Source organism: Mangrovimonas sp. sgz306409, from assembly GCF_059735265.1.
The window spans coordinates 57672-173014 of record NZ_JCAPEU010000008.1; the positions used below are offsets into that span (position 1 = coordinate 57672).

Genomic DNA, 115343 nt, shown 5'->3' on the forward strand with positions numbered 1-115343 from the left:
AAAAAATTACACGTTACCAATCTTGTAGATTTAATCCATCAGGCGAAACATTTGGAACTAACAAACGGTTAACCCACCACTTTACCAAGTTTTCTAGATAACAACATTTTTAGACCCAGGTAGTCTTTGACGTCCTCTATAATGGCCATTCTATCGACATCTTCCCGTAAGGTGTCGTTTTTGTATTCTGCTACTTTTTTATCAATCAAAAAGCAACGCAGACTTAAAATAGTTTGGTTTACCAACTGTGCTATCGATTCGCTCTTTTGTTTAGGCACAATCAAATTGCGCTCCCAATCGTGAAGCGTATAGCGCTCGTCTTCCATAAGAATACTGGTAACTTCACTGGCCATATCCTGATCCAGCCTATTCACAAATTCCCTTGTGGAAAATGGCTTGTCGCTATGCAGTTCTTCCATCAATGAATTATAAATATTATGAAAATTAGGATTTGCAAACTGCATTTCATCCTCCTGTAAGTCAAGGAAAATTTTATCGAATACTTTAGTCGTATTGATAACTGGTTCCAGTTTTAAGTCGCCTGTTTTTTCGTCTTCTTTAAGAACCAAATCATCAAAATCTTCGGTTTCACTTCCATATAGGAGTAAAATTTCAATGATTTTTCGCTCCAATTCGTACTGCAAATCAATTTTCTGCTTAGGCTCTTCCCTTTTTACTACCTGAAAAGCTTGCTGCTCTGGGCGGTCATTTTTACTTGCCTCCTGAACCTCCTTTTTACCCATTTGAGCTAGAGTAGTAAAAAGCACCTCTTCACTAATGTCCATAATTCGGGAACACTCCTGAATATATACTTCCCTTTTGATATTGTCAGGAATCTTTGCAATACTATTGACAATATCTCTAATGGTTTCCGCCTTTTTGATAGGATCATTATTGGCATCTTCCACCAAAACTGAGGCCTTAAACTGGATAAAGTCCTTAGCATTAGTATCCAAATACTCCTTAAGTTCCTCTAATGTATTTTGCCTTGCAAAACTATCCGGATCTTCTCCTTCCGGGAAAGTACACACCCTGACGTTCATGCCCTGCTCCAGGATTAAGTCAATCCCTCTCAAGGAAGCTCTCATACCTGCCGCATCACCATCAAAGAGCACCGTAATGTTTTTAGAGAGACGGTTGATCAGTCTAATCTGCTCAGAAGTTAAAGCGGTTCCAGATGAAGCCACCACGTTTTTGATTCCTCTTTGGTGAAATTGAATCACATCGGTATATCCTTCCACCAAATAGCAATTATCTTCCTTTGCAATGCTTTGCTTGGCGTGGTAAATACCATAGAGCACTTTACTTTTATGGTAGACCTCACTCTCTGGGGAATTTAAATATTTGGCTGCCTTTTTATCGGTCACCAAAATCCTTCCTCCAAAACCCAAAACACGACCACTCATACTTTGTATTGGAAACATTACCCGACCTTTAAAACGATCAAAACGCTTGTCTTCCTTAACAATCGTCAGCCCTGTTTTCTCCAAATAATCGATCTGATAGCCTTTTTTCAAAGCCTCATCGGTAAAGGCCTGCCACTCATCTAGGGAATATCCCAATTGAAAGGTCTTGATGGTATCATTGGTAAAACCACGCTCTTTAAAATAGCTTAAACCAATGGCCTGACCTTTATCGCTTTTAAAAAGAATTTTCTGAAAATAATCCTTGGCAAACTCATTGACCAAATACAAACTTTCGCGCTCATTGGCTTCCTGTTTCTGTTCATTGGTTTGCTCGGTTTCTTCAATTTCAATATTGTATTTTTTCGCCAAATATTTAATGGCTTCAGGATAGGTAAAATGCTCGTGCTCCATTAAAAAAGTTACGGCATTCCCTCCCTTTCCACTAGAAAAATCCTTCCAAATTTGCTTTACGGGAGAGACCATAAAACTAGGCGAGCGCTCATCACTGAACGGACTCAACCCTTTATAATTGGTTCCAGATTTTTTTAATTGCACAAAATCTCCAATAACCTCCTCTACGCGAGCGGTTTCAAAGACTTGTTCTATAGAGGCTTTTGAAATCAAATCAATACATTTTTGAAAAGGTAAATTTAGGACATTATTGCATACAAAAAAAAAGCTCCAGTCAAAGCATGACCGAAGCTTCATTTTACATTGATTTTCCTTAATCCTAATTGCATCTAATCCCCACAGAAAAATTATTTTGTCTTGTTGGTTGATCTTTAAAAATTGGAGATAAATCATACTTCGCGTAAAGTGAATAATTTCCAACACCAATATAACCACTAATACCATAAACAAAATCGGAAGTATTATAATTTCTACGGATTTTATCTTTAACCCTATCACCATCAACCTTGTATTTCAACTTTTGAAGTGTCTCCATATTAACCCCTGCATAGCCCCCAACACCAATTTTAAACTGCCTATCTGTAGAATATCTAAAATAATGATCCTTAACAACCTTTTTTGACGGGCCAAATTCAAAATGTACAGGCACCACCAAATTGGTCATTCTAAATTTGGCTTTATTCAAATTATACTCAAAAGGCTGAAGCGTAATCAAATCATTCTCTTCTACAAAATACATATTATCTTTTATGTAGAATTTGTTCCATTGCAAGGAAAGCCCATACTTTATTCTAATAGCATTGGAGTTTTTCAAAACCCGCGTCTTTCCCGTAATTCCCAATTCAAAAAAATGAGAACTTCCAGATTCATATGGAGAATCATTTATTGACTGTCCGTCAATAATGGAATAATTAGGACCAAAGGCAAACACAATATCAGTTGTTGTTCTTCTATCATAAGGAATATTCTCCCTCCCTAATGGAGGGGCTACAGATATTTCAACTCCATCAGGGCCCAGTCCTATTCGAGACTTCTTTTTCCAACTATAAACATAGGGTTCATTTTCATTCCGTTTCAACAACTCGATTTTATTATCTATAATAGCTAATCGATTTTCGATGTTTAATGCCCGCTTTTGCGCCGCCTCCTTCTTGAGTTGATCCGCTTGCTCCAGGGTAATTTCGCCTTTATCGAAACGCATATTAATATCTTCTATTTCCTCTTTCAACAATTCTCGTTCATTTTCTTCAACAGACTTTTTCATTTCCAATAAATCTTCAATTTTACTCTCTGTTTTAGACTTTTGAATGGTATCCTGAGCATAAACGTTGCTTAAACTTAGACATAGGATTAGCAGCACTACATGTTTTGTAATGGTATTCATAACTGTTTGTTTTTTAATTGATGTTTTAATTTATGTAATCTCCATATACTTGGCCTGAGCATATTTCAATTTGAATTTCCTCACGGAACTATTTACTGATTACGTTGGGTGACTGCAGTTTTCACGGTAACGTAACTTTCTTTTAAGGCTTTAAAAACTTTATCTCTAAAAGAGTGTTCTATATCCATTTCCACACTCTCCAAGAGTGCATTGGCATCCACAGTTCTTGTGGACTCCTTATATAATCTGTTTTGTTGAATTTCCAATTCCGCCAGTTGTAACAAGGAGTCGATTTCTCTATCGGTTACTTCTGAATTTTGGGCTGCCAGTTCGGCAATTTGAGTCTCGACATCCTGAACCTTTACGTCAAGTGGTTCCAAATTTTCAGAAACTTCTTTATGGTCTTGCACTGCCACATTTTGTTCTATAGCCGATTCATTTAAAGGCGAGGCATTTTCCAATTCATTCTTTTCGGAAGGAAGCTCACTGTTAGTAACCTTTGCTACAGTTTCTGATTTTGACATTTCGGATATAATCAAATCTCTATTAACTTCTTCCTCATTATTAACAGATACACTTTCCTTAACTTCAAGTTCAGTTATAGCAACCTTTGTTTCTCCCTTATACTTGGGTGCGATTTCTTCTTCAACATCAACAATCACTGGAGTATCTAGGTTTATGCTATCCTTTTTAAAGAAAAGGCTGCTTACCAAAAGGACTCCAACCAAACTGGCGGCAATGCCCATCCACCAAAATCTTTTATTTCTGTGTTTGTGTTTAGCTGTTTCTTCATCCAAACGGCTGGACAACTTGTCCCAAGACGCTGGAGACGGCTGGATGGCACGTTTCTCCAAGGTCTCCTTTATGTCATTTTCAAACTTAATTGGCGCCATAACTTGTGTTATTTAATCTGTTCAATTTTTCCTGAAGCATCTGTCTCGCCTTAAACAACTGCGATTTTGACGTCCCTTCAGAAATCTCCAATTCCTTAGCTATTTCGTGGTGCTTATACCCTTCAATAGCGTACATTACAAAGACCATTCTATACCCTTCAGGAAGTTCATCAATGAGCTGCTGAATGTCATTTACTTCAAGTCCTGAAGTTGTACTATATACATGCTCTTGCGGCATGCTTTCCTCTTCTGTGGGAAACTCCAAGGATTTTCGTTTTCTAAGAAAAGAAATAGCTTCCCTCACCATGATCCTCCGAAGCCAGCCTTCAAAACTCCCTTCATTCTTAAAGGATGTAATGTTGGTGAAGGCTTTAAAAAACCCATTCAACATCACTTCTTCCGCATCCTTTACATCCTTGATGTAATACCTGCATACGCTTAACATCTTTGGCGCATGAATTTCATAAAGCACATGTTGCGCCTCGCGATTGTCCTTCGCCGCTTTTGTGATAAGCTCTTTGGTATTTTTATGCAGTTGAATGACTTTCAAAATCTACAAGGTGTTGGTCTTTATATACAAAGACGCAATTATTGAACCAATGGTTGCCTATAGGTTGAAAAAAATTATTTTTTTCTGTCAATTACGTAGTTCACCATAAGTTTTAGTGAACTTTTGAATTCAGATTCGGGGTAAGTTTCCAACAAAGTAAGTGCCTCTTTTTGAAACTCTTTCATTTTAGCGATGGCATAATCCAGGCCGCCATTATCTTTAACAAAATTAATGACTTCCTTAACACGTTTTTTGTCCTTATTGTGATTTTTAATGGAATTGATCAACCACTTTTTGTCCTTCTTATCACATTTATTGAGTACATGAATCAACGGAAGGGTCATTTTTTGCTCTTTGATATCGATACCTGTAGGTTTGCCAATGGCATCTTCTCCATAATCAAACAAATCGTCCTTAATTTGGAAAGCCATCCCAATCAACTCTCCAAATTTACGCATGATTTCCACCTCTGGAGAATTTGGTTTTACCGAAGCAGCACCCAAACTACAACAGGCCGCAATTAAGGTTGCTGTTTTCTGACGAATGATTTCATAATACACAGCTTCCGTAATGTCCAATCGGCGGGCCTTTTCTATTTGCAACAACTCTCCTTCACTCATCTCCCGAACGGCTACGGAAATGATTTTCAACAAATCGAAATCATTATTATCAATGGAAAGCAACAAACCTTTAGACAACAGGAAATCACCAATCAACACAGCAATCTTGTTTTTCCAAAGGGCATTTACGGAGAAAAAGCCTCGACGTCTATTACTATCATCCACCACATCATCATGCACCAAAGTTGCGGTATGGATCAATTCAATAACCGAAGCACCACGATAAGTGCGCTCGCTGATTTCGCCATTGTTGACCATTTTCGCCACCAAGAAGACGAACATTGGGCGCATTTGCTTCCCTTTTCTGTTAACAATATAAGTAGTAATTCTATTGAGCAATGCCACTTTAGAAGACATGGACAGTTGAAACTTTTGTTCAAAAAGGTCCATTTCGTAAGCGATGGGCTGCTTTATTTGCTCTACTATTTTCAACAGAAAAATTTAGTCATTTAGGTAATGACAAACCTACTAAAAAAGCTCGTGAAATACTATTTTAAGTTTATTTGGAAAGAAAAATCTTTAACTCTTATTTGCCAATTGTCCGCAGGCTGCGTCAATATCCTTACCTCTAGAACGTCTCACTGTAACCGTTATATGATTAGCCTCCAATAGGGACACATACATATCAATTGCTTTCGGGTTCGCCTGTTGAAACTCTCCATCATCGATAGGGTTATACTCTATAAGATTAACCTTACTTGGCGCAAACTTACAGAACTGTACCAAGGCCTCAGCATCCTTCCTGGTATCATTGATTCCTTCCCAGACCACATACTCATAGGTGATTCTGTTTTTGGTTTTGGCATACCAATATTCAAGGGCTTCACGTAAATCCTTTAAAGGAAAGGTAGCGTTAAAGGGCATTATAGAAGTGCGCACTTCATCTATGGCAGAATGAAGGGATACGGCCAATTTGAATTTCACCTCATCATCAGCCATTTTTTTAATCATTTTAGGCACACCAGAAGTGGATACGGTAATACGTCTTGGAGACATCCCCAATCCTTCCGGAGAAGTAATTTTATCAATAGCCTTCAACACGTTATTGTAGTTCATGAGTGGTTCTCCCATGCCCATAAATACAATATTGCTCAAAGGCCTGTCAAAGTAAAGTTTGCTTTCATTATCAATGGCCACCACCTGATCGAAAATTTCATCAGGATTCAAGTTACGCATACGTTTTAGCCTTGCGGTAGCACAAAACCTGCAATCTAAACTACACCCTACCTGCGAAGACACGCAAGCCGTGGTTCTGGTTGCCGTTGGAATCAACACCGACTCTACTACCAAACTGTCATGCAGTCTTACTGCATTTTTTATGGTTCCATCCGAACTACGTTGCATTTGGTCTACCTTCACATGGTTGATCACAAAATTTTCATGCAGCATGGCTCGGGTATCCTTGGCAATATTGGTCATGTCTTCAAACGTATGGGCGCCTTTATTCCACAGCCACTCATACACTTGGTTTCCTCTAAATGCCTTATCTCCCTGCTCCACAAAAAAATCACGTAATTGTTCTTTGGTGAGCGCTCGTATGTCTTTCTTCTTTACTTCCATAGATGCTGCAAAAATAGTGAAAGGAATATCGATTTACGATTTTTCGATTTAGTTTTATAGAATTCTTAGGATTTCCAAAAACAACAAAGCCCTGTAAATTACAAGGCTTTGTTCGTATATATTATTTGGATTTACTTTTTTGATTACAAAATCAACATAGCATCTCCATAAGTATAGAACTTGTATTCCTCTTTTACCGCTTCTTCATAAGCTCTTTTGATGAAATCGTGACCAGCAAAGGCAGACACCATCATCAATAAAGTCGATTTTGGCGTGTGGAAGTTAGTAATCATACAATTGGCAATGCTAAAATCATAAGGAGGGAAAATGAATTTATTGGTCCATCCTGTAAACTCATTCAAGGTACCATTGGAAGACACGGAACTTTCAATAGCTCTCATAGAGGTTGTTCCAACTGCACAAACGCGTCTCTTATTCATAATACCTTTGTTGATTACATCAACAGCCGCCTTATCGATAATTACCTCTTCACTGTCCATTTTGTGTTTAGACAAATCTTCAACCTCAACTGGATTAAAAGTTCCCAAACCAACGTGAAGTGTAATTTCCGGCAATTCTATGCCTTTAATTTCCAAACGCTTTAATAAGTGCTTAGAAAAGTGCAATCCGGCAGTTGGAGCTGCTACGGCACCTTCATTTTTCGCAAAAATGGTTTGGTAACGCTCTTCATCTTCAGGCTCCACGTCTCTTTTGATGTATTTAGGAAGTGGTGTTTCTCCCAATTCGGTAAGCTTGTTTCTAAATTCGGCATATGATCCATCATAAAGAAAACGCAAAGTTCTCCCTCTTGAAGTGGTGTTGTCAATAACTTCTGCCACTAACGTTTCGTCATCACCAAAATACAGCTTGTTACCAATTCTTATTTTTCTTGCAGGATCTACCAAAACATCCCAAAGACGTTGCTCTTCATTCAATTCCCTTAAAAGGAATACTTCAATTCTTGCTCCTGTTTTTTCTTTATTTCCATACAATCTTGCAGGGAACACTTTGGTATTGTTAAGGATCATTACATCTCCTTCATCGAAGTAATCAATAACATCCTTAAACAATTTGTGCTCGATGGTTTGCTCTTTTCTGTTCAAAACCATCAATCGCGCTTCGTCTCTAATGTCCGAAGGACGGTCTGCCAATAATTCGTCTGGAAGTTTAAAGTTAAAATTTGATAATTTCATTTGTTATATTTTATGGGAAGTGGCAAATATACAATCTCAAGATAGGGGTTGTCAAGTAAATGGCAGATTATTATTGGTTTATTTGAAATCCAATAGCCGCCAAGTCCTCCCAAAACGTTGGAAAGGATTTTGAAACCACCATGGCATCTTCAACCTGCAACTCTGTTTTTAGAGCTAAAGGCGCAAAGGCCATAGCCATTCTATGATCATTATAAGTAGCCACCGTAGGATTTGATTTTAAATTTGAAACTGGAAACAATTTTAAAGAATCATTAGTAATGTGCACCTCTGCCCCAAATTTCTCCATTTCATTTTTAAGTGCCACCAACCTATCGGTTTCCTTAATTTTTAAGGTATGAAGTCCCGTGAGCTCACACCCAATTCCCAAACCTAGACAGGTAACGGCAATAGTTTGTGCAATATCGGGTGCATTGACTAGATTGAATTGTTTTGGTTCTAGGTTTTCAGATTCTTTTCTTAGAATAATCTCGTTTTCTTTATAAGCTGTAGTTACTCCAAATTGCGAATAAATCTCAGCAAGAACAGAATCCCCTTGTAGCGAATGTTCTTTATAGGAAGACAACTTGATTTCTGTACCAATGGCACTCAAAGCGACAATGCTGTAAAAATATGACCCCGAAGACCAATCGGATTCTACGGTCAACTTTGTTGTTTTTAAGGGTAAGTTTTTAGGAGCGACAGAAATAAGGTTTCCTTCAAATTTGGTATCCACTCCAATTTGATTTAGTAAATCCAAAGTCATTTTAATGTAAGGCACCGAAGTAATGGTTCCTTCCAAAGTTAACTCCAAACCGTTTTCCAAATTTGGTGCTATAAGTAACAAGGCTGAAATATATTGACTGCTTACATTGGCCTTTAAACTCACTTTGGATTTGGTTAGCTTTTGTCCTTTGATTTTTAAAGGCGGGCAACCTTCTGTTTCCAAATAAGTAATATCGGCACCTAAGGCATTCAAAGCATCTACCAACACCTGAATGGGCCGCTCCTTCATTCTTGGAGACCCTGTCAAGACAACGTCGCTTCCTTCTTTAGTGGCAAAATACGCCGTAAGAAACCGCATGGCAGTGCCTGCATGATGGATATCGATGAGATTGGAATGCGATTCCAAGGCTTTTTGCATCACCTTGGAATCATCAGACTCTGATAAATTTTCTATTGAAATTTCAGAAAATAAGGTCTGCAATAAAAGTAGTCTATTAGACTCACTTTTGGACCCTGTAATGGTAACACTCGACGTTTGTTCAACAACCGATTTACGGAGTTGGATATTCATAGCAATGATTTGTAAATTACTTATTTGAGCAATTTACTTTAATTTTTCATTATTATGGTGCCTATCGTGGTCGCGTTTGGTTTTTTTGTCCATTTTTTTATCGAATGCCGCCTGCAAATCAATCCCAGTTTGATTAGCTAAACACAGCACCACGAACACCACATCGGCCAACTCTTCACCCAAATCTTTGTCCTTGTCACTTTCCTTTTCACTCTGCTCCCCATAGCGTCTGGCAATAATACGGGCCACTTCCCCAACTTCCTCTGTAAGCTGCGCCATATTGGTCAGCTCATTAAAATATCTTACGCCGTGCTCTTGGATCCAATTATCAACTACCTTTTGGGCATTTTCAATATTCATTATATTATTTTTTTAAGTACAATCTTTTCATTATGTTTTTCTACATAAGACCCAATAAAGTCCTTGAAATATTCATAATCTTCTGGTAGCACTAAAGTAGTATTTAAATCAAAATTTACAAGTACCTGAAGATAATTCCCCATACGATTTATAACGTAAACAAATTTTGCCTCTCCATTATTAAAGTCACTTCCTCCCTTTTCAGGCATTGATTCAAGTTCATAGCCATCAGGAAGTAATATGGTGATCATATATTTACTTCTTATTGGGAAATCCAAAGTAATTGGATAGCTTCTCTCTTCTTGCTTAAATATATTTTCCGATTCTGCAAAAAATAACAATGGATTAAGTAATAGCGTTTCTCCTATTACTTCAATTCCTCCTTGCATTTGATAATCATAAGAGATTTGGAAAGGTTTATCTGTGTTTGAGAGATCTCTAAACTCTATATTTTCAATAATAACATCCCCTTTATCCTTTTCAAAATCCTTTACCAACTCATCAGCTTTTGCATCAGCATACCTATCCCGATAATCCATAGCCATATAATTGGTTAGAATCTGCCTCACCTCTCCTGATATGCTTAAATCTGATTCTATTTGAACTTTCACTGAAGTAGTCTCTTCCGACATTACTTTGCTCTTTAATTGCACCCAATTAGAACTTCCATTTTCCCTGACAATTCTTCCTTGCCAATGCAAGGCCCTAGATGGTAAAACATTAATAGCGCCATTAGAACTTGAAGCATCCATCAAAGCGAAACCTCCATCATTTTCAACCACACAAATAACATAGTTGAACCCTTGACGGGTTGGGAACAATGGGATACCGTTGTTTTTAGTGCTTACCAATACTGGATTAGCCATAATACCTATTTCCCTTAACATGGCCACCAAAATTAAATTGATATCTGCAACATTACCCACACCTTCTTTATAGGCTTTCCTAACTCCATTTTCTGCAGCAAAACCATAATTGCCATTCCACTTCACTTTGGACTTAACGTAATTATGGATGAGATTGATCTTATCAAATTCACTTGCTCCTTCTTCAACCAAATTGGCTATATATTCTTTAAAATAGCCACTTTTATTTAATTGCCCTCCAAACTTATCAAGGTCATAAATATTTTTAGTTACATCTTCCCATGTAGAAGCAAAATACTCTATTGGTTCTCCAGGATATTCAATACTCTTTAGCTCCAAAATTAATTTTGCTCTATAATTGTAAATATTATCAAGCATAGGCTCCTCTTTTAAGGCAGGAATATTTACCTCACTTGCAATTATCACATTATTGATATAATCTACTTTTGAGTAATGATAATTGGTAAAAGCAGGTGCCTTATTCCACTTTCTATTTGTATCATCCTTGGTATTAAGATTTAGCATGCCATTTGAGGTTGAATACTCTAACTCAGGAACGTATTTTGACTTGGGATTAAATCGTTTATTATAATTAAAATACTGAGGAGTGCTCACTTTTAAATCATATTTTAATATTGGAATAGTGTACTGAAATTGAATATCTCCAATTTGCATGTACGGCGACCTTATTCTATAGGTATATTCAATTACACTGCCTTCCTTAACATTGGGCATTGTAAAAGACTCATATTTCCAATATTCATTGACCAATTCTTGAAATACTCCTTCTTTTTTCAACTTGTCCTTCACCAACTTACCATCAACCACATTAAATGTATATCCCTTTAAAGACGTTAAAACCTCACTGTTTTCATTTGATCTATTGTATAATCTTACTCTTTTTGTGGCCCAATCATACCCTAACTTATTGTAAATCTTAATACGCTCATGTACTTCTCGTATTTGCACAAAGCCTTCTTCTTGAGAATAAGTGAACCAAATTTTTTCATTTTTGTACAAAATTGCTGCATTTGCAGAAGTATCCTGATGGTAGATTTTTTCTTCTACTTGTTGTTTCGAAACCTTTCCAAAATCGTAATCCTGCTCCTGGGCAATAGAGCTATTGCTTATTATAAATATTAAAAAGATTACAACAATAGTTTTCATTATATCCAAAAATAGAATTAATAATTACAATTCAAACCGACCCAGACCTTAGGATGCACTAGTACTTTAAGCTTCCTCCTGAATCAAACTAATAAACTCTTAAAAGTTAGGTGTCATAGTATTTTTTTTAGAACAACCTTTTCGTTGTGTTTTTCTATACTAGATTTAAAAAAGTTTTTAAAATTTTCATAGTCTTCAGGTAATACCAATGTAGTATTAATATCAAAGCTTACGTGAAGTTGAAGATATTTTCCACTTTCCTTTACAACATAAGTTAATTTGGCAGCTCCATTATTAAATTGGACAGCACTACTTTCTGGAAGTGTTTCCACCTCATATCCTTCAGGGATCATAATATTTACCATATACTTTGATAAAATTGGATAATCCATGGTTATAGGGTAATTCCTCTTAGTTTGCTTAAAAGGATTCTCAGATGTTGCCCAAAATAACATTGGTGAAAAATAAAGCTTTCCAGCAACCTCCTCAACACCATCGTTTGATTGAAATTCGTAGGTAATTTGCAGTGGCTTCTCAACATTTTTCAGATTGGTGAGTTCCATATTTTCAACAACAATCTCTCCTTTATCCTTCTCAAACATCTTTATCAAATCGTCATGACTTACATTGGCATACCTATTTCGATACTGCATAGCCAAATAATTGGTGTGATTTTCACGAACTTTTCCTTCAACTGTTAAATCTGGATTCATTGTAATGTTTAATAGTATGGTTTTCTCAGATTTCACTTTAGACTGCAAATCAATCCAGGCGGAAGTTCCATTTTCCCGGATTACTCTTCCTTGCCAATTCAATGCTCTTGTTGGCAGTACATTTGCAGTACTATAAATACTTGTAGCGTCCAATAAGAAATTAAAATTCACATCCTCTATCATGCAAATAACATAGTTAAAACCATCACGGGTTGGAAAAAGAGGAATCCCATGATTCTTGGTGCTTACCAAAACAGGATTTGCTTTGATGCCTGAACTCCTAAGCATGGACACCAAAATTAAATTTATATCGCCTACATTACCTGCTCCCTCTTTATAAGCTTTGCGTACGCCATTGTCTGTTTTATAGCCATAATAACCATTCCATTTAACCTTTCTTTTTACATAATTATAAATAAGGTCAATCTTTTTCGAAGCATTTGTTTCGTCTTCTATAAGCGCTTCAAGATCTTCTTCATAATATCCTGTTTTATCCAATTGAGCCCCGAACTCATCACTATCATAGATAGTTTTAGTTACTTTTTCCCAGTTAGAAGAAAAAGACTCTAACGGTTTATCAGGATAACTAATCGCCGTTAATTCCAAAATTAATTTTGCTCTGTAATTATCGATATTGTCCACCAAAGGCTCATCTTTTAAGGCAGGAATATATACCTCATTTGCAGTTATGACATTGTCCATATAATCAGTCTTAGACCGACTAAACTCCGTGTTAGTAGGTCCAGCCACCCCTTTTGTCATCTTGATATATCTTCCCCCACTTTGAACAATATAACTATTATGAACTTTTGTTGAATTAAGTTTTGGAATGTAAGTAGACTTTGGATTAAGCAATTTATTATAAATATAATATTCTGGAGTTCTTACTTTTAAATCATATTTTAAGATAGGGATGGTATACTGAAAATCAATATCGTCTATTTGTAAATATGGTGATTTTATTTGATAGGAGTATTCAATCACGCAGCCTTCTTTTACATTTGGCATGGTAAAGGATTCGTACTTCCAGTATTTATTAGCAATTTCTTCAAAAATACTCTCCTTTTTTAACTTGTCTTTTTCTACCTTACCTCCAATAAGATTAAAAGTATACCCTTTTAAAGAGGATAAAAATTCAGCGTTAGCTGTAGATCTATTATAGAGCCTAATCTTTTTTGTTGCCCAATTAAACCCTTCTTTATTATATATTTTAATGCGCTCATGAACTTCCCTGTTGTGCACAAATCCCTCTTCTTGAATATACTCAAAACTTATTTTCTCATTTTTAAATAGAACAACCGCATTTGCTGTAGAATCTAGTGGGCACATATTTTCTTCCAATTCTTCTTTTGATACTTTTCCAAAGTCATAGTCTTGGGCATACGAAATATTATATACCAAAAACATGAATAAAATTACAACTACAGTCTTCATAAAATATATACAACGAAATTAACCCTCCTTACTCATATTCAAAAAACACTTGAACTAAAAATAGTATTGCATTTATAGTTCTCCTTCTCTCCTATATTAATTACCAACACAAAAATCGGGTATTAGATTATTTTTTTTAGCACAACCTTTTCGTTATGTTTTTCTAAACTGGATTTAAAAAAGCTTTTAAAATTCTCATAGTCTTCAGGCAATACCAATGTAGTATTTACATCGAAATTCATGTGAAGTTGAAGATATTGACCATTTTCCCTAACTATATAAGTTAACTTTGCTGTTCCATCATTAAAATCGATGGCACTGTTTTTTGGAAGCGTTTCTATCTCATACCCTTCTGGTATCATAACATTAACCATATACTTTGTAAAAACTGGAAAATCCATAATTATAGGGTAATTCCTTTTGGTTTGTTTAAAAGGATTTTCTGCTGCTGCCAAAAATAACATTGGTGAAAAATAAAGCTTCCCTGCAATATCCTCAATACCATCGTTAGATTGAAATTCATAAGTAATTTGCAGTGGCTTCTCAACATCTTTCAAATTATTGAGCTCTAGATTTTCAATAACAATCTCACCTTTGTTTTTCTCGAACATCTTAATCAAATCGTCTTGATTTACATTAGCGTATCTGTCCCTATGTTGCATAGCAACATAATTGGTAAGGTTTTCACGAACTTTCCCCTCCACTGTTAAATCAGGATTAATTGTAATGTTAAAAAGCACGGTTTCCTCTGATTTCTCCTTAGGTTGTAAATTAATCCAGGCGGAAGTTCCATTTTCCCGAATTACTCTTCCTTGCCAATTCAATGCTCTAAGAGGTAAGATATTGGTTGTACTATAGGCATTTGTAGCATCCAATAAGACATTAAAATTCGCATCTTCTATCATGCAAATAACATAATTAAACCCTTGACGTGTCGGAAAAAGAGGAATTCCATGATTCTTTGTGCTTACCAAAACAGGATTAGCCTTAATATTTGCACTACGCAACATAGAAACCAACATTAAATTTATATCGCCTACATTACCAGAGCCTTCCTTATAAGCTTTACGAACACCATTGTCTGTTCTATACCCATAATACCCATTCCACTTTACTTTTCTTTTCACATAATCATAGATGAGACTGATCTTTTTTGCATCATTTGTTTCGCCTCCTATCAGGGCTTCAATATCCTCTTCAAAGTATCCTGTTTTATCTAATTGTGCACCAAACTCGTCACTATCATAAATCCTTTTGGTCACTTTCTCCCAAGTAGAGGAATATGATTCCAATGGTTGATTTGGATACTTTACAGCCGTTAATTCTAAGATTAACTTTGCTCGGTAATTGTCAATATTATCCACCAGAGGTTCACTCTTTAATGCAGGAATATTCTCTTCATTTGAAATTATTACGTTGTCCAAATAATCAGTCTTAGATTGACTAAATTCAGTTTTGGTTGCAGACCATCCCCCATTAGCTACCCGCTCTTTACTATTAATTGTAAAGCTATTATTTGCTGTTGTCAAATTCAGTTTAGGAATGTAGGTAGACCTAGGGTTAAGCAATTTATTATAAATATAATATTCTGGGGTACTAATTTTTAAATCGTATTTTACAATTGGAATATTATACTGAAAGTCAATATCGTCAATTTGCAAATAAGGTGATTTAATTTTGTAAGTATATTCGATCACACAACCTTCTTTTACATTAGGCATGGTAAAAGATTCATATTTCCAATACTTATTGGCTAGCTCTTCGAAAACACCTTCTTTTTTAAGCTTCTCTTTTTCAACCTTACCTTCATTCAGGTTAAAAGTATAGCCTTTTAAGGAGGACAAGGATTCCGAATTCGCTGCAGACCTATTGTACAGCCTTACCTTTCTTGTTGCCCAATGAAAACCTTCTTTATTATAAATTTTAATTCGCTCATGGACTTCCCTATTTTGAATAAATCCTTCCCCTTGGATATACTCAAAACTTATTTTTTCATTCTTATATAACACTACAGCATTAGCTGAAGAGTCTTGAGGGCAGATTTTCTCTTCAAGTTCTTGTTTTGAAACTTTCCCAAAATCATAATTTTGAGCATATTGGGAAGTACTCAACAATAATATCATCGATGCTACAACGACTTTTTTCATAACCTTTTAGAGTTTTAATGTTAATGCTAGTTTAGCTTTATCATTCTTTGCCACAGAAGCGATAAAATCTCTGAATTTGGCATATTCTTCTTTAGGATAATTTCCTTTATTCAAGCTATAGTTACGCTTATAGAGTATCTCATGATCATTAAGCTTCATTATTGAAAATTGGTAGACCCCATACTTAGTCTCAATTGTTACAGCTTCCGGTAGAGCCTCAAAACTTAGGGATTCATCAATTTCAATTATAAACTCATCAATATCAACAAAGCCCCTTTCAATTTCAAAATCTAAAGTTCTATTTCTGTATCGTGTGGGTATATGGGTTACTCTATTAAATATATTTGGATTAACCAACAAAAGATTTCCTGTTTTAGAAGCATAATTTTGTGCGGAGACCTTAATGTTTTCAGTAAATAGAATACTGTCCTTATTATTTTCAAATTCCATTTCGTCAATTGATAAATTATTGACATAATCCCAATAATTTTTAAAATGCAAATCCTGATCTCTAGGATCTTTATTCTGAACCCCCTCGTGCAAAGCATACTGATATCCCCGGGTTTCAATAGCAACCTCCCCCTTCAAAGATCCGTCATTGAATATTTTCACATTAGCATTGGTAACCTGTTTACTTTCTTCTTTAGGGTATGTAGTTGTATGGATTATTTCCCCTCCTTCTGGGGTCACAATTAAGGCATCTCTATCATCAGTAAAACCAGCAATAAATCCAAAAGGATTTGTTTGACTAGTACATTCCAACCAAATTCCACTATCATTATTTGGAATGTAAAGTACAGCGTGATTACCTTGTTGTGCAGAAAATTCCCTGTCTATATTTAATATACCTCTGCCTCCATAGATAAGAGCATAGTAAGATTCAACACCTACCTCTTTTAAAAGCGATCTAGTATAATTGGACAAGCCTTTACAATCCCCATACCCCAAACGATCTACATCACTAGCTAACATAGGTTTCCAGCCACCAATACCAACTTGCACACTTATATAACGGGTTTTGTCCTGTACATATTTATACACAATCTTTGCCTTCTCTATCTTGTCATCCACTCCATTGGTTAATGCTTTTATTTCCTGTTTCACATTTTCCGGCAAGGGGTCTGTACCTGTTAGTAACTTATCGTAAGTCCATTTCCCAAACTCTAACCAATTATTATTAACACCCTTCACCCCAACCATGTCAAACTCAACTAAAGCAGCCTTTAATACTGGAGCAAAAGTTGTAAACGCCGGACTATAAGATTCAGGCTTTAAAGACATTAACCCAATTGCTTTGTAATGAAAATCATCTAACTTTGTAATATTATAATTTTCAAAATTTTGAGTCTTTATTTTAATTTCAACTTCCGAAGAATTTACAATTTCATACTCACTGTTTTCCGTACTTACATAGTATCCTTCAATGGGTCGCCAACCCGGTAAAAATGCAGTTGAGTTATATTCTATTTCAACATCCAAAAGCACTGTATATGGATAACTCACTGGAGTATAGTCTAAATATTTTACTCGACTATCTGAATACAAGGTTCCTCCATTAACAGCACTTACATCTTGAAAATCCTTCTCTTTAATTTTTTTCAACTCTTTTCCATAAGCATCAAAAATCTTCACTTCTAAATTTTTAATTTCAACACCTCTTTCATAGTGAAAAATTGCATCAACATCAGAATTTCCAGCTTTACTTAAAACAGTTACAATTCTTTTTTGAGTAAATAAAATTTCATTATAAGCCTTAACTTCAATTTTTTGAGCATTATACCTTATAACAGCATTAGCCTTAGATTTTAACTCCGAAGGAATAGTTTCGGCTGAATAAAGTTCTTGCTGTGAATACACAATAGAGGCAATGAAGAACACCCCTAAAAAGGATAATATTTTGGTAGTCATGGGTTGGTTTTTGGTCTTTAAATCTAATAAAATTCTCCAAATTAAAGGAGAAATCTATAAAGATTACGCCCGTTTATTCTTTAACCAATTGAACATCAAAACAATAAAACACGGCACAAAAATGTAAAGCAACTCCCTCATTATCACATTAGCACCCCATTCTGAAAAAAAGCGTTCCACACCAATTGGTGATACTTGGATGACCTTCCAAGGAAAAAAATATCGATGATTGTTGAATGGGATAAAAAAGCCCACCCCCTTGCCGCCAGTAGTTAAAGCATCCAAAAGACCATGAGACAAAGTGCTCAATAAAATTACGATGGCATAAATAGGCTTCTGCTTTTTACCAAAAGCCAAGGTTAGAAACAAGGTCCCAATAATTGCAAATACCATGGAATGTGTAAAACCTCGGTGTCCCCAAGGTGACTCATATGGAACCCCCAACATAAATCCCAACACATCAGCGTCTGGAATTATGGCTGACAAAACTGCTAGAAATATTAAAGATTTTGACACTTTTTTGGAGGCAACTTTACCAATAGTAAAGGCTAGCATTCCATGGCCAAAGAGTGAAGCCATTACACTTTGTCTTTTGTATCGATAATAATAGTTACGGGGCCATCATTTACCAAGGCAACTTTCATATCGGCACCAAACTCTCCCGTTTCAACGGTTTTACCTAAATCGGCTTCAAATTTAGCCACAAAAGCTTCGTACAATGGAATGGCAATATCTGGTTTCGCAGCATTAATATAACTAGGACGGTTTCCTTTTTTTGTACTGGCATGCAAAGTAAACTGGCTTACAACAATGGCATCTCCATCCACATCAATCAAAGATTTGTTCATCACCTCATTCTCATCTGGAAAAATTCGAAGGTTGACAATCTTCTTGGAAAGCCAGTCTATGTCCTCTCGAGTATCCTCATCTACAATTCCCAATAATATCAAAAGCCCTGTATTAATATTGGCTACTTGCTCACCTTCAATAGTGACTCTGGATTGTGATACTCGTTGAATAACTGCTTTCATTGTTGTAAATACTATTCCTTGGTGTAATTGTCGGTACGGTAAGACTCATCCTCCCCTTCCAAAATTTGAAGGTAACTTCTATAACGAGAATAAGCAATTTCATCATTTTCTAAAGCTTCCTTCACAGCACACTTTGGTTCATCCACATGGATACAGTTGTTGAATTTACAATGCTGTTTTAGTTCAAAAAATTCAGGAAAATAGTCTCCCACCTCTTCTTTGTCCATATCCACCACTCCAAACCCTTTAATTCCTGGAGTATCGATAATTTTAGCGCCAAACTCCAAATCGAACATTTCGGCAAACGTGGTTGTATGTTGCCCCTGCATGTGTTGCATGGAAATCTCTTTGGTCTTTAAATCCAAAGTTGGTTCAATGGCATTTACCAAAGTTGATTTCCCTACTCCAGAATGCCCTGCAAACATACACACCTTGTCCTTCATCAAAGACTTCACCTTATCGATATTTTTCCCTGTAGCTGCTGAAATCCCTATACATTCATATCCAATTTTCCGATACACATGGGCCAAATATCGCACTTCGTTTAAAGTTTCTTCATCATAAGTGTCAATTTTATTGAATAGAAGAACGGTTGGAACAGAATAGGCTTCGGCAGTTACCAAAAATCGATCGATAAAACTTGTAAAGGTTGGCGGATTATCAATGGTTACCAACAAGAATACCACATCAATATTAGCAGCAATGACATGGGTTTGCTTTGAAAGATTTACCGATTTTCGAACAATGTAGTTTTTGCGATCCTTAATATGGTGAATAACTCCTGTAGTTTCATCATTGTTGGTCTCCAGTTCAAAATCTACCACATCACCAACGGCGATGGGGTTGGTACTCTTGATTCCTTTAATCCTAAACTTCCCCTTCATCCTACATTGATAGGATGCACCGAGCTCTGTTTTAACGGTGTACCAACTTCCTGTAGATTTATATACGATTCCTGTCATGCGGTACAAAGATGTGAATTATTCGCTTGTCAAACAACAAAAAAGACCACCAAAGGCGGTCTTTCTAATTCATACTAAAAGGAATAATTCTATTCAAAAACTACTAAGAATTAATAATCTTTTCCTGATGGTTAATGGACTCTTGGTGAATGGCTTTAAATACACGTAAAATAAATTCCTCGCTTAAATTTTTCTCCTCACCTTGAAGAATCATTTTACCTAAAATCTCATTCCATCGTTTAGACTGTAATACCGCCACGTTTTTAGACTTCTTAAGTGCTCCAATATCATCGGCTATCTTCATACGTTTACCCAAAATTTCAATCAATTGATGGTCAATAAGGTCAATTTGCGTACGCATCATATTAATTTTATTATTGAACTCAGCAGCATCGTCAAACTCCTTTCTTATCTTCAAATCTTTGGTAATTTGAATCAAGGTCTTTGGCGTGATTTGTTGCGCTGCATCGCTCCAAGCATTATCCGGATCGTAATGGGTTTCTATCATCAAACCATCATAATTTAAATCCAAGGCAGTCTGGCAAAGATCAAAAATGATGTCTCGCCTTCCTGCAATGTGCGAAGGATCTAAAATAAGTGGCAAATCTGGAAAACGGTTTTGTAAATCAACGGCTATTTGCCATTCAGGATTGTTTCTGTAGTTTGTTTTTTCATAGGTTGAAAATCCTCTGTGAATCACCCCTAGGTTTTTAATATCTGCCGTATAGAATCGTTCAACAGCCCCCAACCACAATGACAAGTCTGGGTTTACAGGGTTTTTTACCAACACCGTTTTATCCGTTCCCTTAAGGGCATCGGCAATATCCTGAACTATAAACGGGCTTACCGTAGTTCTGGCTCCAATCCATAAAATGTCTACATCATGCTCCAAGGCCAAATCCACGTGATGGGCATTGGCAACCTCGGTGGTGGTTAACATTCCTGTTTCTTCCTTGGCTTTTTGCAACCATTTAAGCCCTAAAGCTCCCACGCCTTCAAAGTTCCCAGGTCTAGTTCTTGGTTTCCAAATTCCCGCTCGCAATACCGTAGCATCACTATCTTTTAATTCATGTGCAATTTTCAACAACTGCTCCTCTGTTTCCGCACTACATGGCCCTGCAATTACCAACGGATGCTCCAATCCGAAGTTGTCTAACCACGATCTAAGTTCTTTCTTGTTTTCCATAATGCTCTGTTTTAAACGATTCCTTTTAATATGTCTTTAATATGGTTGGTACTTTTCATTTCATTGTAAATTTCATCAAACTCATCTGCCTTCATAAACTCCTTGAATCTTGTGAGGTTGTCTATATACTCTTCCAAAGTTTCAATGACATTGACTTTGTTCTGCTTAAAAATTGGGGTCCACATTTCTGGTGAACTTTTAGCCAAACGCACCGTACTCTCAAATCCACTTCCTGCCAAGTCAAAAATATCTCGCTCGTTTTTTTCCTTTTCAATCACGGTTTTCCCCAACATAAAAGAACTGATATGCGACAAATGCGATACATAGGCAATGTGTTTGTCGTGCGCCTCTGGATTCATATACCGAATCCTCATGCCCATAATTTTGAAAATATTTAAGGCCAATTCCTGCAATTTGAATGCTGTTTTTTCCACCTCACAAATAATGTTGGTTTTCCCTACAAATAACCCTTCAATAGCTGCCGAAGGTCCAGAAAACTCGGTTCCCGCAATGGGATGGGTTGCCAAAAAATTTCTACGCTTGGGGTGATTTTCCACAACCTTACAAATGTCATTTTTGGTGGAACCGGCGTCAATTACCAAGGCATCGTCATGTACCAAATCCAAGACTTCAGGCAAAAGTTTTACGGTCGCATCCACAGGGACAGTCACTATAACAATATCTGCTTTAGACAATGTTTCCATAGTAGACTTTTCATCTATAATTCCCAATTCCTTGGCCTGTTCCAAATGTTTTGGATTGTGATCAATACCGTGAATCACCGAATCCGGAGTCAAACGCTTGATGTCTTTGGCAATGCTTCCGCCAATCAATCCAATTCCTATGATGTAAATATTTTTCATACTACTTAACTCTAGCTATCGCTTCTTCTATATCTTCAATCGAGGCACACAATGAAAACCGAATATAGCCTTCTCCATTGGTTCCAAAAACAGTGCCTGGGGCAATAAAAATGGAATTGTTCTTCAACAATACATCTATAAATTCTTCGGCCTTTACAAAATCGGGCAACTTTGCCCAAACGAACATTCCTGTGGCAGTTCTATCAAATGTACAGTTAAGGGCTTCTGCCAATTTCCAAACCAACTCCCTACGTTTTTCGTAAACGCTATTTAGGCTTACATACCACATTTCAGAACATTTTAAGGCTTCAATGGCACCTTTTTGAATGCCATAAAACATACCAGAATCCATATTGCTTTTCACCTTAACAATGGCATTAATGTAATCTGATTTTCCCAAAACCATTCCAACACGCCAACCGGCCATGTTAAAGGTTTTACTCAAAGAATTCAATTCCAAACAGCAATCCTTCGCGCCTTTGTATTTCAAGATACTTCTAGGATATTCATTCAAAATAAAACTATACGGATTGTCATTCACCAATAAAATGTTGTTGCGTTTGGCAAAAGCAATCACATCATCATAAAACTTGTTTGGCGCTACAGCTCCAGTTGGCATGTGCGGATAGCTTAGCCACATCAACTTCACCTTACTCAAATCCTGCTTTTCCAGTTCGATCAAGTCCGGCAACCATTTACCCTCTTCATTTAAATCGTAGAACACAGGCACAGCACCTACTAATTTGGTTACCGACGTATAGGTTGGATATCCCGGATTGGGAATCAACACCTCATCGCCTTCATTTAAAAAAGCCATGGAAATATGCATGATTCCTTCCTTACTTCCCATGAGCGGCAACACTTCCGTTGTCGGGCTTAAAGCTACTTCAAACCTATCTCGGTAAAACACCGTAATGGCTTCCCGTAGCTCTGGCAAACCATAGTAGCTTTGATATTTATGCGCCGAAGGATCAGAAAGACTATCTGTAATCGCTGCCAATACTTTCATGGGCGGCTCCAAATCTGGGCTTCCAATTCCTAAATTGATAATAGGCTTGCCATGTGCCTTTAGCAATGCCACTTCCTTCAGTTTTTTCGAGAAATAATATTCCTCCACTGTATGTAACCTGTCAGCTACTGTAATCATAGTTTAGCGTTTTTATATTCGCCCAATATTTTTAGGTCCTGAGACATGATTTTTAAAATGGATTTTGCCTTGTCATAATCGGCATAGGCTTCAAAAGTGACATCCACAAAAAAGGCATACTTCCACGGGGTCTCTATTTTTGGCAAGGATTGTATTTTGGTCAAGTTCAATTTACAATCGCTCATCACATTAAGCACTGTAGCTAAGCTACCACGTTTATGGTCCAATTCAAACTTTAAGGACGCTTTATTGATTTCCTCTTTAGGAATTTCAGAATTTTGCTTTTTCACAATCACAAAACGGGTCTCGTTATGAGCGATGGTTTGGATACTTTCCGCCAAAATTTGAAGCTCAAATAAATCCGCCGCCAACCTACTGGCAATGGCTGCCACATTTTTAAGCCCCTTGGTTTTGATTCGTTCCGCCACCTCAGCCGTATCCTTGTCTTCAATCAATTTGATGTGCGGATGTTTTTTAAAAAACTCCTTACACTGAAGCAAGGCCATAGGATGTGAATATACCTCATGAATCTCCTCGATGGACTGATTTGGCAAGGCCATTAAATGATGCTGAATATCTAAATAATGCTCTCCAATAACATGTAAGTTGTGGGTATCAATCAAGGCGTAATTAGGAATAATAGAACCCGCAATGGAGTTTTCTATAGCCATAATCACGGCATCACTTTTACCGGTAAGCAAACTGTTTACTGCTGTATCAAAAGACAAACATTCATCAATGATGACATCATCATCAAAATACTTTTGGCAGACAATATGATGAAAAGAGCCTTTTATTCCCTGTATTGCAACTGACTTTATCATGTAAAAAAAAAGTCCCGATTTTCATCGAGACTTATATATTAAATTTATGGCTATAAATTATACATACAGAGTCTCGTTTCTTTTGCTAAAAAAGAAATAAAACCAGTTAAAGTATGTATAATTGTTTGTTTTCATTGTTGTTACGAAATGCTAATGTAATTAATATTTCCAATAATCAAAATACTCCTCCTCAATTTTTTCTTCATTTCTATTTTTTTTCACGAATTTACTTCCATAGAAGGTTTAAACTATATAATTACTATTTTTGGACAAACAATTCTCTATATGTCAATAGCAGTTGCCCACATATCCAAGGTTTACGGAACTCAAAAGGCCCTGAACGATGTTTCTTTTCAAGTGAATAAAGGCGAAATTGTTGGTTTTTTAGGCCCCAATGGTGCTGGAAAATCAACCATGATGAAAATTTTGACCACTTATATCGAAGCAAGCAGCGGGGAAGCTAAAGTGTGTGATTTTGATGTGAATTCGGAATCTAAAGAGGTACAGAAACATGTTGGCTATTTACCAGAACACAATCCGCTTTATTTGGAAATGTATGTAAAGGAATACCTCCATTTTAATGCGGGTGTCTATAATGTAGCCAAAGAGAGAATTGCTGAAGTGATTGAACTTACAGGATTAACACCCGAAGCCCATAAAAAAATCGGACAATTATCTAAAGGATATCGTCAACGTGTGGGATTGGCCAATGCGCTCCTTCACAACCCAGATGTGTTGATTTTGGATGAGCCTACCACAGGATTGGATCCCAACCAATTGGTAGACATCAGGCAATTGATTAAAAATGTGGGAAAGGAAAAAACCGTGTTTCTATCTACGCATATCATGCAAGAAGTGGAAGCCATGTGCGACCGAGTAATCATTATCAACAAGGGTGAAATTGTAGCAGACAAACGCCTTTCTGAACTTAGGGAGGGTAAAGACCAAACTGTGATTGTTGAATTTGATTATCGGGTGGAAGAAGCCTTTTTACAAAAATTGCCTCATGTAAAATCTGTGGTTAATGTTCATGATTTTGTATATGAAATCACGTTTTCAACCTCAAAGGATATGCGCGCTCATGTGTTTGATTTTGCCCATGACAACGAACTCAAAATCCTTCAGTTGAACCAAAAGAATGAAAGTTTGGAAAGTTTGTTCAGAGAATTGACAAATAAATAAAGAGACGCTATTCTAATTCTGGAATATTAAATTTCCGGTATATAGAGTTTCCAAAGTAACTTCTGAAGGTTGGTTTAGAGAAATCACATCTCCAGGACCTAAAATTTCTCCGGATAACGATTGTTGGGGGTTTACAATCATATCATTGCTCCCTCGGTGATAAATATCCACATGCTGTGCAACAAGATCTGCACCTTCAAAACGTCCTGCTCCAGCATAAAAACCAATAAATAAATTTTCGGTTTGCCCTGTAATATAGAAAGACGCCATGTTGTTGGCTACAATTTTCACTTCAGAAGCATTGACATCCAACCTAAAATCTCCTGTAGTAAAACTATCAGGTACATTGTAATCTTCAGACAGCAATTGAAGGATCGGAAAATTCAAGGTCCCTTCCGAAGAAATATCATATTGTGTAGAACTTCTAATGGTTTTAATATTCGGTGCCGTTACATACATTTTGGTCACACCATAGTCCCGCACATAGTTACAAGTATTATTGTCGGCTAATTGCAACTCTCCATCCACTACTTTTACAGATACATCATTGATAAGGTTCCCCCCTGTTTCAACCAAAACCTGAAAATCACCTTCGGCCAGAATCAGTTCAATATCCCTATTTACCAAAATCCGTTCGAATTCGGACACTTCAAATTCCTGCTGAATGATGCCTCCTGAAGTTTGAAAGCAATCATTGGCGTTCTCACTGTCACAAGCAACCATCAATAATAAAACGAAAATGTAAATTAGCTTTCTCATACCTATAATCGAATTCCAACTCCTAGTTCAACAGCTTCAGCTTTAGCTCCATGTGACTTCAATGTTAAAGCAGCAAATACTTTATCTCCAAAATAACGTTTTAAACCTACTCTAAAATAGGTACGCCCCTCAAAATCGAAAGGATAATACACATAATATCCTACTTGGGTTACCACCGACATTTTATTGATGAACAATTCATGTCCTGCAAAAATCCCCACACGTTTCCAATCTTCATCCCCAGAAACATTTTCTTCTGGAAAAGCCACCGATTGGTAATAGATCAATTCCTTTAAGAACTTAGAGAAAAACGCATCAGCTCCTAACTGAATGGCACTTTTATGCCCCAAACGTTTATCGGCATAGGCAGACAACACATAAAATGGAAACCTGCCACTATCGATGACGTCGCTTTCATTGATTCCTGTTCGAAACACCAAATTATACTTGATGGGTTCAGTAAATTTCTCCTTTGTTAAATCGTCGACATACTCAGGATCACTTTCCTCCAAACTGTAAACCACCCCTACATTTAACGTCATGGAATTCACGCTAGTATTGGGCGCCTTTACATTGGCATTGGAATAATGAATCAAACTCAGTCCTCCCTGAATTCCAAATCTATCAAAAATGCGTTCCTTTTTATAATTCAGCATCAAATAAGTACTGCTCAACACATGCGACCCAAAGGCCACATTTTTAAAGTTATCGTACTTATCATAAGGATTTGTGGTATAGGCCAATCCTTGACCAATACGCAGCATTAAATTACGCTTAAAAAAGTAGAAGTTATAATGAGCATATAAGGAATAGTTGTTCCCCAAAACATCATTCTTTAAATTTTGATAGGCAAAGGACACACCATAATCTGGATAATTATAACGCTGTTCCCAATCGTTGAACCCAAAGGTTTTCTTGTTCCAACTAACAACAAAACCCTCGGGATGTCCCTTGATTAAATGTAGAATGCTGTTGTTATGAAGCGCTATGTTCCCTTTAAAATAATTGACTTCCACAGTAGAAGACTTGGACTCAGTTTCTTGAGAAAAAAGAACTCCGATCCACAAAAAAAATAGGCAGAAAAATAGATGCTTCATAGGCTGGATTATGGGGCAAAAATAGCAGAATAATTAAAACAAATGTTCTGCAATTGCCTTTATATTGTCACTTTTCCCCATAGAGTAATAGTGCAATACAGGCACTCCTGCTTCCAATAATTCCTTGGATTGTTGAATGGCCCATTCTATTCCAACTTGACGTACCGCCTTATTGTCTTTACTGTTTTCGACTGCCGAAATCAACTCTTCCGGCAAATCAATTTTGAATACCTGTGGCAACAATTGTAAATGGCGCTTCACGGCAATAGGTTTAATCCCCGGAATGATTGGCACATCAATCCCTGCTTCTTTGGCGGCTTTTACAAATTCGAAATAACGTTTGTTATCGAAGAACATTTGGGTCACCACATAATCAGCACCGGCATCCACCTTTTCCTTTAAACGCTTCAAATCGGTTTGAAGTGAAGGTGCTTCAATGTGTTTTTCTGGATAACCAGCTACACCAATACAAAAATCAGCTCTATCGTCGGCTTCAATAACATCATGAAGGTATTTCCCCTCATTCAAATCCTGAATCTGTTTTACCAATTCACTGGCATAAGTATGACCTCCCTTCGCAGGCTCAAAATACTTTTGGTGACTCATGGCATCGCCACGCAACGCCATGACATTTTCAATTCCCAAATAGTGGCAATCTACTAGTACATATTCGGTTTCTTCCTTTGTAAATCCACCGCAGAGTACGTGAGGTACCGTATCGACATTATACTTATGTTTTATCGATGCACAGATTCCAACCGTACCCGGACGCATTCTTGTAATCTTTCTATCCAACAAGCCATTTCTATCAATATACACGTACTCTTCGCGAGACGTCGTAACATCAATAAAAGGCGGTTTAAACTCCATTAAAGGATCAATATTGTTATATAGCTCCTGAATATTGCTCCCCTTTTTTGGAGGTATGATTTCAAATGAAAACAATGTTTTGCCTTTGGCCTGTTTGATATGATCTGTTACTTTCATAATATTTCCCTAAGTTGGAAAAGTGTTTAATTACTGTCTCTTTTTTATTTAGTGCGGCTTCTAAATTAATCAGCCAAATTTGGATTCAGCCATTTTTCGGCCTCATCATTTGAAATCCCCCTGCGCTTCGCATAATCCTTCAATTGGTCTTGGGTTATTTTACCCAACCCAAAATATTTGGCGTCTTTGTTGGCAAAATAGTAACCACTTACACTAGCCGCTGGCCACATAGCCAAACTATCGGTCAACTCTACCCCAATGTTCTCCTTCACCTGTAACAATTTCCAAATGGTTTTCTTTTCCAAGTGGTCCGGACAGGCTGGATATCCCGGCGCTGGACGAATGCCTTTATAGCTTTCTTTGATCAATTCTTCATTGGATAAATTCTCGCCTTGCGCATAACCCCAAATATCTGTTCTAACCTTCTTATGCAAATATTCAGCATAAGCTTCTGCCAAACGATCGGCAAGGGCTTTGATCATAATAGAACTATAATCGTCATGGTTATCCTCAAATTGTTTCGCTAATTCAGCCGTTCCAAAACCAGTACTCACACAAAAACAACCTATGTAATCCTGTTTTCCTGTTTCTTTAGGTGCCACGAAATCCGACAAGGCAAAATTTGCCACGCCTTCACGCTTATCCAATTGCTGACGTAAGGTTAGGAATGTCGCCTTTACAGCACCAGATTCATCATACACTTCAATATCATCATCATTCACCATATTGGCAGGGAACAGTCCAAAAACTGCTTTGGCCCCCAACAATTTTTCATCAAAAATGCGCTTTAGCAATACCTGTGCATCGGCATACAATTCAGAAGCATGCTGTCCAACCACCTCATCTTTCAAGATTTCAGGATATTTCCCGTGTAAATCCCAACTTCTAAAAAATGGACTCCAATCTATATAGGCTTCCAATTTGGTGATATCGAAATCTTCTACTACCTGAACCCCCAGTTGCTTTGGCTTTACAATGTCTGCAGCATTCCAATCAATTTTGAATTTGCGCCTTCTAGCCTCTTCAATGTCGATATAATCCTTCTTTTTCCCACGCTTTAAAAACTGCTCACGGAATTTCTCATACTCCTCACGAATTTGTTCTTTGTAGACTGCATTGTCCTTCTGCAACAAATTCCCAACCACAGTTACCGCTCTGGAAGCATCATTTACATGTACCACAGCATGGGTGTAATTAGGTGCAATTTTCACCGCAGAATGGGCTCTGGAAGTTGTTGCACCTCCAATAAGCAATGGAATGGTAAACTTCTGTTTTTCCATCTCTTTAGACAGGTACACCATTTCGTCCAAAGACGGTGTAATCAACCCACTCAAACCAATAGCATCCACCTTTTCGGCTTTTGCTGTTTCTATAATTTTTTCTGGTGGCACCATTACTCCAAGGTCTACAATCTCATAATTGTTACACCCCAATACCACACTTACAATATTTTTACCAATATCGTGGACATCCCCTTTTACAGTCGCCATCAAAATCTTTCCAGCATACTCTTGCTTTCCGTCCTTTTCGGCTTCAATAAATGGTTGTAAATAGGCTACTGCCTTCTTCATCACCCTAGCCGATTTCACCACCTGAGGCAAGAACATTTTTCCGCTTCCGAACAAATCTCCAACCACATTCATCCCAATCATCAAGTGACCTTCAATAACCTCTATCGGTCTTTCAACTGTCAATCTTGCTTCCTCGACATCCTCGATGATAAAAGTATCAATTCCTTTCACCAAACTATGAGTGATACGGTCTTGCAAGCTATCACTTCGCCATTCCAAAACTTTGGCAACATCTTCCTTTTTATCACCTTTTACGGTTTCTGCAAAATCCAATAAACGCTCTGTAGCATCATCTCTCCTATCCAACAACACATCTTCTACGTGCTCCAACAAATCCTTTGGAATTTCGTCATAAACCTCCAACATCGTTGGGTTCACAATACCCAAATTCATCCCGTGCTTAATGGCATGAAATAAAAATGCTGAATTGATGGCTTCACGTACTACATTATTTCCTCTGAAAGAAAAGGACACATTACTCACCCCTCCCGAAACATTCGCATAAGGCAAGTTTTCACGAATCCATTTTGTGGCATTGAAAAAATCCAACGCATTTAACCTGTGCTCTTCCATTCCAGTTGCTACAGGGAAAATGTTAGGATCGAAAATGATATCTTCTGGCGGGAAATTCACCTCATTCACCAAAATATCATAAGAACGCTTACAGATATCGATACGTCTTTGGTAAGTATCGGCCTGTCCTTCCTCATCAAACGCCATCACAATCACCGCAGCTCCATAACGTTTTACCAATTTGGCATGATGCACGAAAGTTTCTTTTCCTTCTTTTAAACTGATGGAATTCACCACCGATTTCCCTTGTACCACCTGCAAACCTGCTTCGATGATTTCCCATTTGGAACTATCAATCATAATGGGCACCCGGGCAATATCAGGTTCCGAAGCAATTAAATTCAAGAAGGTCACCATGGCTTCCTTACCATCCAACATCCCTTCATCCATATTCACATCGATGATTTGGGCACCACCTTCCACCTGATCTCTGGCCACAGCTAGGGCCTCTTCGTATTTTTCTTCCTTTATCAACCTTAAAAACATGCGAGATCCCGTTACATTGGTTCGCTCCCCAACATTGATAAAGTTACTTTCAGGGGTCACGATTAACGGTTCTAAACCTGAAAGCTTTAAATATTTTGTGTGTTCTGACATTGTAATTCTTTTCAAAAAACGTCCCTATGCAGGCACTTCAATTTTGCGCGGTTTATATTTTGCTGCCACTTCTGCAATCGCATTGATATGCTCTGGAGTTGTTCCGCAGCATCCTCCAATAATGTTGATCAAACCATCTTTGAGATAGTTTTCAATAAGTACTTGCATTTGTGCTGGAGTTTGATCGTATTCCCCAAAAGCATTTGGAAGTCCCGCATTTGGGTGGGCAGAGGTAAAAAATTCGGTTTCATTTGCCAATCGTCTTAAATAAGGTTGCAACTGATCGGCTCCAAGCGCACAATTAAATCCAACACTTAGCAATGGAATATGCGAAATGGAAGTTAAAAATGCTTCCACAGTTTGCCCTGAAAGGGTTCTTCCTGAAGCATCCGTAATCGTTCCAGATACCATGACTGGAATATCAATACCTCTCTCCTCTTTTACTTCTTCAATCGCAAATAAGGCCGCCTTGGCATTCAAGGTATCAAATACAGTTTCTACCAATAAAAGGTCCACACCACCATCAATCAAGGCCTCTACCTGTTGTTTGTAAGCAACACGCAATTCATCAAAAGTTACGGCACGAAATTCAGGACGGTTGACATCTGGAGATAAGCTGGCCGTTCTGTTAGTTGGCCCAATACTTCCGGCAATAAAACGAGGTTTATCAGGATTGGCAGCTGTAAATTCATCGGCTACTTTTTTGGCAATTTTAGCAGACTCATAATTCAGTTCATACACCAAATCTTCCATATCATAATCAGCCATACCAATGGTAGTTCCCGAAAAGGTATTGGTTTCCACGATATCAGCACCAGCCTCGAAGTACTTGCGATGTACTTCAGCGATGGCTTGGGGCTGCGTAAGCGACAACAAGTCGTTGTTCCCCTTTAACGGAGACGGATAATCTTTAAAACGTTCCCCACGAAAATCCTCTTCAGAAAAATTATACCGTTGCAGCATGGTCCCCATGGCCCCATCCAGAACTAAAATTCGGTCTTGTAAAACCTGATTAATATTTGACATTTTATTGTGTTTATATTAAAATGTCATCAAGAAAGTAAAAGAAATTACTCGAGGTTATCTGTCCAATTGAGTAGTATTCAACTAGTAGAATTTAGCACCTTCTTTAAAGTTAAAGGGTTGCTAAGGCTTCAACGGGTCTATTCCCTCTGCCTTTCGTGATAACATTTTATATGTTTATGAACTAGGCTGCGAAATTACAGGATAAATAGTTTATAACCAATTTTTATTGAAACAAATCTGAAGAAAGGTAACGATCTCCGATATCGCAAATTACTGCGACGATGAGGCCTTCTTCAATTTCTTCGGCTATTCTTAAAGCGGTGGCTACACTACCGCCACTGCTCATCCCGCAAAATACGCCTTCTTCTTTTGCCAATCTGTTGGCTACAGATCGAGCATCTTCTTCGCTTACCTCTATAATTCGATCTACTTTGGAGCGATCGAAAATCTTTGGCAAATAGGCCTCTGGCCATTTTCTAATCCCTGGGATTTTCGCATCATCGGTTGGTTGGGCGCCTACAATGGTTATTGCTTTATTCTGTTCTTTCAAATAAGTGGATACTCCCATAATGGTCCCTGTAGTGCCCATTGCCGAAACAAAATGTGTCACTTGGCCATTGGTATCTTTCCAAATTTCGGGACCTGTGGTTTTGTAGTGGGCTTTCCAGTTGTCATCATTGGCAAATTGATTGAGCATGTAATAGCCTTTTTCTTTTTGAAGTTTTTCAGCCAAATCACGCGAACCTTCTATGCCATCAGCAGCAGATGTCAGAATCAGTTCCGCTCCATAGGCACGCATGGTTTTAATACGTTCTTCCGTAGAATTTTCAGGCATGATCAATGCCATGTTCAACCCTAATAACTGAGCTATAAAAGCCAAGGCAATACCCGTATTTCCACTGGTAGCCTCAACCAAAGTGTCTCCCTCTGAAATATCACCACGTTTCAATGCCTCGGAAATCATATTGAAAGCGGCACGATCCTTCACACTGCCACCAGGGTTCTTCCCTTCCAACTTCAAAAACAATCGCACTTTGGGTTTAGAAATGATTCGTTTGACTTCAATAAGTGGTGTGTTACCGATGAAATCGGTTATGGATTTACTTTGAATCATTTGTTGCGTGTACTGATTTTAATTTCTGACTGATAGGTCACCAATGAATTTTCCGGAACCGATTGGGTTATCCAAACATTGGCACCGATAATGCTGTTGGCACCAATCACAATGTCTCCTCCCAAAATTGTAGCATTGGCATAAATGGTGACATTATCCTCTATGGTCGGGTGTCTTTTGGTATTGGACAAACTCTTCTTCACCTGAATCCCTCCAAGCGTTACCCCTTGATAAATCTTTACATTATTTTTTATGATAGAAGTTTCCCCAATCACAATTCCTGTTCCGTGGTCTATAAAAAAGGAGTCTCCAATAGTGGCTCCTGGATGAATATCAATTCCTGTTTTCCCATGCACACACTCACTCATCATTCTTGCCACGATAGGCACATTCAACTTAAAAAGTTCATGACTCAAACGATGAATGGCAATAGCGTGAAATCCTGGATAGGCCAAATAAATTTCTTCCAAACTTTTACAAGCCGGATCGTTTTTTTCGGTAGCCAAAGCATCCAATTCTATTCGTTTTTTAATAGAAGGAATCTTGTTTGAAAAAGCGTCCCAAATTTTATTACCATCTTGAACATTCAATTGCGATACCACATCCAAAAAGACCTGCTTTAAAACTTTCAATTCTTTTTGCTGAACTTCTTCCTCATCAAATAATGCATAGAAGAGCCGTTTTGTAAAAGTCGCGATATCGTCCTTTAAGCGAAGTTTATATGCCATAGTTGTTATTTCGAGCATCTAAATTTAGCGATTACAATTTAAACTGTATTCTAAATAACCGTTAATTTATAGCCTGCACTACTGCTTTTGGAGCTTCTTTTCTCGTGCCGTCAAAACCATCAACACCACTTACGGTAGTATATTTCAAGACATACTTTTTACCAGGATTGATGATTTTATAAGCAGATTGACACATTAAAGTCGCCTCATGAAACCCACAAAGTATCAACTTCAATTTGCCTTCATAAGTATTCACATCTCCAATGGCAAAGATTCCCGGAATATTGGTTTGGTAATCCAAAGTATCTACTTTGATGGCGTTTTTTTCAATTTCCAATCCCCAATCACCAATTGGCCCCAATTTTGGAGACAAACCAAACAGTGGAATAAAATGATCAGCTTCATGTAATATTTTTTCACCGTCCTTGATAATCGTTACGCCCTCTAATTTGGAATTGCCATGCAAAGCTGTCACCTCAGCAGGAGTCACCAAATTGATTTTCCCTAGTAGTTTCAACTCTTGTACTTTTTCTACGGAATCCAAGGCGCCACGGAATTCATTTCGCCTATGAACCAAAGTGACCTCTTCGGCTACATCTGCCAAGAAAATACTCCAATCCAAAGCAGAATCTCCCCCTCCTGAAATCACCACTTTTTTGTTGCGGTACACTTCTGGATCCTTGATAAAATACTCCACACCTTTATCTTCGTAATAAGAAATATTTTCAATCAATGGTTTTCTGGGCTCGAACGATCCCAAACCTCCCGCAATAGCAACCACAGGAGCATAGTGTTTGGTCCCCTTATTGGTGGTTACAATAAAACTTCCGTCTTCGAGCTTTTCAATGGTTTCTGCGCGTTCTCCTAAGGTAAACCCAGGTTCAAATTGTTTGCCCTGCTCCAATAAATTATTGGTTAAATCTCCAGCCAATATCTCCGGAAATCCCGGAATATCGTAGATTGGTTTTTTAGGATATATCTCCGAGCATTGTCCTCCCGGTTGTGGCAATGCATCAATTAAATGACACTTCAATTTCAATAATCCAGCTTCAAAAACTGTAAACAACCCCGTTGGTCCTGCCCCAATAATCAATATATCTGTTTTTATCATGGTCTCTAATTTTAGTCGATTTTGGATATAGCTATCCCGTAAAATCAATGATTTTTAAAAAATTTTGTTTCTATTTATTCTATGAAAACTGTTGAATTTCTTGGCGTATCGAAGTCAAATGCACTCGGTCGTTGACCACTTCACCTACTATAATTATGGCTGGATTGGATAACTGTTCTTCCTCAACAACCTTACAAATGGAAGCAACTGTACCAATGCCTATTCTTTCATCTTCTGTCGTTCCATTTTGAATGATTGCTACCGGTGTTTCAGCTTTCCCTTCCTTTTGAAAAGCCTCCATGATTTGAGGCAGTTTGCTCATCCCCATCAAAATAACTACTGTGGCCGTAGATTTGGCCGCAATAGGAATATCATTGGACATTTTATGATCTTTGGTTGTTCCCGTAATCACCCAAAAACTTTCGGAACTGCCTCTTTTGGTCAAAGGAATGCCTTGGTAAGCAGGCACTGCAATAGCCGATGAAATCCCTGGCACCACATTGCCTTCCACACCAAATTTCTGGGCATATTCCAATTCTTCCGCTCCTCTACCAAATACAAAAGGATCTCCTCCCTTTAACCGCACAACATGGCCATGACTTTTGGCTCTTGCTACAATCAATTCATTGATTTGATCCTGTTGATAAGCATAGCACCCTTTTCGTTTTCCCACAAAAATCAGCTCAACCTTTGGTGATGCATATTCCAACAAAGCATTATTTATCAACGCATCATATAAAATTACTTGGGCCGAACCAATAGCCTTTACGGCCTTTAAGGTGATCAATTCCGGATCTCCCGGACCTGCTCCCACAACTGTCAATCTTGGTGTTATTCTTTCCATCCCCATCTTTATTTAATCATTTAACTGGCCACTTTCTGTGTTTCTGTCCTATATGTTTTCACAGTGGACAAAAACACTTTGGCGCTTTCAATATATTTCTCTGCAAATTCTTTAGTTGGGGCGTTGTGTTTTATTTGATATACCAATTCTGAAAATGTCAATCCCAAACGCACTCTATTCGTTTCCACAAATTCAGCATCGAATTGAGAAATAATTCCTGCTTGGGTGTTCACTGAAATATCTTCGGAAATTAAAATGGCTTTTGCCGAGTTCACCATAGAACTGTAAGCGTGATACACCGCCGCCGAATAGATTTTGTCTTCAAACGATTGTTCCGCCAATTCAATTTTTTCCTCACTTTCCAAAAAAAGTGTCGATACCAAATCGATGACCACACCAGCGCATTCTCCAACCCCAATGGCTTTCACATACTTTTCATTCGTTCCCCAATCGATAAAATCTTCTTGGGTTAAGTTGGAAACATCAGACAAATCAGTCAAGAAATCGTAGAAATACTTCTGTCCCTGCTCCAAATAATAGTCCACAAAAGGCTTTCCTTTAGCATTGGCTTCATAGTCATTCAAGATTCTACGCAAGGCCTCAGGTCCTCGTCTACTTGGAACCTTCACCACCTTATCGGCGAAAATCCCATTCCCGTTTCCTTTGTTGCCACCTCCTAACAATACTTGCAATGCTGGTGCCACCAATTTATCAGGCGTACGAATGGACATTCCCTGAAATCCTATATTGGCCATCGTGTGCTGTCCACAGGCATTCATACAACCACTAATTTTGATAACCAAATCTTCATTATCCAAATATTGCGGATACTCGGCCTTGATAACACGCTCCAACTCTTCTGCAATCCCTGTACTACTGGCAATTCCCAAATTACAGGTATCGGTTCCTGGACATGCTGTGATATCCACTGCTTTATTATAACCAAGTTCGGTAAAGCCCAACTTGCTTAACTCTTGATAAAAGAATGGCAACAATTCCTCCTTAACGAAAGGAATCAAGATATTTTGACGCAAGGTCAGCCTGATTTCACCGGCAGCATAAGTCTCCACCAAATCGGCCAACAATCTGGCTTTATCCGTATAAAAATCACCTAACAATACTTTGATACCAATAGCCACATAACCTTCCTGTTTTTGAGGAACAATGTTAGTAGCCTTCCATTTATTGAAGGTCTCCACATCAAGCAATTCAACATTTGGGATAGCAACTTCAACAGGCTTTGATATTGGATACGAATCCGCATCAATAGGCACCGATTTGTATTCTATAGCCGCTTGCTCCTCATCCACCAATTGTTTGAAAGCCTCCAAGCCAATATCCTTTACTAAGAATTTGACACGTGCCTTGGCGCGACTTTTACGTTCTCCATGGCGATCAAAAATTCTCAGAACACCTTCCATCACTGGAATAATTTTATCTGAAGGCAAGAACTCATATAGTACATCAGCATGACGTGGTTGGGACCCCAAACCACCTGCCAGCATTACCTTAAAACCTCTAGTGCCATTTTGAATTTTCGCAATAAAGCCCAAATCGTGCATGTAAGACAGTCCTGTATCCGCATCGGAAGCCGAAAATGACACCTTAAACTTGCGTCCCATTTCCTGGCAGATAGGATTTCTCAAAAAGAATTTGAACACGGCATCAGCATAAGGAGACACATCGAAAGGTTCGTTGATGTCAATTCCCGCTGTTTCACTGGCAGTTACATTTCTTACTGTATTGCCACAAGCTTCACGCAAGGTCACCTCATCACGCTCCAATTCGGCCCAAAGCTCTGGGGTTCTGTCCAAATCTACATAATGGATCTGAATGTCCTGACGCGTAGTAATGTGCAATCTCCCCCTAGAATATTCATCCGATACATCTGCAATTCTGCGCAACTGCTTGCTTAATACTTTCCCATAAGGCAATTTGATGCGAATCATTTGCACTCCATGTTGACGTTGCCCATAAACTCCACGAGCCAAACGCAGGCTTCGGAATTTCTCCTCATCGATCTTGCCATTATGGAACAGCTCAATTTTATTGGCCAATTCAATAATGTCCCTCTCTACAACCGGATTTTCTATTTCTGTTCTAAAACTTTGCATAATGCCTGTTTGCTGTTATTGCAAGTGTATACCACACTCTCTGTTTTTCAATGCCTTTATAGGATCGAAATAATCATGGTTTTTGGGCAGTCCGTGGACTTCCAAATAATTGTCTAAATCTGCATCCGTCCAATAATAAAAGGGGCTCACTTTTAAAATACCGTCCTTACTCAAACTCAAAATATCCTTCTTGCTTCTAAGTTCTGTCTGTCTCACCCTTATGTTGGTAAACCATAAATCTGGTTGGTGTTCTTTAAGCGCTCTTCTGAACGGCTCCAATTTCACAACTTCCGAAAATTCAGCATGATTATCATCTTCCAATCCGGGCAAACCAATAGTAGCATCAATTTCAGCCTTACTTTTTAGGGACTGATACCTATAGATATTCAAATTGTATTGTCTAATCAAATTTGAGGCATGCTCATACGTACTGTTTTCATTATAAAGGGTATCACACCAAATCACCTTAATGCCCTTATCCTTCCTGACCATGGTACTCAACAATACTGAAGAGTACACTCCAAAACTAGTCGTGACAATTCGGTTTTCTGATACAGTTAAAGCCCAGTCAATAATTTCATCTGGTGTTTTGTCTCGCAATACTTGATTCCAATATGCGATATCAATGGTATGTCCAATCATAATTTAAATTTTAATTCCTATTACCCTATCGGAATAGTAGGATTTAAAAACAAAAGTATACAAAATAATTTAAAGTGCTATAAATTTTAATGTTAAATAATCAAATTATGTCCGCCAAGGACTTATTGTTGAAGATATTAAGCGTGCTATCCCTTACTTCCATCATCAATTTATGGACCGAGCACGTTTTTTCATTTGGGCAGTCTTCACACTTCTCATAGAAGTTCAAACTTACACAAGGCACCATGGCAATGGGACCTTCCAAAATACGCATTACGGCAGACATTTTGATATCCTTGGGATCCCTAAGTAAGTAATAGCCTCCGCCCTTACCTTTCTTGGATCCCAAGAAACCATTTTTCCGTAATGTTAACAGAATACTCTCCAAAAACTTTTGGGAAATATTTTCATGTTGGGAAATTACCCCTATTTGTACTGGACTAAAATTCTCCTGTCTCGCCAAGAATGTTAGTGCCTTTAGACCGTATTTGGTTTTCTTTGAAAGCATTGCTCAAATATAACCAAATTCTTATATCAATCTAAGGCCTGTTTTAAATCGGCAATAATATCCTCAAAATGTTCCAAACCTACAGAAACCCTTACCAATCCATCGGAAATCCCAACTTCCAATCTATCAGCTTCACTTAATTTACTGTGTGTTGTTGAGGCAGGATGCGTTACTATCGTTCTCGTGTCTCCCAAATTAGCAGAAAGCGAAGCCATTTTTAGAGCATCCAAAAACTTACGGCCTGCCTCGACACCTCCTTTAATTTCAAAAGCTACAATATTTCCACCTTGCTTCATTTGTTTTTTGGCAATTTCATACTGTGGGTGCGATTTTAAAAATGGATATTTCACAAAATTGACATTGTCATGGCTTTCTAAAAACTCTGCCACCTTCAAGGCATTTTCGCAATGTCTATCCACGCGAACAGGCAAGGTTTCCAAGCTTTTGGACAATACCCAAGCGTTAAATGGCGACAAAGACGGTCCTGTATTTCTGGAGAACAAATAAATTTCTCTAATCAGCTCCTTATTTCCAACAGTCACTCCCCCTAACACGCGACCTTGTCCGTCGATTAACTTAGTTGCTGAATGAATTACCAAATCGGCACCAAACTTAATTGGGTTTTGCAAATAGGGCGTCGCGAAGCAATTATCAATCACCAATAGGATGTTATGTTTCTTGGCAATCTTTCCTAACAATTCCAAATCCAAAATATCTACCGCTGGGTTGGTAGGTGTTTCGGCATACAGAATTTTGGTGTTAGGTTGAATCAACTTCTCAATTTTATCAACTTCACTCTCCTTAAAATAGGTAGTTTCTATATTCCACTTTGGAAGATAGGTGGTAAATAAAGCGTGAGTAGAACCAAATACACTTCGACAGGACACCACATGGTCACCTGCATTCAACAAAGCAGCAAAGGTTGAAAACACTGCCGACATTCCCGTGGCATAGGCATAACCTGCTTCTGCTCCTTCCAATTTGCATATTTTTTCCACAAACTCCGAAGTATTTGGGTTGGTAAAACGGCTGTAAATATTGCGATCCTTTTCCTCTGCAAAGGAGGCACGCATGTCCTCGGCATCATCAAATTTAAAACTTGAGGTGAGATACAAAGGTGCTGAATGCTCTGAATACTGAGAACGCTCCAACTGTGTTCTGATAGCTTCGGTTTCGAAATGTTTTTGACTCATGACAATAGGTATTTTGTGTTCCAAATTGAATTTTGGAATTGTGTTTGCTCTTATTAGTTAATGTGTTTAGACAATCGTAAAATATCCCCAAAGACACCTCTTGCGGTTACTTCGGCACCTGCACCTGCCCCTTGGATCACAATTGGCTGCTCTCCATAAGATTCTGTAAAAATTTCAAAAATGGCATCGGAACCTTTTACATGTCCCAATGTGCTGTCTTCTGGAATGGAAACCAGTTTTACTTCCAAATTTCCCTTTTCCTGAGACAAATCTCCAAACAAATCTCCAACATATCTCAACACATGGCCAGGTTCCTGTTGTTCTTTGATTTTTTGGAATTCCTCATCAAGCACATCCAATTGCCCCAAAAATTCCTGAACTGAAATATTTCTATAAGCTTCAGGGATTAAATTTTGAACAGAAACATCTTCAAATTCGTTATGCAAATCCAACTCGCGAGCCAAGATTAATAATTTACGTGCTACATCATTCCCAGAGAAATCTTCTCTTGGATCTGGCTCCGTAAATCCTTTATCGATAGTTTCCTGAACAATGGCACTGAACGGTTTGTCCTGAACAGAAAAGTTATTGAACAGGTAACTTAAGGTCCCTGAAAACACCCCTCTAATCCTGGTGATGTTTTCACCAGATTCGTGCAGTAATTTTATGGTGTCAATTAACGGTAATCCAGCTCCTACGGTAGTTTCGTAAAGGTATTGTTTGTTGTGCTCTTTTAAGTACTCTCTTAAATCGGTGTAAAAATCGTGGGAAATGGTGTTGGCAATTTTGTTGGACGACACCAAATCAAACCCTGCTTCCACCAATGGTTTGTAGTTTTCATGGAACACCCCGCTTGCAGTATTATCCACAGCTATCAAGTTTTCCAAATGGTGTTTTTTGGCAAAATCCACAATATCCTGTAGTTGATATCCTGAAGTTTCAGCTTTCAAAGCTTCCTTCCAATTTTCATTAACACCATTTTTATCTAAAATAACCTGTTTTGAATTGGCAATAGCAAATACATTCAAGCTGATTCCCTTGCGTTTTTCAATTTCATCTTTCGATTTCAAAATCTGATTGATCAAGGCCCCCCCAACCAATCCATGCCCAAAAATGGCAATGTTGATTTTCTTGGAAATTCCAAAAATCTCTCCATGAATAACATTGACAGCCTTATGCAATTGATGCTTTTTCACCACCAAACTAACATTTCTCCCCGTTACCGTATTGTTAAACAATAGCGGTGTAATTTGGTTTTTAATCAAGGCATTGAATGGCTTGTGGAACGAGCTCAACTCAATCCCAATAATAGAGATTACTGACACATCATCTACCACGCCAATTTTGTTAACGTCTTGAGTGTAAAAATCATTTTCAAATTCACGCTCCAAGGCCACCACAGCTTGCGTTGCTTTTGAAGCATCTATGATCAAACCAATTCCTCTTTCCGAAGATCCTTGCGACACAATGCTCACACTAATATTTTGGTCACTCAAGGCTTTAAAAATTCGAGCATCCACCCCAACTTTCCCCAAAAGACCTCTTCCTTCAAAATTCAACAGGGCCACATTATCCAAAACCGACAATGAAGTTACTTCCTTATTGCTTGGTTTAGCCGTAATCAAGGTACCTTCTTCATCTGAATTGAAGGTATTCAAGATTCTTAAATTGATATTTTTTTCCACCAATGGAATGATGGTTTTTGCATGCAAAACACTAGTTCCAAAATTTGCCAACTCATTCGCTTCACTAAAGGACAGTTCTCTAATTTTTTGGGCATCGGCAACCAAGTCTGGATTAGCAGTGTAAATACCGTTTACATGCGTGTAATTCTGCAATTCTTCTGCATCCAAGAAATTGGCCAACAAAGACGCAGAATAGTTACTTCCGTTGCGTCCCAAAGTCGTAGTTTCTCCATCCAAATTCGATGCGATAAACCCAGTAACAATATTCACTGTTGACCCATTGAACTTCTTAAAATGCTCCACAACTTTCTCCTTGGAAATCTTTTGAATAGGTTGCGAATTTCCAAAATCACCTTCCGTTTTTATCAAGGTTCTAGAGTCCGTTGCATTGGCATTGATGCCTTTGCTTTTCAATATTTCGGAAATAATTTTAGCCGATAATAGTTCTCCAAAGGCCAACACCTGGCTTTTGATTTTCTCGCTGTAATCCCCAAGTAAAGCCACCCCTTCGAAAATATTTTCCAATGCCGAAAACTCACCTGTAAAATCAATACTTGACAATGGCTCCACTTGATAAGTTTTGAAGGCTTCAAAATCAGGCTTATAAGCTTCCTTTTTGGAGGCTTTTTCAAGCAAAGCTTCCAAATCGTCCGTGGCATTCCCTCTAGCCGATACAACCACTGCTATTTTTTCGCCATCATTTACCTTTTTCTCTATGATTTCAAGGGCTCTTGTAAGACCTTCTCCATTACCTAAAGACTTCCCGCCAAACTTCAATATTTTCATTTTCCTGTGTTTTGTATCTGGGCTAAAAATGCCCTCTATAATTTTTTCTAACTGTTCAAATTCTATTAAAAACGCATCGTGACCATGATCTGAATGGATTTCGTGATAGGTCACATTTGGATGCGTTACGGCCATTTGTTTTTGGGTTTCCCTGTTTTCTTCCGCAGTAAAAAACAAATCGGAATCCACCCCAACAATAGCAATTTTGGAACTGATAATGTCCAATATATTTTCGTTGGCTTCCCTTCCTTTGGTAACGTCGATGGTTTTCAGCAATTGGTTCATCAATTTGTAGGCCGACAACTGAAAACGTTCCTGCAACTTATTACCATGGTGCAGCAACCAACTCTCTACATTGAAAATTTCCAATTCATTGTTAATACTTCTTTGGAAACGTTCCTTAAACGACTTAGGCGTTCTGTAGCATAGCATGGCGTGCATTCGGGCATCATGTACTGGGTTGTTGGAATTCACCAAAAACTGTTCTTGGATCTGGCAATTGGCAATCAACCAATCAGTCGATTTCCAGTCGGTTGCCACCGGGATTAAATACTCGGCTAGTTTAGGTTTTAAAACGGCCATTTCCCAAGCAATTCCACCTCCAAGCGAACCGCCTATCAAGGCAAATACTTCTTGAATGTTTAATTCTTCTAGGCCTTTTAAAAACAATTTGGCAACATCACGCGCTACAAAATCCTTATAGTTTTCAATTAGGAATCCGTCGTAACCATTGCCAGGAATATTAAAGGCTAGAACCGTGAATTTTTTGGTATCGATAATTTTATCGTCTCCAATCAAGCTTCCCCACCAGCCATCGTTTCCGGCAACATTACTGTTCCCCGTTAAGGCATGATTTACCACTACTATTGGGGCTTCATGAAGCGGCAACCCAAAGGTTTGATAAGATAATTGTATTGGCAATTCTACCCCGCTTTCAAGAGTAAAATTGTCGAGTTGCATGAATTTAAGTGCTTTCATTTCAAAATTAAAAATTTAAAAACAAAAAGCTCGAGCCCAATTGGGCATACCTAAATAAAATATGTTACAAAGAATTTATAGAAAATTACAGACTGTAATTCTCGTTGGGTTATCTATCCAAAAGCACGTTGCTTTTAGTAGAATGTAGCACCTTCTTTATTGCTAAAGGGTTGCTAAGGTTTCGTTGGGTCTAATCCCTCCACCTTTCTTGATAACATTTTCAATAAGTGAGTGAACTTTGTGAGTGCAAATATTCAGTTAGAAAAACTTAAAATCCAAATTTATTCTCCACTTTTTGAATTTTTTATGATTTTATCATGAAAATTCTGCCAAATACTTTTCCCTGATAATTTGAGCTACAGGCTTGTTGTAGATTTTACTTTCCAACCAAGAAATAATGTCCAAATACAAGAACGCTCGTCTCTCATAAGGATCGTTTTCGTAGGTTTTAAAGGTTTTATGAAGTTCAATAAATGCCTTTTTAATATCCTGTGGATACACATCCTGAAGCCCTTTGATGAACTTGATCATTTCTTTTTGGACTTCGTATAGATCGTTGATTTTCAAAAGGAATTTATAGGTGCTCCTCAAAAGCTTTTCAATATGATAATCATACCCGCCTTCGTAGTGGGCAACTAGGTTCAATACTCTTGAAAAACAGAGCAAATCTTCTCGCATGGATAGGGATTTATTGGAAATAATTTTATCCAAATAAGCTATACATTCCTTGTTGTTTCCTGCTCCAAAATGCAAACTGGCAAACTTGTAATAAAACACCATGGTGTGGTGTTCATCAATACGATCTTTATACTCTTGCAGGTCCTTTTCGATAATTGGAATTAGATACAAACCTTCCTGAAAACTCCCATCTATGAAGTAATAATTAAGCCTATTGACATTTAAATACAAAAAGGTAAGCGCTTCAACATTTTCATCTTTAGGAAAGGATTTAGCCGCAACAATGGTCTCAAATTTTCTTAAATAATGCTCGAATTTTCGTTTGTTTTTAGTGTAGAACAGAGCCTCCAAAAGGTAATTGTTCCCCTTGATAAAAAACACAGGGTTAAGGTTAATCATGTCCGGATGTTTATCAAAAAGCTTGACCCAACGAAGCGCATATTTATAGCAATTCAAAAAATCCTGAAGCAAAAAACTATACCATAAATTGGCCTTGTAAAGCCAAAGGCGCTCCCTAAAACCGAGTTCGTTGATATCGTATTTTGGAAGTCGGGCCTGGAAATAGTCCCTTATTTGCTTGGCTTCGGCTTCATTTTTAACGTAACCAATCTTAAGAAACAAACCGTAAAGTTGCAGTGACAAGTTGGAAAGTTTACTAGCTATCACATTGGCCTTGCTCAGCTCTTTCGCCTGGATTGTCAATTCATCGGCACGCCCACTGATACTTCTAGTAATGTATTGTGATTCGATGATTTTTTCAAGTTCCACGATTTCAAAAGCCAAATTCTTTTCTTCACTTTGAATTGCCAACTCTTTGGACTTGTCCAAAATTTTCAGAGCCTGTTTGTAAAGTCCTTTATGGTATAATATTGAAGCAAAATCCAATTGCTCCCTTAATTGCGACCGCGTATTTTGATGAGAAGGGTTCAAACGGAGACTAATCAGGATTTGCTTGTACAAATGGGCCTTGACATTGGCCAATTGTTGTTTTTTGACCACCCCACTTTTCAGGATAATGGCCTCATCATACACAGAGAGTCTATCCATGATATTGAACAGATTCAGAAACTTAGAATCCTCATTAACTCCCAACCGTCCCACATACAGCTTAAACTGGCGTTTTTCCGATTTGGTCATGGATTTCACCAACACAAACAAATTGTCTTTCACGTCCTTAGTCATCAAACAAAAATAAACTTTAAAATATTGATTTCAAGTGTTTTACATATCAAAAACAAGTTTGAACATCGTAATACTTTCTAAAAACCAAAGTGAAATGAATAACCAAAGTATAAATTCGTAAGACAATACAAAAATATATTTCTATAAATGTCTAAAGAGCACGTACAAATTTTTGACACCACCTTAAGAGATGGTGAACAGGTTCCTGGGTGTAAGCTAAATACAACCCAAAAGTTGATTATTGCCAAAAAGTTGGACCAACTAGGAGTAGATGTTATTGAGGCAGGATTTCCAGTTTCAAGCCCTGGCGACTTTGAATCTGTTGAGGCCATTTCCAAATTAGTTAAGAATGCAACAGTTTGTGGTTTGACCAGAGCTGTTGAAAACGATATAAAAGTTGCAGCCGAAGCTCTGAAGTATGCCAAACGACCTAGAATCCATACAGGTATTGGAACTTCCGACTCCCATATAAAATTTAAATTCAACTCTACCAGAGAACAAGTTTTGGTACGCGCCTACGAAGCCGTAAAATATGCCAAATCCTTTGTGGAAGATGTGGAATTTTATGCCGAAGATGCCGGAAGAACAGACAATGAGTATTTAGCTCGCGTTTGTGAAATGGCCATTAAAGCTGGAGCTACGGTTTTAAATATTCCTGATACTACAGGTTATTGTTTGCCTAGTGAATATGGCGCAAAAATCAAGTACTTAAAAGAAAACGTAAAAGGCATTGAAAAGGCCATCTTGTCTTGCCATTGCCATAACGATTTAGGATTGGCTACGGCCAATTCCATAGAAGGTGTCATTAACGGTGCTCGCCAAATTGAATGTACCATCAACGGTATTGGCGAACGTGCCGGAAACACGGCGTTGGAAGAAGTCGTCATGATTTTAAAACAGCACCCCTACTTAAACTTGGATACCAACATTAAAACTCCAGAGTTATACGGCATCAGCCAATTGGTATCTGAACAAATGGGCGTTTACACCCAACCTAACAAAGCCATCGTAGGCTCCAATGCCTTTGCCCACAGTTCTGGAATTCATCAAGATGGCGTCATTAAAAACAGAGAAACTTACGAAATCATCGATCCAAAAGATGTAGGGGTTACCGAATCTGCCATTGTATTAACGGCCAGAAGTGGGAGAGCTGCCCTAGCATATAGAGCCAAAAACATCGGGTACGAATTGACCAAATTACAATTGGACGAAATCTATGCCAGTTTCTTGAATTTTGCAGATAGTAAAAAAGAAGTTGATGATAGTGACATCCACCGCATCATCGAAACAAGTAACATATATCAACAAATAATTAGCGCGTAATGGGAAAGACCTTATTTGATAAAGTTTGGGATGCGCACGTTGTGGACTCCATTCAAAATGGCCCACAAATATTATATATTGACAAACACTTAATTCACGAAGTTACCAGCCCACAAGCTTTTAACGAACTTGAAGAACGAGATATTCCAATATTTAGGCCAAACCAAATTGTGGCCACCGCAGACCATAATACCCCTACAAAAAATCAACACTTACCGGTTAAGGATGAGCTGTCCAGAAATCAGTTAAAACAGCTCGCCGAAAACTGTCATAAAAATAATATTACACTCTACGATTTAGGACATCAATACAATGGTATCGTCCATGTTATGGCTCCTGAACTAGGCATCACACAACCAGGTATGACCATGGTTTGTGGTGATTCGCATACCTCTACCCATGGTGCTTTTGGCGCCATTGCCTTTGGTATTGGGACCAGTCAGGTAGCACAGGTATTTGCAAGTCAATGTTTGTTATTGACAAAGCCTAAAAGTTTACGTGTAACGGTTAATGGCAAGTTAAAGAATGGCGTCCTACCCAAAGATGTCATTCTTTATATCATTTCAAAATTGGGAACCAATTCAGGAACAGGCTATTTCTGTGAATATGCAGGAGACGTTTTTGAAAACATGAGTATGGAAGGCCGAATGACTGTTTGTAACATGAGTATTGAAATGGGTGCTCGAGGCGGTATGATTGCCCCAGACCAAACCACTTTTGAATACATAAAAGACAGAGAATTTGCACCTAAAGGTGAGGAATTCGAAAACAAAGTCGCCTATTGGAAAACATTGCCTACAGATACCGACGCTACCTTTGACAAAGAATACGTTTTTGATGCCCAAGATATTGAACCGATGATTACCTACGGAACCAATCCTGGTATGGGCATTAAAATTTCAGAACATATCCCTGTTTTGAATGATGCTTCTTTTGAAAAATCCTTGGAATATATGGATTTCAAAAAAGGGGAATCCTTAGTAGATAAACCTATCAATTATGTATTTATTGGTAGCTGCACCAATTCTAGAATTGAAGATTTTAGAGTGGCCGCCAACTACATTAAAGGCAAACATAAGGCCGACAACGTCACTGCGTGGTTAGTTCCAGGCAGTAAGCAAGTAGAAGCCCAAATTATTGAAGAAGGCTTAAAAGACGTTTTTGAAACTGCCGGTTTCGAATTGCGACAACCAGGCTGTTCCGCATGTTTGGCCATGAACGATGATAAAATACCGCAAGGCGAATACTGCGTTTCTACCTCCAATAGAAATTTTGAAGGACGTCAAGGCCAGGGTGCCAGAACCATTTTGGCTAGTCCACTAGTGGCAGCAGCGACAGCGGTTGCAGGAAAAATAGTAGATGTATCAAAAGCTTTCGAAAATGCTTTTGAAAAAGAATTAATGAGCTAAACCTTTCAACGGAAAGGACACAAATATGGAAAAGTTTACAACATTACAATCAAGAGCCATTCCGTTGGCCATTGAAAATATAGATACCGATCAAATCATTCCAGCGCGTTTTTTAAAAGCAACAGACAAGCAAGGATTTGGCGACAATGCCTTTAGAGATTGGCGTTTCGACAAATATGGAAATCTCAATACTAGCTTCCCTTTAAACGATTCAAAGTACACGGGAAGCATTTTGGTTGCCGGCGATAATTTTGGATGTGGCTCCAGTCGTGAGCATGCTGCATGGGCGTTGGTTGGTTATGGTTTTAAAGTAATCGTTTCAAGTTTTTTTGCTGATATCTTTAAAGGAAATGCCTTGAACAACGGACTATTGCCTGTTCAGGTAAGTGAAACCTATCTTGAAACCTTGTTGAATACCATCAAGACAAATCCTGAAACCGAACTCATCGTTGATTTAGAAAATCAAACCATTGGGATTAAAGACAGTAATCAACAAGAAAGCTTTGAAATTGACGCTTACAAAAAAACCTGTATGATCAATGGCTATGATGATATTGATTATTTATTAAGTAAAAAAGAAGCCATTGAGGCTTTTGAATTAAGTAGAACAAACTAACAAGTAGAGAAGGCTACAAATGGTCCTTCGCATAAAGAAATGAAATTAGATATTGCTGTTTTATCAGGAGATGGAATTGGTCCAGAAGTGACCGATCAGGCAATTAAAGTCCTAAAGGCAATTGCACAGGAGTTTGACCATAGCTTTAGGTTCAAGCCTGCCCTAGTTGGAGCCGTTGCCATAGACGAAACGGGGAATCCTTTACCAGATGCCACTTTAGACATTTGCAAACATAGTGATGCCGTGTTATTTGGCGCCATTGGCGACCCTAAATACGACAATGACCCTTCAGCAAAAGTACGCCCAGAACAAGGATTGCTTAAACTTAGAAAAGAACTTGGGTTGTTTGCCAATATCAGACCTGTAAAAGCTTATGACAGTCTGGTAGGAGCCTCTCCTTTAAAAGATGAAAAAATTAAAGGAACAGACATTAGTATTTACCGAGAATTGACTGGAGGTATTTATTTTGGAGACAAATATTTAAGCGATGACGGCAACACTGCTTCTGACCTTTGTTTATATACTCGTGAAGAAATAGAACGCATTGCCCATTTGGCATTTAAGGCTGCCCAAACTAGAAGCAAGAAACTCACGTTGGTAGACAAGGCCAATGTTTTAGAATCTTCCCGTTTATGGAGAAAAGTAGTGACCGAGCTTTCTACGTCCTACCCAGATGTAACTTTAGATTTCTTGTTTGTTGACAATGCAGCCATGCAAATGATTCTCAATCCAAAACAGTTTGATGTTATTTTAACCGAGAACATGTTTGGAGATATCATCAGTGATGAAGCCAGTGTTATTGGAGGGTCTATTGGTCTTTTGGCCTCGGCTTCTGTAGGTAAAAAATATGCCATGTTTGAGCCAATCCACGGTTCCTATCCTCAAGCTAAAGGAAAAAACATTGCAAACCCGATTGCATCTATTTTGTCTGCGGCCATGTTATTGGATCATTTTGGATTGAATGACGAAGCCGATATGGTTAGAAATGCTGTAGAAAAATCGATACAATTAGAAATAATGACCCCAGATTTGAACAGAAAATATAATAACATTACAACGTCTAAGGTTGGTGATTTTGTTGAAGATTTCATCAACAATCCTAAAGACAGTAATATTAATTTCACTAACATCCATTTGGGTCAGTCTACAATAATTTAAAAACGTTTACCTTCTTTAGGATCTAAAGGCACTCAATTCTTGAGTGCTTTTTTGTTTCTAAAAATTGATATAAAAAATCAATTTCACTTAATTATGACACCATTTTGACGAGGGGTTTTCTAATAGATTTAGTAATTTTAAGCATTCAGAAAATTTAATTCTATGGAAATTCTAGGAATCGATGTCGGCGGATCGGGCATGAAGGGAGCATTAGTGAATACCATCACAGGAGAACTTATCACCAAAAGATATAGAATACCAACACCCCCTTCCCGAAAACCCGAAGAAATGGCCAAAGTATTTGCCCAAATTGTTAAGCATTTTAATTACTCTGGACCTATTGGCTGCGGATTTCCTAGTATTATAAAACATGGTATTTGTAAAGCTTCTGGAAACCTCCATGAAGAGTGGGATCACATCAATGTAGAAGAATTATTTTCTAAAGAAGTACACTTACCCGTAACAGTCATCAACGATGCAGATGCAGCCGGATATGCCGTTATGAATTATGGCATTGGCCAAGGTAAACCTGGATTTGTACTCACCATTACCATAGGTACCGGCTTGGGAAGTGGCGCCTTTTACGAAGGAAAATTGATTCCTAATTTTGAATTGGGGCAAATCCCTTACAAGAAGTACGAAAAAATTGAGCAATGGGCTGCTGCGTCTTCAAAAAAAGATCAAAACCTAAGTTTCAAAAAATGGGGCAAACGTTTCAACACCTTTCTAGGCTTGGTTGAAACTCTGGTATGCCCCGATTTGATTATTCTCGGAGGTGGGACTTCTGATGATTTTGATAAATTCAAAGATTACATCACCATTGAAACCCCCGTAGTTCCTGCCCATTTGGGCAACCATGCGGGCATTATTGGGGCTGCTTGCGCAGCTACCCACCAAATCCCGAAATCGTATTGATTTATTTGGCGAATTTAGCCTTGATATCCTCTAAACGTAAGTTCCCCATACTTCCAACATGGGTATGTTGTTTGGATGTGTCTGGCGTATAAGTTCCTTCCTGTACCTGCTTACCAATAACCTGATAAGCTTCTCTAAAACTCATCCCGTTCTCTACCAAAGTATTCATATTGTCTACCGTAAAAAGGTAGCGGTATTTCGCATCATTCAAATCGATATCCTTTACTTCCACCTGATTGACGGCATAGTTGAAAATATCCAACAAATCCTTTACATCCTCTATTCCCGCTATGATGGATTCCTTCAACAATTGGTAATCTCTGTGGTAACCACTCGGAAGGTTATTGGTAATTAATGTCATCTCTGTTTGAAGGGCTTGAATTTTGTTGCATTTGCCACGAAGTAATTCAAAAACATCAGGATTTTTCTTATGAGGCATGATGCTGCTTCCTGTGGTCAATTCATCTGGAAATGAAATGAAACCAAAATTCTGGCTCATATACAAACAAATATCCATTGCAAAACGCGCCATGGTGTTACTTAAACCTCCTAAAGCAGCCGCGATGGTTCTTTCACTCTTACCACGGCTCATTTGCGCCGCTACCACATTGTATTTTAAAGTATCAAATTGAAGCTCTTTGGTGGTAAATTCCCTGTCAATTGCAAAGGAACTTCCATAACCAGCAGCCGAGCCCAACGGGTTTTGATCCACCGTTTTTAAGGCCGCCTGCAATAGATAACTATCATCAGCCAAAATCTCGGCATAGGCAGAAAACCACAATCCGAAGGAAGACGGCATCGCCACCTGTAAATGCGTGTAGCCAGGCAACAGTTTATCCTTATGGGTATCGGCCAAGTCCAAAAGTGACAAAAAGAACGTTTCTGTTTTTGATAGAATCTCCCGAATATTTTCCTTGTAATACAACTGTAAGGCTACTAAAACTTGATCGTTTCTAGAACGTGCTGTATGGATTTTTTTTCCAACTTCGCCATAAGTTTTGGTCAGTTCAAATTCTATTTTAGAATGAACATCTTCAAACTGGTCTTCAATTACAAATGTTCCCGCTTCTATTTGTTCCTTCAAATGTTGCAATCCTTCTTCCAACTGGCCAAGCTCTACCTCATTTAAAATTCCAATATGTCGTAACATTTTTGCATGGGCCAGAGATGCCTGAACATCATATTTTGCAATGTGCAAATCTATTTCTCTATCGTTTCCTACAGTAAACTGTTCAATTTTTTTATCAATGGCCAAGCCTTTGTCCCAGAGCTTCATAATACGTTGTTTAGCAATTCAATATAAATCTTAATTCCTTCTTCAATTTCGTGCAGATAAATAAATTCATCGGCAGAATGCGAGCGCGTACTGTCTCCAGGCCCCAGTTTTAAGGACGGGCAAGACAACACCGCTTGATCCGATAACGTAGGTGACCCATAGGTTTCCCTTCCCAAAGCGATTCCAGCTTTCACCAAAGGATGTTCTACAGGAATGGAAGAAGAATTCAATCGCAAACTTCTCGGAACAATGCTATCGCATGGTGCTTCCTTCATCAAAATATCTGCAACTTCCTGATTGGTGTATTGGTCATTCACCCTCACATCCACCACTAAATCAACATTGGCAGGAATGGCATTGTGTTGTTTCCCTCCATTAATTTGAGAAACGGTTAATTTCACCTCTCCTAAAGTTTCGGACACTTTTTCAAATTGAAACTTTTGGAACCATTCCAAAACCTTAATGGTATTGTATATAGCATTATCATCATTTGGGTGCGCAGCATGACTTGGAGTCCCCTTTACCACGGCATCAAACACCACCAACCCCTTTTCTGCAATAGCTAAATTCATAAGTGTTGGTTCGCCTACAATAGCGACATCCACCTCCGGAATGATCTCCAACATGCTATTCAAACCATTAGGCCCACTACTTTCTTCTTCCGCAGAAGCCACAATCACCAAGTTATATTTTAAATCTTCTTTGGCATAGAAATATGTAAAGGTTGCCAAAAGTGACACCAAACAACCTCCAGCATCATTGCTTCCCAAACCGAAAAGCTTCCCATCCTCCACAATGGCTTCAAAAGGATTTTTGGTATAGCCATTATTAGGTTTTACGGTATCGTGATGGGAATTAAGCAACAAGGTTGGTTTGTTCTCATCAAAATGTTTATTGATGGCCCACACGTTGTTGTTATCTCTTTTATAAGGAATGTCATGCTCTTTGAACCAACTCTCAATATGCGCCGCCGTTTGATCCTCTTCCGAAGAAAAAGAAGGGGTGGCAATGAGCTGTTTCAACAAAGCTATGGCATGCTGTGTCAGTTCTTGAATCATTTGGTAATTGTTGTAAATTTTGTGGTAGGTTGGGTTAACATGTTTGGTTTGCCAATGCAAACCTTGGTTACATTTTTGTTAATTGCATGAAAGCAATTATTTAATTTAGGTAGCATTCCATCGGCAATAACCCCTTCGGAAAGCAAGTTTTGATAAATTGGTGCGGTGATGGTTTCAATTACAGAATCCTCATCATTCACATCACGCAGCACTCCATTTTTTTCAAAACAGTAATACAATTCTACATTGTATTTTTTGGCAAAGCCTATGGCCAATTCCGAAGCAATAGTATCGGCATTGGTATTAAGCAAATTCCCCTGTGCATCATGGGTAATAGCACAAAATATTGGAGCGATATCTTGCCTCATCAATAACTCTAAAATTTCGGTATTTACTTTTTCTACATCACCTACAAATCCGTAGTCGATATCTTTTACAGGACGTTTTACAGACACAATCGTATTTCCATCAGCACCTGTAAAACCAATGGCATTGCAGCTAAGCGACTGAAGTTTTGCAACAATATTTTTATTGATTTTCCCTCCGTATACCATCGTAATGATGTCCAATGTTTCAGCATCCGTAATACGTCTGCCTTGCACCATTTTCACTTCAACCTCCATCTTTTGGGCCAATTGGGAAGCTAATTTCCCACCGCCATGCACCAATAGTTTTGGTGATTCCATCTCGGAAAATTGCTCTAAAAATGCATCTAAAGCCTTAGAATCGTCAATAATGTTTCCTCCTATTTTTACAATTTTAAGCGTTTCCATTATTTCAGGTTTTCTAAAATTTGCTTCAATACTATCTGTGCGGCAAAAGTTCTGTTATTGGCCTGCTGCATCACGATGGATTGTCCACCATCCAAAACTGCATCTTCAACCACCATATTTCTACGTACTGGTAGACAGTGCATAAACTTGGCCTTACCAAGTTTTTCTGCAGTCATCATCCAATTAGGGTCTGTATTTAGCACTTTTCCGTAGTCATTAAAATTGCTCCAGTTTTTTACATACACAAAATCAGCATCGGCTAAGGCTTCTTCCTGATTATAGATAATTGGCACATCTTTAGTAATGTTGGGATCCAATTCATAACCTTCTGGATGGGTAATTTGAAAATCCACATCCATTCGTTTCATCATGGATGCAAATGAATTGGCCACCGCTTGCGGCAATGCCTTAGGATGCGGCGCCCAAGACAAAACCACCTTGGGACGTTTTGTTTCTGTAAATTCCGAAATAGTCACGGCATCTGCCAAAGCCTGCAAGGGATGTGCCGTGGCGCTCTCCATATTGACAATTGGTACCGTGGCGTATTTTTCAAAACTTTTTAAGATATATTCCGACTGGTCCTTGGCTTTATTGGTCAAACTTGGAAATGCTCTCACGGCAATGATATCAGCGTATTGTGAAATCACTTGTGCTGCTTCCTTAACGTGTTCTGATGTATTGGCATCCATTATCGTTCCGTCCTCAAATTCCAACTGCCAAGCCTCATTAACATTAAGCGACATCACTTCCATACCAAGATTCCTAGCTGCCTTTTCCGTACTTAAACGCGTCCTTAAGCTCGCATTGAAGAATAGCATCACCAAGGTCTTGTGCTTTCCTAAACCATGATATTTAAAAGGTGCCATTTTCAACAAAATGGTTTCTCTTATCAAACTATCAAGGTCAGTGATATCGCTTATGTCGGTATACTTTTTCATCTATAATTCGCTTTTCAAAGCAGTTAAAAACTGGTCGATATGTTGTTTTTGCACCGTTAGTGGCGGCAAAATCCTGATCAAGTTTGGATTATTGGCACTTCCAGTGAAAATTTTATGTTTATGAATCAACTGTTTGCGCAAATCGGCCACTTTAAAATCGAACTCCAAGCCTAGCATCAAGCCTCTTCCTTTGATATTCCTTAGACCTTTGAGAGATTTTGCTTGCTCGATAAAATAATCAAAAACTTCTTTTACATTGGTCATCAAATTTTCATGTTCCAATACCTTTAATACTGCTAAAGAAGCCGCGCAGGCTAAATGATTTCCTCCAAAAGTGGTTCCCAACATTCCAAAAGACGCTTCAATTTTTGGATGGATTAATATCCCTCCTACGGGGAAACCATTCCCCATTCCCTTCGCCAATGAAATGACATCTGGAGTTATCCCATGTTTTTGGAACGCGAAGAAATCACCTGTTCTTCCATAGCCACTTTGCACCTCATCGGCAATTAAAAGCGTATTGTATTGTTGACACAAGCTTTCAAGTCCTAGGTAAAACTCTGTGGTGCTTTCGTCCAATCCCCCAACACCCTGAATGCATTCAACAATCACGGCACAGGTTTCATTTTTAGCTAGGATGGCTTCTACAGCTTCCAAATCTCCCAACTCAACAAAATCCACCTGCTGTTGCGCATTTAATGGCGCTACAATTTTAGGATTGTCTGTTGCTGCAACCGCTGCCGAAGTTCTTCCGTGGAAGGAATTTCTAAAAGCTAAAATTCGTTCTTTACCGTTATGGAAAGACGCCAACTTCAAAGCATTTTCATTAGCCTCTGCCCCTGAATTGCACATGAATAATTGGTAATCTAAACATCCAGACACCCTTGCCAATGTTTCCGCCAATTCCTCCTGCAATGGATTTTGAATGGCATTGCTATAAAAGCCCAATTGTGCCACTTGATTTGAAATAGCCGATACGTATTCGGGGTGAGAGTGCCCTATGGAAATTACGGCGTGACCGCCATAGAGATCTAAATATTCGGTACCGTTGTCATCATATACAAGGACATCTTTCGCCTTAACTGGCGTGATGTCGAACAACGGATATACCTTAAACAAACTCATATTTGTTCTTTTTTAATATTGTTGATTTTGTTAAATGAGGCTACCATACCTTGAATTAAAGAGGAGCTCAAGCCTTTGTGTTCCATCTCGTTCAAGCCTTCAATAGTACAACCTCTTGGCGTGGTTACTTTGTCGATTTCTTCCTCTGGATGATGTCCGTTGTTAATCAACAAACTCGCCGCTCCTTCTGAGGTATACATGGCCAACTCCTGAGCCTCTTCTGCATCAAACCCCAATTGAATGGCCGCTTGGGTAGTGGCGCGTATCAAACGCATCCAAAAGGCAATTCCACTAGCACAAACCACGGTGGCCGCCTGCATTTGGGTTTCTGGAATGATCAAAGTATGTCCCAATCTTTTAAATATTGCTTCGGCCACTTTAATACGCTTGGCACCTTGCTCGTTACTACACAAACAGGTCATGGATTTCCCAACAGCAATGGCCGTATTAGGCATGGCTCTGATGATAAATTGATTCTCTCCTACAATGGCTTCAATCCTAGAAATGGTGTAACCTGTGATGGTTGAAATTAACACATGTTTTTCAGTCAGGTAGGGAGCTACTTCTTTCAAAATTGCTTCCAAATGGGAGGGTTGCACTGCAAAAATGAGAATATCGGAATTCTTCACTGCCAACACATTGTCGTTGGTGGTGGTAACCCCTTTGTATCCTTCAAATTCTGAAATGGCTTCTACATGCCTTCTTGTTAAAAACAAAGTTGTAACGGCATTGGTAGTGATTAAACCCTTGGCAATAGATTGCCCTAAATTACCTGATCCAATAACGGCTAATTTCATAGACTTATATGTTTAAAAATAATTGGCTTTTAAATTCAATCCTTCGGTTTCAAAAAATCCATGCATCAAGTTCATATTCTGGATTGCCTGACCCGAAGCGCCTTTCAGCAAATTATCAATGATACTTGTCACCAACAGCATTCCATCGTGCTTGTGCAAATGCACAAAACAATTATTGGTATTTACTACCTGCTTTAGGTGCAATGGATTTTGGGACACGAAAGTAAAGGCATCGTCCTTATAACAGGCTTCATACAGCTCCTTGGCTTCTTCCAAATCACCCTCAAATTTGGTATAGGCCGTAGCGAAAATTCCTCTTGAAAAATTCCCTCTGTTAGGCATAAACAAAATATTGGAATCAAAACTGGATTGCAACTGTTTTACCGACTGGTTGATTTCCCCTAAATGTTGGTGGGTAAAAGGTTTATAATATGAAAAGTTGTTGTCTCTCCATGTAAAATGCGTGGTATCGGACAATGAAGTTCCTGCTCCAGTTGCCCCTGTTACGGCATTTACATGCACATCACCCTGCAATTTCCCTGCACTAGCCAAAGGCAATAATGCCAATTGAATAGCGGTAGCAAAACATCCCGGATTAGCAATATAATCAGCTTTTCTAATGTCGGCTTTATTTAATTCTGGAAGTCCATACACAAAGGTTTTCCCTTGAAAGGTCTTGTCGGCTTCCAATCTAAAATCATTACTTAAATCAATAATCTTTGTATGATCGGCAAACTGATTGTTTTCCAAAAACGCCTTAGAATTCCCATGTCCCAAACACAAGAACAACACATCTACTTCAGGATTGATGGTACTTGAAAACTGCAAATCCGTGGTGCCCAACAAATCTTGGTGAACGGCACTAATAGGGTTGCCTGCATTGGATGTACTATAAATAAAATCGATTTTGGTTTCTGAATGGTTTAACAGCAACCTAATGAGTTCTCCTGCTGTATACCCTGCGCCACCAATAATTCCGGTTCTAATCATGATTCTGAATTTACTTGGTGATAGATTTTGTTCTGGTTACCGAAGATTTTGATAAATCCTTTGGCATCATCTGCAGTCCATCCCTTGTTCATTTCTCCATAGCTTCCAAACTTGGCATTCATTAAGTCATGAGCAGATTCAATACCATCCAAGGTAAAGTGATATGGTTTCAAACTTACGGTAACATCACCAGACACCTGTTCCTGGCTGCTTTCTAAGAAAGCTTCAATGTTTCTCATTACTGGATCCAAATATTGCCCTTCATGCAAATGCATCCCATAAAAACTTGCCAAATACTCTTTGTGTTGTAACTGCCATTTGGTCAAAGTGTGCTTTTCCAACAAATGATGCGCCTTAATGGTAATTAAAGCTGCTGCAGCTTCAAATCCTACACGCCCCTTGATTCCCACAATGGTATCTCCAACATGAATGTCTCTTCCTATAGCAAAAGGCGCTGCCAAATCATTCAATATTTGAATATTCTTTTCAGGTGCATTTTCTTTTCCATTTACAGCAGTCAATTCCCCTTTTGTAAACGTCAAGACTACTTTTTCTTCACCTTCTTTTTTCAGTTGTGAAGGATAAGCATGTTCCGGCAATGGCTTGCCTGAAGTCAAGGTTTCCTCGCCTCCTACACTGGTTCCCCAAAGTCCTTTATTCACCGAATATTTAGCCTTTTCCCAAGACATTTCAATACCATTACTTTTTAGGTAATCGATCTCTTCCTGTCTTGATAATTTTTGATCCCTAATTGGGGTAATGATTTCAATTTCTGGAGCCAAGGTTTGGAAAATCATGTCAAAACGCACTTGGTCATTTCCAGCGCCAGTACTTCCATGGGCAATATATTTAGCTCCAATGGATTTGGCATATTCAATAATTTCAATAGCCTGAATAATTCTTTCTGCACTCACAGAAAGCGGGTAGCTATTGTTTTTTAATACATTTCCAAATACAAGATATTTCACAACCTTGTTATAAAAGGTGGCAACAGCATCAATATTTTTATAGGTAGATACTCCCATTTTATAGGCATTGGCTTCAATATGCTCAATTTCCTGTTTTGTAAAACCTCCCGTATTCACACTTACGGCATGCACATCATAGCCCGCCTTTGACAAACTTACAGCACAGTAGGACGTATCCAACCCACCGCTGTACGCAATTACTAACTTCTTACTCATTATTTCTCCTTTTTTAAAAACAGGTTCTCCTTAATGCTCTTTAACCTTTTATACACCTTTGTTTTAATCTGCTTTTTTTCCTCTACTTGTTTTTTAGGATCATAGAGCATTCCTGTACACAAGCACATTTTTTGCTCAGTTCGCTGTAAAACATCATAGTTCTTACAGGTTTGGCAACCATTCCAAAAAGTTTGGTCATCTGTTAATTCCGAAAAGGTCACAGGTTTATAACCCAGTTCACTGTTCATTTTCATGACAGCCAAACCAGTGGTTATACTAAATACTTTTGCGTCTGGGAATTTGGTTCTGGAATGCTCAAAAATCTTTGCTTTAATTTTTTTAGCCATCCCCAAACCTCTATAATCTGGGTGGACAATCAAACCGGAATTCGCTACAAACTTGCCGTGGCCCCAGGCCTCGATATAGCAAAAACCAACAAATTTATCGCCGTCTAAAGCAATAACGGCATTACCATTTTCCATTTTGGTAATGATATATTCTGGGGTACGTTTAGCAATACCAGTACCTCTAACTTTTGCTGATTCTGAAATGGTTTCGCATATTAATGGCGCGTAAACCGCATGAGATTTATCTGCTATAACAATCTTCATTGCCTTTCTTTTTATTAAAAATATTAAATAAATGTTTTGAAAGCGGAATCGGACTCACCTAAAATTCCAAGAATAGGACACACACCCCTACGGGCGGCGGTTAAAAACAACACGTAGCCTAGGATTGCTATTGAAAGCAATAATAGAATTTGTAAAGGATGTTATTTGTGCTGTTTTTTTCAATTTAAAAAAATAATTAATAAGTGAATGCTTAGTCTATAGAATGAAGAAAATACTAAACACGGCGGGGTTTGCTATAGGGCAAACACCTACCAATCACACCATTATTATTCTTTAATTTTTGCATGGTCCAAATTTAAAACATTATTCAATACCGTATTCATTTGCCCCTTAATTTTTAAGAATTATTATGATTTTTTTGATTAAAAGGGGCAAACATTACGAAGATTCCATCCCAAAGGGACAGAATCTTTTTTTACAAAGCACTAAAGAATATAGTCTGTACTCACAAAGTTGGAAGCTTTGGAGTCCAATAAATTGTTCAATATCGCATTGTTATAGTCGTTATCCTTAGAGGCTACAAAAGTCCTTATGGAAAACGAACGTAGCGCATCGTGCACACTCAAAGTAGCTACCGCCGAATCCTTTCTACCTGTAAATGGATATACATCTGGTCCTCTTTGGCAGGAACTATTCAAATTCACACGGCAAACCAAATTCACCAGGGTATCGATAAGTGGCGCTAGGGTTTTCACATCACTTCCAAACAAACTTACCTGCTGCCCATAATTGGAATCGGCAATATCACTCATTGGTTCTTCAATATCCTTGAAAGATAACACGGGAATTACTGGACCAAATTGTTCCTCTTCAAATACCCGCATCTCTTTATTTACTGGATACAACACCGCTGGAAAAATATAATTCGGAGTGGTTTCTCCTCCTTTGGCATTCACAATTTCCGCACCTTTCTCAAGCGCATCATCTATCAATTCTTGGATGTATTGTGGTTTTTCAGGCTCAGGAAGCGGCGTTAACTGCGCGCCTTTATCCCATGGGTTTCCAAAATTGAGGGCATCCACTTTTTTAGAAAATCGCTTATTGAATTCTTCCACGATATCTTCGTGTACATACAGCACTTTCAAGGCCGTACAACGTTGCCCATTAAACGACAAAGTACCTGAAATACATTCTGAAATGGCTAAATCCAAATCGGCATCCTTCAAAATAATTGCTGGGTTTTTAGCCTCTAAGCCCAATACCAATCGTAATCTGTTTTGTCTTGGGTGATGGCTTTGCAATGCATTTGCGGATTTACTGTTGCCTATCAAGGCCAACACATCAATTCGGCCTGTTTCCATAATTGGAGTAGCCACAGTACGGCCACGCCCATAAATAATATTTACCACTCCTTTCGGAAAACTATTCTGGAAAGCCTCCAACAGCGGCGACAATAACAAAACTCCATGTTTGGCAGGCTTGAAAATGGTAGTATTCCCCATCATAATGGCAGGAATCAACAAGGCGAACGTTTCATTCAACGGATAATTATACGGACCTAGACACAGTACTATACCCAAAGGCCCCCGACGAATATGGGCATGAACGCCATCGTGCTTTTCAAACTTGGCACTATCCCGATCCATTTGCTTGTAGTCTTCAATGGTATCGTAGATATACTCCACGGTTCTATCAAATTCCTTTTGGGAATCTGGTAAATTCTTTCCAATTTCCCACATCAATAGTTTAACCACCTCATCTCGCTTGGTTTTCATTTGCTCAACAAACTTTTCCATACAAGCAATACGATTGGCTACTTTCATAGTAGGCCACAGCCCCTGCCCTTTTCCATAGGCATCACAAGCCGCGTCAAGGGCTTCCAAAGCCTCGGTTTTTCCTAAGGTTGGAATGCTCCCCAATAAGGTAGGTTGATAATCTTCGGTGGAAGAAATGGTAGAATACACATTTGACGTTTCACCATTCCATTTTTTTAACTCGCCCCCTACCAAATATGTGTTTTGATGTACGAGATTTTTAATTTGATATTGTTCTGGAATTTCTGTAAACGTAGACGTCATAATACAATAGTTTTTTAATGAAGAATGCTTTGCATAAAGATACAACAAAGTACTCTTCCAAGCATTACTTAAAAGTTATTAAGCTATACTAAAAACTGAAATAAATCCGGCTTGTTATTGAGGTAATCGCCATAAAATTTATGTAGTTTCATTTTGGTAATCAAGGGCTCCAAATCCTGAGGCGATTTCAACTCAATCCCCACGACTGCAGAACCATTATCACGATTGGATTTTTTTGTGTATTCAAAGTGCGTAATATCATCTCCAGGACCTAAAATATCTACCACAAATTCCTTAAGTGCTCCTGCTCTTTGAGGGAATTTCACTATGAAATAATGCTTCAAATTTGAATATAACAAGGCGCGCTCCTTAATTTCGGCCATACGAGTGATATCGTTATTACTTCCACTCACCACGCACACCACATTTTTACCTTTTATTTTATCGGCATAAAAACTGAGAGCAGCAATACTCAAGGCGCCTGCAGGTTCCACTACAATGGCTTCTTTATTGTAAAGTTCCAAAATGGTTTGACAAATTTTCCCCTCCGGAACTGTGATAACATCATCCAAATTCTGCCGACAGATTTCAAAGGTTTTATCACCTACCTTTTTAACAGCGGCCCCGTCCACAAAATTCTCAATATGTTTAAGTTTGGTATTTTTGTTGTTCCTCAATGAAACCGACATTGAAGGCGCGCCTTCTGGCTCTACCCCAATAATCTTGGTACTGGGAGATAATTCCTTAAAAACGGTTGACAAACCAGAAGCCAAACCACCACCTCCAATAGGCACAAACACATAATCTATCGGCTCTTTTGCCTGTTGAATAATTTCCAAGCCAACGGTAGCCTGTCCTTCAATGACTTTTTCATCATCAAAAGGATGTATAAATGTTTTATTGGACTGCTCCTGTTCTTGAATTGCCGCAGCGTAGGCATCATCAAAAGTATCGCCTTCCAACACCACTTCAATATAATCTTCACCAAACATTTTAACCTGATCGATTTTCTGCTTTGGTGTAGGGGCAGGCATAAAAATGCTCCCTTTAATTTTCAACAATCTGCAGGACAAGGCGACTCCTTGAGCATGGTTACCAGCACTTGCACAAACCACCCCGTTTTCAATTTCAGAATCCTTGAGTTGCGCCATTTTATTGTAAGCGCCCCTAATTTTATAGGAACGTACCAACTGTAAATCCTCTCTTTTGAATAATATATCGCTCCTGAATTCCCTTGAATAAAACATATTCGAGGTAAGCGGCGTGTGATGGACGACAGATTGCAATTTATCTGCCGCCGCTTTTACCGCTTCCAATGTTGGGAAATAGGTTGTGGTTGTATTTTCCATACTTTTAATTTCTGCTTACTTTCTACTTAAGACAACACTGCTTCATTGATTTCTGCTGTCTTTATCACTTTCATGGCTGTCATAGCACTTCTCAACCTTTTTCCAACTGTCTCAATCGGATGGTTCCTTATTGCGTCATTAACCGCAATAAGCTCTAAATTATCAACTGCATTAGATTTTGAAAATGGTTTCCCTACCACATTCACTGAAACGGTTTCCATAAACCCTTTTAGCAGAGGTTTTGCTGCATGGTCAAACAAGTAACAACCATACTCAGCAGTATCTGAAATCACCCGGTTCATTTCATACAATTTCTTTCTCGCAATGGTATTGGCTATCAATGGTAATTCATGCAAAGACTCGTAATACGCAGAATCTGCAATAATACCGGCACTCACCATAGTTTCATATGCCAACTCAACCCCTGACTTTACAAAAGCCACCATTAGGGTTCCATTATCAAAATATTCTTGTTCAGAAATATGATTAGGCGTTAATGATGTTTTCTCGAAATTTGTTTCAGCTGTGGCCGCTCTCCATTTTAAAAGATTTACGTCATCATTAGCCCAATCTTCCATCATGGTTTTCGAGAATTCACCTGAAATAATATCATCCATATGTTTTTCAAACAAAGGTTTCATGATAGTTTTCAATTCTTCAGACAACCTGTAAGCTTCAATTTTTGCGGGGTTGGAAAGGCGATCCATCATATTGGTAATTCCTCCGTGTTTCAATGCTTCCGTTATGGTTTCCCAACCATACTGAATCAATTTTGCAGCATACTCAGAATCAACACCTTCCTCAACCATTTTATCAAAACATAAAATAGAACCTGTTTGCAACACGCCACACAAAATGGTCTGTTCCCCCATTAAATCACTCTTTACCTCAGCCACAAATGACGATTCCAAAACCCCAGCACGATGCCCACCAGTTGCCACGGCATAAGCTTTTGCCTGTGCCAAGCCTTTGCCTTCAGGGTCATTTTCAGGATGCACCGCGATAAGTGTCGGTACCCCAAAACCTCTTTTGTATTCTTCGCGAACTTCAGTTCCTGGACATTTTGGCGCCACCATAATTACGGTAAGATCTTTACGTACTTGAGTCCCTTCTTCAACAATATTAAATCCATGTGAATATGACAAAGTCGCTCCTTGTTTCATCATTGGCATCACAGCATTCACCACATTGGTATGTTGTTTATCCGGTGTTAGGTTCAACACCAAATCGGCATCTGGAATGAGCTCTTCATAAGTTCCTACGGTAAATCCATTTTCCACAGCCTGCTTATACGAAGCACGCTTTTCAGCAATCGCTTGCGGTCTTAAGGCATAAGAAATATCCAACCCGGAATCTCTCATGTTCAATCCTTGATTCAATCCTTGAGCTCCACAGCCCACAATCACTACTTTTTTATCTTTTAAAACGTTTACGCCATCCTCAAACTCTGAGGCGTCCATAAAACGACATTTTCCTAATTGCTCTAATTGTTTTCTTAATGAAAGTGTGTTAAAATAATTTGACATTGCTTTGTATGTTTTAATTGCTGAATGCTGCTAGCATTTCTGATATTTTCATTTCGTCTTTGGTTACGGCAATCCTTCCTGATCGGACAAATTGCATGATTCCAAAAGGAATTAATTGGTTGTATATTTCCTCAATTTCATTGCGCCTTCCTGATTTTTCAAGTACAAAAAATTTCTTGTTCACAGTAACAATATTGGCGCCGCTGTCCTTGATAATATTTTGGATTTCTCGCTCTTCAAATAGCAAATCTGATTTGATTTTGAACAAACAGGATTCCTGATAAATGGTATCCTCGTCCTTATGGTAATAAGCCTTAATAACCTCTACCTGCTTTTCAATTTGCCCAACAATTTTCTTGATCTGCTCTTCTGAAACTTTGACCACAATGGTCCACCGAGACACCCCTTTGATTTCAGAAACCGAAGAGACTATACTCTCAATATTGACATGTCTTCGTTGAAAAATAGCCGAAATCCTGTTGAGCAGGCCAATATTGTTTTCGGTATAAATTGAAACTGTATATGTATGAATTGTTTTTTCCATAATTAACTTAATCTTACGTCCGACACTGAAGCTCCCGTAGGAATCATAGGAAATACATTATCCTCTTTCTCCACACAAACCTCCAAGAAATAAGGCCCTGCATTACCCATCATTTCAGCAACTGCATCCTTTAAATCTTCCCGTTTAGTGACTTTTTTAGCTTCTATATAATAGCCTTTTGCAATGGAGACAAAATCAGGGTTGATCATCTCTGTGGAAGCATAGCGCTTATCAAAGAACAACTGTTGCCACTGCCTTACCATGCCTAAAAACTCGTTGTTCAGCACTACAATTTTCACAGGCAAACGCTGCTGGAATATTGTTCCTAACTCTTGAATAGTCATTTGGAAACCACCATCACCAATAATAGCGACCACTTCCCTTTCAGGCGCCGCCATTTTAGCGCCAATAGCCGCAGGAAGTGCAAACCCCATGGTACCCAATCCGCCTGAAGTAATATTACTTTTGGATTTATTGAATTTCGCATAGCGACAGGCAATCATTTGATGCTGCCCAACATCACTTACTATTGCCGCATCTCCTTTACTCTGCTCATTAATTTCTTTCAACACTTCCCCCATCGTCAAACCTTCCTTAGTCGGATACAAATCTTTTTTTATCACCTTTTCAAACTCCACAACATGAAGCTTTCTGAATTCATCATGCCACTGCTCATGATTCTTTTGATCCAATAAAGGAAGTAAAGCCGCCAAAGTTTCTTTGGCATTTCCCAAAACAGCAATATCTGTTTTAACGTTCTTGTCCACTTCGGCAGGATCGATTTCAAAATGAATGACTTTGGCTTGTTTGGCATAGGTAGCCAAGTTACCAGTAACGCGATCATCGAAACGCATCCCTATTGCAATCAGTACATCACATTCATTGGTTAATTTATTGGGTGCATAATTGCCATGCATTCCCACCATGCCCACATTTAACGGATGGTCTGTAGGAATGGCCGAAGCTCCCAAAATTGTCCACGCTGAAGGAATACCAGATTTTTCAACAACGGCCTTAAACTCCTCTTCCGCTTGACCAAGGATTACCCCTTGCCCCCAAACAATCATTGGTTTTTTGGCTGAATTGATCAATTCCGCGGCAGCCTTCACCTGTTCCAAATCCATTTTTGGAATCGGTGTATAACTTCTTATTCCAGTACATTTTTTATACTTGAAATCAAATTCTGCGAATTGTGCATCTTTGGTAATATCTATTAATACAGGCCCTGGACGCCCGCTTCTGGCGATGTAAAAGGCTTTGGCCAAAACCTCAGGAATATCTTCCGCTCTGGTGACTTGATGGTTCCATTTGGTCACAGGTGTGGAAATTCCAATGATATCAGTTTCCTGAAAGGCATCACTTCCCAACAAATGCGAAGCCACCTGCCCCGTAATACACACCATAGGTGTAGAATCAATTTGCGCATCGGCAATTCCTGTAATCAAGTTAGTCGCACCGGGACCAGAGGTAGCCATGGCAACACCAACTTTTCCTGAAATACGCGCATAACCTTGCGCCGCATGGGCAGCACCCTGCTCGTGCCTAGTCAAGACATGATGAAGTTGCTCTCTGTATTTATATAATTCGTCATACACAGGCATGATTGCCCCTCCAGGATATCCATAAATGGTATCCACACCTTCCTCCAACAAACAGCGCACAATGGCTTCACAGCCCGAAATGCGCTCCGTAGTTGCTACGGTTACTTTTTGTTCTTTCAATGTTTCTGTATTCATAGTCTCAACTTATGTTAAAAAAGACCCGTCTGGAAACTAAAATTCATCGGTCACACATCCTTTGGAAGCAGACGATACGGTTCTTGCATATTTATACAGCACCCCTCTATCAAATTTTAACTTAGGTGCCTTCCATTGTTTTCTTCTTTCTTGTAATTCTTCTTCCGAAACTTCCAACATAATGGCATTGGTTTCAGCATCTATCGTAATTAAATCACCATCCTTAACTAAAGCGATATTTCCACCCTCTTGCGCTTCAGGGGTAATATGCCCCACTACAAAACCATGAGTTCCACCCGAAAATCTTCCATCGGTAATCAAGGCAACATCTTTCCCCAATCCAGCACCGATAATAGCAGCTGTTGGTTTCAACATTTCCGGCATACCAGGCCCTCCTTTCGGCCCTTCATAACGAATCACCACCACATCACCTTTTTCAACTTTACCATCCCGAATCCCATCATTGGCTGCATATTCTCCATCAAACACCTTAGCTTTCCCAACAAAACTCAAGCCCTCTTTCCCTGTAATTTTTGCCACACTTCCCTCCAAAGCCAAATTGCCATAAAGCATACGTAAGTGTCCTGAAACTTTTATAGGACTTTCTAAAGGTTTGATGACATCTTGATCGGGAGATAAATCTGGTACGTCCAAAAGATTTTCTGCAAGTGTTTTACCTGTTACAGTCAAACAATCCCCATGCAACAATCCTTTTTTCAATAAATATTTTAGTACGGCCGGGATACCACCTACGACATGCACATCTTCCATCAAATATTTTCCGCTAGGCTTCAAATCGGCCAAAAAAGGCGTGTTGTCACTAATTTTCTGAAAGTCCTCAAGCGTGAATTCTATCTGGGCCGCTCTAGCAATTGCCAAGAAATGCAGCACCGCATTAGTGGAACCTCCAAGAATAGTCACCAACCTTATGGCATTTTCAAGAGACTTTTTGGTAATGATATCCGAAGGTTTAATATCCTTTTCCAGCAGCAAACGCATAGCCTCACCTGCTCTAACTGATTCATCTTTCTTCTCCTGACTCAGTGCAGGGTTGGAAGAATTATATGGAAGCGTCATCCCCAAGGCTTCAATAGCCGAAGCCATGGTGTTGGCTGTATACATACCTCCGCAAGCACCAGCTCCCGGACACGCCTTTTCCACAATACTTTGATATTCTGTTTCGGTCATGGTTCCCGCCACTTTACTTCCCCAAGCCTCAAAAGCAGAGACCACATCCAACTTCTTACCATTATGACACCCAGAATCAATAGTTCCTCCATAAACCAAAATAGAAGGACGATTCAATCGAATCATGGCCATTAAAGCTCCAGGCATATTTTTATCACAACCTACGACTGTCACCAATCCATCATAACTCATCGCCTGAACTACTGTTTCCATAGAATCGGCAATGATATCTCTTGAAGGCAAAGAATATCTCATTCCTGGAGTTCCCATGGAAATTCCATCGCTCACCCCAATGGTATTGAATATCAAACCAACCACATCTTCGTTCTGGGTTCCCTCCTTCACCAATTTTGCCAAATCATTTAAATGCATATTACAAGGGTTACCTTCATAGCCGGTACTTGCAATGCCAATAATTGGCTTAAAAAAATCTTCATTCGTCAATCCTATGGCGTGCAACATTGCTTGAGCCGCCGGCTGAGTAGGATCCTGAGTTACTGTTTTACTGTATTTATTAAGTTTATTCATTCTTATTATTATACTTCTCTCAATAATTAGTTCTAAATTAAAAGTTTGTGTTTTATCTTATTTTTTCGATTGTAATCCAAGGTTAAACTCAAGCAAATCAAATATAATTCAACTAGCTGATTTACAGTTACTTAAATGCTTTACAATATGATGTTCAAGGCCTTAATTTTACCAATAAAAAAAGCCTTCCCAAACAGGGAAGGCTTTGACTTTAAATATTGACAACACAGCATTCCCTACCTTAACGAAATAATCGCGATGATAATAATGGAAATAATGTGTAATACGTTTCTGTTCATGATGTTCATCAAATATCAAAAATATCCATCAGGAATCCAAGTTTTTAAGCTCATTTCTTAAACTCGCGGCAAATCGCTATCATCCTTTAGTGGCAGGTCGGTAGATCCCATCAAATATTTGTCAATATGATGGGCCGCTTGCCTCCCTTCTGAAATAGCCCAGACAATTAGAGATTGACCCCTACGGGAATCACCCGCCGCAAAAATTCCCGGAACATTGGTTTTATAATCGGAAACCGTAGCCTGAATATTACTTCTAAAATCGGTGTCCAAACCAAATTGTTCCACCAAAGTTTTTTCTGGCCCCGTAAATCCTAAGGCCAAGAGCACCAAATCGCAGTCCCATTTTTTTTCTGTATCTGGAATTTCTTTTAACTGAGGTCGCTCACCATCTTTAAAAATCCATTCTACCTCAACAGTTTTAAGACCTTTTAGGTTCCCATTTTTATCCCCTAAAAATTCTTTAGTTGAAATACTAAAAAAACGCTCCACTCCTTCTTGGTGTGAAGAACTTGTTTTTAACTTCATTGGCCAATAAGGCCAAGGCTGATTGGCTGGTCTACCAACTGAAGGCTTACTCAATATCTCAAAATTAACAACCGATTTAGCACCATGCCTATTGGAAGTCCCAATACAATCCGAACCTGTATCTCCACCACCAATCACAATCACATTTTTATCCTTGGCACTCAATATATCGTCGAACTCCAACTCCCCGTCAACATATTGATTATTCATTTTCAAAAACTCCATAGCCTGATGCACCCCTTTTAAATGCGCTCCTTTTATAGGAATACCACGTCTCTCCGTAGCACCGTTACACAATAGAATGGCATCAAATTCATCTTTAAGTGTTTCCACACTCACATTATCACCTACATGTGCATTAACCTGAAAAATGATTCCTTCTTCTTCCAAAATAGCAATCCTCCTGTCGATAATTGATTTTTCCAATTTGAAATCAGGAATTCCATAACGAAGTAAACCTCCCACTTTAGCATCACGCTCAAAAACCGTCACGTTATGCCCCGCTCTGTTCAACTGCTGCGCAGCAGCCAATCCTGATGGTCCAGAACCAATTACCGCCACGCTTTTTCCCGTCCTCACCTCAGGCGGATTGGCCACAATCCAACCTTCTCTAAAAGCGGTTTCCACAATATTCTTTTCAATATTTTCTATAGTTACAGGATCTTCATTGATCCCCAACACACAGGCCTCCTCACATGGCGCAGGACACAAGCGCCCTGTAAATTCAGGAAAATTGTTGGTAGCATGCAAGATTCTTGCAGCTTCTTTCCATTTCCCTTTATACACATTATCATTGAAATCAGGGATCAAATTGCCCAACGGGCAACCACTATGGCAAAATGGAATACCACAATCCATACATCGCGCTCCTTGATTTCTCAACTTATCCTCCGCTAGAGGAATTGTAAATTCTTTATAGTTTTTAACCCGATCCTCAACATCGGTATATTTTTCAACCTCCCTCTCAAATTCCATAAATCCGGTGATCTTTCCCATAATTCTATTTCGTTACAAGGTTATTTTCATTTTCCAATCGTATCAAAGCCTGCCTGTATTCCTCAGGAAGCACCTTGATAAACTTAGGCAATTCACGCTCCCAATTTTCAAGAATACGCTGTGCCAAGGCACTTTGCGTGGCATTATAATGATTTTCAATCAGGCGTTTCAATTCTTGAATATCCTCTGGAATCACCACAGGATCCAAATTCAAGCCTTCGGTATTACATTTTTTTACAAAGGTTTCGTTTTTGTCATACACATAAGCGATACCGCCACTCATACCGGCCCCAAAATTGCGTCCGACCTCACCAAGTATCACAGCAATTCCACCGGTCATGTATTCACAACCATGGTCACCAATACCTTCAACAACTGTTTTAACTCCAGAATTTCTAACACAGAAACGCTCTCCCGCCTTTCCGTTGATATAAGCCTCCCCTGAAGTAGCTCCATAAAAAGCCACATTTCCAACAATGACATTTTCCTCAGGGACAATCGTTGCTTCATCCGGTACTTTCACCACCAATTTGGCTCCAGAAAGCCCCTTACCGATATAGTCATTGGTATTTCCGGTCACAATCAAACTCAAACCATGGGTAGCAAAGGCTCCAAAACTCTGCCCCGCCGAACCTTTAAAATTGATTTTCAAAGTATTTTCAGGCAGTCCCTGAGCTCCGTATATCTTCGAAATTTCATTACTCAATATAGCACCAATCGCACGGTCTTCATTAGTTATTTTGAAATCCAAAATGGTTTTTTCCTTTCTAAACAAAGCAGGATGCGCCTGACTGATAATTTCAAAATCCAAGGACTTTTCCAAATGATGATCTTGCTTACAAGTGTTGTACAGCTTAGTCCCCGCTTCCACTTCTACTTTATGCAGAATAGGTGACAAATCGATGCCATGAGCTTTATAATAATCAATAGCTTTATTCCTATCCAACTTTTCAACTCTTCCTACCATTTCATCTACCGTTCTAAAACCAAGCTTCGCCATAATTTCCCGAAGCTCTTGAGCCACGAAATACATAAAATTGACTACATGCTCAGGTTTTCCTTTGAACTTCTTGCGCAATTCTGGATTTTGTGTTGCGATCCCAACTGGGCAAGTATTCAAATGGCACACGCGCATCATGATACACCCTGAAGCTACCAAAGGCGCCGTTGCAAATCCAAACTCTTCAGCCCCAAGTAGACAAGCAATCGCCACATCTCTGCCAGTTTTCAACTGACCATCACATTCTACCACAATTCTGTTACGAAGATTGTTCATCACTAAAGTCTGCTGGGTTTCTGCCAGTCCTAATTCCCAAGGTAATCCTGCATGTTTCAAGGACGTTAATGGTGAGGCCCCTGTTCCTCCATCGTAACCAGAAATCAGTACCACATCAGCTTTTGCCTTCGCAACACCGGCAGCTACGGTACCCACACCAACTTCTGACACCAATTTAACATTGATACGCGCGTCACGATTCGCCGATTTCAAATCGTAAATCAATTGCGACAAATCTTCAATAGAATAAATATCGTGATGTGGCGGCGGTGAGATCAAACCAACATAAGGCGTTGAGTTTCTAGTTTTAGCTATTTCAGGATTCACTTTTGGACCGGGCAATTGCCCCCCTTCTCCAGGTTTGGCCCCTTGTGCCATTTTTATCTGTATCTCTTGGGCATTGGTCAAATAATTGGAAGTCACTCCAAATCGGCCTGATGCCACTTGTTTAATGGCACTGTTCTTCCAGTCGCCATTTACATCTTTATAGAAACGATCTTCATTTTCCCCACCTTCACCTGAATTACTTTTTCCTCCAATTCGGTTCATGGCTATCGCCAAATTTTCATGGGCTTCCTTACTAATGGATCCATATGACATGGCTCCCGTTTTAAAGCGCTTCACAATATTGGTCCAAGGCTCTACTTCCTCCAATGGAATTGGATCATAATTAGCAAACTCAAACAAGCCCCGGATGGTCATTAAGTGCTTAGACTGATCATTGATAATCCTAGAATATTCCTCATAAGTCTTAGGCTTGTTACTTCTCACGGCCTCTTGCAGTTTTGCTACAGACAATGGATTGAACAAATGATGCTCTCCATTTCTTCTCCAACGATACTGCCCACCAATTTCTAAGTCGAGGTTAGCGGCTATATGTTTACTTTGATATGCTTTTTGATAACGTTTATTGATTTCCTTTTCCAACTGATGCAAATCCACTCCCTGAATTCTAGTTGCAGTTTTTGGAAAATACTTCTCTACCACATCCGTATTAATACCGATACACTCAAACAACTGCGCACCTCTGTAGGAGTTAAGCGTAGAAATCCCTATTTTATTCATCACTTTCAAAATCCCTTTTCCAACCGCTTTATTATAGTTGTTTATGGCCTGTAGCGGATCTATGGAAGAATCATTCAAATCTTCCATTTGATCCTCGATAATCTCATTGACCATATATGGGTTAATAGCACTAGCACCATAACTAAAAAGCATTGCAAAATGATGCACCTCTCTAGGTTCAGCCGACTCTATAATGATACTTAACTGGGAACGTTTTCCCAACTTGTACAAACCACTGTTCACATAGGAACAAGCCAACAAGGCAGGAATCGGCGCCTTCTGTTCACTTATATTTCTATCGGAAAGAATTATGATGTTTGTTCCTTCCTCTATACAATTTGCTGCCTGAGCCAATATATCTTCCAAGGCATCCTCCAAACCGTTATGACCTTTGTTAACATCATAAAGTATTGGAATTTGCTCCACCTTAAAAAGAGGATTTCTATAACTTTTTATTTTATCCAAATCCTGTTTGGAAATCACTGGATTTTGGATTTTCAGCTTTTGACAATGTTTTTCGTCAATCTCGAAAATATTGGAATCACTACCCAAAGTAAGACTGATATCGGTAATCAACTCTTCACGAATACCATCCAAAGGCGGATTGGTAACCTGAGCAAATAACTGCTTGAAATAATTATAAATTAATTGGGGACGCTCAGACAACACGGCCAAAGGTGTATCGCTTCCCATAGAACCAATGGGCTCCTTACTGTTCTTTGCCATTGGCAAAATGATAGTATTGATATCTTCCTGAGTATACCCAAATACCACTTTACGTTTGTCCAAAGGCTCTTCATTGAAAAACACAGGACAATCATTATACGGAATATCACGAAGCTGAATTAAATTATTATCCAACCATTTGCGATACGGATGCATAGCTGCAATACGCTCCTTGATCTCTTCATCGTTAACAATCCGCCCTTCCTTCATATTAACCAGGAACATTTTCCCTGGCTCCAAACGTCCGTGATGCTCTACATTTTTAGGCTCAATTTCAATAACGCCAATTTCAGACGACATGATTACATAACCATCTTTGGTCACCGAATATCGTGATGGACGCAGGCCGTTTCTATCCAAAACCGCCCCGATATAATCCCCGTCGGTAAAAGGAATGGATGCTGGACCATCCCAAGGCTCCATTAAACAAGAATTATATTCGTAGAAGGCCTTTTTACTATCGGACATTTCCGGGTTTTTCTCCCAAGCTTCCGGCACCAACATCATCATGACCTCAGGCAAGGAGCGCCCAGTCATCAACAACAACTCTACCACCATATCCATAGAGGCTGAATCTGATTTTCTTGGAAGTACAATAGGCAAGATATTTTTGATTTCCTCTCCAAACAATTCACTTTCCATCAATTCTTCCCTAGAATACATACGGGAAATATTCCCCCTTAAGGTATTGATTTCCCCATTATGGCACATATAACGGAAAGGCTGTGCCAAATCCCAAGTTGGGAACGTATTTGTAGAAAAACGCTGATGCACCAATGCCAAACGCGTCACCAATAAAGGATCGTTCAAATCCTTATAAAACAATTTGATATCCTCTGGAATTAAAAGCCCCTTATATATTATGACTTTAGTTGACAAACTAGGCAGGTAGAAAAATGCACTTTCGGAAATCTTAGAACCAATAATTTCGTGCTCTGTTTTTTTTCTTGCGATAAACAGTTTTACATTAAAGTGAAAATCATCTTGATTCTTATCTCCCTTGCCTACAAACACCTGCTTAATGTAAGGTTGAGTTACTGCAGCAATTTCTCCAAGCACAGATTCATCAACTGGCACATCACGCCACCCCAATACTTTAAGCCCCTGCTCCTCCATATGTTTTTCCAACACCGAAATACAGAATTTCCGTTGGTTTTCCTTTTTAGGCAAAAACACATTACTAACGGCGTACTCACGCTCCTTGGGCAACTTAAACTTACAATTAGCAACAAAAAACTCATGCGGAATATCCACCAATATACCGGCACCATCCCCCGTTTTCCCATCGGCACTTACCGCACCTCGATGCTCTAGTTTTTCAAGTATTTGAAGAGCTTTATGAATAATGTCATTCGATTTAATTCCTTTTAAACTACATATAAATCCCGCACCACAATTATCATGCTCAAATTCCGGCAAATACAACCCTTGTTTCTTCAACATAACCTTAAATTTTAACGTAAATCTTTAGAATTGGATTTACTAATATAGGAGAGAAAATGCATTAATTATAAAACACTTAGCATTATTGCGATTTCACCAAATTCAAGCCTGTATAATTAGAATTATCCAATCATACCCTTAAAAAACTAAAATTTACTTAATGAATTTTTATCATCAAAAATACCATTTAAATAAAAAGACTTCAAATAAACCCAAACTAACATGTGTTAACCCTATTTTTTTACTTAATTTTTTAAGATTTTGTCATTTGAATAATTTGAATATTCTTAAAGAAATTTAAAAAATAACAACAACCCCCAATTAATAGAGGGTAAAAACTAAATAAATCATAAAAATATCCGATTCACCCCTATTTTTTACAGGGTGTAATCTATTTTTTACATAGATTTATACATCAATTAACAAAAACAATTTTGTATGAAAAAACTTTTTACCCTTTACATGCTCCTATTGGCAATCTGCCAAATGAGCGCACAAGAAGATGCCCCAAAAAGTGATTCAGAAGACAAAAAGAAATTTTCCCTAAGTGGTAGCATAGATGCCTACTACAGGGTAAATTTTAACGCCCCAAACAAAGAACTTGAGGACGGCACTATTGTCGCCCCGGGATCTTCATTTGCCAACCTACCGGGATTTGCACTTGGCATGGCCAATGTTGTTGCTGCCTATGAAGGCGAAAAAGTAGGCTTTGTAGCCGACTTGGTTTTTGGACCAAGAGGTACAGATGCTATTTTTGCCTCCCCCATGTACTCTGCTACTGGAAACATTGTCAACCAACTTTATGCCTACTGGAATGTTTCAGACAATGTGACACTTACCTTTGGAAACTTCAACACTTTCCTTGGCTACGAAGTCATTTCTCCAGTTGCCAACTTTAACTACAGTACATCCTATTTATTTTCTTACGGACCTTTTAGTCACACAGGACTGAAGGCGGACTTCTCTCTTACAGAGGATTTTAGTTTGATGCTAGCCGTAATGAACCCTACCGACCTTACAGAGTTCAACCCAACAGACAAATACGCCTTTGGAGCCCAACTAGGATTTAAAGGACAGTTCCTTAACTTCCTAACTGATGATGGCGCCTTTGAAATTGACTATACAGGAGGCTTCGATATAACTAGCAGTGTTTTCTTAGGAATCAATGCCGCCTATTACAATAATGACGATTTTGGGTTTGCTGGAGTAGCACTGTACCCACAATTTGCAACCAGTGACAACTTCACTATTGGATTTAGAGGAGAATATTTCCTTGAAGACGGTGACTTTGGAGCTATCGGTACCGGCGTTGAGGATTCCAGCGTGTTTGCTGCTACCCTTACAGGCAGCTACACCATCAATAGTCTAATCATCAAACCAGAATTGCGTTTGGACAGCGCATCGGATGACGCCTTTATGGATAAGGATTTGGACGCTAAAAAGAGCCTAAGCTCATTCCTATTGGCTGCCATCTATTCGTTCTAGCAACCCGCTCAACATTTAATAAATAATAAACTATCTAATAATGAAGAAAATTGAAGCAATCATTAGAAAATCCAAATTTTCAGAAGTAAAAGAAGCTCTTCACAATGTGGGAGTAGTTTTTTTCTCCTATTGGGATGTTACTGGTCTTGGTAACGAAAAAGAAGGCCATGTATATCGCAGCATTACCTACAGTACCAGCGACATTCAAAGACGCTACCTCTCGATCGTTGTTAATGACGATTTTGAAGACATTACTGTAAAAACCATCATTGAGTCTGCAAAAACTGGCGAGGTTGGAGATGGAAAGATTTTCGTTTCAGACATCGCGGAATGCTACAGAATTCGCACCGGTGAAAAAGGCGGAGAAACTTTAAAATAAACTAATTAAGAAAAGAAATAATTAACATGGAAGAATTAACAAACCAAATAACAGAAATAAATGGTGTTCTAGATATTTTTTGGATTCTCGTTGCCGGTATCTTCGTATTTTTTATGCAGGCAGGCTTCACATTGGTTGAGGCTGGTTTCACCCGTTCCAAAAACACCATCAATATTGTAATGAAAAACCTGATGGACCTCTGCATTGGTTCCTTAGGGTTTTGGGCCATAGGATACACCATCATGTATGGTGAATCCATAGGAAAATTTATTGGAAGCCCTTCATTGTTCTATAACGAACCGGGAGACATGCACAATTTGTTTTTCCAAACCGTATTTTGTGCCACCGCTGCAACTATCGTTTCAGGAGCCGTAGCTGAACGTACAAAATTTTCAACCTACATTATTTTCTCTTTGATCATGACCACCATTATCTACCCAATCTCAGGCCACTGGGTATGGCAAGGAGATGGTTGGTTAACAGAATTAGGCTTTATTGATTTTGCGGGATCCACAGTTGTACACTCTGTAGGAGGTTGGGCCGGATTGGTAGCTGCCGCCTTAATAGGTCCTAGAATTGGAAAATATACAGGAGGCAAATCAAACGCGATCCTTGGTCACAACATGATGTACGGAGCATTGGGTGTGTTTATTCTTTGGTTAGGATGGTTTGGTTTCAACCCAGGATCTGAGCTTGCCATTTCAGGAGGAAGCGCCAACAATGTTGCCAATATTGTTATCACCACCAACTTGGCCGCTGCAGCTGGAGCAGTTACAGCTTTAATCCTGACTTGGGTTAAGTACGGTAAACCTGATTTATCAATGACCTTGAATGGCGCCTTAGCCGGCTTGGTAGGAATCACTGCTGGATGTGCAGCTGTCTCCCCAGTTGGAGCCGCCCTTATTGGAGCCATCTCAGGATTTACTGTAGTAGTCTCTATTGCGGTAATCGATAAAAATTTAAAAATAGACGACCCTGTGGGAGCCATTTCAGTACACGGTGTTGTTGGAGCCTTAGGAACCTTATTGGTTGGTGTATTTGCTACCGATGGAGGCTTGTTCTACGGAGGAGGCTTTAAACAATTGGGAGTTCAAGCCATTGGAGTTTTCAGTATCGGGGCTTGGGCAATTGTAGCCACTTTCATTGTACTATTCATTCTCAAGAAAACCATAGGACTGAGAGTTCCAGAACAAGATGAAATAAAAGGATTGGACATTACCGAACACGGAATGAACGCCTACAACGATTAACTAATTTAACTTTGCAAATACAAAAAACCCTCGACAGCAAATGCTTCGAGGGTTTTCTTTTTAAAATATTTTTTTTTTAATCTAAGCCGAATTTCTACTGGCATTGATATTTCCGAACAACGAACGCGTTACAATCTTCTCAAAGATCTCTATCTGTTCTTCATCTCTTACCTCTGCCTTCTCCAGCTCTTGGATTTTCTTCAATGCATATTGCTGAATGGTCAACAACGGCAACACAATAGATTCCCTTACTTCAATTGACGCCTTCCCTGCAGGCTCATCTTCCATTAGGGTTTTAAACCCTGTCAATTTCAACAGCAAGCGTTTAGTGGTTTCGTATTCTGTATAAATGATTTTCCAAAACTCCCCGAACTCAGGATCGTCTGCCATATATTTAGTTAAGTCAAAAAAGGATTTTGACAAGGACATCATACTATTGGCGATTAAGGTTCTAAAGAAATTGGAGCTTTTATACAGATGTTTCACTTTATCAAATTCTCCAACATCTTCATAGGTTTTCAACGCTGTACCCACACCGAAAAACCCAGGAACATTCTGTTTCAACTGACTCCACGACCCTACAAAAGGAATGGCTCTCAAGTCAGAAAAAATAAGTTTGTCAGATTTTCCACGTTTCGATGGACGGCTTCCAATATTGGTCTTCGCATAATATTTTAAGGTACTCATACGCTCCAAATACGGAATGAACATAGGGTGCCCTTTGAAATCCATATAAGTTTTCAAACTGATTTTAGCCAAATCATCCATTACGGCAACATTGTCTGGAGACATACGGTTAACATCCTCGTGCATCTGGTTATTGAGCCCAGAACTTATCAGCTGCTCCAGGTTGTATTGAGAAGAATCCAAAGTCCCAAAATTAGAACTGATGGTCTGCCCCTGTATGGTCAACTGCACTTCCTTATCTTCAATGGTTGGCCCCAATGAGGCATAAAACTGATGCGTCTTTCCTCCACCTCTTGCTGGTGGTCCACCACGGCCATCAAAAAAGATCACGGTTACATCATATTTACGCGACACCTCTGTAAGGCGTTCCTTAGCCTTAAAAATAGCCCAGTTCGCCATAAGGTACCCACCGTCCTTCGTTCCATCGGAAAACCCTAACATGATAGTTTGTCTATTTCCTCTAGCCTTTAAGTGGGCCTTGTAAGCTGGATTGGTATAAAGCTCTTCCATAACTAGGTGAGCATTTTCCAAATCGGTAATCGTTTCAAACAACGGCCCAATATCCACGGTCAATTCATCTTGGAAGGCTACCAACTTTAACATAGCAAACAACTGCATAACATTAAGCGTTGTTTGGTTATTACTAATGATATATCGGTTTGCAGCACGTTCACCATTATTGGTTTGTATCTCTTTAATCACCTTGATAGTATTCAAGGCTTTTAACACTTCTTCATCTTTTATCAAGGACAAATCAACCTTACCTTCCACTTCAGAAAGTATTTTCACCTGCTCTTGTTCGGAAAGTTCATTGTAGTTTTTTGGAAAAATATCACTTCCACTTTCTATTAAGGTATCCACCATAGCGGTAAACACCTTGTCATGCGCTCTACTATCTTGCCTAATATCTAAAGTGGCAAAATGGAACCCAAACAGATGCACTTTGTTCAACAAACTGTTGACTTCTTTATAATAAAGTGACTGATGCTTTTCCTCGATTGTATCAAGGATGAATTTCAGTTCAGACTGAAAATGCTCCAACGTAATATTATCCTCGGCATTCACATCGACAAACGCGTTATATAGTTGTGCTTCCAAAGCCGAAATGCGCTCTTCTACATCACGGAAGGTCAAACGCCTTCTTAAGGCCCTAACACTTTTATAATAATTTTTAAGAATGGTCATCTTAAGCCTATTGGCCACTTTAAGTGTTATTTCCGGAGTCACAAATGGATTTCCATCCCTATCGCCTCCAGGCCAAAATCCAAGATTGATGATATCATTATTTATGTGCTTTCCATCAAAAATATTCTGTTGGATATAGTCATAAATAGTTCCGAAGGAATAATAAAACACATTTTCCAAATACCATATCAAACTAATCGCTTCATCATATGGCGTTGGCTTGGTGTGCTTAAAAAATGGTGTTTTTCCCAATTGGGCCAAAAGGTCATTGATCAATAACAAATCGTTGTTTTGGATAGCTTCGGTAAGATCTGTTATGATCCCCAAAACAGCCCCAGGATAAAACTGTGTAGGATGCGCCGTAAGTACGATGCGTACTTTAAATTCTTCCAAATACTGGCGCAACATCTCCAAATGCCCTTCAGAAGTAACAGATTCCTTCAAACTTCTCAAAGTCCCAATCCCATCCATGTTGTTTACTGTAGGGAAAGCGGCATCTTCAATAGCATCGAACAATACGACCTGGCGCTCGATATACTGAATGAAGCGAAACAACAAATTAATTTGACTTTCCTTACTGCGCCTGCCTTGGTACTTTGAAAAAAAGGTATCCACAATAGTTGTGGGATCATCCCCTCTTTCAAACCCCTTTTTGCAGGTTTCATGAAACAGCGGCAATAAAACGCCAGTCTTGGAAATGGTATCAAAAGGCAAGGTCATAAATATACTGTTGTATATCTGATATTTGGACAATACTTCTTGATTAAATCGTGTTAATTTTGGTTGTGTTCCCATAAAATTTTTCTCGTAAGAGTGAGGATATAAAATTACTTAAGCTTCGTGAAAAGTCATAAGTTTTAAAAAGAAATACAGAATTTTCAGTTTTTCACCCTTAAATTAATGATTCTTTGCTGAAATGTATAGTATAGCATTTTTTTTTAAACATTAACCATTTATTCGAAAAAATCGCCCAATTCATATATTAACAATTCATTAAGTTGCTTTTTAAGGCAAAGTGTTTTGTTCTTTTAATTTAATCAGTACATTTGTAGCCGAATTTTAGAGGAAAGATTTGACTGATTGCAACCTCATTAAAAAATGCTAAAGGACAGTGACAACTTCCTTTGACGCTACCGTCAAATCTCTCCATTTTAAGCATATTTTATTTATATTTTATGGCATATTTATTTACGTCGGAGAGTGTATCTGAAGGACACCCAGACAAAGTAGCGGACCAAATAAGTGATGCTCTTATTGATAATTTTTTAGCGTTTGACCCAGACTCCAAAGTGGCTTGCGAAACCTTGGTAACCACAGGACAGGTAGTACTTGCCGGTGAGGTAAAGTCAAACACCTACCTAGATGTTCAAAAAATAGCAAGGGACACTATTAATAAAATTGGTTACACCAAAGGCGCCTACATGTTTGACGGGAATTCTTGCGGGGTGTTTTCTGCCATCCACGAACAGTCTGAAGACATCAACAGAGGAGTGGACAGAGCTTCCAAAGAAGAGCAAGGAGCTGGAGACCAAGGAATGATGTTTGGTTATGCCACCAACGAAACCGAAAACTACATGCCTTTGGCATTGGATTTATCTCACAACATTCTTAAGGAGCTTGCCGAATTAAGAAGAGAAAATCAAGATATTACATATTTGCGCCCTGATTCTAAAAGCCAGGTAACTATAGAATATAGCGATGACAATACGCCTCAACGTATTGACTCTATTGTTATTTCTACGCAACACGACGACTTTGGAAGCGACGATGAAATGTTAGCTAAAATCCGTAAGGATTTGGTTGAAATTTTAATTCCTCGTGTTATAGCAAAACAACCAGAGCACATTCAACAATTGTTCAACGACAACATCACGTACCATATCAATCCTACCGGAAAGTTTGTAATTGGTGGTCCTCACGGCGACACAGGATTGACTGGACGAAAAATTATTGTGGACACTTACGGGGGCAAAGGAGCTCACGGAGGTGGTGCTTTTTCAGGAAAAGATCCAAGTAAAGTAGACCGAAGTGCTGCTTACGCTACAAGACACATTGCCAAAAATTTGGTTGCTGCAGGAGTTTGTGACGAAGTATTGATTCAGGTAAGTTATGCTATTGGCGTTGTAGAGCCCATGGGAATCTTTGTAGATACTTACGGTACTTCACATGTGGATTTGACGGACGGAGAAATTGCCAAGAAAGTAGGCCAAATTTTCGATATGCGCCCAGCAGCCATTGAAGAGCGTTTAAAATTACGCCAACCAATGTACAGTGAAACTGCCGCTTACGGACACATGGGCCGTACCAATGAGGTGGTTTCTAAAGTATTTTCGCAACCAAATGGAGAAGACATCACAATGGATGTTGAACTATTTACGTGGGAAAAACTAGATTATGTAGATACGGTAAAGACCTCTTTTGGACTTTAATTGATTATAAAAACATCCTTTTTTATAAAATGCCTCGAGACCCTCTCGAGGCATTTTTATTTCCATCCATTATGTAATTCAGAAAAAAATAAACGAAATTAGAACAAACCAAAACTTTAAAAACCGACATTTTTCCGAATGACTATTTCCGAAAAACCAGCCAAACACATCCTTCCCATTATTGTGATCTCACAATTTTGTTGTACCTCACTTTGGTTTGCAGGAAATGGTATCATGGATAATTTGGTTAAAAATTTCAACTTAACCGAAACCGCCTTGGGGAACCTTACCTCTGCCGTACAATTTGGTTTTATAATCGGCACCTTAACCTTTGCCTTACTCACCATTGCCGACAGATTTTCTCCTTCCAAAGTCTTTTTGACTTGCGCCATTCTTGGAGCGGTTTGCAATTCCTGTATGATTTTTAATGGTAACAACTATAGTACCTTATTGACATTTCGCTTTTTAACAGGATTCTTCCTTGCAGGCATTTATCCTGTAGGCATGAAAATTGCCGCTGATTACTACCAAAAAGGACTTGGCAAATCATTAGGATTTCTTGTTGGCGCTCTAGTTTTTGGTACAGCTCTCCCTCATCTTTTGAAAAGCTCGATGCAAACCATTTCTTGGACCTATGTATTAACCGCCACCTCCTGTTTGGCCCTCATTGGAGGGGTAGTCATTGCCATTTTTGTGCCAAACGGCCCTTACCGTAAAGCTAGTAAAGGTTTAGATTTTAAAGCCGTTTCCAGAGTTTTTAAGAACCCAGAATTCCGGTCGGCGGCCTTTGGATATTTTGGGCATATGTGGGAACTCTATGCCTTTTGGGCCTTTGTTCCCTTTATGCTAAAACATTACAACCAACAAAACGATAGTCATATCAACATCTCTTTAACCGCATTCTCCATAATCGCTATTGGAGGACTATCCTGTGTATTGGCTGGATATATTTCCCAACGAAAAGGAGCTAAACAAACCGCCTCAACAGCACTTTTACTTTCGGGCTTATGCTGCCTTCTTTTTCCTTTGGTTTTTCAACTTGGAAATTTCCTTTTTGTGTCATTTTTGATTTTCTGGGGAATGGTAGTCATCATGGACTCTCCTATGTTTTCCACCATGGTCGCCCAAAATGCCCCAACAGAAATAAAAGGAACCGCGCTAACCATTGTCAATTGTATTGGTTTTGCAATCACCATTTTCAGCATTCAACTTTTAACCCAATTAAGTAGCCGTTTCGATTCTCCTCTCATATTTTCGATTTTAGCTATTGGGCCTATATTTGGACTTATCGCACTACTGAAGCCTAAAAACTAATCAACACCACCCAACCTTTTTGGGGATTTCTGTTCAGGCCACAATTGCTGTTCACCTGTTTTAGGATCCATAGGCATGACTATTTTTTCACGGGAAGCAGTTTCAGAATCTTCAGATGCCATATAAGCCAAAATGGCCGTTAAAATAACGTTGCTCCGCAAATCATCAAACACAATCTTGTCGTAAGTATCCCTATTGGTATGCCAAGTATAATCTCTGTAATTCCAATTTAGGGCACCCAAATAAAACGCCGGCACTCCTGCCGCCACAAAGGAGGCATTATCCGAACCACCGCTACTAGGCGACCCAGGAAACGTAGTTTTCACCTGCTGTGAAATTTCTTTAGGTACGGCTGCCAACCACCTCGAAAGATACTCATAGGAATTTAAAAAACCTGCCCCTGAGATATCTGTGATTCTCCCCGTTCCGTTATCCTGATTCAAGACCACCTGCACGTATTCTACAATTTCAGGATGATCTTCTACAAAAGCCCTGGAACCATTCAAGCCTTGTTCTTCACTTCCCCAATGCCCCACCAAAATGGTACGTTTTGGATGGGGATAGACTTTTTTCAGAATGCGCATCACTTCCATCATCAACACAGTTCCCGTTCCATTATCGGTTGCTCCGGTGGCACCATCCCAAGAATCTAAATGCGCCGATAAAATGACATATTCCTCAGGTTTCTCAGACCCCTTAATCATTCCTATGGTATTAAACGCAGGCACCAAGCCCAAATCTTTGGAACGAGCCACCACCCTAACTTCGGGCTTCTCTCCACTTTCTGCCAAACGGTACAGCATGGCATAATCTTCCAATTCCACATCTAGAGTTGGAATACCCTTTGTTTTAGATCCAAAAATACGGTTCACTCCAAATCCTTTGGACCAATAACTTGAGATAATACCAACAGCACCGGAATTCTCCAATAACCTCACAATATCTGCACTTTTGTAACCTGTTCTTGCTATGTTTCGATACCATGCCCTTGTTATGGAATCGCGAGAATTCTTCAATTTTTCAAAAGACTCAGGCTTAGCAAACTTCTCCCAGCTACTATCAGGACGCCCTGTTAACTGATACATCGAAGTCAAAACAAACTTTCCTTTTACTGTCTTTAACCATTTCTGAAAATGTATAGAATCTTTCACTACAGGCAAGGTCACCACCTCTCCAACCACACCTTCCGGAGGAGTCGTTGGACTCCAAGCCAATTGAATCCCTTCTAAAGATTGCACACGAGGTGACACCATATCGATGTGGGTGATGCCCCGCTCCCATCCTTTCCACTCGCCCCATTGCTCCCTTTTGGCTTCAATACCCCATTTTTCATAGGTTTTCATAACCCAATCACTGGCCTGTTCCATTTGTGGTGTTCCAGTTAACCTGGGACCAATGACATCCAAAAGGTGATGTGCCAAATTTTCCAATTGGGAAGTATTATTAGCCTCTTGCTCTATTTGAGAAATAATGTCTTGGGATTCCTGCGCATAACCCATGGAAGTCGCTAATATTCCAACTGCCAGCACACATTTTGTAAACAGATTACATGTCATATTTTAGAATTTTCAACAATCTTAAAACCTCTAAAATAAACTTATTTTAACACATAGAAGCAACAGCCTTTAAGAAGCTTCGAAACAAGGTCAAAATCAATTTTTCAGTCAAAAACTTTAACACAAAACACAGGTCTCCAACTGATAAATATCATTTCAATTTTATTTTTTTAAACTTATATTTAAGGCTCAATAGCTCCTCATTTTATCTCTCCAAGATTAAGCTTCTCTTAAAGAAATCCTATAAAAATTATTAACGTTCTACAATGTCATTTTCTGTGGTAGGAATCTTGGCAAACAGCAATAATCCGCAAGTTAAACGGGAACAATACTTAAAAATCAGAACTCATGGAAACGCTAATAATCCAAAATTCAGATTTTCATTTTGAGCACAAACAATGGGAAAGAGAACTCTTTTTTTGGGAAGATGAATTGAAATCCTTCAACAAGCGTTTGGAAGAACTAGTAAAACGCTATACCAATCACAGTGTTTTAGCACAATTGGAACATTTCCAAAACCAATTTATCCGTCAAGTGGAAGTTATGGACACACTTCAACACGACATCAATGTACATGAAACAGACATGACCGAGCATGAAAAAAAAGGCGAGGACGTGATGAATTTCAATCTGGCAAAAAAACATTTTCTGTTAAGGGAACGCATGGAAACCCAAAGAATGATCTATCATGATTTAAAAACAGATTTCTTCAAGTTCCTCTCAAAACACATGTAAAAACACTTTCACAACAGTGTCGTAATGTCAAAAATTACGGCCCCAAAAACGAACAATAAATAAAAAACAATAGCCATGAATACTGCAACAGACACTTATAAAAAAGGGACTATTCGGGTAATGATTACCGAAGTATTTCCAGAACTCATCCACCTGAAAAAAGTAGATGACAGGGAGACTTTCAACAATCTTATCCTAAAAATTTTACCGAGTATTAAAAAATATATCCACGGAAGATTGGCCGCACTATCCTCACACCCACATTTTTCAAGAAATAAATACAGCGAGGACGATATTGTTGACCAACTCTTCATAGAAGTTTACGACCATATTGAAGAGGTAAAAAAAGCCGATGATTTTTATCTATGGTTATTTAAAAAAACTGACGAATTACTCGAAGACATCACCGTTGAAGAGGAATTTGACGACTTCTTCTACAAAAATACTGATGAGTACACCAAAGACGAATGGAATGAAATGGAAGAACAGTTTAGCACAGATGGCGACGGCGATTTATTGATGATTGAAGAATTGGACGATATTTCATATAACAAAAACGACTACCTGCTAAACCATGTATTTATCAAAGATGACGAGCAAGACTACATTGAGAAATTGGACAAAGAACTCGACGAAACCAAAATTCAAAAGCACATTGCCATGGTACTCAAAAAACTTCCAATCCCAATGCAATCCGCCTTCGATCTGTTTGCAAACTACAATTTTACCCCAACCGAAATAGCAGATCTTAAACGGATGAAAACCATAAAAGCAATACAATTGATTCAAACTGCCAGAAACAGCATTCGAGACAGTTTAATAAGTAGATATTTATAATTCTTAGAAACCTTGAATTCACACATTATGGAAACTACACATACAAACCCAAAAACCGAGCTTCTATTGGGAGCCGGACTGAACGTGCTTCATTTTGAAAGCAAAGAATGGCTCGAAAACCTTGCCTTTTGGAAAGATGAAACTCGATTTTTTGAAGACCTTTTATCTAAAAAAACGCCTATTACCGAGCAACAAAAAGAACATGCAGACATGCTACGGGAACTAGACCAAATTCACAAAGATCTTTTTGAGGATTTCCAACAAGTAATCATGAAACACGAGCGAAAACTTTCTAAAATTGAAAATGGAGACCAACAAATCTCCGATAGCAATTTTAGGGAAGAACATAGAAAAATAAAAGAGCGCATTACCACCTTTGAAAATAACTTCCGGTCATTTAAAAAAATCGTATTTAGTTTTGTAAAAAGTCTGTAATCGCAACATTGATTTGACACAACTAGACACGCCAATTAAAGATTGGTGTAGCACTGCTTTACCCTGAACTCAACATAATCCAATTCACCTTAGAGAAAACTTATTGCCTACAAATGAACAATTACAGTTCGATTTCCAACTGTACCGGACAATGATCTGAACCAAAAACATCACTCAAAATTGTTACGGATTTCACCCTATCCACCAAAACCTCGCTCAACAAAAAATAATCGATTCTCCAACCCACGTTGCGCTCTCTGGCCTTAAAACGGTAGCTCCAATAGGTATAGGCAACTTCATCTGGGTGCAACATTCTAAACGCATCCACAAAACCAGAAGCAATAAAGGCATCCATGCCATCTATTTCTATTTGAGTATAGCCTGCTGTTTTGTTATAGTTTGCCTTGTCATTCTTTAGGTCTATGGGTTGATGTGCCACGTTAAAATCGCCACAAACTATAACAGGCTTCTTAGCCTCTAGAGCTTTTAAATATTTCAGAAAATCTTCGTCCCACTGCTTCCGATAATCCAACCTATCCAATTTTTGCCCCGAATTGGGCACATATACATTCACCAAATAAAAATCTTCATATTCCGCACACTGCACACGCCCTTCGTCATCATGTTCTTCTACTCCAATATCATTGACTACATCCAAAGGAAGTGACTTTAACAACAGAGCACTTCCTGAATAGCCCTTTTTACTTGCCGAATTGAATTTTAGCGTGTACTCTTCAAAATCTCCCAAAGCTTTTAGCACCTCATTATCCTGAGCCTTGGTTTCCTGTAAACACAATATATCTGGCGCCATATGTTCTACCGCCTCTTTAAAACCCTTACCCAATATGGCTCTTATACCATTAACATTCCAGGAAACAATTTTCATACGTTTAAGAATTTGATTTACTAAATATATGAAGGAAAATTAACAATAATACCCAAATTACGCCTTAAGCAATTTTGAAGGAATCAATAAAAATGGGATTTTCAAATTAAACCCAATTTGATTGATATTGGATTTGAAAAACAAATTCTCGAAAAAGGAGTGCTTATTATTGATCATGACTAATAAATTGATTTTTGCCTTGATCTGAAATTTTTCGATAGCATTTACAACGGTAGCATTACTCACACTATGAAATATATGAGCTATGTCCTTAAAGTAAGTTTCCAAGGTATCTTTATTCTTTTCTTGCCATTCAGAAAGTCCGTTTTCCGGAACCACATTTAAAATATTCACCCGAGAACTATGAGAAGACAAAATATCACGGATAGGCTTTAATTGGCTCTCCTTATAATCGATGGAATAATCGGTTGGAAACAACACCTCATGAGGTGTTTCAAAAGGAAAATTTTCTGGAATTGCCAATACAGGACATTTTACATTTTTAAACACCTGTACTGTATTGGATCCAAACAGAACCCCTTTGGTTCCCGAAGCCCCCTTGGTCCCCATCACAACATAATCAATGGCCTTTTCCTTTACAAAAAGGATAATTTCCTGAATTAAAGTATTAAAAATAGCCATGGTCTCAATTGTGTGCTTAGGATTGCGAAACTCTTTATGCATCCGGTCCTTAAATTCATTCAATTGCTCTACTGAATTTGACCTAGCCGTATCCACCATTCCCAGTTTGTCGGGAATCATCAATGCATATTCTATCTGATAAATTGGAGGTGTATAAGTGTTAAGCAAATAAAACTTGCAGGTTTCATGTTCAAAAAGCTGCAAGGCATATTTGATGGCATTCCAAGAATTCTCAGAAAAATCGGTGGGAAGAAGAATATTTTTCATGACTTTTAAGTTTGATTTTCATGCGCTCTAGGCCCTTCTTCTGCTATACTTAGGAATAACCTCAACTAATTTCCAATAAAATTTAGGGGTATTGCCAATGAAACCGGTAAAGCAGTTTAAATTTTCGCTCCAAGATTCCACTACTAAAGTTACACAACTTAAACACTTAAAACAATGACATATATCAGCAGAAATTTAAACTCATAGAGTTCCTAATTTTAAAAGAGAAGCCGTTAAAACAGGGAGTATTTAAAAAGCAAAAAGCCTCCAATTTCTTGCAGGCTTCTGTTGTTTTAGTGGGGAGAGCAGGATTCGAACCTGCGAAGACATAGTCAGCAGATTTACAGTCTGCCCTCGTTGGCCGCTTGAGTATCTCCCCCAAAACCGAGCGCAAATATACTACAGTTTTTCATTTGCACAAATAAAAAAGAGAAAAGAACTCAATTATTTTTCCTTCTGAAAGAATTAACCTTCTACAACGTATAAATCAACCTAAACGTAACATACATTGGCTGAATATAATACTCACTGGCCCTGATACTGGTGTCACTGGTACTACTTTCGTTTTGAGCCCTCGTGTCCAACAAGTTAGTTGCTTTTAGCTCATACTCCAATTTGGCATCTTGATTTTTTCTATAGGACAAGGATGCATTCCAAAACTTATAATCGTTGATTGTACCATCTTCATTGCTGAAATTGGTATAGGAAAAATCTGTTCTAAAAGTTATGGACTTCCAAATGTAGGCATCAAACTCAACGGATGGCGTACTGGTATAAAACTTAGCTCTAGTATCGCCTTGGTCACTATCCTGAATGGTATAGGCATAGCTTAGTTCCACATTCGGTGCCTCTCTAAAATTGGTACGAAGTTCGGCTTTATAATTTTGGGTGTAGTTTTCATTCACCGAGGTCTGCGATTGGATGAATTGTGCAAATTTGGAATAGGTCAAACCTCCGTTAACCGAAGCCCGCAATTTTCCAAAACGTCTTTGAAAACGCCCATTGGCAGAAGCCGTTTCATCTGCAAAAGACGAGTTAAAAGGGGAACTGGTACGAATCACACTTTCAAAATTGGACAGACTCCTAATTTGATCAATGCGCTTGCTATAACTTACCATAGCAAACACATTGGTATAATTAAACATGTTGAAGCTGAAATAGGTCAGGTTGACGTTATGGGACACCGCATTATCCAAAGTCTCGTCCCCGGCAAAAATGGCATTATAGTTATTCAACACCAGCCCTTTTGCCAAATTGGTCACATCGGTAAATTGGGTTTGCATTCTATAATTCAAATTGATATTTTCACTCTTCTTCAACTGAATACGCATATTGAAATCTGGCAGTACTCGGAAAAAGTTGTCCTTATAAGTATCGCCGTACTGCACATTTTTTGTACTGTAGGCATGAGTGGAAAATCCAGGAGACACGGTAAACTTCCCTCGTTTGAAACGGTAATGAACCCCCAAATAAATATCACTGAAATTATAATCTGTATTATTGACATCCAATCCGTCATTAAAGGTTGGAGTAGGGTCAAAAACCGAACCATCATCCAAAACCTGAAAGATCTCTGAGTCGAACTTCTGATTGCTTAAAATGGTTCCGAAGGTAAAATTGATATCACTTCGTTGGCTCAATACATTCCAATAATCCAACTTGGCATCCATCTGATTGGACTTGATTCGCTTGTCCTGCCCTATGTCATACACCAACTGGTCCGCGTTCATCCCCAAAGCGTTCGCTGTATTCTCATAATTCTCCTTATCCTCTAAAACTGCATTGTAAAATGGATCTTCATCCTGAAGCAAATGCTGCACTTCCAAAGCGAAAATATTCTTCTCATTCAAGGTATAGTAATAGTTCAGGTTTTGATTAATGCTATACGGACTGGTTTCTTCATACTGGTTGGTGTTTCCTATCACAGAAGAATTGAACAACTGGTCTTGCGACTCCTTGGACATCCTCCCCACAATATCATAATCCAACTGGTTATTTACATTAGGCTTGTACTTGGCACTCAGTTTTAGCATTCCCAAATCACTTCGTTGCATGGTATTGCTTTGGGTAAGCTCATCCGGAATTCCCAACTCTGGATTGGTGTATTGCACAAAATTGTTTTCTTGAAGTTCGGTTTTGGAGTTCGAGAAAATAGCAAACCCACTTAAGTCCAATGATTTTTTTGGCGAATAACTAAAGTTGGCCGCCCCAAACTTAGTACTGATAGCTTTGGCGCGATTATTTTGCAATGCCAAAAATCCCAGGTTGTTATTTCCCAAATCAATGTTGGTACCACTTTGTCTACTCGGCATTCTAAAGCCTCCCGTAAAGTTGAAATAGTCCCGTCTTGTAAAAGCCACTTCCCCTATATTGTTTAAATCTCCAATAAGGTTGATGCTGTATTTAGGACTGTAATAAAACAGTTTGGGCTGCACCACGTACAAACCATCCTCATTGGCTACGCCAGAACCTCCCGTAACATGGCCAAACCAAAAGTTCTCTTTACCTTCTTTCAACTTGATGTTTATGGCAATATTATCTTGGTTATCGGTCACTCCTTTCAATTGCCCTACTTCTGCATAATTTTTAAGCACCTGCACTTTATCCACCGCATTGGAAGGGATATTTTTAGTGGCCAATTTTGAGTCGCCATCAAAAAAATCCTTTCCATCCACCATCACCTTCGATACTTTTTTACCTTCAACTTCTATTTCTCCGTCATCGGTCACCTCTATACCTGGCAATTTTTTCAGAACATCCTCAAGTTTCCGTTCCGTTCCATTTTTAAAGGAATCGGCATTGTAAATCAAGGTATCCCCTTTTACCGTTACAGGCATTTCATACACCAATTCAACCTCATCCAAAGTATTGTCCATTTGCAATGAAAAGTCCTTAGTAATATCTGCTTCTTGGGTTGAAATAATTTCTTCATGGGTTTTCATCCCAATGTAACTCACCTGAATCTTGTACTTAGAATTAGCCTTTAAATTCAACTTAAAACGGCCCTTATCGTTAGTCGTCCCGAAGGATTCCAAAGTATTGCTCTCTTGGTTGATAGCAATAACATTGGCCAGTTCCAAAGGGGTCCCGATACTGTCCTTTACAACGCCCTCTACTTTAATTTGGGCAAAAGAATAACTTGTCGCTAATAGCAACATGGCTAACAAAAATCTTTTCATTTTAGTGGTTTGGAATGTTTGATACTTTAGAAATTGCGATTAGAAACGTCTGCCTTCACCGTGACGTCTACCCCCATACATTTCGCGCATTTCCTCAATTTTCTTTTTCACAATGTCGTTATACTCTTCACGAGTAACTTCTTTCCCTTTCGAAGGTATTTTAATGGTTTCCTTCTCGTCTGGGTTCAATACTATTTTAGAGCAAAGTATGGTCGTTCTATCTGCATTGACTTCCAAAATCAACCCTGGCAATCCCCAATATTCTCCAGGCCCCTGGTTGACTGGAATTTGTGGTGTGTACCAAGCGGTAATAATAATTTCCTTTGGAACTTCCACCTCATCCATGATATTTTTAGATGTAGAATCTTTGGCTTTTTCCTTGTCTTGGGACTCGCTACGGTCTTTTGGTGGACGTGGTCTCATACTCCTAAAATCCATGTCATCCACTTTTTTTACTGCCGTAGCTTTGAAACAGGTATACTGACCAATTTGCTTGGTTTCGCTTTCCATTTTCCACTCCAACTTTGGCAATTCGTCCTTGATTAAAAATTGCTTTCCAAAAAACTCCTGCTCCTGTAGCAATTGAGCATCCTTTACATTTTTATACTGTGGTCCCGCTGTGAAATTCCCCATCATTCTCATAGGTCCTCCTGCACCGGGAGTTTCCAATTTTTCTTCTTCTTTATAGATGGACTCCGTTTTATTGAACACAAGAATGAATGTCTTCTCAAACATTTGTTTCATGCGCTCGGCCATCATCTTTTTTTGTTCTTCTGTAAATTGCCGGCCACCTCCAAAATTGGACATGTCAATGGTAGTTTTGGATTCGTAAATGGCTTTGCCTTGAAACTCTTGGGCATTGGTCATACCTGTCATGAATAGCATGAACAAGAAGCATAATTTGGTAGAAATCGATTTCATATGATAAGGTGGTTGATTGTTAAATGATAAAATTATCTCTTAAACACCATATTAGACTTATGAAATCTTTAATAGTTAATCCTACAAGTGTTAAAATTTTCTTAAATACTACCCGCCAATCTTAATTTCAATATTGTGACCGTCACCTCGTTCGGAATTATAGCGTTCTTCCATTTCCTGGAGTTTCTTCTCCATGATCTTGTCGAACTCCTCTTGATTTACCTCCTTACCCTTTTTTGGCTCCAAAATCTCAACCTTATCTGCAGGGTTCAAAACAATCTTGCTACAAATAATGGTTTCGGAGCCATCATTAACTTCAAGGATCAACCCTGGCAAACCAAAATAGTTGGCCGGCCCATTGTTTACAGGAATTTGGGGTGTGTACCAAGCCGTCACAGTTACCGTTTCCATTTCAGGCTCCTTTTCCTGGCTTAAATCCTTGTCGCCATTTACACTAATTCCACTAACAAGCTTGGGTTGCACCCTTGTAATGGTTGCTTTGTAACAGGTATATTCTCCTATATTTTTGGTGTCTGATTGGAATTGCCAATCTTCCTTTTTCAACTGATCTTTTATTAAGAAAACCTTCCCGAACACATCATTTTGATTGGTATAGCGTTCTTCTTTTGTATTCTTATACAATATATCCGAACCTCCGGTATTTACTACCACCATTTGCATGCCCCCCATTTGAGGCGCTCCCAGTTTTTCTTCTTCTTTATAGATAGACTCTTCCTTGTTAAAAGACAAAATGAAAGTCTTTTCAAACTGTTTTTTAAGCATGTCCATCATTTTTTGGTGCATCTCAGAATTCACCTGACTACTATCCAATTGGATATCGATTTTACGTTTGGTTTTATAAGTGGCAACGCCTGTAAAATCTTGAGCATTGGCAATGGTTGTAAATACCATCAATATTGCAAATACTTTAATAACTGTTTTCATAAGTAGTTCTTTTTGATTTTTTATTGGTAATAGCCCAAGGCCATTTTTTGTATCATTTTAATTTGATTGCAAAAAGCTTCCAAATCATTGGAATTGCCATCGGCCTTCATGGATAAAGAGGACTTTTTTCCGTTTTTCATTGGTTCGCCATAGCACACAATTTGGAATGACAATTCTTTATTGGCTTCGGAGTTTTTAAAGATATCCTGTATTTCCTCAAGATTCAAGTCCTCCAAGTCCTGAATAGATTCAACATTAATACTTATGGAAATACTTTCAAATTTAACCTCGTCACTTTTGCCAAAGTCTGCTACGCTTGGTGATTGGGCCAAGCATAGAACAGACATCAGACTTGTGACTAACACAATAATTAATGTTTTCATAACTGTTCGCTTTTTGATTAATTGACATTACAAATATGGTTGTTAATTTCTGCAATAACAGTTAACTAGTGTTAACGTGTGTTAACCGATTAGTTTTCCAATGGCATAACATTTACATTTGAGTTATGAACGATAAACGCTACAATTGGATTTTATACATTATTGTTTTGGTAATCCTTTGCACCATTGGCATACAGGTGTATTGGAATTACAAAAACTATCTTTCCAACAGGCAGCAATTGATCAATGAAGTCCAAATAAGTTTGGACAACGCAGTAGACGCCTATTATACCGAGTTGGCCGAAAACACGACTATTGGGTTTGCTTTCAATGGTGATGGGCAGGATGAATTTATGAAAAACGGAGGTGCTTTTGACAGTATTATCAAGCAAATTGATTTTTCTACCAAACAACACAAAGGTTTAGATTCCTTGGAGCTGAAAGCTATAGACGGCGTTTCAATTTTTAAGGGCAAAGCAGCCGATTCCATGTTAAGCTCCCTAAACCTTCACAAACCAAAAATGGGAGACCATGTATTGGAAGCAGCCTTTAACAATGAAGTAGATTCCACAAAACGAAAAAACTTCGAAATACTCACCTCGAAAGTGGTCATTTCATTGTCCAGCGATAGTATTTCACTTCCAAAAATAGACACACTTTTTCAAAAGGAACTACTAAGAAAGCGTATTGACATTGACTACAAACTCACTGAAAATGTCAACGACAATGATACCATTACCCTAAACCAACTCTCGTTCACACCAAAAAGCCAAAAACTAAAAAAACTACCCGTTTTAAGTACAACTTCGGAATCCTCATACTTGCCAAGAGGCAACAATCTCACAGTATTTTTTGCGAATGAAACAGCAGAAATCCTAAAGCGAAGTCTTTCCGGTATTCTTATATCGAGCATCCTAATTTTAGCCGTAATCGGCTGCCTGTTTTATTTACTAAAAATCATCAAACAACAAAAACAGTTATCTGAAGTAAAAAATGACCTGATCAGCAATATCACCCATGAATTTAAAACACCTATAGCAACCATTAGTGCCGCCATTGAAGGCATTAAAAATTTCAACATACAAAACGACCCCAAAAAAACAGAAACCTATTTAAACATTTCCAACCAGCAACTTTCCAAACTCAACACTATGGTTGAAAAGTTATTGGAAACCGCCACTTTGGATAGCGACAACTTACCACTGAATAAAGAAACCACCAACATCACGGAGCTCTTGGAAACGGTCATTAACAAACATCAACTTCAGCTTGAAAACAAAACTTTAGTATTCCAACCTCACCGAAAAGATGTGTTAGCGCATATAGATGTTTTTCATTTTGAGAATGTGCTCAACAACCTTTTGGATAATGCCATTAAATATGGTGGTTCCCAAATAAAGGTATCACTAGACCAAAATCGAAATGGTTTTAACATAGAAATTTCCGATAACGGAAATACCATTACTACTGCACATAAAGACCAGATTTTTGAAAAATTCTATCGTATTCCCAAAGGAAATACACACGATGTAAAGGGCTTTGGTATTGGACTGTATTATACCAAAAAGATTATTGAAAAGCATGGCGGGTCCATTCAGTTGGACCTAACCAAAAATTGGACGACTTTTAAAATTAACATGCCTAATGACTCCTAAAATCACCATACTCCTAGCCGAAGATGAGGCTGCTTTGGGCCAAATTATCAAGGAGAGCCTTGAAACCAGAGATTTTAATGTGTTGCTCTGCCCTGACGGCGAAGTTGCTTTGAATACTTATAAATTGCAACATCCAGACATTTTGGTTTTAGATGTAATGATGCCAAAAAAGGATGGTTTTACATTGGCCAAAGACATTAGAGCCATAGACGACAGCATTCCCATAATTTTTTTAACGGCCAAATCCCAAACTCAAGATGTGGTAGAAGGTTTTTCGATAGGCGGCAACGACTATTTAAAAAAACCCTTCAGTATGGAGGAACTGATTGTTCGCATTCACAACTTACTGAATAGATCCAAACTTCAAAAAGCGTCAACAACCTTTCAATTAGGCAAGTTTACCTTTGACTTTCCAAAACAGACTTTACAATTCCTAGATGAAGATGCCATTCAATTAACCCACAGGGAAGCGCATTTATTATTTCACTTGATCCAAAACAAAAACAAGGTTTTGGATCGTTCTGTGATTTTGAACAAACTTTGGGGAAATGATGATTTTTTCAGCGCCAGAAGTATGGATGTCTTCATTACAAAACTCAGAAAAAAATTAAAGGAGGATCCAGAAATCCAAATTTTAAATGTACGTGGATTTGGGTATAAACTCATTTACTAAACTTTTTCTCCCTCATATAAAGCCATATATTTTTTCATGATTCTAGTCATTTGAATAACATTAATAAGTTGCCTATTTTTGCAGAAAATTTCGAAAGCATCCCGACAAAAAACTAAGGTTCTATGGAAAGACACATTTTATTAGCTGAAGATGATATAGACCTTGGCACTTCTCTTATACAATATTTAGAATTCAACAAGTTCAAGGTAAGTTGGGCCCAAAATGGAGAAGAAGCTTTTGAGATGTTCAAACAACAAACTTTCGATATTTGCATCCTCGATATCATGATGCCCAAAATGGATGGGTTCTCCTTGGCAAAAAAAATGGTGGGCAGCAACCCTCATATTCCTTTTTTGTTTCTAACAGCAAGAAAAACTAAAAATGACCGTTTCAAAGGATTACGTTTAGGTGCCGATGATTATATTGTGAAACCTTTTGAATTGGAAGAGCTCATTTTAAGGGTAAACAATATCATTAGAAGAACCCTCCAACAACAAAAGCTAACGGTAGAGACCCAAACTTCAGACCTTATACAAATAGGCAAATACACCTTCGATTTCAATAACCTTGAACTTCACTTAGGAGATTCTATCCAAACCCTAACTGAAAGAGAAGCGCAACTGATATACTTTTTTTCGAACTACAGAAACCAATTGATTCCAAGGGAAGATATTTTAACCAAAGTCTGGAACAAAAAGGACTTCTTCTCTGGCCGCAGTATGGATGTATTCATTAGCCGTGTCCGTAAGTTTTTTAAGGATGATAAAAATATCAGTGTAAGAAGAGTGAGAGGTGTGGGACTAGAATTTCAAGTAAATGAAGAATCAGAATAAAAAAAGCAGCTAATTAATTAGCTGCTTTTTTTTCTTATCCACCTTCAAAAGTTTCAAATGCATTTTGTAATTTCATTTCCATGAAGCACTCCCTTTTTTTATTGCTTTTTTACAGCCTTCTCGCAAGTGCGCAAACGTCTATTAAAGCCAACTTTGCCGACTCAAGACCTTTTAAGGCAGATACCATCATTGCTATTGACAATTTTGAATCCCTCTACTACATCTCCAACAATACTTTTCACAAGACATATCAAGGAAAGGATATCAACTACGCCAATGTGCAACTGGGAAACCTTACTTCTGCAAATACTTTCAATCCGTTAAAAATAAATTTATTTTACAAAGACTTTAATACTATCGTTATTTTAGACAATCGTTTGGCTGAAATTTTCAAAATTGATTTCAATACCAAACAGCCCTATAAAAATGTGTCTCATATAAGCACTGGTTTCGATAACAACATATGGATTTTCAATCAGGATTTACTTCAATTGGAACTTTACGATTATAAAACCAATACCACCAAAGCAGCCGCCATGCCCATCCAATCCAAAGTTTTGGACCTTAAAAGCAATTACAACTACTGCTGGCTGCTTACCGAAGATTATCTATACACCTACACCTACACAGCAAGTTTACTTTCCAAAATAAAAAATGAAGGCTTTACAGCTATGGGCACTGTTAATGAAATCCTTATCCTAAAAAAAGACAACCAACTTTACTTTTTGGGAAATGGGCAGAGCCAATTTCAAAGTATCGTCCTTCCCGAATTGTTAATAAAACAGTTTTTAGTAACCAACCAAACCTTGTATATTTACGATAGGGAAACCCTCAAACAATTCCATCTAAAAATTGATTAACATATGCATTTTGCAGTAGCAGGAAATATTGGCGCTGGAAAAACAACGCTTACAAAATTACTCGCCAAACATTTTCATTGGGAACCACAATTGGAAGATGTGGTAGACAACCCATATCTAGATGATTTTTACAATCAAATGGAACGTTGGAGTTTCAACCTACAAGTTTACTTTTTGAACAGTCGATTTAGACAGGTATTGCAAATTAGGCAAAGTGGCAAGGACATTATTCAGGATAGAACCATCTATGAAGACGCCCATATTTTCGCTCCAAACCTCCACGCCATGGGCCTTATGACCAATAGGGACTATGAAAACTATCGCTCGCTTTTTGACCTTATGGAATCCTTGGTGCAAGGACCAGATCTGCTTATTTACCTGCGTAGTTCTATCCCTAATTTGGTGTCACAAATCCACAATAGAGGAAGGGATTACGAAAGCTCTATTAGCATTGATTATTTAAGCAGATTAAACGAACGCTACGAAGCTTGGATTCATGGTTACGATAAAGGCAACCTTTTGATTATTGACGTAGACCAATTGGATTTTGTGTCGAAACCAGAAGATTTAGGTGAAGTTATCAATAGAATTGATGCCCAAATAAACGGTCTCTTTTAACCCCTTATTTAATAAATTTATTAGCTCTTGCATGGGCTATGGCCTGTTCGCTACTTTCCACCAAAAGTACAGGTGTAGTTTTGTAGTTTTCAAACAAACCGCGAACCCTTAACATTTTTTTGGTGTGTTTGACACTGCGAAGATAGATGGCCAAGATTCTATCTGGGTACATTTGTGCTATTTCAATATAGATATCGGCATCAAATTCACCACTATCCCCAATCAAGATAAACTTCATCATGGGGTAGGTTTTCAAAATATTTAAAATCTCCTTTTGCTTTTGTGGTTTATCCCCTCTTTTTTTCTGCAGAATATTTTTAAAACTTCTTAGCAGAATAGGCCCTTTCGGGAATTGATGCTGCCTTAAAAACAACTCCAAATATCTATACATATTCCACGGACTATGACTGACATAAAAAATAGGATTCGCATTTTCACCTGATCTTCCCCGATGCAACAAATGATAAAATCCAGGAGCTCCTTTTAAAGGCAACCGATGCTTGGCATTCTTAAAGATGGTATTGTAAATCACTCGCCATTTTAACCACGATACCACACCAGTATGCAAAAGCGTGTCATCAATATCGGTAATAACACCATAATCTACTTTTTCGGAAGGCACCAACAGCTCTCCCTTAAACCTATTATTGCTTTGAATTTTTCGCTTTGGATGGTCATCGCTATAGGACACCTCAAAATGCACCCAACCTTCCTCATTGGTCAATGTGTGTAAATCTTCAAGAGTGGTATCTACCAAAAAATAGCCGTGGTCATCAGTTTGGGTTTCAATTATTCTTGAATCTGGCAGGGTAATTTTAAGGTTGGCGTATTTAATTTCATCGCTTTCAAAACGCTTCCAAGAATTCACCAATAAATGAAATATATGATGCTGATCGAGATCAATCGATTCGTCTTCCAAAGCCCTTCCCCTTACATACAAATGGGAATTGGTACCGTAACTTTGAAACACAACAATTTGAAGCGGGTCTTTTTTAAACATTGAAACAAAATCACTTTATAAATGCCACCAATCTGGCCACAACCAAATAATAAACAAGCCAACTAGCAAGGCAATCCCAAACACTACACCTACCCATTTGGCAAGCTGTTTTGTACCTAACATCATTGCCATAATACCTTTAAACACTAAATTGGAAAGTGCTGCTAGCAGAATAAGTTTCCATCCTAAATGCACGGGAATATTATCAATTTTCATCAATTGGGAAATCGACAAGGTAATGGCATCCACATCGGTTAGACCACTCACAATTGAGACCAAATATAAAGCTTGATTCCCAAATTTCTCTTCGGTAAATGCCACTGCCAACAAAATAAGCGCATACAGTAACCCAAACAAAAGGGCACTTTTAAATTGAGCAGGGTTTTCAGGCTCTGGCATTTCATCATCAGTTTCGTCCTTATTCACCAAATAAAATAAGGCCGAACAAAGCAGAGCCAACACCATAATTTCAGCCAATATGGGCAACAGAATATAATTGAGCTTTTGGGGAACTACCACCGTTATTTCTATAAGAACCCGAACCAAAGACACCATGGATGCCGTAGCAATGACGAATGCCGCCATTTTATTGATATCCTTAGTACTTTTGGTTTTGCGCGCATAACTTACCGTAGTAGCCGTACTGCTAATTAAACCTCCCAAAATTCCATTGGCAATCACCCCCACTCTTTTACCTGCAAATTTGTAAATGAAATACCCTACTACACTAATCCCTACAATCAAGGTAATCATCAACCAAATATTTCTTGGGTTGAGCACACCATAGGGACCAAAAGTTTTATCAGGTAGAATGGGAAGAATCACCAAACTGATTCCTGCCAAGGTCATAATTGCAGAAAGATCCTTTTCACTCAAACGGTCGATAAAATGATGCAACCGTTCTTTTACATACAACAAAATAGCCATCAAGGTCCCTACAATAACCCCAACCAACTGATCTCCTAAGACTAAATAAGCCCCAATGGAAAACATCAATAAGGCAGCAACCTCAGTGGTCTGGCCAAAATCCTGAGATTCGTCAGACTTATATTTGATCATATTGGCCGTCACAAACATGGCTGCAATTGACAATCCCAAAGCTGGTAAAATATATGGGTTGTCATATACTTGGGTTAAATACCCTGCCATTACGCCCAACACAGACAAAAGGGTAAAGGTCCTTACCCCCGCCATTTTATTATCGCTTTTTTGCCTTTGCACCCCAACTAAAAGGCCAAGTCCAAAAGCAATTCCCAAAGTGGTTAGTTGATCGTAATTCATAAATTAAAGATAGTAAATCAAATGCGCTTCGTAGGGAGTTTCTTCCTTCAAAAATTGTTGGCACAAAAAACCATGCCGAGAGGCATGGTTCTTCAAATTAACACTTAAAAGACCAAACGTCTTACTCTTCTCTTTTTATGTTTTCAAGAGCCTGTTTTACCTCGTCCAAACTTCCTTCTAAAACCACCTCTTCAGTTACCGTCTCTCCATCTTCGGTAAATACAGTCGTTACCACCGCTCTGGCATTTTCAGCTTCCACAGACTGCATTTCTATTTTTATTTCCTTTTTAATTTCATGACTTTCCATAGATTCGCCTAAAGCCGAATGAAAAGAGTGCCCTCCCAAAATAGGAGCAATCACCAAACCAACCAAACAGGTCAACTTGATCAAGATGTTCATCGATGGTCCTGAGGTGTCTTTAAAAGGATCTCCAACCGTGTCTCCAGTAACCGCAGCTTTATGGGCATCACTCCCCTTATAGCTCATTTCACCATCTATTTCTACTCCAGCCTCAAAGGACTTTTTGGCATTATCCCAAGCACCTCCAGCATTATTTTGAAAAATAGCCCACATTACACCACTTACACACACACCAGCCATATACCCTCCAAGTGGCTCAGGACCAAAAACAAATCCAATAATAACCGGGGTAATAATTGTAATCAAACCAGGTAAAATCATCTGACGTAATGCTGCTTGGGTAGAGATATCCACACACTTTGCATATTCTGGCTTACCGGTTCCTTCCATAATCCCCGGAATTTCACGGAACTGGCGTCTCACTTCCTTAACCATTTCCATAGCCGCTTTTCCTACAGACTCCATAGCCAATGCAGAAAAAATTACAGGAATCATCCCCCCTACAAACAACATCGCCAATACATCTGCCTTGAAAATATTAATTCCTTCAATACCCGTAAAGGTTACATATGCTGCAAATAAGGCCAGTGCTGTTAAGGCGGCCGAAGCAATGGCAAACCCCTTTCCTATGGCTGCCGTCGTATTTCCTACAGAATCCAGAATATCAGTACGTTCTCTTACCTCAGGATCCAATTCACTCATTTCTGCCACACCTCCCGCATTATCGGCTATAGGCCCAAAAGCATCAATAGCCAACTGCATAGCCGTGGTAGCCATCATGGCAGAAGCTGCTATGGCCACACCATAAAATCCAGCCAATTCATACGACCCGAAAATGGCAACAGCAAACAACAAAACAGAAAAGAAAGTAGATTTCATTCCCACGGCAAGTCCTGCTATAATATTGGTAGCAGACCCTGTAGAACTGTTTTGAACGATCCCTCTCACAGGATCTTTACCTAGAGCTGTATAATGCTCTGTAACGGTCGCAATTAAAGCCCCTACACAAAGCCCGATCAAGGTAGCCCAGAACACATGCATGGAAGACACTGTTTTATAACCTTCACCAAAGAAACTCATGGTTAAGGTATCCGGAAGCATATATTTTATCAAAAGGAAACTTGACACCAAAGTTAAAAGAATGGCCACCCAGTTACCATAATCCAAAGCCTTTTGAACCTGTGATTCCTTGGCATCATTACTAGAAATTTTCACAAAAAATGTCCCAATAATAGAAGCTAAAATGCCCACTCCTGCAATTACAATTGGCAATAAAATAGGTCCCATATTATTGAAAGGGTCTGTATAAGGCCCATCTACAGACATATCCTTAATTACATAATTCCCAAGTACCATAGCCGCCAAAACGGTAGCTACATAACTACCAAATAAATCGGCGCCCATACCAGCTACATCCCCTACGTTATCACCTACATTATCAGCAATAGTTGCCGGATTTCTAGGATCATCCTCAGGAATTCCCGCTTCCACTTTTCCTACTAAATCAGCTCCTACATCGGCAGCTTTAGTATAAATACCTCCACCTACGCGAGCAAATAAAGCAATCGACTCAGCTCCTAGCGAAAAACCAGCCAAAGCTTCCAAGGCCATGGTCATTTCATCGTAAAAAGAGGCATTTCCAACAATAAACATTTTTATGAAAATAGAAAACAAAAGGCTCAAACCCAAAACCGCCAAACTCGCAACCCCCAATCCCATCACAGTACCTCCTCCAAAAGCTACTTTTAAAGCTTGCGGTAAACTGGTTTTGGCAGCTTCTGCAGTTCTTGCATTAGCTTCGGTAGCAATGCGCATCCCTATATTTCCTGCCAAAGCAGAAAAAATGGCTCCCAAAATGAAAGCCACGATGATTATCCAATGTGTTGTTGGAACAAAATATGAAATGGCAAATAGCGCCACAGAAGCAATCGCTACAAAAATAGCCAGCAATCTATATTCGGCATTTAAAAAAGCAAGGGCTCCTTCCTTGATTGAGGTTGATATCTCTTGCATTCTTTCACTGCCAGGAGACTGCTTTTTTACCCACGCCATTTTGACGAACATAAAAAGCAACCCTAAAATCGCCATTGCAATTGGCACAAAAATCATATTTGATTCCATATCCTAATATTTTAATTTACATTTATTTACGCTAAATGTAGGAAAAACAAAGAACATAAAAAACCCCTTAATTTTATTAAGGGGTTTTTGAAAATAATTTATTTTTTAAGGGAACTTATATGGAAAAGCTACCTTTTTTGAAGTGATCACTCTCTTGGTAACGTTGCACACATTTGCTGAAAATTTCATAGGCTTCTTTGGCATCTCCCCAACCTCCGACGTCAACTTTCTTTTCTTCCAAATCTTTATACACTTGGAAGAAGTGCTCGATTTCTTCCAGTCTATGTGGATTCAAATCGCTAATGTCACTTAATTTGTTCCAAATAGGATCCGACACCGGTACACAGATTAATTTTTCATCAGGTCCTTTTTCATCTGTCATATGGAAAACGCCAATTGGCTTTACTTCCATAACACACATTGGGAATGTTGGTTGATGCCCCATTACCAAAACATCTAAAGGATCACCATCCAAAGCCAAAGTTTCAGGAATAAACCCGTAATCACCAGGATACATCATTGATGAAAACAACATTCGATCGAAACGAATTTTCTTAAGATCGAAATCATATTCATATTTGTTACGACTCCCGTTTGGGATCTCAATTAACACATCAAAGGTTAAATCATCTTTCGTACTCATTCAATATTTATTTTTCTACCTCCAAAAAAGAGATACAATGTTTAGTTTTTTCGAAATTCAAAGGCGCAAAGATACGGAAGTCTTTATGCTTAGACAACTAAAAACTATTGGACTTTAGATTAAGAAAGTGTAAATCGGGGCTACCTTGCAAAGAATAAAGACCATATCCTTATAAAAACTACATTAAAGTAAATTTCTAGAATTGGAAGTTAAACCCTCCTGTGATTCCAAAATCCCTTGCTGATGGAATTTCGAGATAATTCCCCCTGAAATTAAAATCTAAACGGAACACCTTAAAAATATTCCCAACCCCTAAACTATATTCGTAATAGGGTTCATCTGTAGGGGATATATACTCCAGTCCGGAAGCATTCAAATCTCTATTTTCTTGGGATATTTTCCCCCATGCAGCCCTAAAACCAACAATGGCCCTTAGATTGAATTTCTTTATCACCGGAATACGGGAGAAAAAACGTCCATTGAAATTATGCTCAAGGTGAAGTGAGGTATACGTATCCGTTACAAACTCGTAATAATCCAACAAGCTAAAAGTATTATAAATTGAAAAATACGATTGGTTCCCAGGAATAACACTCAACAATCCAAGAGGCACCGCTCCAAAAGTCTTTCCTGCCTCAATTACCGAAGTCAAACGTCCAAAGCCACCCAATTGCCATGGTTGGATATAGGAGAACTGTAATTTGGTATACTCAAAATCACTTTGAAAAACCACTTTATCCCCTCTACTAATCTGGGCAAACAAACTAGCATAAGTATCATTGGCACTGGAACGCTCCACTCCAAAACCAGTCATTTTTCGCCCTGGAAAATAGGACAAGGAAAGTGTGGTTTGGTATTGACGGACTTCAGATGCAATTCCCGAAGGTGATTCTTCATCATAATAGTCCAAACTAAAGGTTTCCGAAGCTGAACGCAAGGTTCTATAATCACCAATAATGCGCAGTACCAAATTCTTTACAGGTTCTATTTCCGCAGCCAATGTGGTTAAATTAATATTAGTAAGCTTATCGTTGACACTTGTGGTAAACACCGCTGAAGAGGCAAAACTGCGCCCCAAAACATCGGTGGAATTGGTAAGGCTCGCCCCTATTTGTTCTACATCCCGACGATTTCCTCCAGAAATGATGATACGGTTCTTTTTATCCAACAACCATTTTCCTGAAATTCCGTATTTAAACTTGTTGTCCTTAAAACCGTAGGCCGTAAATCCTTCAACACGCCACAAATCGTTATATCCAAAATAAGTTCGTCCCCCAGCCCGAAGCCTAAAACCTTCAACATCGTTATAACCAAATGTTGAGAAAATAGGTCCGTAATCAAAGTTCAATTCAGGAAACTCTTTATACCCCGAGGCAAACATGCTCACCGTATTGTAGACTCGCTGAAACTTTTTAACGGTTCTTAAGGTGTCGAGCATTTTGTAGACACCTTGCTCATCCTTATTGAGGGATTCCAAACGGTTCTGCTCCCAAAATTCATCATCACGATTGTAGATTTCCTTATTAAAATCGAAAACCTCCTCTACATAGAATTTAGGATCCTTAGGTTTATCGAACACATAGTTGTTGTACAAAGTAGTTCGCTTTCCATAAACCCCTTTTGCCTTTTCCTTTTTCTGAAAGGCAAAATCGGACATAAAATAATCCCTTTTGATCAAAAACACCGAATCATTTAGTACCTCAAACTCCTGTTCGATATAGATTTCCTTCACCCAATTAATGTTGGCACTCTTGGAGGCCTGCATATTGATTTCCTTAATGGCAAAGGTGGTATCTGCTACCCAAAAATCCCCTTTAAAAGTCAACTCGTTTTTACGCCTAGGGTAGTAAATAATGTTATAGCACCATTTGTTTTCTATAAAAGCACTATCGGAAAGTACATAGTTATAAGTATTGATTCCTGTTTTTGACAATGGACTCACAAAACTCTTATCGAAAAACTTAAGGTAATTATCATACACGTCATAATCGGCATACAAGTCATCCACAAAATCAATAAGGGCCTGATTATCGCTAAAACCAGAATTTTTATTCCCCTTTAACTCTTCACGCTCCTTTTTGATCTCATTGTCCCCATACACCCTACTAGCCGCTTCGTTGATGAATATTGGCAAATAGGTTTTTCCCGTGACATTGGAAGTATCCACTTGCTCAAAGACAAACTCCATCCCTTTGAACAAGTTCTTTTCCATAAAAGCACTGTCTATGGTGTTAATATCAAATTCAACCTTTTCATACTTATCGTACTCGTATTGTTTAAACATACGAAGTCCGTTTGATCGCTTATGAGCCCAGATTTTCTTTAAAATTCCAATAGCAGGATTCTCCGATTCCTTTTTGGATTGTTTACCGGTTACAATAACTACCTCCCCCAAGGAAGCAGCTTCCTCCTTGAGCACTAAGTTTAAATTGTAGTTGACACGTTTAGGCAAGGCTAACTCCAAGGTTTCATAGCCCAAAAACGATACAGTTAAAGTTTCCCAATTATTATCGGACTCTAGATAAAAACGCCCTTCTTCATTGGAGATGGTCCCCTCTGTAGATCCCTTAAAAATAACGTTGGCATAAGCCACTGGTTGGTTGTTTTCATCTATTACATAACCGCTAACCTTGGTTTGCGAAAATCCAAATAATAACCCGAAGAAAAAGAATAGAGAAAATAGTTTTATGTTCATAAGCAAAAAAACTTCATCAGCACAAATATGCCAATGAAGTTTATATAACGCAAAAAAACGCGTTTTATTTATACATTACCTTTTTTACAGCTTTAACAACATCGGTACTGTTAGGCAACCATTGCTCCAATAAAACTGGAGAATAAGGCGCAGGAGTATCGGCAGTGTTAATTTTTACAACAGGAGCATCCAAATAATCGAATGCTTCAGATTGTACGATATAAGTAATCTCGGTTGAAACGTTTCCAAATGGCCAAGCTTCTTCCAATACTACCAATCTATTTGTTTTCTTAACAGAAGCCAAAATAGTTGCTTTATCTAATGGACGTACGGTACGCAAATCGATGATTTCACAAGAAATTCCTTCTTTAGCCAATTCATCAGCAGCGATGTAAGCTTCTTTAATGATTTTACCAAAAGATACAATGGTTACATCGGTTCCTTCACGCTTGATATCAGCTACTCCTAATGGAATCGTGTACTCTCCTTCTGGCACTTCTCCTTTGTCACCATACATTTGCTCACTTTCCATGAAAATTACTGGATCGTCATCACGAATGGCTGATTTTAAAAGTCCTTTAGCATCGTAAGGATTTGATGGCACAACTACTTTAAGACCTGGCGTATTGGCAAACCAACTTTCAAAAGCTTGAGAGTGTGTTGCAGCCAACTGACCAGCAGAAGCTGTAGGCCCACGGAATACGATAGGACACTTGAACTGTCCACCAGACATTTGTCTGATTTTTGCCGCGTTGTTTATAATTTGATCAATTCCAACCAAAGAGAAGTTAAACGTCATGAACTCAACAATTGGCCTGTTTCCAGTCATTGTCGAACCCACCGCGATTCCTGCAAAACCAAGTTCAGCAATAGGAGTGTCAATAACACGCTTAGGGCCGAATTCATCCAACATTCCTTTTGATGCCTTGTAAGCACCATTGTATTCTGCGACTTCTTCACCCATTAAGTAAATGCTTTCATCTCTACGCATTTCTTCACTCATGGCTTCGCAAACAGCTTCTCTGAATTGAATTGTTTTCATTTGTATATTATTTAAATGGTCAGATAAAATTCACCTATTGCCCTGTAGAAAACTTACGGTTACAATAAGGCTCCTCTCATTTATATTTCAAGTTTAAATTGGATAGCAAAAATAGGAATAATTCATAAAAAAATAATCCCCTTTTCCCACGATTTGTAATTTTTGAAAGGCCCCAGATAAAACAGCATTCTATTTTCAAACCAAATTCACTCCTATTTTTAAGTAATTACCACAAAAGAGCATATATATTTTAACTTTTTTTACCATAAACGCCATATTTCTCTCAAAAAGGCAAAATTATATTATGCATGCATAGCAAATATTCAAATGAATTTATTTAACTTCGTAACCTCGAAAAAAAAAGTACTTATTAAATAATAATATCAATATGAAAATATTAGTATGTATTAGCCATGTACCTGATACGACTTCAAAAATTAACTTTACCGAAGGCGACACTAAATTTGACACCAACGGTGTGCAGTTTGTAATCAATCCTAATGATGAATTTGGTTTGACCCGCGCCATGTGGTTTAAAGAAAAACAAGGTGCAACTGTAGATGTTGTAAATGTTGGAGGTCCTGAAACTGAACCTACCCTAAGAAAAGCCCTTGCCATTGGAGCAGATTCTGCTATTCGTGTAAACACAGAGCCAACCGACGGTTTTGTGGTTGCCAAACAATTGGTAAAAGTTGTGCAGGATGGTGGGTATGACCTTGTAATTGCCGGACGTGAGTCTATCGACTACAACGGAGGTATGGTACCTGGTATGTTGGCACGTTTAACCAATGCCAACTTTGTAAATACTTGTATTGGTCTTGAAGTTGAAGGCACTTCTGTAACAGCCATAAGAGAAATTGATGGCGGAAAAGAAACCGTTACTACTTCTTTCCCTCTTGTTATTGGAGGTCAAAAAGGCTTGGTAGAAGAAAGCGACTTGCGCATTCCTAATATGAGAGGAATTATGATGGCTCGTAAAAAGCCGTTAACAGTTCTAGAACCTGTGGAAGCATCTGCCGAAACAGCATCTGTAAAGTTTGAGAAACCAGCTCCAAAAGGTGCTGTAACCTTAATCGATCCAGACAACGTAGAAGAATTAGTTAACCTACTTCACAACGAAGCCAAAGTAATTTAATAACCTACATATAAAACCCAATTGAATTTAATTCAATTTTAGTTTTATATTTCAAATTAAGCTTATGTCAGTTTTAGTATATACAGAATCAGAACAAGGAACATTTAAGAAAGTGGCACTGGAAGTAGCGTCTTACGCCAAAACTGTTGCCAACCAAATGGGCACTACCGTTACTGCCGTAACCATTAACGCCGAGGACACTTCCATTTTAGGAACTTACGGTGTTGACAAAGTATTAAAGGTAAGTGATTCCAAATTAGAGAAATTCAATGCCAATGCTTACGCTAGCATCGTAGCTCAAGCCGCTCAAAAAGAAGGCAGCCAAGTAGTGATTGTAAGCTCAAGTGCAGACAGTAAATATTTAGCGCCACTTTTGGCAGTAGACCTAAATGCAGGCTATGCTTCCAACGTAGTTGAAGCGCCAACAAGCACTGCTCCTTTCACCGTTAAACGTACAGCATTTACCAATAAAGCGTTCAACATGACTACCATCAACACCGATGTAAAATTAGTTGCGCTTTCTAAAAATGCCTTTGGCCTTGTTGAAAACAGTGCCGCCGCTGCTGCAGAGGACTTCACTCCTTCTATTCCAGAGTTTGGAGTAAATGTACAATCGGTAGATAAAGTAACCGGTAAGGTTACCATTGCCGATGCAGAGATTGTAGTATCTGGTGGTCGTGGTCTTAAGGGACCTGAAAACTGGGGAATGGTAGAAGAGCTTGCCGATGTTTTAGGAGCTGCTACGGCCTGCTCAAAACCAGTGAGCGATTTAGGATGGCGTCCGCACAGCGAACACGTTGGACAAACAGGAAAACCTGTGGCTGCCAACCTGTACATTGCCATCGGAATTTCAGGAGCAATTCAGCATTTGGCTGGTATCAACGCTTCCAAGGTAAAAGTGGTTATCAACACCGATCCTGAGGCCCCATTCTTCAAGGCTGCCGATTACGGAATTGTTGGAGATGCCTTTGAAGTTGTTCCTAAACTCATTGAAAAATTGAAGACATTTAAGGCACAACAATAATATTTTTTATAACTTGTATCTTTAAAGGACTGTTTAAATTTAGTTGACTTACAAAATCTGTCATTAGTTGTTGCTAAAGTCCTAATTTAAACAGTTCTTTGTGTTTTTTATTATGAGTTTAGTACGTCTTAACATAAAAGGAATTTCATATAGTCAAACACAAAATGGTGCCTACGCACTTATTTTGAATGAGGTTGACGGCGACCGAAAACTACCTATTGTCATAGGTGCTTTCGAGGCACAATCCATCGCCATCGCCCTAGAAAAAGAAATCCGCCCTCCAAGACCACTAACCCACGATTTATTCAAAAATTTTGCCGATCGGTTTGACATTATTGTCAAACAGGTCATTATTCATAAATTGGTTGATGGTGTATTCTATTCGAGCTTGATCTGCGAACGAGATAAAATTGAAGAGATTATCGATGCCCGAACAAGTGACGCCATTGCCTTGGCCCTAAGGTTCCAAGCCCCTATTTTTACCTATAAGAACATTTTGGACAAAGCTGGGATTTATTTAAAAGTAAACCCAAAAAGTGAAGAAGAAGGTGACAGTATCCTAGTGGATGATTTGGTTGCCGAAGAAGTTGAAGCTGGAATTCAGGAAAGTTTCAAGGACAAATCTTTGCAAGAATTAAATGCACTCTTGGAAGAAGCTGTTAAAAATGAGGATTATGAAAAAGCCGCGAAAATAAGGGACGAAATCTCCAAACGTTAGTTTCGCTGTTTAAAATGAGTGTTTGCTTGACGGTTATGGGTGCTTCAAATTAGTATTTTGTAGCTCACATATGATCTAATAAACTCAAAACAGATGAAATATTTTTTCTTGGCTTTTACAGCTATTTTTTTTGCAATAAATACACTCTCATCGCAAAGCATTGAAAAAAAATGGCAATTTCAAACTATAGAAAACAAAACAGGTCAACCACTTTCTTCTGTTTCTGATTCAGATTTTTTTCAATTGGATAACGGTTCGTTTTCTTATCAAACGTCTGCCGAAAACCAAGAACCTCATTCTGGAAATTACGTACACCAAAACAACGTTTTGGTACTGTACTATAACCAACCTAAAGACACCATACGCCATTTCAGCATCAAGGAACTTACCGATTCCACTTTGGTGTTCACTGAAAAAGATGTGACCTATCGCCTAGAACCAGTTCCTACAACCTCCCAAACTCCCGCTCTTGTTGAAGCCAATACGCTCATCAAAAGCAACGGGTTTTCATTTGGCAGTTTTGGAAGAGGCGTCTTGGGCATGTTTTCCCTTTTAGTGATTGCCTTTCTCTTTAGCAGCAATAGAAAGGCCATTAACTGGAAAACGGTTGGGATTGGATTGGCTGCCCAATTATTCTTAGCTTTTGGTGTTTTAAAAGTTCCTTTTATACAAAGTATGTTTGAATGGGTTGGCGGAATTTTTGTCTCCATTTTAGATTTCACCATGGCCGGGACAGAATTCCTGTTCAAATCCTTTATCACCGATAAAATAGAAGATTCCCTAATAACCTTTGCGGTATCCATTTTACCGACCATCATTTTCTTTTCGGCATTGACCTCGGTGTTGTTTTATTTAGGAATTATTCAAAAAGTAGTAAAAGGCTTGGCTTGGCTACTCTCCAAATTATTGAAGGTTTCCGGTGCCGAGAGTTTAAGTGTGGCCGGAAATATTTTCTTGGGACAAACAGAATCGCCTTTGATGATCAAGGCCTATTTGGAAAAAATGAACCGCTCCGAAATGTTATTGGTCATGGTAGGCGGAATGGCCACCGTAGCTGGAGGAGTTTTGGCCGCATACATACGATTTTTGGGAGGCGGAGACCCCGTAATGGAATTGTTTTATGCCAAACATTTATTGGCAGCATCTGTGATGGCAGCTCCTGGAGCTATAGTGATTTCCAAAATTTTATATCCCCAAACTGAAGACATTGATGCCGAAATAAAAGTGACCCATGACGACATTGGCTCCAATATCTTGGATGCCATTGCCAACGGTACTTCTGAAGGATTGAAATTGGCCGTAAATGTTGGCGCCATGCTATTGGTATTTTTAGCATTCATCGCCATGCTCAATGGTATTTTGCAATGGTTTGGAGACATCACGACTTTGAATACGCTCGTAGCCAACCATACCATTTATAACAGCCTCTCTCTTGAATTTATCCTTGGTTATATTTTGGCTCCCGTTATGTGGCTTATAGGTGTTGCCCAAGAAGATGTTGCCTTGATGGGACAGCTTTTAGGCGTCAAATTAGTGGCTAGTGAATTTGTTGGCTACATCCAATTGGCCGAGCTCAAAGATATTGGGAATGTCCTTCACCTGAAATACGAAAAGTCTGTAATCATGGCCACTTACATGCTTTGTGGCTTTGCCAACTTTGCCTCCATTGGAATTCAAATTGGAGGAATTGGCTCCTTGGCTCCCGGACAACGAAAAACCTTATCGGAATTTGGTATAAAAGCACTAATTGGAGGAACGATTGCCTCCTTGATTTCTGCAACAATTGCAGGAATGATTATAGGCTAAACCATTTTGAAAGGCGCAATCTATTGTGCTCTTGGTTAGTTGATAACTTTTAATATCATTTCTAAGTCACACCAATTTCTTGTTTGCCTTTTTTCTAATTTAGCCCCATATTTAGACATGTAAGTTTACGGCATGTTTTTCAACTAAAAACAAAGAAATCCCAGAGATACAGAACTAGGAATATGAAACAATACCACGACCTTGTCAAGCATGTTTTGGAGCATGGTAATGAAAAATCGGACCGCACAGGTACAGGAACCAAAAGTGTATTTGGATACCAAATGCGATTTGATTTAAGCGAAGGCTTCCCTATGGTGACCACCAAAAAATTACACCTAAAATCTATTATTTACGAATTGCTTTGGTTTTTAAAAGGAGACACCAACATCGAGTATCTTACTGAAAACGGCGTTAGAATATGGAATGAATGGGCTGATGAAAATGGTGATTTAGGCCCCGTTTACGGACATCAGTGGCGCAACTGGAACAGCGATGAGATCGATCAAATCAAAGAAGTCATACAAACCCTGAAAACGAATCCAGACAGTCGCCGTATGTTGGTTTCCGCATGGAATCCTTCGGTGCTTCCTGATACTTCGAAAAGTTTCAGTGACAATGTTGCCAATGGAAAAGCAGCATTGCCTCCTTGTCATGCTTTCTTTCAATTTTATGTAGCCAATGGCAAACTTTCCTGCCAACTCTACCAACGTAGTGCGGACATCTTTTTAGGGGTTCCGTTCAACATTGCTTCGTATGCCTTGTTGACCATGATGATGGCCCAAGTTTGCGGTTATGAAGCGGGAGATTTCATCCATACGTTTGGAGATGCCCATATTTATAGCAACCACTATGAACAATTGGAACTGCAATTATCTAGAGAGCCAAGACCTTTGCCTACCATGGTTTTAAATCCTGAAATCAAGGATATTTTTGATTTCACTTTTGAAGACTTTACGTTGGTTGGTTACGATCCACATCCTCATATTAAAGGGGTGGTAGCCGTATAAAACCTAAAACATATTTCAACAAAAAAGCGCTTTAAGGATTCTTAAAGCGCTTTTTATATGGAATTAAAAAAGGTTATAGGTTCAAAATACAATTGTCTGCCGAAGCATAATCACTCCATTTGTAACCATCGGCTTGTTCGTCATTCATATAGGTTCCGTCTACCACATATCTAAATTCATACGAATGATCTTTCTCTAAATCCAAGGTTCCTTTAAAGGTCCCGTTTTTCAACTTTTTAAGCTCTACAGCTCCGGTATCCCAGTCATTAAAGGTACCTACCAAAGCTACTTTGCTCGCTTCCTCTGCAGGCAAGGAAAAAGTAACTTTACAAATTGGTTTACTCTTTAGGTATTGTTTTGAAATTGCCATGGTAAAATGAATTAATTATACTCAAATCTATGAAAGAAAACTTCAGCAACAAACTGAAATCAAAGCAGATACTCAATATTTATCATTTTCTTAAAAATGGCTTCATTATAATTTAAAGAATAAAATAAAAACTTGTCTTTTTTGGTGTTTTGAAACCCGACTCACATCAAAAACGGGCATATCAGTTTCATTTTCAATACATAAAACCTTCTCCTTCTGAATAAAAATTAATATTATTCCATTTACACTAAAAAGAGTAAATTTACATTAACTAATATTCAACCTATGTTCGGAAAGAAGAAACCAACGCCGCAAATAGACAAAGAACAATTGGAAATGCTTGAATACGCCCAAAAGCGTATCAAACAAAAAAAACGTTTATACTCCCATTTTGTAGTTTTCTTAATTGGCGCCGTGTTTCTAATCCTTGCCAACCTTGCCATGGGCATTGGCAAAGATGTCAAACCTTTTGGAGTAAATTGGTTTGTCTATCCTATCGTTATTTGGTTGTTCTTTTTGCTCTACCATACCTTTAATGTGTTTGTAACCCACAGATTTATGGGAAAAGATTGGGAACAAAATCAATTAAATAAGTTAGTTGCCAAACAGAAAGCAAAAATTGAAGAGCTACAAAAGACACTTCCAGAGCCAACAGTTACAGCTGTAAAACCAACTAAAAACAGTGAATTGACAATTATTGTAGCGGCTGCAGAAAACAATGTTATCGGGAAGGACAATGACTTGATCTGGCATTTAAGTGACGACTTAAAACGATTTAAAAACCTAACAAACGGACACCACATTATCATGGGAAGAAAGACTTTTGAAAGCTTCCCAAAACCTTTGCCAAACAGAACCCATATTGTCATCACTACCCAACAGGACTATAAAGTCCCTAGCGGTGTAGTTTTGGTGCACTCATTGGAAGAAGCCATTGATGCCTCTCAAAGTGATCCTCAGCCTTACATTATTGGTGGAGGTGAAATTTACAAACAAGCCATGGCCATTGCCGACAAAATTGAATTGACCAGAGTCCATGAAAGTTTTGAAGGCGACACCTATTTTCCTGAAATAGATCCTTTGCAATGGAAAGAAGTAGCCAATAAATTCCACCAAAAAGACGACAAGCACGATTACTCCTTTTCGTTTTTGACTTACGAACGCGCGTAATTCTCTAGCTTAATAAATCACAATAAAAGCTACTTTTTCTGTAATTTTGCCACATGGTAAAAGACATACAGCTGCGTGTAACTCTGGAAGAGGAAAGGCAAAGCGATATTCTGCTTCTTAAAGCAG

General features: G+C 38.6%; 94 protein-coding genes, 1 tRNA gene and 2 riboswitches (2 of these 97 cut by a window edge). Of the genes, 27 read left to right on the top strand and 68 right to left on the bottom strand.

Features of this window, described 5'->3' with window-relative positions; genetic code table 11:
• Positions 1 to 72, top strand: the 3' portion of a protein-coding gene (locus AC6I5C_RS13710; protein ID WP_053978445.1) for a response regulator. It extends 564 nt beyond the left edge of the window; the window shows 72 of its 636 coding nt (coding positions 565-636); the start codon falls outside the window, past its left edge; the stop codon is at positions 70 to 72.
• Here AC6I5C_RS13710 and dnaG read toward each other — a convergent pair.
• The 20 genes from dnaG to AC6I5C_RS13810 form a co-directional block, all read right to left on the bottom strand.
• Complete coding sequence (gene dnaG, locus AC6I5C_RS13715; RefSeq protein WP_497905645.1) at positions 69 to 2030, bottom strand: DNA primase; 1962 nt, start codon at positions 2028 to 2030, stop codon at positions 69 to 71. The genes AC6I5C_RS13710 and dnaG overlap by 4 nt on opposite strands.
• Before the next feature lie 106 nt (positions 2031 to 2136).
• Positions 2137 to 3201, bottom strand: coding sequence for a hypothetical protein (locus AC6I5C_RS13720; RefSeq protein ID WP_497905646.1), 1065 nt, complete (start codon positions 3199 to 3201; stop codon positions 2137 to 2139).
• A 92-nt stretch (positions 3202 to 3293) separates the two neighbouring features.
• A complete protein-coding gene (locus AC6I5C_RS13725; protein ID WP_497905647.1) occupies positions 3294 to 4094 on the bottom strand; it encodes a hypothetical protein in 801 nt (266 codons plus the stop codon).
• The gene (locus AC6I5C_RS13730; RefSeq protein WP_497905648.1) at positions 4081 to 4644 is read right to left on the bottom strand and encodes an RNA polymerase sigma factor; all 564 of its coding nucleotides are present in this window, start codon (positions 4642 to 4644) and stop codon (positions 4081 to 4083) included. Before AC6I5C_RS13730 ends, AC6I5C_RS13725 begins: the two co-directional genes overlap by 14 nt.
• A gap of 74 nt (positions 4645 to 4718) precedes the next feature.
• The gene (locus AC6I5C_RS13735) at positions 4719 to 5696 is read right to left on the bottom strand and encodes a polyprenyl synthetase family protein (protein ID WP_497905649.1); all 978 of its coding nucleotides are present in this window, start codon (positions 5694 to 5696) and stop codon (positions 4719 to 4721) included.
• A gap of 87 nt (positions 5697 to 5783) precedes the next feature.
• A complete protein-coding gene (rlmN, locus tag AC6I5C_RS13740; RefSeq protein ID WP_053978451.1) occupies positions 5784 to 6824 on the bottom strand; it encodes a dual-specificity RNA methyltransferase RlmN in 1041 nt (346 codons plus the stop codon).
• A 143-nt stretch (positions 6825 to 6967) separates the two neighbouring features.
• Complete coding sequence (gene queA, locus AC6I5C_RS13745) at positions 6968 to 8017, bottom strand: tRNA preQ1(34) S-adenosylmethionine ribosyltransferase-isomerase QueA (protein WP_497905650.1); 1050 nt, start codon at positions 8015 to 8017, stop codon at positions 6968 to 6970.
• Positions 8018 to 8087: 70 nt separating this feature from the next.
• Complete coding sequence (locus AC6I5C_RS13750) at positions 8088 to 9311, bottom strand: 3-phosphoshikimate 1-carboxyvinyltransferase (protein WP_497905651.1); 1224 nt, start codon at positions 9309 to 9311, stop codon at positions 8088 to 8090.
• Positions 9312 to 9344: 33 nt separating this feature from the next.
• Positions 9345 to 9671 (bottom strand): nucleotide pyrophosphohydrolase, encoded by a 327-nt coding sequence (locus AC6I5C_RS13755; RefSeq protein ID WP_053978454.1) that lies wholly within the window; start codon positions 9669 to 9671, stop codon positions 9345 to 9347.
• On the bottom strand, positions 9671 to 11704 hold the full coding sequence (locus AC6I5C_RS13760; protein ID WP_497905652.1) for a transglutaminase family protein: 2034 nt from the start codon (positions 11702 to 11704) through the stop codon (positions 9671 to 9673). The genes AC6I5C_RS13755 and AC6I5C_RS13760 overlap by 1 nt, the downstream gene beginning before the upstream one ends.
• A 113-nt stretch (positions 11705 to 11817) precedes the next feature.
• Positions 11818 to 13851, bottom strand: coding sequence for a transglutaminase family protein (locus tag AC6I5C_RS13765; RefSeq protein ID WP_497905653.1), 2034 nt, complete (start codon positions 13849 to 13851; stop codon positions 11818 to 11820).
• Between the two features lie 122 nt (positions 13852 to 13973).
• A complete protein-coding gene (locus tag AC6I5C_RS13770) occupies positions 13974 to 15998 on the bottom strand; it encodes a transglutaminase family protein (RefSeq protein WP_497905654.1) in 2025 nt (674 codons plus the stop codon).
• Positions 15999 to 16004: 6 nt separating this feature from the next.
• Complete coding sequence (locus AC6I5C_RS13775; RefSeq protein ID WP_497905655.1) at positions 16005 to 17906, bottom strand: DUF3858 domain-containing protein; 1902 nt, start codon at positions 17904 to 17906, stop codon at positions 16005 to 16007.
• A gap of 63 nt (positions 17907 to 17969) precedes the next feature.
• On the bottom strand, positions 17970 to 18485 hold the full coding sequence (locus AC6I5C_RS13780) for a metal-dependent hydrolase (protein WP_497905656.1): 516 nt from the start codon (positions 18483 to 18485) through the stop codon (positions 17970 to 17972).
• Entirely contained in the window at positions 18485 to 18937 is a 453-nt protein-coding gene (gene dtd, locus AC6I5C_RS13785; protein ID WP_497905657.1) for a D-aminoacyl-tRNA deacylase, read from the bottom strand. The genes AC6I5C_RS13780 and dtd overlap by 1 nt, the downstream gene beginning before the upstream one ends.
• An 11-nt stretch (positions 18938 to 18948) precedes the next feature.
• Positions 18949 to 19899 carry a ribosome small subunit-dependent GTPase A gene (rsgA, locus tag AC6I5C_RS13790; protein ID WP_497905658.1) on the bottom strand — a complete coding sequence of 317 codons (951 nt, stop codon included), beginning with the start codon at positions 19897 to 19899 and terminating at the stop codon, positions 18949 to 18951.
• A gap of 103 nt (positions 19900 to 20002) precedes the next feature.
• A complete protein-coding gene (locus AC6I5C_RS13795; RefSeq protein WP_053978459.1) occupies positions 20003 to 21085 on the bottom strand; it encodes a bifunctional 3-deoxy-7-phosphoheptulonate synthase/chorismate mutase type II in 1083 nt (360 codons plus the stop codon).
• Between the two features lie 11 nt (positions 21086 to 21096).
• Positions 21097 to 21948, bottom strand: coding sequence for a prephenate dehydrogenase (locus AC6I5C_RS13800; RefSeq protein WP_497905659.1), 852 nt, complete (start codon positions 21946 to 21948; stop codon positions 21097 to 21099).
• A 1-nt stretch (position 21949) separates the two neighbouring features.
• Positions 21950 to 23095 carry a pyridoxal phosphate-dependent aminotransferase gene (locus AC6I5C_RS13805; protein ID WP_497905660.1) on the bottom strand — a complete coding sequence of 382 codons (1146 nt, stop codon included), beginning with the start codon at positions 23093 to 23095 and terminating at the stop codon, positions 21950 to 21952.
• Positions 23092 to 23919: a prephenate dehydratase gene (locus tag AC6I5C_RS13810; protein WP_497905661.1), complete on the bottom strand. Its 828-nt coding sequence runs from the start codon at positions 23917 to 23919 to the stop codon at positions 23092 to 23094. Before AC6I5C_RS13810 ends, AC6I5C_RS13805 begins: the two co-directional genes overlap by 4 nt.
• A gap of 285 nt (positions 23920 to 24204) precedes the next feature.
• Between AC6I5C_RS13810 and gldA the strand changes: the two genes are divergently transcribed.
• Positions 24205 to 25101 carry a gliding motility-associated ABC transporter ATP-binding subunit GldA gene (gldA, locus tag AC6I5C_RS13815; protein ID WP_497905662.1) on the top strand — a complete coding sequence of 299 codons (897 nt, stop codon included), beginning with the start codon at positions 24205 to 24207 and terminating at the stop codon, positions 25099 to 25101.
• A 12-nt stretch (positions 25102 to 25113) separates the two neighbouring features.
• Here gldA and AC6I5C_RS13820 read toward each other — a convergent pair whose 3' ends face one another.
• From AC6I5C_RS13820 to AC6I5C_RS13890, 15 genes are all read right to left on the bottom strand, one after another.
• On the bottom strand, positions 25114 to 25860 hold the full coding sequence (locus tag AC6I5C_RS13820) for a head GIN domain-containing protein (RefSeq protein WP_497905663.1): 747 nt from the start codon (positions 25858 to 25860) through the stop codon (positions 25114 to 25116).
• A 2-nt stretch (positions 25861 to 25862) separates the two neighbouring features.
• Entirely contained in the window at positions 25863 to 26957 is a 1095-nt protein-coding gene (locus tag AC6I5C_RS13825; protein ID WP_497905664.1) for an acyloxyacyl hydrolase, read from the bottom strand.
• A 33-nt stretch (positions 26958 to 26990) separates the two neighbouring features.
• Positions 26991 to 27944: a methylenetetrahydrofolate reductase [NAD(P)H] gene (metF, locus tag AC6I5C_RS13830; protein WP_076663254.1), complete on the bottom strand. Its 954-nt coding sequence runs from the start codon at positions 27942 to 27944 to the stop codon at positions 26991 to 26993.
• Between the two features lie 65 nt (positions 27945 to 28009).
• Positions 28010 to 30685 (bottom strand): methionine synthase, encoded by a 2676-nt coding sequence (metH, locus tag AC6I5C_RS13835; RefSeq protein WP_497905665.1) that lies wholly within the window; start codon positions 30683 to 30685, stop codon positions 28010 to 28012.
• Between the two features lie 24 nt (positions 30686 to 30709).
• Positions 30710 to 31711 carry a homocysteine S-methyltransferase family protein gene (locus tag AC6I5C_RS13840; protein WP_497905666.1) on the bottom strand — a complete coding sequence of 334 codons (1002 nt, stop codon included), beginning with the start codon at positions 31709 to 31711 and terminating at the stop codon, positions 30710 to 30712.
• A 51-nt stretch (positions 31712 to 31762) separates the two neighbouring features.
• Positions 31763 to 31876, bottom strand: a riboswitch (SAM riboswitch).
• A gap of 58 nt (positions 31877 to 31934) precedes the next feature.
• On the bottom strand, positions 31935 to 32825 hold the full coding sequence (gene cysM / locus AC6I5C_RS13845) for a cysteine synthase CysM (RefSeq protein WP_497905667.1): 891 nt from the start codon (positions 32823 to 32825) through the stop codon (positions 31935 to 31937).
• Complete coding sequence (epsC, locus tag AC6I5C_RS13850) at positions 32822 to 33553, bottom strand: serine O-acetyltransferase EpsC (protein ID WP_497905668.1); 732 nt, start codon at positions 33551 to 33553, stop codon at positions 32822 to 32824. Before epsC ends, cysM begins: the two co-directional genes overlap by 4 nt.
• Positions 33554 to 33614: 61 nt before the next feature.
• Positions 33615 to 34664, bottom strand: a complete 1050-nt coding sequence (locus AC6I5C_RS13855) for an NAD(P)/FAD-dependent oxidoreductase (protein ID WP_497905669.1) — start codon at positions 34662 to 34664, stop codon at positions 33615 to 33617.
• Between the two features lie 79 nt (positions 34665 to 34743).
• A complete protein-coding gene (gene cobA, locus AC6I5C_RS13860; protein ID WP_497905670.1) occupies positions 34744 to 35508 on the bottom strand; it encodes a uroporphyrinogen-III C-methyltransferase in 765 nt (254 codons plus the stop codon).
• A gap of 20 nt (positions 35509 to 35528) precedes the next feature.
• Positions 35529 to 37622, bottom strand: coding sequence for a ferredoxin-like domain-containing protein (locus tag AC6I5C_RS13865; RefSeq protein ID WP_497905671.1), 2094 nt, complete (start codon positions 37620 to 37622; stop codon positions 35529 to 35531).
• A gap of 15 nt (positions 37623 to 37637) precedes the next feature.
• Positions 37638 to 38264 carry a phosphoadenosine phosphosulfate reductase domain-containing protein gene (locus tag AC6I5C_RS13870; protein WP_053978472.1) on the bottom strand — a complete coding sequence of 209 codons (627 nt, stop codon included), beginning with the start codon at positions 38262 to 38264 and terminating at the stop codon, positions 37638 to 37640.
• A 100-nt stretch (positions 38265 to 38364) separates the two neighbouring features.
• Positions 38365 to 38772 (bottom strand): RrF2 family transcriptional regulator, encoded by a 408-nt coding sequence (locus tag AC6I5C_RS13875; protein ID WP_053978473.1) that lies wholly within the window; start codon positions 38770 to 38772, stop codon positions 38365 to 38367.
• Between the two features lie 26 nt (positions 38773 to 38798).
• The gene (locus AC6I5C_RS13880; protein ID WP_497905672.1) at positions 38799 to 39965 is read right to left on the bottom strand and encodes an O-succinylhomoserine sulfhydrylase; all 1167 of its coding nucleotides are present in this window, start codon (positions 39963 to 39965) and stop codon (positions 38799 to 38801) included.
• Between the two features lie 53 nt (positions 39966 to 40018).
• Positions 40019 to 43414 (bottom strand): bifunctional aspartate kinase/homoserine dehydrogenase I, encoded by a 3396-nt coding sequence (gene thrA / locus AC6I5C_RS13885; RefSeq protein WP_497905673.1) that lies wholly within the window; start codon positions 43412 to 43414, stop codon positions 40019 to 40021.
• Positions 43415 to 43520: 106 nt separating this feature from the next.
• Positions 43521 to 43632: riboswitch (SAM riboswitch) on the bottom strand.
• A gap of 97 nt (positions 43633 to 43729) precedes the next feature.
• On the bottom strand, positions 43730 to 45274 hold the full coding sequence (locus AC6I5C_RS13890) for a hypothetical protein (protein WP_053978476.1): 1545 nt from the start codon (positions 45272 to 45274) through the stop codon (positions 43730 to 43732).
• A gap of 147 nt (positions 45275 to 45421) precedes the next feature.
• Here AC6I5C_RS13890 and AC6I5C_RS13895 point away from each other — a divergent pair, with 147 nt between their 5' ends.
• From AC6I5C_RS13895 to ppgK, 5 genes are all read left to right on the top strand, one after another.
• A complete protein-coding gene (locus AC6I5C_RS13895) occupies positions 45422 to 46597 on the top strand; it encodes a 2-isopropylmalate synthase (protein ID WP_497905674.1) in 1176 nt (391 codons plus the stop codon).
• Positions 46597 to 48006: a 3-isopropylmalate dehydratase large subunit gene (gene leuC, locus AC6I5C_RS13900; RefSeq protein WP_497905675.1), complete on the top strand. Its 1410-nt coding sequence runs from the start codon at positions 46597 to 46599 to the stop codon at positions 48004 to 48006. Before AC6I5C_RS13895 ends, leuC begins: the two co-directional genes overlap by 1 nt.
• Positions 48007 to 48031: 25 nt before the next feature.
• The gene (leuD, locus tag AC6I5C_RS13905) at positions 48032 to 48622 is read left to right on the top strand and encodes a 3-isopropylmalate dehydratase small subunit (RefSeq protein ID WP_497905676.1); all 591 of its coding nucleotides are present in this window, start codon (positions 48032 to 48034) and stop codon (positions 48620 to 48622) included.
• Positions 48623 to 48661: 39 nt separating this feature from the next.
• Positions 48662 to 49780: a 3-isopropylmalate dehydrogenase gene (gene leuB / locus AC6I5C_RS13910; RefSeq protein ID WP_497905677.1), complete on the top strand. Its 1119-nt coding sequence runs from the start codon at positions 48662 to 48664 to the stop codon at positions 49778 to 49780.
• Between the two features lie 162 nt (positions 49781 to 49942).
• Positions 49943 to 50695 (top strand): polyphosphate--glucose phosphotransferase, encoded by a 753-nt coding sequence (gene ppgK / locus AC6I5C_RS13915; protein ID WP_497905678.1) that lies wholly within the window; start codon positions 49943 to 49945, stop codon positions 50693 to 50695.
• 1 nt (position 50696) lies between these two features.
• Here the strand turns inward: ppgK and argH are convergent, their stop codons facing one another.
• From argH to gltB, 17 genes are all read right to left on the bottom strand, one after another.
• Positions 50697 to 51971 (bottom strand): argininosuccinate lyase, encoded by a 1275-nt coding sequence (gene argH / locus AC6I5C_RS13920; RefSeq protein ID WP_497905679.1) that lies wholly within the window; start codon positions 51969 to 51971, stop codon positions 50697 to 50699.
• Entirely contained in the window at positions 51968 to 53029 is a 1062-nt protein-coding gene (locus tag AC6I5C_RS13925) for a M20 family metallo-hydrolase (protein WP_497905680.1), read from the bottom strand. Before AC6I5C_RS13925 ends, argH begins: the two co-directional genes overlap by 4 nt.
• Positions 53026 to 53802 carry an acetylglutamate kinase gene (argB, locus tag AC6I5C_RS13930; protein WP_497905681.1) on the bottom strand — a complete coding sequence of 259 codons (777 nt, stop codon included), beginning with the start codon at positions 53800 to 53802 and terminating at the stop codon, positions 53026 to 53028. The genes AC6I5C_RS13925 and argB overlap by 4 nt, the downstream gene beginning before the upstream one ends.
• The gene (locus AC6I5C_RS13935) at positions 53802 to 54740 is read right to left on the bottom strand and encodes a Rossmann-fold NAD(P)-binding domain-containing protein (protein WP_497905682.1); all 939 of its coding nucleotides are present in this window, start codon (positions 54738 to 54740) and stop codon (positions 53802 to 53804) included. The genes argB and AC6I5C_RS13935 overlap by 1 nt, the downstream gene beginning before the upstream one ends.
• Positions 54741 to 55865, bottom strand: a complete 1125-nt coding sequence (locus AC6I5C_RS13940; protein WP_497905683.1) for an aspartate aminotransferase family protein — start codon at positions 55863 to 55865, stop codon at positions 54741 to 54743.
• A complete protein-coding gene (gene proC, locus AC6I5C_RS13945) occupies positions 55862 to 56662 on the bottom strand; it encodes a pyrroline-5-carboxylate reductase (RefSeq protein WP_497905684.1) in 801 nt (266 codons plus the stop codon). The genes AC6I5C_RS13940 and proC overlap by 4 nt, the downstream gene beginning before the upstream one ends.
• Before the next feature lie 12 nt (positions 56663 to 56674).
• On the bottom strand, positions 56675 to 57652 hold the full coding sequence (gene argC / locus AC6I5C_RS13950; protein ID WP_497905685.1) for an N-acetyl-gamma-glutamyl-phosphate reductase: 978 nt from the start codon (positions 57650 to 57652) through the stop codon (positions 56675 to 56677).
• Positions 57649 to 58836 carry an argininosuccinate synthase gene (locus tag AC6I5C_RS13955; protein WP_497905686.1) on the bottom strand — a complete coding sequence of 396 codons (1188 nt, stop codon included), beginning with the start codon at positions 58834 to 58836 and terminating at the stop codon, positions 57649 to 57651. Before AC6I5C_RS13955 ends, argC begins: the two co-directional genes overlap by 4 nt.
• Positions 58836 to 59447: a GNAT family N-acetyltransferase gene (locus AC6I5C_RS13960; RefSeq protein WP_053978489.1), complete on the bottom strand. Its 612-nt coding sequence runs from the start codon at positions 59445 to 59447 to the stop codon at positions 58836 to 58838. Before AC6I5C_RS13960 ends, AC6I5C_RS13955 begins: the two co-directional genes overlap by 1 nt.
• A 446-nt stretch (positions 59448 to 59893) precedes the next feature.
• A complete protein-coding gene (locus AC6I5C_RS13965; RefSeq protein WP_497905687.1) occupies positions 59894 to 61486 on the bottom strand; it encodes an NADP-dependent glyceraldehyde-3-phosphate dehydrogenase in 1593 nt (530 codons plus the stop codon).
• 83 nt (positions 61487 to 61569) lie between these two features.
• The gene (ilvA, locus tag AC6I5C_RS13970) at positions 61570 to 62835 is read right to left on the bottom strand and encodes a threonine ammonia-lyase IlvA (protein WP_497905688.1); all 1266 of its coding nucleotides are present in this window, start codon (positions 62833 to 62835) and stop codon (positions 61570 to 61572) included.
• A gap of 26 nt (positions 62836 to 62861) precedes the next feature.
• Positions 62862 to 64361, bottom strand: a complete 1500-nt coding sequence (gene ilvC, locus AC6I5C_RS13975) for a ketol-acid reductoisomerase (RefSeq protein ID WP_497905689.1) — start codon at positions 64359 to 64361, stop codon at positions 62862 to 62864.
• 13 nt (positions 64362 to 64374) lie between these two features.
• On the bottom strand, positions 64375 to 64905 hold the full coding sequence (ilvN, locus tag AC6I5C_RS13980; RefSeq protein WP_053978493.1) for an acetolactate synthase small subunit: 531 nt from the start codon (positions 64903 to 64905) through the stop codon (positions 64375 to 64377).
• A 2-nt stretch (positions 64906 to 64907) separates the two neighbouring features.
• Positions 64908 to 66641 carry a biosynthetic-type acetolactate synthase large subunit gene (gene ilvB / locus AC6I5C_RS13985; protein ID WP_497905690.1) on the bottom strand — a complete coding sequence of 578 codons (1734 nt, stop codon included), beginning with the start codon at positions 66639 to 66641 and terminating at the stop codon, positions 64908 to 64910.
• Positions 66642 to 66677: 36 nt separating this feature from the next.
• Entirely contained in the window at positions 66678 to 68357 is a 1680-nt protein-coding gene (ilvD, locus tag AC6I5C_RS13990; protein ID WP_497905691.1) for a dihydroxy-acid dehydratase, read from the bottom strand.
• Between the two features lie 356 nt (positions 68358 to 68713).
• A complete protein-coding gene (locus AC6I5C_RS13995; protein ID WP_497905692.1) occupies positions 68714 to 70180 on the bottom strand; it encodes a glutamate synthase subunit beta in 1467 nt (488 codons plus the stop codon).
• A 4-nt stretch (positions 70181 to 70184) separates the two neighbouring features.
• The gene (gene gltB, locus AC6I5C_RS14000) at positions 70185 to 74690 is read right to left on the bottom strand and encodes a glutamate synthase large subunit (RefSeq protein ID WP_497905693.1); all 4506 of its coding nucleotides are present in this window, start codon (positions 74688 to 74690) and stop codon (positions 70185 to 70187) included.
• Positions 74691 to 75128: 438 nt separating this feature from the next.
• Between gltB and AC6I5C_RS14005 the strand changes: the two genes are divergently transcribed.
• Genes AC6I5C_RS14005 through AC6I5C_RS14015 form a run of 3 tightly spaced genes read left to right on the top strand, consistent with a single transcriptional unit; the run spans position 75129 to position 77804 of the window.
• On the top strand, positions 75129 to 76175 hold the full coding sequence (locus tag AC6I5C_RS14005; protein WP_497905694.1) for an outer membrane beta-barrel protein: 1047 nt from the start codon (positions 75129 to 75131) through the stop codon (positions 76173 to 76175).
• Positions 76176 to 76215: 40 nt separating this feature from the next.
• Positions 76216 to 76554, top strand: a complete 339-nt coding sequence (locus AC6I5C_RS14010; protein ID WP_053978499.1) for a P-II family nitrogen regulator — start codon at positions 76216 to 76218, stop codon at positions 76552 to 76554.
• Positions 76555 to 76580: 26 nt separating this feature from the next.
• Positions 76581 to 77804 carry an ammonium transporter gene (locus AC6I5C_RS14015; protein WP_053978500.1) on the top strand — a complete coding sequence of 408 codons (1224 nt, stop codon included), beginning with the start codon at positions 76581 to 76583 and terminating at the stop codon, positions 77802 to 77804.
• Between the two features lie 81 nt (positions 77805 to 77885).
• On the opposite strand, the gene AC6I5C_RS14020 is transcribed toward AC6I5C_RS14015, so the two are convergent.
• The gene (locus AC6I5C_RS14020; RefSeq protein ID WP_497905695.1) at positions 77886 to 80471 is read right to left on the bottom strand and encodes a phosphoenolpyruvate carboxylase; all 2586 of its coding nucleotides are present in this window, start codon (positions 80469 to 80471) and stop codon (positions 77886 to 77888) included.
• A 380-nt stretch (positions 80472 to 80851) separates the two neighbouring features.
• On the opposite strand from AC6I5C_RS14020, the gene metK reads away from it, so the two are divergent.
• A complete protein-coding gene (gene metK / locus AC6I5C_RS14025; protein ID WP_497905696.1) occupies positions 80852 to 82105 on the top strand; it encodes a methionine adenosyltransferase in 1254 nt (417 codons plus the stop codon).
• Between the two features lie 138 nt (positions 82106 to 82243).
• On the top strand, positions 82244 to 83419 hold the full coding sequence (locus AC6I5C_RS14030; protein ID WP_497905697.1) for an MFS transporter: 1176 nt from the start codon (positions 82244 to 82246) through the stop codon (positions 83417 to 83419).
• Here the strand turns inward: AC6I5C_RS14030 and AC6I5C_RS14035 are convergent.
• A complete protein-coding gene (locus AC6I5C_RS14035) occupies positions 83416 to 84975 on the bottom strand; it encodes a M20/M25/M40 family metallo-hydrolase (RefSeq protein ID WP_497905698.1) in 1560 nt (519 codons plus the stop codon). The genes AC6I5C_RS14030 and AC6I5C_RS14035 overlap by 4 nt on opposite strands.
• Before the next feature lie 348 nt (positions 84976 to 85323).
• Between AC6I5C_RS14035 and AC6I5C_RS14040 the strand changes: the two genes are divergently transcribed.
• The 3 genes from AC6I5C_RS14040 to AC6I5C_RS14050 all read left to right on the top strand — a co-directional run bounded on the left by AC6I5C_RS14040 (position 85324) and on the right by AC6I5C_RS14050 (position 86982).
• Complete coding sequence (locus AC6I5C_RS14040) at positions 85324 to 85710, top strand: hypothetical protein (protein WP_497905699.1); 387 nt, start codon at positions 85324 to 85326, stop codon at positions 85708 to 85710.
• Positions 85711 to 85785: 75 nt separating this feature from the next.
• Positions 85786 to 86547 carry a sigma-70 family RNA polymerase sigma factor gene (locus AC6I5C_RS14045; protein WP_497905700.1) on the top strand — a complete coding sequence of 254 codons (762 nt, stop codon included), beginning with the start codon at positions 85786 to 85788 and terminating at the stop codon, positions 86545 to 86547.
• A 27-nt stretch (positions 86548 to 86574) separates the two neighbouring features.
• Positions 86575 to 86982, top strand: a complete 408-nt coding sequence (locus AC6I5C_RS14050) for a hypothetical protein (protein ID WP_497905701.1) — start codon at positions 86575 to 86577, stop codon at positions 86980 to 86982.
• Positions 86983 to 87103: 121 nt separating this feature from the next.
• Here AC6I5C_RS14050 and AC6I5C_RS14055 read toward each other — a convergent pair whose 3' ends face one another.
• From AC6I5C_RS14055 to AC6I5C_RS14085, 7 genes are all read right to left on the bottom strand, one after another.
• Positions 87104 to 87868, bottom strand: coding sequence for an exodeoxyribonuclease III (locus AC6I5C_RS14055; protein ID WP_497905702.1), 765 nt, complete (start codon positions 87866 to 87868; stop codon positions 87104 to 87106).
• Positions 87869 to 87925: 57 nt separating this feature from the next.
• Entirely contained in the window at positions 87926 to 88777 is an 852-nt protein-coding gene (locus AC6I5C_RS14060; RefSeq protein ID WP_497905703.1) for a universal stress protein, read from the bottom strand.
• A 297-nt stretch (positions 88778 to 89074) separates the two neighbouring features.
• Positions 89075 to 89156: transfer RNA gene (locus tag AC6I5C_RS14065), tRNA-Tyr, on the bottom strand.
• A 94-nt stretch (positions 89157 to 89250) separates the two neighbouring features.
• Positions 89251 to 91956 carry a carboxypeptidase regulatory-like domain-containing protein gene (locus AC6I5C_RS14070; protein ID WP_497905704.1) on the bottom strand — a complete coding sequence of 902 codons (2706 nt, stop codon included), beginning with the start codon at positions 91954 to 91956 and terminating at the stop codon, positions 89251 to 89253.
• Between the two features lie 39 nt (positions 91957 to 91995).
• Positions 91996 to 92877, bottom strand: coding sequence for a GLPGLI family protein (locus AC6I5C_RS14075; protein WP_497905705.1), 882 nt, complete (start codon positions 92875 to 92877; stop codon positions 91996 to 91998).
• A gap of 108 nt (positions 92878 to 92985) precedes the next feature.
• Entirely contained in the window at positions 92986 to 93822 is an 837-nt protein-coding gene (locus tag AC6I5C_RS14080) for a GLPGLI family protein (protein ID WP_497905706.1), read from the bottom strand.
• Positions 93823 to 93842: 20 nt separating this feature from the next.
• Positions 93843 to 94205 (bottom strand): hypothetical protein, encoded by a 363-nt coding sequence (locus tag AC6I5C_RS14085; RefSeq protein ID WP_497905707.1) that lies wholly within the window; start codon positions 94203 to 94205, stop codon positions 93843 to 93845.
• Between the two features lie 125 nt (positions 94206 to 94330).
• Between AC6I5C_RS14085 and AC6I5C_RS14090 the strand changes: the two genes are divergently transcribed.
• The 5 genes from AC6I5C_RS14090 (at position 94331) to AC6I5C_RS14110 (ending at position 98844) form a co-directional block, all read left to right on the top strand.
• Positions 94331 to 95860, top strand: coding sequence for a sensor histidine kinase (locus AC6I5C_RS14090; RefSeq protein ID WP_497905708.1), 1530 nt, complete (start codon positions 94331 to 94333; stop codon positions 95858 to 95860).
• The gene (locus AC6I5C_RS14095; protein ID WP_497905709.1) at positions 95850 to 96533 is read left to right on the top strand and encodes a response regulator transcription factor; all 684 of its coding nucleotides are present in this window, start codon (positions 95850 to 95852) and stop codon (positions 96531 to 96533) included. Before AC6I5C_RS14090 ends, AC6I5C_RS14095 begins: the two co-directional genes overlap by 11 nt.
• A gap of 122 nt (positions 96534 to 96655) precedes the next feature.
• Complete coding sequence (locus tag AC6I5C_RS14100; RefSeq protein WP_497905710.1) at positions 96656 to 97366, top strand: response regulator transcription factor; 711 nt, start codon at positions 96656 to 96658, stop codon at positions 97364 to 97366.
• Positions 97367 to 97446: 80 nt separating this feature from the next.
• Complete coding sequence (locus AC6I5C_RS14105) at positions 97447 to 98226, top strand: hypothetical protein (protein ID WP_497905711.1); 780 nt, start codon at positions 97447 to 97449, stop codon at positions 98224 to 98226.
• Positions 98227 to 98229: 3 nt separating this feature from the next.
• Entirely contained in the window at positions 98230 to 98844 is a 615-nt protein-coding gene (locus tag AC6I5C_RS14110) for a deoxynucleoside kinase (RefSeq protein ID WP_053978518.1), read from the top strand.
• A gap of 4 nt (positions 98845 to 98848) precedes the next feature.
• Here AC6I5C_RS14110 and AC6I5C_RS14115 read toward each other — a convergent pair whose 3' ends face one another.
• From AC6I5C_RS14115 to AC6I5C_RS14140, 6 genes are all read right to left on the bottom strand, one after another.
• Positions 98849 to 99844 (bottom strand): App1 family protein phosphatidate phosphatase, encoded by a 996-nt coding sequence (locus AC6I5C_RS14115; protein WP_497905712.1) that lies wholly within the window; start codon positions 99842 to 99844, stop codon positions 98849 to 98851.
• Between the two features lie 15 nt (positions 99845 to 99859).
• Positions 99860 to 101125, bottom strand: coding sequence for an MgtC/SapB family protein (locus tag AC6I5C_RS14120; RefSeq protein ID WP_497905713.1), 1266 nt, complete (start codon positions 101123 to 101125; stop codon positions 99860 to 99862).
• A gap of 121 nt (positions 101126 to 101246) precedes the next feature.
• A complete protein-coding gene (locus AC6I5C_RS14125) occupies positions 101247 to 103607 on the bottom strand; it encodes a sodium-translocating pyrophosphatase (protein WP_497905714.1) in 2361 nt (786 codons plus the stop codon).
• Positions 103608 to 103722: 115 nt separating this feature from the next.
• Positions 103723 to 104250, bottom strand: a complete 528-nt coding sequence (locus AC6I5C_RS14130; RefSeq protein ID WP_497905715.1) for an inorganic diphosphatase — start codon at positions 104248 to 104250, stop codon at positions 103723 to 103725.
• A gap of 196 nt (positions 104251 to 104446) precedes the next feature.
• A complete protein-coding gene (locus AC6I5C_RS14135) occupies positions 104447 to 106945 on the bottom strand; it encodes a DUF5686 and carboxypeptidase-like regulatory domain-containing protein (protein ID WP_497905716.1) in 2499 nt (832 codons plus the stop codon).
• A gap of 64 nt (positions 106946 to 107009) precedes the next feature.
• On the bottom strand, positions 107010 to 107987 hold the full coding sequence (locus tag AC6I5C_RS14140; RefSeq protein ID WP_053978524.1) for a pyruvate dehydrogenase complex E1 component subunit beta: 978 nt from the start codon (positions 107985 to 107987) through the stop codon (positions 107010 to 107012).
• Positions 107988 to 108375: 388 nt separating this feature from the next.
• Here AC6I5C_RS14140 and AC6I5C_RS14145 point away from each other — a divergent pair, with 388 nt between their 5' ends.
• From AC6I5C_RS14145 to AC6I5C_RS14165, 5 genes are all read left to right on the top strand, one after another.
• Positions 108376 to 109122 (top strand): electron transfer flavoprotein subunit beta/FixA family protein, encoded by a 747-nt coding sequence (locus AC6I5C_RS14145; RefSeq protein WP_497905717.1) that lies wholly within the window; start codon positions 108376 to 108378, stop codon positions 109120 to 109122.
• Between the two features lie 64 nt (positions 109123 to 109186).
• On the top strand, positions 109187 to 110146 hold the full coding sequence (locus tag AC6I5C_RS14150; protein WP_497905718.1) for an electron transfer flavoprotein subunit alpha/FixB family protein: 960 nt from the start codon (positions 109187 to 109189) through the stop codon (positions 110144 to 110146).
• Positions 110147 to 110258: 112 nt separating this feature from the next.
• A complete protein-coding gene (locus AC6I5C_RS14155) occupies positions 110259 to 110864 on the top strand; it encodes a bifunctional nuclease family protein (RefSeq protein WP_053978527.1) in 606 nt (201 codons plus the stop codon).
• Between the two features lie 93 nt (positions 110865 to 110957).
• Positions 110958 to 112670 (top strand): nucleoside transporter C-terminal domain-containing protein, encoded by a 1713-nt coding sequence (locus tag AC6I5C_RS14160; RefSeq protein WP_497905719.1) that lies wholly within the window; start codon positions 110958 to 110960, stop codon positions 112668 to 112670.
• A 182-nt stretch (positions 112671 to 112852) separates the two neighbouring features.
• Positions 112853 to 113677, top strand: coding sequence for a thymidylate synthase (locus tag AC6I5C_RS14165; protein ID WP_497905720.1), 825 nt, complete (start codon positions 112853 to 112855; stop codon positions 113675 to 113677).
• A 73-nt stretch (positions 113678 to 113750) separates the two neighbouring features.
• Here the strand turns inward: AC6I5C_RS14165 and AC6I5C_RS14170 are convergent, their stop codons facing one another.
• Positions 113751 to 114047, bottom strand: coding sequence for an isoamylase early set domain-containing protein (locus tag AC6I5C_RS14170; RefSeq protein ID WP_497905721.1), 297 nt, complete (start codon positions 114045 to 114047; stop codon positions 113751 to 113753).
• A gap of 285 nt (positions 114048 to 114332) precedes the next feature.
• Here AC6I5C_RS14170 and AC6I5C_RS14175 point away from each other — a divergent pair, with 285 nt between their 5' ends.
• Complete coding sequence (locus AC6I5C_RS14175; protein WP_497905722.1) at positions 114333 to 115217, top strand: dihydrofolate reductase; 885 nt, start codon at positions 114333 to 114335, stop codon at positions 115215 to 115217.
• Between the two features lie 53 nt (positions 115218 to 115270).
• On the top strand, positions 115271 to 115343 hold the start of the coding sequence (locus AC6I5C_RS14180) for an NAD(P)/FAD-dependent oxidoreductase (protein ID WP_497905723.1). The gene runs 1484 nt beyond the window's last position; 73 of the gene's 1557 nt are visible here — the first part of the coding sequence; its start codon is at positions 115271 to 115273; its stop codon lies off the right edge, out of view.

Bases quoted from the DNA above. Each gene is read 5' to 3' on its own strand.
- AC6I5C_RS13720 (WP_497905646.1), bottom strand. From the start codon at position 3,201: ATGAATACCATTACAAAACATGTAGTGCTGCTAATCCTATGTCTAAGT.
- AC6I5C_RS13725 (WP_497905647.1), bottom strand. From the start codon at position 4,094: ATGGCGCCAATTAAGTTTGAAAATGACATAAAGGAGACCTTGGAGAAA.
- rlmN (WP_053978451.1), bottom strand. From the start codon at position 6,824: ATGGAAGTAAAGAAGAAAGACATACGAGCGCTCACCAAAGAACAATTA.
- queA (WP_497905650.1), bottom strand. From the start codon at position 8,017: ATGAAATTATCAAATTTTAACTTTAAACTTCCAGACGAATTATTGGCA.
- AC6I5C_RS13750 (WP_497905651.1), bottom strand. From the start codon at position 9,311: ATGAATATCCAACTCCGTAAATCGGTTGTTGAACAAACGTCGAGTGTT.
- AC6I5C_RS13755 (WP_053978454.1), bottom strand. From the start codon at position 9,671: ATGAATATTGAAAATGCCCAAAAGGTAGTTGATAATTGGATCCAAGAG.
- AC6I5C_RS13760 (WP_497905652.1), bottom strand. From the start codon at position 11,704: ATGAAAACTATTGTTGTAATCTTTTTAATATTTATAATAAGCAATAGC.
- AC6I5C_RS13765 (WP_497905653.1), bottom strand. From the start codon at position 13,851: ATGAAGACTGTAGTTGTAATTTTATTCATGTTTTTGGTATATAATATT.
- AC6I5C_RS13770 (WP_497905654.1), bottom strand. From the start codon at position 15,998: ATGAAAAAAGTCGTTGTAGCATCGATGATATTATTGTTGAGTACTTCC.
- AC6I5C_RS13775 (WP_497905655.1), bottom strand. From the start codon at position 17,906: ATGACTACCAAAATATTATCCTTTTTAGGGGTGTTCTTCATTGCCTCT.
- AC6I5C_RS13780 (WP_497905656.1), bottom strand. From the start codon at position 18,485: ATGGCTTCACTCTTTGGCCATGGAATGCTAGCCTTTACTATTGGTAAA.
- dtd (WP_497905657.1), bottom strand. From the start codon at position 18,937: ATGAAAGCAGTTATTCAACGAGTATCACAATCCAGAGTCACTATTGAA.
- rsgA (WP_497905658.1), bottom strand. From the start codon at position 19,899: ATGACAGGAATCGTATATAAATCTACAGGAAGTTGGTACACCGTTAAA.
- AC6I5C_RS13795 (WP_053978459.1), bottom strand. From the start codon at position 21,085: ATGGAAAACAAGAAAGAACTTAGATCGTGGTTAGACAACTTCGGATTG.
- AC6I5C_RS13800 (WP_497905659.1), bottom strand. From the start codon at position 21,948: ATGAAAAATATTTACATCATAGGAATTGGATTGATTGGCGGAAGCATT.
- AC6I5C_RS13805 (WP_497905660.1), bottom strand. From the start codon at position 23,095: ATGATTACAGTAGCTGACAGGTTACATACAGTGGAGGAATATTATTTC.
- AC6I5C_RS13810 (WP_497905661.1), bottom strand. From the start codon at position 23,919: ATGATAAAGTCAGTTGCAATACAGGGAATAAAAGGCTCTTTTCATCAT.
- gldA (WP_497905662.1), top strand. From the start codon at position 24,205: ATGTCAATAGCAGTTGCCCACATATCCAAGGTTTACGGAACTCAAAAG.
- AC6I5C_RS13820 (WP_497905663.1), bottom strand. From the start codon at position 25,860: ATGAGAAAGCTAATTTACATTTTCGTTTTATTATTGATGGTTGCTTGT.
- AC6I5C_RS13825 (WP_497905664.1), bottom strand. From the start codon at position 26,957: ATGAAGCATCTATTTTTCTGCCTATTTTTTTTGTGGATCGGAGTTCTT.
- metF (WP_076663254.1), bottom strand. From the start codon at position 27,944: ATGAAAGTAACAGATCATATCAAACAGGCCAAAGGCAAAACATTGTTT.
- metH (WP_497905665.1), bottom strand. From the start codon at position 30,685: ATGTCAGAACACACAAAATATTTAAAGCTTTCAGGTTTAGAACCGTTA.
- AC6I5C_RS13840 (WP_497905666.1), bottom strand. From the start codon at position 31,711: ATGTCAAATATTAATCAGGTTTTACAAGACCGAATTTTAGTTCTGGAT.
- cysM (WP_497905667.1), bottom strand. From the start codon at position 32,825: ATGATTCAAAGTAAATCCATAACCGATTTCATCGGTAACACACCACTT.
- epsC (WP_497905668.1), bottom strand. From the start codon at position 33,553: ATGGCATATAAACTTCGCTTAAAGGACGATATCGCGACTTTTACAAAA.
- AC6I5C_RS13855 (WP_497905669.1), bottom strand. From the start codon at position 34,664: ATGATAAAAACAGATATATTGATTATTGGGGCAGGACCAACGGGGTTG.
- cobA (WP_497905670.1), bottom strand. From the start codon at position 35,508: ATGGAAAGAATAACACCAAGATTGACAGTTGTGGGAGCAGGTCCGGGA.
- AC6I5C_RS13865 (WP_497905671.1), bottom strand. From the start codon at position 37,622: ATGCAAAGTTTTAGAACAGAAATAGAAAATCCGGTTGTAGAGAGGGAC.
- AC6I5C_RS13870 (WP_053978472.1), bottom strand. From the start codon at position 38,264: ATGATTGGACATACCATTGATATCGCATATTGGAATCAAGTATTGCGA.
- AC6I5C_RS13875 (WP_053978473.1), bottom strand. From the start codon at position 38,772: ATGCTTTCAAAGAAAACCAAATACGGTCTAAAGGCACTAACATTCTTG.
- AC6I5C_RS13880 (WP_497905672.1), bottom strand. From the start codon at position 39,965: ATGAGTCAAAAACATTTCGAAACCGAAGCTATCAGAACACAGTTGGAG.
- thrA (WP_497905673.1), bottom strand. From the start codon at position 43,414: ATGAAAGCACTTAAATTCATGCAACTCGACAATTTTACTCTTGAAAGC.
- AC6I5C_RS13890 (WP_053978476.1), bottom strand. From the start codon at position 45,274: ATGACTAAGGACGTGAAAGACAATTTGTTTGTGTTGGTGAAATCCATG.
- AC6I5C_RS13895 (WP_497905674.1), top strand. From the start codon at position 45,422: ATGTCTAAAGAGCACGTACAAATTTTTGACACCACCTTAAGAGATGGT.
- leuC (WP_497905675.1), top strand. From the start codon at position 46,597: ATGGGAAAGACCTTATTTGATAAAGTTTGGGATGCGCACGTTGTGGAC.
- leuD (WP_497905676.1), top strand. From the start codon at position 48,032: ATGGAAAAGTTTACAACATTACAATCAAGAGCCATTCCGTTGGCCATT.
- leuB (WP_497905677.1), top strand. From the start codon at position 48,662: ATGAAATTAGATATTGCTGTTTTATCAGGAGATGGAATTGGTCCAGAA.
- ppgK (WP_497905678.1), top strand. From the start codon at position 49,943: ATGGAAATTCTAGGAATCGATGTCGGCGGATCGGGCATGAAGGGAGCA.
- argH (WP_497905679.1), bottom strand. From the start codon at position 51,971: ATGAAGCTCTGGGACAAAGGCTTGGCCATTGATAAAAAAATTGAACAG.
- AC6I5C_RS13925 (WP_497905680.1), bottom strand. From the start codon at position 53,029: ATGATTCAAGAACTGACACAGCATGCCATAGCTTTGTTGAAACAGCTC.
- argB (WP_497905681.1), bottom strand. From the start codon at position 53,802: ATGGAAACGCTTAAAATTGTAAAAATAGGAGGAAACATTATTGACGAT.
- AC6I5C_RS13935 (WP_497905682.1), bottom strand. From the start codon at position 54,740: ATGAAAAAGTATACCGACATAAGCGATATCACTGACCTTGATAGTTTG.
- AC6I5C_RS13940 (WP_497905683.1), bottom strand. From the start codon at position 55,865: ATGAGTTTGTTTAAGGTATATCCGTTGTTCGACATCACGCCAGTTAAG.
- proC (WP_497905684.1), bottom strand. From the start codon at position 56,662: ATGAAATTAGCCGTTATTGGATCAGGTAATTTAGGGCAATCTATTGCC.
- argC (WP_497905685.1), bottom strand. From the start codon at position 57,652: ATGATTAGAACCGGAATTATTGGTGGCGCAGGGTATACAGCAGGAGAA.
- AC6I5C_RS13955 (WP_497905686.1), bottom strand. From the start codon at position 58,836: ATGAGTAAGAAGTTAGTAATTGCGTACAGCGGTGGGTTGGATACGTCC.
- AC6I5C_RS13960 (WP_053978489.1), bottom strand. From the start codon at position 59,447: ATGAAGATTGTTATAGCAGATAAATCTCATGCGGTTTACGCGCCATTA.
- AC6I5C_RS13965 (WP_497905687.1), bottom strand. From the start codon at position 61,486: ATGACGTCTACGTTTACAGAAATTCCAGAACAATATCAAATTAAAAAT.
- ilvA (WP_497905688.1), bottom strand. From the start codon at position 62,835: ATGGAAAATACAACCACAACCTATTTCCCAACATTGGAAGCGGTAAAA.
- ilvC (WP_497905689.1), bottom strand. From the start codon at position 64,361: ATGTCAAATTATTTTAACACACTTTCATTAAGAAAACAATTAGAGCAA.
- ilvN (WP_053978493.1), bottom strand. From the start codon at position 64,905: ATGGAAAAAACAATTCATACATATACAGTTTCAATTTATACCGAAAAC.
- ilvB (WP_497905690.1), bottom strand. From the start codon at position 66,641: ATGAATACAGAAACATTGAAAGAACAAAAAGTAACCGTAGCAACTACG.
- ilvD (WP_497905691.1), bottom strand. From the start codon at position 68,357: ATGAATAAACTTAATAAATACAGTAAAACAGTAACTCAGGATCCTACT.
- AC6I5C_RS13995 (WP_497905692.1), bottom strand. From the start codon at position 70,180: ATGGGAAAGATCACCGGATTTATGGAATTTGAGAGGGAGGTTGAAAAA.
- gltB (WP_497905693.1), bottom strand. From the start codon at position 74,690: ATGTTGAAGAAACAAGGGTTGTATTTGCCGGAATTTGAGCATGATAAT.
- AC6I5C_RS14005 (WP_497905694.1), top strand. From the start codon at position 75,129: ATGAAAAAACTTTTTACCCTTTACATGCTCCTATTGGCAATCTGCCAA.
- AC6I5C_RS14010 (WP_053978499.1), top strand. From the start codon at position 76,216: ATGAAGAAAATTGAAGCAATCATTAGAAAATCCAAATTTTCAGAAGTA.
- AC6I5C_RS14015 (WP_053978500.1), top strand. From the start codon at position 76,581: ATGGAAGAATTAACAAACCAAATAACAGAAATAAATGGTGTTCTAGAT.
- AC6I5C_RS14020 (WP_497905695.1), bottom strand. From the start codon at position 80,471: ATGGGAACACAACCAAAATTAACACGATTTAATCAAGAAGTATTGTCC.
- metK (WP_497905696.1), top strand. From the start codon at position 80,852: ATGGCATATTTATTTACGTCGGAGAGTGTATCTGAAGGACACCCAGAC.
- AC6I5C_RS14030 (WP_497905697.1), top strand. From the start codon at position 82,244: ATGACTATTTCCGAAAAACCAGCCAAACACATCCTTCCCATTATTGTG.
- AC6I5C_RS14035 (WP_497905698.1), bottom strand. From the start codon at position 84,975: ATGACATGTAATCTGTTTACAAAATGTGTGCTGGCAGTTGGAATATTA.
- AC6I5C_RS14040 (WP_497905699.1), top strand. From the start codon at position 85,324: ATGGAAACGCTAATAATCCAAAATTCAGATTTTCATTTTGAGCACAAA.
- AC6I5C_RS14045 (WP_497905700.1), top strand. From the start codon at position 85,786: ATGAATACTGCAACAGACACTTATAAAAAAGGGACTATTCGGGTAATG.
- AC6I5C_RS14050 (WP_497905701.1), top strand. From the start codon at position 86,575: ATGGAAACTACACATACAAACCCAAAAACCGAGCTTCTATTGGGAGCC.
- AC6I5C_RS14055 (WP_497905702.1), bottom strand. From the start codon at position 87,868: ATGAAAATTGTTTCCTGGAATGTTAATGGTATAAGAGCCATATTGGGT.
- AC6I5C_RS14060 (WP_497905703.1), bottom strand. From the start codon at position 88,777: ATGAAAAATATTCTTCTTCCCACCGATTTTTCTGAGAATTCTTGGAAT.
- AC6I5C_RS14070 (WP_497905704.1), bottom strand. From the start codon at position 91,956: ATGAAAAGATTTTTGTTAGCCATGTTGCTATTAGCGACAAGTTATTCT.
- AC6I5C_RS14075 (WP_497905705.1), bottom strand. From the start codon at position 92,877: ATGAAATCGATTTCTACCAAATTATGCTTCTTGTTCATGCTATTCATG.
- AC6I5C_RS14080 (WP_497905706.1), bottom strand. From the start codon at position 93,822: ATGAAAACAGTTATTAAAGTATTTGCAATATTGATGGTATTTACAACC.
- AC6I5C_RS14085 (WP_497905707.1), bottom strand. From the start codon at position 94,205: ATGAAAACATTAATTATTGTGTTAGTCACAAGTCTGATGTCTGTTCTA.
- AC6I5C_RS14090 (WP_497905708.1), top strand. From the start codon at position 94,331: ATGAACGATAAACGCTACAATTGGATTTTATACATTATTGTTTTGGTA.
- AC6I5C_RS14095 (WP_497905709.1), top strand. From the start codon at position 95,850: ATGACTCCTAAAATCACCATACTCCTAGCCGAAGATGAGGCTGCTTTG.
- AC6I5C_RS14100 (WP_497905710.1), top strand. From the start codon at position 96,656: ATGGAAAGACACATTTTATTAGCTGAAGATGATATAGACCTTGGCACT.
- AC6I5C_RS14105 (WP_497905711.1), top strand. From the start codon at position 97,447: ATGAAGCACTCCCTTTTTTTATTGCTTTTTTACAGCCTTCTCGCAAGT.
- AC6I5C_RS14110 (WP_053978518.1), top strand. From the start codon at position 98,230: ATGCATTTTGCAGTAGCAGGAAATATTGGCGCTGGAAAAACAACGCTT.
- AC6I5C_RS14115 (WP_497905712.1), bottom strand. From the start codon at position 99,844: ATGTTTAAAAAAGACCCGCTTCAAATTGTTGTGTTTCAAAGTTACGGT.
- AC6I5C_RS14120 (WP_497905713.1), bottom strand. From the start codon at position 101,125: ATGAATTACGATCAACTAACCACTTTGGGAATTGCTTTTGGACTTGGC.
- AC6I5C_RS14125 (WP_497905714.1), bottom strand. From the start codon at position 103,607: ATGGAATCAAATATGATTTTTGTGCCAATTGCAATGGCGATTTTAGGG.
- AC6I5C_RS14130 (WP_497905715.1), bottom strand. From the start codon at position 104,250: ATGAGTACGAAAGATGATTTAACCTTTGATGTGTTAATTGAGATCCCA.
- AC6I5C_RS14135 (WP_497905716.1), bottom strand. From the start codon at position 106,945: ATGAACATAAAACTATTTTCTCTATTCTTTTTCTTCGGGTTATTATTT.
- AC6I5C_RS14140 (WP_053978524.1), bottom strand. From the start codon at position 107,987: ATGAAAACAATTCAATTCAGAGAAGCTGTTTGCGAAGCCATGAGTGAA.
- AC6I5C_RS14145 (WP_497905717.1), top strand. From the start codon at position 108,376: ATGAAAATATTAGTATGTATTAGCCATGTACCTGATACGACTTCAAAA.
- AC6I5C_RS14150 (WP_497905718.1), top strand. From the start codon at position 109,187: ATGTCAGTTTTAGTATATACAGAATCAGAACAAGGAACATTTAAGAAA.
- AC6I5C_RS14155 (WP_053978527.1), top strand. From the start codon at position 110,259: ATGAGTTTAGTACGTCTTAACATAAAAGGAATTTCATATAGTCAAACA.
- AC6I5C_RS14160 (WP_497905719.1), top strand. From the start codon at position 110,958: ATGAAATATTTTTTCTTGGCTTTTACAGCTATTTTTTTTGCAATAAAT.
- AC6I5C_RS14165 (WP_497905720.1), top strand. From the start codon at position 112,853: ATGAAACAATACCACGACCTTGTCAAGCATGTTTTGGAGCATGGTAAT.
- AC6I5C_RS14170 (WP_497905721.1), bottom strand. From the start codon at position 114,047: ATGGCAATTTCAAAACAATACCTAAAGAGTAAACCAATTTGTAAAGTT.
- AC6I5C_RS14175 (WP_497905722.1), top strand. From the start codon at position 114,333: ATGTTCGGAAAGAAGAAACCAACGCCGCAAATAGACAAAGAACAATTG.